The organism is Bradyrhizobium sp. dw_411 (assembly GCF_018449695.1).
In the GTDB taxonomy this organism is placed as follows: Bacteria; Pseudomonadota; Alphaproteobacteria; order Rhizobiales; family Xanthobacteraceae; genus Bradyrhizobium.
In genome coordinates, this window is record NZ_JAAVUY010000007.1 from 112,196 (window position 1) to 224,242 (window position 112,047).

Here is a 112,047-nt window from a genome sequence, read left to right on the forward strand (position 1 = left end):
TTGTGGAGGACAACGACGCCATCGCGATCGCTCCCCGGTTCGGCACGGAAACCTAGTCTTCCAGCAGTGGACTTATCAAGGGCCTCGGCGGCAGGGTTGCGGCTTTCGCGTCCCAGGGGCCGGCTATAATTTTTTTATCCCATCTGTGAAATGGATCACATCCGCAAGTAGTTTCCCGGGGCATGTATGGGCCTACCGGGCGGCGCAAGCCGATTTCAATGTCCGGGGCTGGCAAGGCCGTTGGCGTTATACTGCGCTGGCGGCCTTGTTCTTTTGGAGCTTCTGGTCGCGGCGTCCGCCTTTGCCCGAGACCGCGCCGGTCGGCCTGCGGTTGCGGCGGGCCGTATCCTCGCAGGCTGGTGATTTGCGTTCGGCGGGCATTTACCCGCTCTATGCGCTCCCCATCCCACGAGGAATCCATCATGAGTGCCGAACCCATGCTGACATCAGACGTCATTGGATTGACAAAAGTCGCGCCGTTCTCGCGCCGCGGCTTCATGACCGCCTCCGCCGCCGTCACGGCGGGCTACACCCTCGCCGCCGGTCCGGTGCGCGCCGACGTCATCACGACCAATACCGACGGCCTCACGACAGGCGAAGCGAAGATCAAGGTCGCCGACGGCGAAATGCCCGGCTATTTCGCGCGCCCGACGGGCGTGGCCAATCCGTCGGTCATTCTGGTGGCGATGGAAATTTTCGGCCTGCACGAATACATCAAGGACGTGACGCGGCGCCTCGCCAAGCTCGGCGCGCTCGCAATCGCGCCGGATTACTATTATCGCAGGGGCGTCGACCTCACCAAGATCACCGATATTCCGGCGCTGCTGCCGATCGTGAATGCCAAGCCGGATGCGGAATTGCTGTCCGATCTCGACAGCACCGTGGCCTGGGCCAAAGCGCAGGGCGGTGACACCGGCCGGCTCGGCATCATCGGATTCTGCCGCGGCGGACGCTCGGTCTGGGAGTATTCCGCCCACAGCGGCGAACTCAAGGCAGGCGTCGCATTTTACGGCCCGCCGGTCGATCCGGCGAATCCTCTTTGGCCGAAGAGCCCGACGCAGTTGGCGCCCGAGATGAAGGCGCCGGTCTTGGGACTCTATGGCGAGGCCGATACCGGCATCCCTGTCGCGACCGTCGAAGCGTTGAAGGCCGCGCTGATCGAGGCCAAGAAGACCGCCGAGTTCAAGATCTATCCGGGCGCGCCGCACGGCTTCCACGCCGACTACCGCGCCAGCTACCGCAAGGAAGCCGCCGAAGATGCCTGGAACCTGATGCAGGGCTGGTTCAAGAAATACAAAGTGCTGGGTTAAGCAGCAAAGAACTTACGCGACGCAGATTTCACGAAGGCGCGCGGTGATGGCCGCGCGCCTTTTCTCTTTTAACAAGCTGCGGCTTGGAGGCTTGCTCGATCTCCCAGAACATCCACACAAAGGCGGCGCCCAAACTGACGACGACACCGAGAAACAACAACGTCAGGCCCGGGGTCGTGAACGTGGTGAACATGGTCGACATCCCCATGCGGGTGAATTCGCGATCAGGATGAATTAAAGCAAGCGCCGTACCAGTTGAGGCCATCAAACAAACAGCCCCGGTGCAGGAGCACCGAGGCCGTTGATTCCTGAGCCGCAAGCGTCAATCCGCCGCGGACTTGCCGCCGCAGACTTGATCAACCACACACTTGAGTCGGGCGCAGACGCCAACCGTACCGTGTGTGCACGCGTTGCTGCACGATGTAGCAACCGTTGCTGTCATCTTCATAATATGAATTGTCGGTGTAGTAAGGGTCATCGTAATAGCCGTCATAGTAGGCGTAGGGTCCGACGCCGAAGCCGATAAATCCGCGCCGATGGAATCCATGATGGAAGCCGTTGCCGTGGAAATGGTTATAGGCAACAGCGCCGGCGCCACCGATCGCGGCTGAACGGGCGAAGTTGCCGCCGCCGACCGCTGCCGAACGAGCGAAGCCACCACCGACCGCTGCCGAGCGAGCAAAGCCGCCACCTACCGCCGCCGAGCGAGCGAAGCCACCGCCGCCAAAACCGCCGCCGCCGTGGAATCCACCACCACCGTGGAAGCCGCCACCTCCACCGCCGTGACCACCGCCGCCGCCACGGGCCGAGGCAACGCTGGGTACCAGCATGGCGACCGATGCAGCCGCCGCCAGGGCGATCATCGTTTTGCGTAACATGACTTGTCTCTCCTCTGTAACTAGTCGCACCTGCGAGACGACTCTTTCGACGCAATCCCGTTCCGGGAATTTAGAGCAGTCCTTGAAAAGCCGGTTCATTTCTGCGCGACTGAACGCGAGTGGACGATGCAACAAGCTTTGGCGGGGCGGATAATTGCAGATAAGCTCGTCAAAACCCGGCCAATCGCGGCAGCAGGCAACGCATGCGCAAACTGATCGCCTTCGACGACGACACAGCGGACAAATTGACGCAGCTTGCGCGCGACCGGATGGCGACCTTTCAGGAATTGGCGGACGAAGCTTTCGCCGACCTGCTCAAGAAGCACGGCATTCCCATCGACCTCAAGGACGCGCTGCGCAAGAGCGCGGCCCTGACAAAGTCAAAGCAGTCTCATCCAGCAGGAAAGCGGAAATCATGACGTCAGATCCGGATCCGTTCGAGCAAGGCCAGGACGCGGCGCGCAAAAACATTCCCGCCGAAGCTAATCCGTATCAGGACGGCAGCGAACAACATGCGCTTTGGGCCGCCGGCCACGAACAGATTGCAGGTACGGCCGAGGCCGGCGAATCCGAAGACAGTTGAAGAAGACGGCTAAAACGCTCGTTTTCAACCGATCTTCCTGAGGCCTTTTTTGAAGCGCGGCCCGTTACCGGCGTAGAATTTCGCGGCACTGCCCATCGCCTCGACCTGCGCCGGTTCGAGCGTGCGGATCACCCGTGCCGGTGCGCCGATGATCAGCGAGTGCTCGGGAAACTCCTTGCCTTCGGTGATCACCGAACCGGCGCCGACGATGCTGCCGCGCCGGATCCGGGCGCCGTTCATCACGATCGAGCCCATCCCGACCAGCGCGCCGTCTTCCAGCGTGCAGCCATGCAGGATGACATTGTGGCCGACCGTGCACCCCTTGCCGATCACCATCGGAAAGCCACGGTCGGTGTGGCAGGTCGAGTTGTCCTGCACGTTGGAATTTTCGCCGATCTCGATCCACTCATTGTCGCCGCGCAGCACCGCGCCGAACCAGACGCTCGCGCCGGGCAGCAAGCGAACCTTGCCGATCACCGTGGCAGTGTCGGCAATGAAGTAGTTTCCATCGGCGGGAAGTTCGGGCGCCTGCCCGTCGAGTTCGTAGATCGCCATTCGCTATCGGTCTCCTATGCCAGGAGACTCTGGCACAGCGGAAAGCTTCAGGCCAGCACTCCGGCGGCACGCAGCGTCATCAGGAAAAACGTGCCAGACATCAGGCTCCAGAATCCCGCCAGCACCGTCGCCATCATCACGAATTCGAAGCGGCGGCGTTCGATCCGCGCACCGCGTAGCGTATTGCGCATGATGATGAAAGGGGCGGCGAACACCAGGAACGGCACCGCGGCGAATGTCTTTGGCGCGACACCTTCCTGCAGCAATCCGAAACCGGCCGGGCGTTGCACCAGGGCCTGATATCCGCTGGCGAGCGCGCCAGCCAATGCGAAACCTATGCAAAGGGAGAGGAAGGAATTCAACGCATCAGGCGACATGACTGGACATCCGCTACTCAAGGAACCCGCAAAAACGCGCTAGGCACCCCATTGGCATCGCAAAATTGCCCGCCGGCCGCCACACTATCCTTAAGGAAAGGTTAACATCAAAAGCCGGAACCGCGGTCTGGACATGGCTCGCGTGGTGGCCGCCCCCGCGAAAGCGTGCGGAATTTCAATGTCGCATGGCATATTCAGCAATGATTCGGGGCTAATCCCCGGGACGCTCAATGATGATACCGGTTCATGACCCTGTTTTCGACGGCCCAGCACATTGCCCGCGACACACGCCGGGATCCCCGCGGCCACCTGATCCCGATCGCACTGGGTAGCGTCATCGCCGCCGGCGCGATTGCGCTGGTTGCCTATCTGTTGTGGCCGACCTGGACACCGGAGGCAGCGAGCGATCCCGGACGGTTGCCGGTGAGCGTCGGGGGCAGCATTTTCAACGTCCCGACCGCGGCAGTCCGCATGAAAATCCAGCGTCACTCGGGTCCGCAGGAACGCGTCGATCTCAGCTTCTCGTTTCCGTCGCTGCAGGCGCCTGACGCGCCGGATGCTCCGAAACACACGAGCGCGGACGTCCTGGAAGATGCGATCCAGCCGATCGACCGGATCTTTCTATCGATCGCGGCGCATCATGACGCGTTGGCGCCCGAGACCCGCGTGAGCACGATCTATCCGCGTTATCTTGAAAAGACGGCGCCGCCCCCGCAGGACGGATTGACAGAGCGCGCCTTTCGCGAGGGCTCACCCTATAGCGGTGAAGATCTGTATCTCGGCGATGCGCCCGCGCTCAGTGCACGCTGCACCCGGGACGCCAAGACGCCCGGCATGTGCCTGAGCGAGCGCCGCGTCGAGGGCGCCGATCTGACGTTTCGTTTTCCGCGAAGCTGGCTCACGCATTGGAGCGATGTCGCCGAAGCGATGGACCGGTTGACGGTGCAGTTGCACGGGCCGCGGGGATGACGGTCTGCAAAGTGCGGTCATTGCGAGGAGCGTAAGCGACGAAGCAATCCATCCTAGGCGCAACGATAACGCCCCATGGATTGCTTCGCTACGCTCGCAATGACGTGGCAAGAGTGGGGCTAATCTCACCCCTGATCGACCAGATCGTCCTCGAGGATCGCCATCTGGAACTGGAACGAGCGGTCGTCGTCTTCATCGTCGACGAACAGCACGCCGATGAATTCCTCACCGATATAGACTTCGGCGGAATCGTCCTTCTTCGGCCGCGGCACCACGCGAATCTTGGGATTGCCGAAAAGGCGCTTGAGATAGGCGTCGAGTTTTCTGACTTCCTGAACGTCCACGGCAGTCTCCAATACGATCTCTGGTTTTCCGGAAGTTTCTAGGACGAGACGGCGCGATCCGCCAGCCATATCCTTGGAAATCGAACAGGCAATTCAGGCAGATTACAACTTGCCCCGGGGAACTAAAGTCCGATCGCGTTGATCATCTGATCCATGGTGCGCGACGGCTCGGCGCAACCGGCCTCGCCGACGATCTTGGCGGGGACGCCGGCCACGGTGACGTTATGCGGCACGGCCTTCACCACCACCGATCCCGCGGCGATGCGGGCGCAATGGCCGATCTCGATATTGCCGAGAATTTTCGCACCCGCGCCGATCAGCACGCCATGGCGAATCTTGGGATGGCGGTCTTCGTTTTCCTTGCCGGTGCCGCCGAGCGTGACGCCGTGCAGGATCGAGACGTCGTCTTCGATCACTGCAGTTTCGCCGCAGACGAATCCGGTGGCGTGGTCGAGGAAGATACCGCGGCCGATCTTGGCTGCCGGATTGATATCGGTCTGGAATACCGCCGACGAGCGGCTCTGCAGGTACCAGGCAAAATCCTTGCGGCCCTTGTGATAGAGCCAATGCGCCAGACGATGAGTCTGCAGCGCATGGAAGCCCTTGAAGTACAGCAAGGGATCGATGAAGCGCGAGGTCGCGGGATCGCGATCGTACACCGCCACGAGATCGGCGCGGAAGGCGTTGCCCAGATCAGGATCGTCGCGCAGCGCTTCGTCATAGGTCTGGCGGATCAAATCGCCCGACAGCGCCGAATGGTCGAGGCGCTCGGCGATGCGATGCACCACCGCGTCTTCAAGCCGTTCGTGATGCAGCACGGTCGAATAGATAAAGGATGCCAGCTCAGGCTCGCGGCGAACGATGTCTTCCGCCTCGCTGCGCACGCGATCCCAGATCGGGTCGAGCGCCGCCAGTTTCGCGCCCTGCGGGTTGATCTGATGCATAGCCATGACTGCTCTCGCCCACTTCTTTTCAGCGGCCATCATCTTAGCACGACGATCCGGCTGATGTCCCACAACACTTACGCAAGGGTGAACGTCGGCCTAAGCTTGGAATGCCCATTAAAACATTGAAATAACAGGAATTCTTCGCTCGCCCCTATAGCCACCCCTGCCCCGAGCGCCTGCCCCCGGCGTTGGTTGAAGGTGGTTGGGAATTCCAGGAATTCAAGCGGCCGGAAAGCAGCAATCAGGGACGGCGGGACAAAAATTCCAGCACGCCCGTCTTGTAGACCTTGTCGCCGACCGCCCGCATGTGGTCGCGGTTGGGAATATCCAGCACCTCGGCGCCGGGAATGACTTTTCCAAGCGCCTGCGCCGAGCCCGCGATCTCGTCAGCGGTGCCGACCGCGATCAGCACCGGCACGTTGATGGCGGCGGCTTCTTCCCGCGTCATCAGCCGCCGCGAGCCGCGCAGGCAGGCCGCCAGCGCGCGGCGATCGGAACGGGTCTGGTCGGCGAAGGCGCGGAAGGTGCGCCCGACGGGATCGGTGACATCCTCAAGCGACGGCGCCTCCAGCGCCTGCGCGACATTCTCGCCGGGGCCGCCGCCCTCGATCAGGCCGATCCCGATGCCGCCCAATATCGCGGAGCGCAGCCGCTGCGGCGCTTGCAGCGCCAGCACCGCCGCCATCCGCGACCCCAGCGAATAGCCCATGACATCGGCGCGCTCGATCTTGAGATGATCCATCAGCGCGCCGATATCGCCGGCCATGGTGGCGATCTCGTAATCGGCGGCGTCGTAGAGCTTGCCGGATTCGCCATGGCCGCGATTGTCGAAAGCGATAACGCGGCGGCCGTTTTTCTTCAGCTCCGACACCCAGGTCGGATAGACCCAGTTCACATTCTTCGACGAGGCAAAGCCATGCACGAGCAGGATCGGATCCCCCTCGCCCTCGTCGAGATAAGCAATTTCAACAGCGCCGTTATGAAAACTCGGCATCGGTCATTCCATTGTTTTGGGGATAAAAATTGAGGCGGAGGGTTGGCGGCAGACCTAGCCGTTTCAGACGGCAGCCGCCACGGCCGGTTGGGCCGCAGCAGCCATCTGTTTTCGTAACCGCCGCGCCTTTTTGTGGTTGAGCCACGATTGGGTCGCGCGTTCAGTGGTGGCCTTGATCGACGACAGCACACCGAACGCGGCCAATATGGCCCAGAACACCCACAGCGACAGATTGAAGGCGCCGGCCGCCAGCAACAGCGCGCCGCGGCCGAGTATTTTCAGGATCGCGCGGGTCTGGCTGCCCTTGGATTCCGCCAGCCGCGCCGCGCGTGCGACATCCGCCGGACCCTCGGCAATCCTCAGCGTATCGAGCGCACCGCGGGCGCCAGCCTTTTCGCCGACGCGTCCGACATCTTTCGCCAGCCGCACCAGCGCGCCAGCCTTTTCGGCATGGAACGCGGCCCGGATCGCACTGACGGTCTGTCCCGGACGCATTACCGAACCGGAGGCGACCGCGTTCTGCAGCATCGGCGTATCGACGAGATCGCGGGCCGAACGCCCGGCCCATTCGGTCAGTCCCTCGCCGAGCCGCCCGACCTTGCGGGCATCCTTGACCAGCGTCAGGCCCGCGCGCACCGGCGCGACGCCGCCAATCGAAACGTAAGTGGCGGCGGTGACCGCCAGACCGGCGGTGGCAAGACCCAGCACGAGTTTGTCGGTGTCCTCGCCCATCGCCAGATGCTTGCTCTCGCGCACCACGTCTCTGATGTCGCCGAACACGAAGAGATCGCCGGCGACGGTCCCGGACAGGCTGCCAACATCATCGGCATTTCCGGTCACAAGCCCGCTGGCAAAGCGCTTGGCAAAATGCGACGACGAGTTTTCCTCTGTGATCGCGTCGCTGACCCGTTGCGACAATTCCTCGGGCAGAGAAATATTCTTTTCCCAGGCGAGATCGACAAAGCTGCCGGCAAGCCCGGCATCGTTGGCCGCGAGCGCGGCCTCGATATTGTCTGAGATCGCCGTCTGGCTATTTCGCAGGGCAGAATCGAGCTGGAGGTCGGACAAGGCTACTGGGTCGTCCTGCGCCGCCAAGATGGCATAGGCGTCGCGGGCATGCGGCCACAGCGCGTGAAGCGCAAACCCGCTTACCGTCATGACAGCCAACGCCCAGGCGATCCGCGACCGATTCATCCAAAAATCCGTTGTATCCCCACACGCCTTCAACCAGGCATCTTCAGAGGCATGCCACCCATCACATGGTGTGCCGCTTTTAAGACACAACGGCCCCGACGAAAGGAGGGCTTCTCTGGGACGACAAGATTGTGTCGAATTTGCATGAGAATGACGCCGCCTGCGTTGTTCCGGGCACTTGCGGGGGCACTTGTCCAAAGGCTCGGAACTTCGGAGTTCCGACACTAGGAATCATCCGCCGCCGCCAGTATGGTCTGTCGCATTCCGGCAATGCGGGTCGTGTTGATTGCGTCCGTCTCTGCCGCTATCCAAGGTGAATTCGATGTCCGATCATGTTGTTCCGCACTTCCACAACGATGCCGGCGTTTCCGTCATCGAGATCGGCTCGCAGGAGTTCATGTGCGTGGGCGCTAACCCGCCCTTCGATCATCCGCATGTGTTCCTCGATCTCGGCAATGACAATGAGATCATCTGTCCCTATTGCTCGACGCTCTACCGCTATGCCGCCGACCTCAAGGCCGGCGAAGCACGCCCGCCCGAATGCGTGCTGAAAGACAAGGTCGCCTGATCGGCCGGTGGCGGTTTCGCGCACCATCATCGTCGCGGGTGCCGGTATCGGGGGATTGACCGCTTCGCTTGCGCTGGCGCGGCAGGGTTTTCGCGTCGTCGTGCTGGAAAAGGCCGAGCGGCTTGAAGAAGCCGGCGCCGGCCTGCAGCTCTCGCCCAATGCGAGCCGTGTGCTGATCGGGCTTGGCCTGCAACCACGGCTGGCGCCCCGCGCCATCACCCCGGATTCGATCAGCATCATCAGCGCGCGAAGCGGCGGCGAAATCGCCCGCCTGCCACTCGGCGATGCGGCGACGTCAAAGGCCGGCGCACCCTATTGGGTGGTGCACCGCGCCGACCTGCAGGCCGCGCTGCAGGCCGAGGTCAACGACCATCCTGACATCGAATTGCGGCTCGGCTGCCAGTTCGAGGATGTCGGCACCCATGCCAAGGGACTGACCGTGATCCAGCGCAGCGGCAATACGCGCCAGCAGGAAGTGGCGCTGGCGCTGATCGGCGCCGACGGCATCTGGTCGGCGGTCCGGCATCATTTGTTTCCGGATGTGCAGCCGCGCTTCTCCGGATTGATCGCCTGGCGCGGCACGCTCGATGCGACGCAATTGCCGCGCGAATATACCTCCCGCCGGGTTCAGCTCTGGATGGGATCGAACGCGCATCTGGTCGCCTATCCGATCGCCGGCGCGCGCCAGATCAATGTCGTCGCGATCGTATCGGGCACCTGGAACAGGCCGGGCTGGAGCGCCCCCGGCGAGGCCAATGAAATCAAGAACGCGTTCGCCGCCGCGCGGTGGCCCGCCGGCGCGCGGATGATGATCGGCGCGGTCGACGAGTGGCGCAAATGGGCGCTGTTCACGGTCCCCGAGGGCGGCGAATGGACCGACGGCGCGATCGCTCTGTTGGGAGACGCCGCCCACGCGATGCTGCCGTTCGCCGCCCAGGGCGCGGGCATGGCGATCGAGGACGCCGCGGTACTCGCCGAATGCCTTGGCGCAACCCGGAACGAAGGCGACCCGAGCATGACAAACGCGATGAAAATCTATGCGCGCGTGCGCCGCTCGCGCATCAGCCGCGTCCAGCGCACGGCGCGGCAGAACGGACGCATCTATCATCTCACCGGTCCCATGGCTTTCGCGCGCGACCTCGCGATCAAAGCGATGGGCCCGCAGCGCATGCTGGCGCGACAGGCCTGGATTTACGACTGGCGAATGTGAGATGTAATTCTAGAGCCTTATCGGTTCTGATTGAATCAGAACCGGGCTCTAATCTTTTGTTTGGACGCGTTTTCTTCACGCGAACCAGTATCCACTTCGCTCGAAAACGCTCCAAGCGTCAATAGGCCGTGCTGCCGGACCGCGAACGCGCCGGTTTGTCCTTTGCAGGTGGTGCGACTGCGGCCGTTGGCGTGGTCGCCGCCGGTGGCGTCTCACGGCATTTGTTGCGCCGCCAGGCTTCCTCGACGAGTTTTGATTGCGCCCGCGCGGTGATGTAGTCGTTGCGATAGGCGAGTTCGCCGACCACCGATCCCGCGGCGCCGGTTTCCGCCTTCGCCATCAAGCCCTGCAATTCCGCCGCCTTGTTGGAGATGGTCTTGCGCTCGGTCTCCAACTGCTTGCAGTCGTAATAATCATATTTGGCGGGATCGGCGAACGCCGACAACGCCGTGTCGCTCATGTCAGCACAGCCGGCAAGCCCCGCGCCCAGCGCAAGCATCGTCATGGCGGCGACGGCGCGCCGCGGCAGGCGCGAACGGGAAAGCAAAGAGATCATGGGCCCCTGATAAACCGACTATGTTGAGATTGCCTAAAGCAGGCACAGGTGTCCGCATTGAGGCTTTGCCTTGTCGCCCGCGCTCGCTTATGGAGGGGGCGCGTTGTCCGGCCCGGCCTAATTCCACCGGGGCTGGAAAACGTGCCAAAAGATAGGCTAAGTATCTGATCTGGCGACCAAAGCGGACGTGGCGGAACTGGTAGACGCAAGGGACTTAAAATCCCTCGATGGCAACGTCGTGTGGGTTCGAGTCCCACCGCCCGCACCAAACCCGGCAAGCGCAGTGAGGTCAGTATGCCCGACGAGAACGATGATCTTTTCGGTGAGGACGGGGATGACGCGGTTGAGGATTTCAACCGGCTCACGGATCTCCTGTTCAAACGCGTTTCGGCATTCGCCGACGAGGAGGACGTTGCCGACGACCTCCTTCCACTGCTGCTGCTGCGGCTTTCGGCGACCACGCGCATGATGGCCTATGCGATGTCGGTGGCCAAACCCTCCAGCGGCGGACTGAAGCTCGACCTCGATCGGTTTCGCCGCGACGCCGACGAACTCATTCGCGAGATGAAAAAGGACGCCGATGGCTTCATCGCGCGCGCCAAGGAGGCTATCGCGGCAGAGGAACTGGATGAAAATGACGATTGAAAGTGCACTCGTAATTATGTCGCCGTAATTACAAGGAGTGCCCCTGTCCGGCAATTCCTCTGCAAAGCAAAAACCCACCGGCGTGAACCAGCGGGTTTGATCGCATGACGCAGCCGATCGTTTATATCTTGATGCGGAAGCCCGTCATCGCTGAAGTCGTGTCGACGCTGGTGCCGGTGCCGGCGAAGCCAAACTTGGCGCCCGGCGTCCCGGGGAAGCTCGACGCAAGGCCATTCGTGACCTTGCCATAGGTGATGCCGGCATAGAGATCGAGGTGTTTGGTGACGATGTAGTCCGTCATGAACGATACCTGATCGAAGGTGCCGGCGCAGTCGGTCTTGCTGGCGCCGCCCGCCGTACAGGGCGCGCTGTCAGCCGAATACGAGTTCTGGTTCACGTGATAATAGGCGCCCGTGAAACTCAAACCCCACGCCAACTCATACTTGGCTCCGACCCAGTAGAAATCCAGAACTTTGCTCGTCGTGAAGGCGTTGTTGTCGGGCAGCGTCCCGGTAACGGAGAGAATATACCCGCCGGCCGAATCTCCCGACAGCACCGGGCTGTTCGGATTGGCCTGACTGATATTGGTATAACCGGCGAACAGCGTCAGTTTGTCGGGGGTCGTTTCGGCCTTCGCCGCTTTGGTGGGATATGCACCGGCCACCGAACCGCTGCCCAAGGCGAAGGTATATTTGGCCATGACGGACCAGGCCGTGTTGTCCGAGATATTGGCGGCGAGCGTTGTACTGCCCGCGATATCGTTGACGGCCGTTTGCAGGTTCACGGCGCCATGTTCCTTTGTGTACACGGCGTCCAAGGCAAAACCTCCGTAAGTTCCGCCGACATTGAAGCCATAGCTGTTGCCGAAAATGCCGGTATCCGCGCCGCCCGTGCCATACATCACAGCAGCGTGGACCGGGCCGTATTGGTAGACATACTTGGCCGAATTATCCCAGCGCGCGGCTTGCGTGCTGCCCCCGCCGCCGTTGGTACCGGAATATCCGAGAAGCGAGAACGCATAGGATAGCGCCATCGGATCGTAGATCGCGATGTTGTCGAGTTGAAGAGATTGCTGACGGCCGATCGTCAGCGTGCCGTATAAGGGATTGCTCAGGCCGCCATAGGCCGGTCCGTTGAAAGCCTGACCGCAGCGGCCGCTGTCCGCGTTCGAGTTTTGCGCAGTGTAGGTCAGACCGGCGTTTTGAATGAAGGAGGCGCAACCGTTGGCGAGTTCGCCCCGGAGCGGATCGAAACCCGTTTCCAATCTGCCGACGATATTCCAGCCCATGCCGATGGGTGTGTCGACCCTCACGCCGATATTCGATTGCTGCAGGCCGTTTGCCGCGATCGTCGAGATCCTCTGTCCCGTGTAGTTCCTGGTTGTCGTGAAGGGAATGAATTCCAGCGTCGATACCACAGCGCCGGTCGGGCGGCCGTTGGTTTGATAGGCGTAACCGACGTCGAGCGTGCCGTACAATGTGATGCCGTGCCAGGTCAGACTGTCTGGAAGCGGATCATAAAAAGGAACCGCCGGCTGAGCCTTCAGGTCCATATCCGCGGCGTGGGCGGTGGCTATCAGGCCGACCATGCCGAGGGCCACTACGAGCATCTTCTTCATTCAGTTTCCCCAATCGAAATTATCGCGAACAGGCGTCAGACCTCCGTTTTCCGCTGTATGCGGACGGATAGAACGCCTCGCGCGAACCGCCCCAAAACGACGCTGAAACGCGCCGATATCCTAGGGACTCCGCTGGATCGGGTTTTTATTCCCTGGAAGCGATTTTCCGCTGCTTTGCGCGTCAAAGACGCAAGGCTCATCGGAAAGACCGAATTGTATCGATTGCTCCCAGACGCACGTCCGTTTTTAAGTTGTGCATTCTGATGCAGCGAGATCTCGTTGTGAGGAAAGCGCGGCTTCGCTTCCTCATGACTTTGCAGTGATCTGAAAACCAATCACGCAACGCAACGATCCAAAACGCTTGGCCACAACCTGCCGCGTGCGAATCGATCTCCAAACGATCTCGCTGCGTTTTAGAAGCCTTCAAAGCTCACGCGCATATAATTTGCGGAATAGCCCTGCCCTGGCGTTGTTCTCCCTCTCGTAGAGGGTGCGACAGAACATCGCAGTTTCTCATTGTTCTAATTCTAAACTACCAGGGGCGTCAGTTGAACAACGAGCATCACGCGGGCAACCGCCATCAAAAACAAGAGAATAACAGGCTTCAAGAAAAGAACCCTGGATCAAGCAGCAGACGATCTCGCCACCGCTATGCCGGCTTCTTCGGCGTCACCCTGCTCGCTCTGGTGCCCGCGTCGGGACAGGCGCAGGAAAAGCCGAACACGCTGCCGCCGGTGAATGTCGAGGCGCCGAAAAATCGCGCCGCGACCAGGCCGCAGCCGACATCAGCCACGCGAACGACGGGCGCCAAGCGCCGGGCGTCACGCTCGACCAAGCCGCCGAAGCCGGTGGTCCAGACCGTCGACGACGGCAACGGCCCGAACAACAACAATTCCGGCCCGCCGCTGCAGCAGGCGCCGTCGCTCGGCAAGACCGGCACCAAGCTCGCCGATCTGCCCGCCAGCGTTCAGATCATTCCGCGCGAAGTCGTCACCGAGCAAGGCGGCACCTTGCTGCGCGATGCGATCAACAACGCCAGCGGCATCAATTCGGGCGGACAGGACTCGCTGGGTTATTTCGACCACTTCCTGATCCGCGGCCTCAACGCGCAGGTCTATACCGATGGTTTTTCGGACGGCGACCAGCTCGGCGGTCTCGTGCATTCGCTCAATGGCGTGCGGCGCGTGGAAATCCTGGAAGGGCCCGGCTCGGCGTTGTTCGGCAGCGGCCCGCCCGGCGGCACCATCAACATTGTGCATTACGACCCCTCCCCGGTCTTCCATTGGGGCACCAGCACGCAGTTCGGATCGTTCGGCACCGTGACCAACAACAATTATGTCACCGGCCCGACCACGATCCCGGGGCTGAACTACCGCATCGACACGACGTTCGGCGGCGGAGAGGGCTTTCGCGATCTCACCAGCCAGGACTATGAAGTCCGGCCGGCCTTCTCCTGGCACACCGGAGAACACACCTTCAATTTCGCGCTCGACGCGCGGCACATCGAGCAGACGCCGGATTCCTACGGCCTGATCTATATGAACGGCTCGCCGATCACGGGCGTTTCGAACACCGCGAAATATTCGACGCCGTTTTCATTTGCAAAGCAGGACGACATCCGGCCCACCTTCACCGACCAATGGGACATCACCAACTTCCTGACCATCAACAACCGCTTCTCCTTCACGCACCGTGAAATCGACGCGATGCGCAACAATGACAGCATGAGCGCGACCGGCACGCACATCGCTGTTGTCAACGGGCTCGATGCTCTTCTGGGGCGGCAACTCCGCTTCCAGAACGATTCAGATTCCTTCTTCGATTATCAGTTCGAGCCGGTCTGGAAATTCTACACCGGCGGCATCCATCACACGCTCTTGACCGGCTTCGAGTATCAGCACCAGGTGATGGACACCAACCGTGTCACGGCTGATCTTCCGAACATCAACAATATCTTTGCGCCGGTAGCCACAGAGAACATCAACACCCTCGCGTTCCAGTGCGACGCCAAGCATTCCTGCGACAACAATCATCTCGTCGCAAATTACTATGGACTCTATGCCACCGACCAGATCGACGTCACCGACAAGTGGAAGGTGCGTCTCGGAGTCCGTCAGGATTGGTTCGACAATGAGCTGGATCCGCTGATCACGGTGCCGGGTCAATTCGCGCTGACCGGCGTTCCGATTCTCGCCGGTGTCCCGGAAACCCGCAGCGACAAGCCGCTGAGCTGGAACGTCGGCACGCTTTACCAACTCACGCCCTGGCTGGCGCCCTATATCGGCGCCTCCCAGAGTTACATGACCAACTTCAATTCCGAAAACACGACCAATGGCATCGGCAAACCGGAATCGGCACGGCAATATGAAGGCGGCCTGCGCTTCAGCTTCCTCAACGAAAAAATCGTCCTGACCACCGCCGTCTTCAACGTGTCGCGCGACAACGTCGCCACGCTGGTCAGCGGCGTGCTCCCCAATGGCCAGGAACTGATCGATTTCGACAGCCAGATCACCAATGGCGTCGAGGCTTCGTTCCAGGCCAAGGTCACCGATCAGTGGACGATTCTGGCCAACGCAACCCATCAGGAAGCCGTCGTCACCTCCGCGCCGCAGGCACTGACGACCATCGGCAATCATCCGCAGGGCGTGCCGGCCAACATGGCCAACATCTGGAGCACCTACAAATTCGCGATCGGCGGCGTGCAGGGATTCCAGGTCGGGCTCGGCGCCAATTATCGCGACAAGACCTACAGCGATACGACCAACGTCAACGCGGTGCCCTCTTATGTGATCGGCAACGCGATGATCGGCTGGGAGAACGCCAATTGGGGTTTTGCGCTCAACGTCAAAAACTTCACCAACCAGACCTACTTCGTCGCCGCGAACGGCGCCGGCGGGTTCGTCGGCGAAGGGTTGGGCGCCTACCTGACGGTTCGCTACCGGCAATAGAGCCGATCGGCACATCGCGCGAACACGACAGCGATAATCGCGACGGATACTTCCGTCGCGGTTATTTTAACGTTTGGACTTTTTCGCCGTCGATTTTTTTGGCGCTTTCTTTGATTTCTTTGCTTGGGATTTCTTCGCCGTTGATTTCTGCGTCTTGGTTTTTTTCGCCTTGGCCTTTTTTGCCGTGGATTTCTTCGCGGCTTTTACCGGCGCGGCCTTTTTCGCCGCTCGCGCGGGTGATGGTTTCTTGACGGCCTTCGGCGTGGTCGCAAAGCTCTGCGGCGGGATCGGCTCATTCATCCAGAAATCCAGTTCCTGCGCGCGCGAGCCGCCCGGCTTCCATCCATCGAGCGGCTTGTAGATCTGGTCGGCGTCACCGCCGCTGCCGAGGAAAGCGCGCCAGGAATAGTGGTCGTAGACGCCGTTGATGTGCAGCGCATAGGCCTGCGCCAGCTTTGTGTTGCCGCGGATAATGACCAAATTCTCGTCGTTCTTTTCCGACGCGGAAACCGAGAAATTGTGCGAGCCGGTGACGACGGCACACTGATCGGAAAACGGATCGATCACGATCGCCTTCGAATGCACGATCGCAATCATGCTAGCGTTGTGCATTTCCTGGACGTTGAACTCGGTATCCGCCCAGGATGGATGGTCCTGCGCGGTGACGCCGCTCGGAAGCCGCACATTGTCGTGGAAGGACTGCGCCGGCGCGCCCGATTTGACGACCTGGCCGCCCACCGCGACGATGTCGCCGTTCTTCGACGGCATCATCGTCGAGACCACGCCGCGAACGTAGATGTCGTTTTGCCTGGAGCGGTCGAGCAGCGCGCCGAGCAAAGGCGACTGTCCCGGCATGAACATCAGGAACAGCGCCCCCTCCCTGGCGCCGGCGATCAAGTCGAGAACCGGCTTGAATTCGGCTTCGTTATTGGTCGCGGCGAAGTAGAGCGAGATATTGTTATCGTTCGTCGGGATCGAATTGGACGCCTTCAGGCTGGCCGGCATGTCGTCGCCGGCGGCCACCAGCTTGCCCCACTGATCGAAATAGCGGCCGGCGATAACAGTATCTTCAACGATCAGCACGTTGTTCATTTGCGTACAAAGGCCGGTCGTCGTCCAGTTCGTGCTGCCCGTCAGCACCCGGCTGGCGTTTTTGCCGGCCGCGTCGCTCTCGACCACGAATTTGTTGTGCACGCTCGGCGAGGATTGGCCGTGATGCGATAGATCACGATGCTTCACGTCGAGCCCGGCCGCGACGAGCGCCGGCGCTACCGTCGCCTTGGTCGCGCTGCCGTTACCCAGGATAATATGACCGCGGCTGCCGAACGGTTTGAGCGCGTCGATCAGTTCCTGGTCGTTCATTTCATAGATGGCAGCATGTATGGTGCTGCCGCGCCGATCCGCGTCGCGCAGGAATTGGAGGATTTCGTGCAACGCGTCGCCCGCCAGATAAAGCCGGGCCGGGAATCCCGGTGTCGCCAGTTGGGTCAGGAACTTCCGCAACGATGCATCGCTGACATCGCCGTTGACGAAGCGGCTGACGATCTGGGACATCAGCGTCCCCCGGTTGAAATAGGCCGCCAATCCGCCTCCGGCATCGCCTGAAGCGACCAGCGGCGCTGTCCATGCCGACGCCGATGTCGCGTCCGTTGCAAAGGGACCGCCCGCCGCACCGGTCATCGCGGTAACGCGATACGACACGCTGTCGGTTGCCGCCACGCTGTGATCGGTCCAGATGCAACGGCGGATCGGCGACTGCGCCGACGAGATGCCGGTCGGCTGAACCGGCCCCTCGCCGGCTTTCGGCGGGATACGATTCACCAACAACGTGATTTGCTGATTGGTGTCGTTACGCCGTTCGATCTGAAAGCCGACCCAGCCGGCCGGCCATTGATCCGGCTGCCAGGCAATCAACACATCGTCGGCATTGGCATAAGCCTTTACAACTATCGTCATGATGCCTCCCTGCGCGCTCGACTTGAACATACTCTTTTGTCGGCCGGATGAATTGCAGTGACGTGCCGCGCCATATTTACACAACTGAAAGATGTCTGTCATCCCGCATACCGAAGATGCGCCAAATAGCGGCGCTTTCCATTTACGCTTTGACGGGTTGTGAGCTAGGCTCTGTGTCTCAAATTCGGTCACCCCGGAATTCGGCGGCACCGGCGGGAGAACGCAAGATGCAGACGGTCAATCTCTCTTTTGAAGAAGCGCTGGATGAGCGCGTCGGCGACATGCTCGACGCCTGCACGCGCTGCGGCAAATGCGTTGAGGCCTGTCCCAGCGTGAAACCCGCGGGGATCGCCGATGTGAAGTCCGAGGATGTCATCAGCGGCATCCTCGATATCGTGCGTACCGGCCAGGGCCCGGAGGCATCGCGCATATGGGCCGCCTCCTGCATGCTCAGCGGCGAATGCATTCAGGCCTGCGACGAGAACGTCAATCCGCGCTTTCTGCTGGCGATGGCGCGCGTCGCGATGGCCAAGGCCAAAAACGCATTACCCGAGCGGCGGCGCAATGGCGTAGAGAAATATCGCGAGCTCAGCCGGGACGTCGCCGTCCTCTCGCAACTGCAGCTCGATGACGAGGTGCTGGAGCGGCTCGGGCAGAAATCGGCTTCGGTCACGACATCGACCGAGACGCCGGATTTTGTGTTCTATACCGGCTGCAACGTGCTCAAGACGCCCCATATCGCGCTGCTCGCGCTCGATATCATGGACAGGATCGGCATCAGCTATCAGGTGATGGGCGGCCCGAGCCATTGCTGCGGCATCATGCAATTGCGCCCGGGTGACGTCGAGATGTCCGGCCGCATGGGCGCCAACAGCATCGATAAACTGTCGCAATCGAAATCCGGTCAGGTGATTTCGTGGTGCCCAAGCTGCTATGTCCAGTTCACCGAAACGACGCTGCCGACGCTGGAGCGTCAGCAGAAATCGCGCCCGTTCGAGATGACGCCGTTCATGCGCTTTCTCGATGGCCGGCTCGGCGACTTGAAGCCGCATCTGCGCAAGCCGATCAATCTGAAGGTCGCGCTGCATCGGCATCCCGGCCTTTCCGGCGCCGTGCAGGCCGCCCTCGACATCCTGCAGGCCATCCCCGGCGTTGAACTGATCGACCTGCAACAGCCGGCGGTCGGCTTGCAGAGCACCAGCCTCAGCGTTCTGCCGGCGTACAAACGCGAATTGCAGCTCAACGAGCTGCAGGCCGCGAGCGACGCCGGTATCGACGCGCTGGTGACGGTCTATCATTCCGAACATCGTGAACTATGCGCGCATGAGGGCGGCTGGCCGTTCCGGATCGTCAACCTCCTCGAACTGGTCGGCGAAAGCATGGGGCTGCAGCAGCAGGATCGCTACAAGGAACTCAAGATCATGCAGGATGCCGACCTGATCCTATCGGAGTGCGGCGACCTAATCGCGCGCCATGGACTAGACGCCGGCAAGGCGCGCGACGTCGTGATCAAGGGCATGCTCGGCGACCAGCCGCTGCCGCTAAAGCCGGTTCCGCGCCCGGCGGAACTGGCGCCAAATCCATAAACGTCCGGGTTTTAATGCTCGGGAACCACCTCGCCCCGAAAATGTTGTCCTGCAGCAATTGGAGCATGACGACATGGCCAGCGAAAATCACGGCGATCCGCGCGCGGTAAAACGGCTCGAAACCATCAAGGATTTGCGCGCGATCACCAAGCCCTCGCCGCCAAGCAACCCGCCGATTCTGAATAACGGGCTGGAACTGCCGCGCAGCAGCCATTGCTGATTGCGCTCGCATTACGACTTCATCCTTCGAGACGCCGCTTCGCGGCTCCTCAGGATGAGGTCCTGGAGGATGCCCCTCAGGAGAAGGTTCGAGAACCCTCATGGTGAGGAGCGCGTCTTCGCGCGTCTCGAACCATGAAGGCCACAGGCCGAACAGCGGCAATACAAGCCAACCAATCAAAGCCCTAACTATGCGTCGGCCAGTGCCGCTCGCGGAACCAGATGCGGTAGTCCGACGACATCTTGGCGCGCTGCGCCTGCGGCGCGCGGCGTTTGCAGGTCGAGGCTTCCTGGCTGTTTTCCGGCGCGCTCCAGCGCAGTTCCGCGCAGTCGTTCGGATTGTAGGCCATCTCGAACTCCCCGGCCCGATCCAGCACGTCCTTGAGCGACAGCGTCCATGGCGAACCATCGCTGCGGGTATAAGTTATCTTGCGCGAGGCCAGTTCCGATATCAGCACGCCCTGCAACTCGCTTTTGACGCTCTCAAGGCTCTTGCCGGCCGGCACCGCGAAGCGCGCCGCCCGTCGCACAACGCGGTCGGGGAATCCCCTGACAACATCGATCGCGATCAAGAGACGGAAATCGCGCGCCGGCGTGGAGTAATCCTCCCAGGCGCCTGTGGTCTCGAAAATCGACGCGCCGTTCGGCATCGCGATCTCGCCGGGCTTCTTTTCCTGATACTTTCTTCCGTTCTCGATCGAGGTGACTCGCGTCTTGACCTGCTCCTCGAGGCTCGCGATCGCGTCCGTCATCGCTTTGACGGGATCGAGTGGATCGGGCGACATCACGTCGTCCATGCGATCGTAAAACTCCTCGGCGCTTATCTGCGACTGCTCGAGCGAAAAATCGCCGTAACCCGGATACTTGGCGATCTCGGCATTGGTCAGCCGCCGCAGCGCGCCGTCCTTACGTACGATCGGCCGGAAGCGCTTGAAGCCGGGTCCGCCGAGTGCCGGATCGTGGACGAACAGGAAATTGCCGCGCCAGAAGCGCTTGCGCGTGATCGAGCCATCCGGCTCGGCATCGACCGCAAGGAATACGCCGGGCTTGCCATCCACTTCCGCCACGCGATGCACCAGCATCAGCACATGGCCGTAGGGGTCGGCATAGACCGTGCCCGGGCGCAACGCCTGTTGCGTCAGCGGAACCGTATAGAAATCGGTGTTGTCGTCATTGCCCGATACGCGCACTGCGCCGGTATGCACGACATCGCCGACCTCGCGCAGATATTCGCTGACATTGGTCGGGCGCCTCGGCTTCGGTTTCGGCGCGGGCGCTGCGGCCTCCGGCGGCGGCGCCGGCGTATCCGTCGATGAACCGCCAAACAATCCCAGCAGCTTCGGTGTTGGCGCGGGCGCCGGTGCGGCGGCGGGAGCCGCAGCGGCTTCCTGCTGTTCGGGCGGCGCCGCCGGACGCGTGACCTCGGGATGTTCGACGTCGAACCACTGGTAGCATTTCGGCGGTTTGCCCCCGAAGCCGCGCGAGCAATTCGAATAGCCGAACGGCAGCCCCATCTTGTAGGCGAAATAGGCGCGCAGGAAATAGACGAAATCGGCGCAATCGGGGCGAAGGCCCTGCTGCGCGTTGTCTTCGCCGCGGCCGAGATAATTGAACAGGAAATTGCGCGATTGATCGCGCAGCACTTCGTGCCACACTTTCCAGGACAGGCTCTGGTCAACAGGCGCATCGAACAGTTTCTCGACCCACGCCGAGAACAGCGCTTCCGTCGTGGCGTTCCAGGTGTTGCGCACCTTCCAGAAACTTCCCGGCGGCGTCGCCACCGGTTCGGGCTTGCTCGCAGCCACCGTGATGTCGCGCGTGATCGTGCCGCATTCGGCGGTCTGCTCGGGCACCAGCGTCGCATGCCAGGCGCCCGCAGCCGGCTGATTGACCTCGGCGAACCAGAAATAAGGCGGCCCGCCGTGTCGTTCGGGCGATTTGGCCGCAACGCTGCCGTCCGGCGCGATCAGCGACAGCACGCCCTGAATCGGCTTTTCGATCACCACCATGACCCGCAGCGGCGCGCCCTTCCACGGCGACACCGGCGACGGCAGCACCGAAAGCTCGGGATCCCCGCAGGCGCCTTGCGCCGACGCGCTTACGCCCGAGAAAAGCAGCAACAAAGCTGTCGCCGTAGCAACCCGGCTTGCGAGAAGCATGTTTTAGCAACCTTCCTGAGGAGACCCGGAACCGCACACGACCCGCCAGCGGGGCCGTATCGCAGGATAGCTGAATTAACAGGCATCCGTCAGCACAATTGAATGCGATTTTGCGACGCACGCGGAGGCCGTGAGTCCCGACAAATCCGCAGGGAGACCATACCCGCGCCCTGCTTGACGCTGCGCCCGTACAAGGATGGGATTCCTGCCTCTTCCTCATCCTGAGGAGCGGTGTCTTCGCCGCGTCTCGAAGGATGAGAGCCCCGGCCCTCTCATGGTTCGAGACGGCGCAAGCGCGCCTCCTCACCATGAGGACCACTCGTATCGCTTCTAAAACACGCCTACCGTCGCCCGCGAACGCTGATCGAGAGAATTGAATGACCCGTATCGCCGTTGGCGGCTTCCTGCACGAGACCAACACCTTCGCACCGACGAAGGCGACTTATGCCGATTTCGTGCATGGCGGCGGCTGGCCGGCGATGGTGCAAGGACCTGAGGTGCTCAAGACCATCCGCAACATCAATGTCGGATTGGCGGGCTTTATCGCGGAAGCTGACGTCAACGGCTGGCAACTGGTGCCGAGCATCTTCGCCGCGGCCAGTCCCTCGGCCCATGTCACCGAGGACGCGTATGAACGCATCGTCAAAGTAATGATCGACGGCATCAAGAACGCCGGACCAATCGACGCGGTCTATCTCGATCTGCATGGCGCAATGGTCACTGGACATCTCGACGACGGCGAAGGCGAAGTTTTGAGGCGCGTGCGCGAGGTTATCGGCAAAGATATGCCGCTCGTCGTCAGCCTCGATCTCCATGCCAATGTCACTTCTGCAATGATCGAGCATGCCGACGCGCTGATCGCCTATCGCACCTATCCGCATATCGACATGGCCGACACCGGCCGGGCAACAGCGCAGCATCTCGCGCTGATGTTGCGCACCAAACAGCGCTTCGCCAAGGCGTTCCGGCAATTGCCGTTCCTGATTCCGCTGAGCTGGCAATGCACCGAAGACCAGCCGACCAAAGGCATCTACCAAAAGCTCGCGGCGCTGGCGAACGAGGCCGTCCCGACGCTGTCCTACGCTCCGGGCTTTCCCGCCGCGGACTTTCCCGACTGCGGGCCGAGCGTGTTCGCCTATGGCAAGACCCAGGCGGACGCGGACAAGGCCGCGGATGCCATCACCGCGATCATTGCCGGCCATGAAGACGATTTCGACGGCCGGATCTATTCACCGGACGAAGGCGTGCGATACGCGATGGAGCTGGCGGCAAACGCGCGCAAGCCGATCGTGATCGCCGACACCCAGGATAATCCCGGCGCCGGCGGCGATTCCGACACCACCGGCATGTTGCGTGCGCTGGTCCGCAACAAGGCCACCAAAGCTGCGATCGGCGCGATCTACGATCCCGCTTCGGCCAAGGCGGCGCATACTGCAGGTGTCGGCGCCACGGTCACGCTTGAGCTCGGCGGCAAGTCGGGCATCCCGGGCGATGCGCCCTACAAGGAAACTTTCATCGTCGAGAAACTGTCCGACGGTCAATTCGTCGCGACGGGCCCCTATTATGGCGGCCGTGACATGGACATGGGGCCGTCGGCCTGCCTGCGGATCGGCGATATCAGCGTGGTCGTGGCTTCGCACAAGGCGCAGCTCGCCGACCAGGCGATGTATCGCTATGTCGGCATCGAGCCGACGGAGCAATCCATTCTGGTCAACAAGAGCTCGGTGCATTTCCGCGCCGACTTTGGGCCTATCGCCGAAAGACTGATCATCTGCGCCGCGCCCGGCGCGATGCCGGCCGACTCCTCCGCGTTGCCATGGACGCGATTGCGTCCGGGTATTCGCACCAAGCCAAATGGTCCGGCCTTTGTTGCCACAACCAAATCACACTCGCCTGCTCCTTCTCCAGCCATCGGATAACAGACATGCCCAATATCGACCGTATCGACGAATTTGCCGACGAACTCACCGCGATCCGCCGGGACTTGCACGCCCATCCCGAGATCGGCTTTGAGGAAGTCCGCACCTCCGGCATCGTCGCCGACAAGCTCACGCAATGGGGCATTGAAGTTCATCGCGGGCTTGGCGTCACCGGCGTGGTCGGCGTGCTCAAGGGCAAAGGCAATGGCGGCAAGCGCATCGGGCTGCGTGCCGATATGGATGCGCTGCCGATGGAAGAGAACACCAATCTGACATGGCGCTCGACCATTCCCGGCCGCTTCCATGGCTGCGGCCATGACGGTCATACCACCATGCTGCTCGGCACCGCGCGTTACCTCGCCGAGACCCGCAATTTCGACGGCACCGTGCACTTCATCTTTCAGCCGGCCGAGGAAGGCCTTGGCGGCGCCCGCGCGATGATCAAGGACGGCCTGTTCCAGAAATTTCCCTGCGACGAGATCTACGGACTGCATAACTCGACCGAGATGAATCATGGCGAGATCGCGATCCTGCCCGGCCCCGCGATGGCCGGCGCCGATTTCTTCGACATCACCATCCACGGTTACGGCGCGCATGCCGCGAGGCCGGATCGCTCCAAGGATACGGTCGTGATCGCGATGGCGCTCGGCCAGGCGCTGCAGACCATCGTCAGCCGCAACGTCGATCCGCTGCAATCGGCGGTGCTGTCGATCACGCAGATTCACGCCGGTTCGGCCTATAATGTTATCCCCGGTGAGGCGAAACTGGCCGGCACGGTCCGCGCGTTTTCCGATGAGGTCCGCGCGCTGATCCGCGAGCGAATGCGCGCGATCTGCGCCGGAATTGCCGGCGCCTTCGGTGTCGAGATCACCGCCGATATCCGCGACACGTTCAGCGTGCTGGTGAGCCAGCAGGAACATTCCGATGTGGTCGCCGAAGTCGCCCGCACGGTGGTCGATCCCGCCAAGGTCTTCACCCTGCCGAAACCGAAGATGGGCAGCGAGGATTTCTCCGACATGCTGCAGGCCACGCCCGGCGCCTATTTCTGGGTCGGCCATGACGGTACGGTGCCGATTCATAATCCCGGCTACATACTCGACGACAAGATCCTGCCCATTGGCGCCAGCGTATTCGCGCGCATCATTGAAACCCGTTTACCGGTGGCCGCCCAAGGATAATTTCAAGGACAAGTTCATGGATAAATCATCATCGCAGGACAGCGTCTCCGCGCTGCACGATCTCAGCGCCGTCGATCTCGTCGCGGGCTTTCGCGCCCGGCAGTTCTCGCCCTCCGAAGTTCTGGAGGATGTGCTGGCGCATATCGCGGTGTGGGAACCACATATCAAGGCGCTGTACGCGTTCGACCCGGATGGCGCGCGCTTGACCGCCAAGGCTTCGACCGAGCGCTGGCACAAGGACGAGCCGATGGGCCCGCTCGACGGCGTTCCCGTCACCATCAAGGACAACATCGCCACCAAAGGCACGCCGGTGCCGCTCGGTGCCGCGACCACCGATCTCGTGCCGGCCCCCGCGGATTCACCGCCGGCCGCGCGCTTGCGCGAAGCGGGCGCGGTGATCTTCTCCAAGACCACGATGCCGGATTACGGCATGCTGTCGTCGGGCCTCTCCAGCTTCCATCCCCTCACCCGTAATCCCTGGGATCTCAGCAAGAACCCCGGCGGCTCCAGCGCCGGCGCGGCGGCGGCGGGGGCAGCGGGCTATGGTCCGCTGCATCTGGGCACTGATATCGGCGGCTCGGTACGGCTGCCGGCCTGCTGGTGCGGCTTGGTGGCGTTGAAACCAAGTCTGGGGCGCGTTCCGATCGATCCGCCCTATGTCGGCCGCGTCGCCGGACCGATGACCCGCACCGTCGACGACGCCGCGCTGATGATGAGCGTGTTGTCGCGCCCCGATCGCCGCGACGGCATGAGCCTGCCGCCCGACAGCATCAACTGGAAGGCGCTGGAAAAGTCCCCTCGCAAACTGCGCCTCGGCCTGATGCTCGATCTCGGCGTCGGTCAGCCGCTGGAGAAAGACGTGCGCAACGTCGCGGTGAGAGCCGCCAAAGCCTTCGAGTCTGCCGGCGCGGTGGTGACGGAAATCGATGGCGTGCTGACCCGCGAAATGCTCGACGGCCTCGACCATTTCTGGCGCGTGCGGCTGTGGGACGATCTGTCGAAGCTGTCGCCTGACAAGCGCGCCAAGGCGCTGCCCTATATCGTCAACTGGGCGGAGGCCGGCGCGAAGCTTTCCGGCGTCGAGGCGATCCGGGGTTTTAACGCCACGCTGGCGATCCGCGCTGCGGCCGGAAAGCTGTTCGGCGAGATCGATTACGTGATCTCGCCGGTCTCGCCGGTGGTGAATTTCCCTGCCGAATTCGCCTCGCCGCTGAACGATCCCGACCGGCCATTTGAACACATTGCCTATACCGTGCCGTGGAACATGGCGGAAAATCCGGCTGTAACGATTAACGGCGGCTATGACGGCAAGGGTTTTCCGATCGGCGTCCAGATCGTCGGCCGCCGCTTCGACGACATCGGCGTGCTCGGCATGGCCAAGGCGTTCGAGAGTTTGCGCGGTGCGCAAAGGCCCTGGCCAGTGGCGCCGGGGAAGTAATTTCCGCCGTCATTCCGGGGCGCCTTAAAAAATAGCGAGCAGCGTAGGGTGGGCAAAGCCAACGGGTCGCGCGAATGCGCGCCCGATGACAGGCTCCGCGTGCCCACCACAGTGCATCCGACGTAGATGGTGGGCACGGCGCAAGCGCGCCTTTGCCTACCTTACGGACTGCATTACAATGATCCCGGCATCAGGCCGCGCTCGCTCTGCGCCGTTGCAGCGCTTCGCGGATCAGCGGCAGCCGGTCATTGCCGAAATACATGTCGGTCTTGTCGAGGAAGATCGTCGGCGATCCGAACCCGCCGCGCGCTATCACTTCGTCGGTGTTGGCCTTGAGCTGGTCCTTGATGGACTGGCTGTTAATCGCGGCAAAGAACTGCGTGGGATCGATGCCGATACCCTCGCAAATGTCCGTCAGCACCTCGTCCTTTGAAATGTCCTCATCGTCGCCCCAATAGGCTTCGAAGACCGCGCGTGCGAACGGCAGCATCTCCGGGCCGAGATAGATGCAGCCGCGCATCGCTTTCACGCTGTTCACGGGAAACACCGTCGGCGGCATCTTGATCGCGAGACCCGCCGAGCGCGCCCAGTCGGCAAGGTCCTTTTTCATGTAGCGCGCCTTCAGCGGCACGGGTGTTTCCCGAGAGGCATAGACGCTGGGATTGACCGAATTGAAGATGCCGCCAACCAAAATCGGCCGCCATGAAATCTCGGCGCCGAATTCCCTGGCCAGCGGCTCGATGTTGTGGAACGCCAGATAAGTCCACGGACTGGAACAGTCGAAGAAGAATTCGATCATGGCGTTTCCCCTGTTGTTTTAACTTTTACCACGGTCCTCATCATGAGGAGCGCGCTCTCGCGCGCGTCTCGAAGGATGGGCAGCGGAGCGAACTCATGGTTCGAGACGGCGCAAGTGCGCCTCCTCACCATGAGGGATAGAATTATTCCAGTATCGCACCAATCCTACCCCCTGCTTTCGTTGCCTTCCACCCCGCCTAAATGCCGTATACGACACATCCGGAACGTGGCAGATAGACCGCCAAACAACTGGAAAACCGAGGATACGCGCAAGATGCTGTTTCCAACCACGATCGCCGGCTCGCTGCCGAAGCCGGAATGGCTGGCCGAGCCCAATACGCTGTGGGCGCCCTGGAAATCCAAAGGCGACGAGCTGGCGCGCGCCAAGCGCGACGCCACCATGCTGGCGATAAAACTTCAGGAAGATGCCGGCGTCGATATCGTCACCGAGGGCGAACAGGCCCGCCAGCATTTCGTCCATGGCTTTCTGGAAAAGGTCGAGGGCATCGATTTCGCCCACAAGGTCGAGATGGGAATCCGCAACGACCGCTACAAGGCGATGGTGCCGCAGGTGGTGGCGCCGCTCAAACTGAAGGGCCGCGTTCATGCCGACGAGGCCCGCGTCGCGCGCGGCCACACCACGCACAAGCTGAAATTCACCCTGCCCGGCCCGATGACCATCATCGACACCATCGCCGATCAATATTACGGCGACCGCGTCAAGATGGCGTTCGCTTTTGCCGAACTGCTCAACGAGGAAGCGCGAGCCTTGCAGGCCGACGGTGTCGACGTGATCCAGTTCGACGAACCCGCCTTCAACGTCTACATGGACGAAGTCTCTGACTGGGGCATCAAGGCGCTGGAGCGCGCCGCGCAGGGACTGACCTGCACCACCGCCGTGCACATCTGTTACGGCTATGGCATCAAGGCCAACACCGACTGGAAGGAAACGCTGGGCAACGAGTGGCGCCAGTATGAAGATATCTTTCCGGCAATCGCCAAGAGCCCGATCCAGCAAGTCGCGATCGAATGCCGCAATTCGCGGGTGCCATTGGAACTGCTGGGTCTATTGACCGGCAAGATCGTGCAGGCCGGCGTGATCGACGTCGCCAGCGACACCGTCGAGACCGCCGAGGATGTCGTCAAGGTGATCGAAGCCGTCTCGAAATTCGTGCCCAAGAGCAACATCGTCGCGACCACCAATTGCGGCATGGCCCCGATGCGCCGCGATATCGCGGAGGCGAAGCTGATGGCGCTGGGGGCTGGTGCGAAGCTGGCGCGGCAGAAGTTGGGGTGAGGATCTACATTCGTCATTCCGGGGCACTTGCGTAAGCAAGTGAGCCCGGAATCTCGAGATTCCGGGTCTGGTCCTTCGGACCATCCCGGAATGACGGCATCTAATCTTTAATCGACCGAGCGCTCGGATGCAGCGCCGGTCTGTAACCAGCCACGAACGCCCTCACCGTCGACGGCGGTGTCAACAGCATCGCATCCCTGATCTCGCTCAGCGCCTTGCGATAACCAGCCGGCGACCACGTTAGCGCCCGGCCGCCGACGATCAGAAAACTCTCCGCCCCCGCCTGCAGCATCGCGCCATCGGGCAATTGCTCCCATCGCACCGGCAGCGGATGCAGCCGCTTTTCGCGGCCATCAAGCCGCTCATGATGCAGCACCGGATCGATATCGCGCGCCAGCACCTTCGTGGTGCCATTGCCCGCATCCCACGCCGCGCAAAACCGGTTGGCGTCGTCACGGCGGCAGAAGAAGCATGGGCGGTGCCCGGCCGCGAACGCGGTGGCTTCATCGAGGAAAAACAATTCGGTCCAGCTTCGCCCGCCCATCACCTCGCGCCGCCGGCCGCGAAATTCGCACACACAGGTGAGCCAGGCCTTGCCGGCCCAGCGCCGTGTCAGGGTTTTGGTGACGGGATCGTGGATGATGCCGCGATTGCCGGTGAATAATCCACGATGTGGCGTTGCGATGATGTCGCCTGACGGCGTGACGCGGTTTTGCAGGGGCATTCGGAGCCCCGTTGTTAAGAGGTAGTCGTCATTGCGAGCGAAGCGAAGCAATCCATTTGCACAGCGCAAAGAAAGAATGGATTGCTTCGTCGCTTCGCTCCTCGCAATGACGAAGAAGTCACTGTGCATCGCCCCGGAATGACGGCAGCCCCATCACGCCGCGCCGTCGCGAATTGGGGGCTGGAACGAGAGCGCGGTGTCCCAGGGAAAGAAAATCCAGGTATCCTGCGACACTTCGGTGATGAACGTATCCACCAGCGGGCGTCCCTTGGGCTTGGCATACACCGTGGCAAAATGCGCATCCGGCATCATGTCGCGCACCAGGCGGCCGGTCTTGCCGGTATCGACGAGATCGTCGACGATCAGCAATCCCTTGCCGGTACCACCGCCGAGTTTCGCAGTGTCCGCCGAAATGCCTTTCAGCACCTGCAACTCGCCCTGCTTGGTATGGTCGTAGCTCGCGATGCAGACGGTATCGATGATGCGCACGCCGAGTTCGCGCGCCACGATCGCCGCGGGCACCAGCCCGCCGCGGGTGATCGCAATGACTGCATGAAACGGACCGACTTCATTGAGCCGCCAGGTCAGCGCCCGGCAGTCCCGGTGAAACTGGTCCCACGACACGGGGAAGGCTTTGCCTGCCCGCTCCTGCGCACTGAGTTCCGGATTTTCTGCCATGATTATCCCCTCTAGATTTTTCGAATGACGAATGTGCCGGTGGCGGTCGCGACCACCTTGTCGCTTTGCCACAGTTCGGCGCTGCCGTGACACATCTCGCGGCCGCGCATCACCACACGGCCGAGACCCTTGATAGAGCCCAGCCGTGCCGGCCGGTGAAATTGCACGTTGAGATTAACCGTCGGCGCGAACTGGCCGCCGTCGAGCGTTGATGACAACGCGGTGCCCATGGTGTCGTCGAGCATGGCTGCGAGAAACCCGCCCTGCACATTGCCCGCCGGATTAAGAAACATCTCGACCGCTTCGAATTTGGTTTCGATGGTGCCGCGCTCGCCGTCGATCTCGACAAAGCTGAGGCCAAGTGTCTTCGCGCAAGGCGGCGGCGGCGCGCTGCCCTCGACGATCTTCCAGAAAAACGAATTCTTGTCCACGCGGCTGCCTCTCACGCGTTTAATTTGCGAGCAAGTAAAGATACCAAACCCAGACCAGCGAGGAGCCCGAAATAGGAGAGTAGCGCCCAGCGAAAACGGCTTGAGCGGCGGCGGTAGACTTGAACATTTGCCTGCAGGTCGGCCGGCTGAGCCGCGATCTTGGCCTCAAGCACGTTTAGCCTCGGAAAATTCTGACCAGGATAATCAAGCTGGCAGTAGAACGTGACTAACCCGATGGAGTAGTCACCGATGCGGTTATAAATTTGGCGACCCTGCCATTGCAGATAGAGACCGAACAGGCACAGACACGCCAAAGGAACGGCAAAAACGATGCCTATAACCAAGTGTGTCTGCGCCACTTCGGAAGACATCTTCTATGCTCCACCGTGCAACTGCTTTAACATCTCCTTCACCGCGGCCATTGCGGCTGCGAGCTTCTCGGGGTCGCGCGAACGCACCACGAGGTTGGTGTTGGGCTTCTTGTCTTCGTCCTGAAACGGATAGCTGCCGATGATGGTGTCGGGATGGGCGTTGGCGATAATCCGAAGCGGACCGCCGATATCGCCTTCCCGCGCATTGGCGCGCACCGTCTCCGACAGCATCCGCACGCCGGATTTCAGTTTCGGCGAGACGATGTCCATCATCGCCTGCATGATCGAGGGCACCCCGGCCATCACGATGACATTGCCGATCTTGAAACCGGGCGCGAGGATGGTCGCGCTCTGGATCAGCTCGGCGCCGTCGGGAATTCGCGCCATCCGCAGCCGCGCCTCGTTCAGCTCGCCCGGGCCCGAGAACCGTTCGGCAAACCGAGCCACCACTTCGGGGTGATGATCGATGCCGACGCCGAACGCTTTCGCGATGCTGTCGGCGGTGATGTCGTCATGGGTCGGCCCGATGCCGCCGGTGGTGAAGACATAGGTGTAGCGGTGCCGCAGCGCGTCCAGCGCCGCGATGATCTCGGGCTCCTCGTCAGCCACGACCCGGACTTCCTTGAGGTCGATCCCGATATTGGTCAGGTATTCCGCGATAAAGCCGATGTTCTTGTCTTTGGTCCGGCCGGACAGGATCTCATCGCCGATCACCAGAATACCCGCCGTAATGATCTCGCTCATAACCTCTCCTCGTCTTGCGACGCACCACGCTTTGGCCAGGTTGGACTTGCCCCTGGTACATTCGGTGCCAGAGGCACAACAGCGCCTTGCCACCGAAATAAGCACCCGCCAGCCGGTTTTTCGGGCAACATCCCGATCATCCCTACTAAATGGGTCTTGCGCCAATGCATATCGCGCTGGCCCGGCCCTTGCTACCGTCCCTTTAAGTCATGCACTGTCCTGCATGGCCTCGAAAAGCAGTCAGGATATATGGCAGTCGCGTTCGATGAAATGAATGGGCCCAACGGCGAACTCCGCTCGGCCTACCTTGAACTCTCCCGCTGGCTCAAGGAGACGCCGCCGGACGCCCTGGAGTATCGCCGCCAGGAAGCGGAATTGCTGTTCCGCCGGATCGGCATCACTTTCGCCGTCTATGGCGACGCCGAGGCCCAGGAGCGGCTGATCCCCTTCGACGTGATCCCGCGGATCATGTCGGCGAAGGAATGGGGCATTCTCGAAAAGGGCCTCAAACAACGGGTCCGCGCGCTCAACATGTTCCTGCGCGACATCTATCACGGCCGCGATATCTTGCGCGCCAACATCATTCCCGACGATCTGATCTTCCAGAACCCGGTGTTCCGGCCCGAGATGAACGGCCAGGACGTCCCACACGACGTCTACGTCCACATCGCCGGCATCGACATCGTCCGGGTCGATGCGGAAAACTTCTACGTGCTGGAAGACAATGCGCGCACGCCCTCCGGCGTGTCCTACATGCTGGAAAACCGCGAAATCATGATGCGGCTGTTTCCGGACCTGTTCGCCCGCCACCGCGTCGCGCCTGTGGAAAAGTACCCGGACGAGCTGCTCTCGGCGCTGCGGTCGGTGGCGCCGCTCAGCGCCTCGGCGGAGCCTACGGTCGCGCTGATGACGCCCGGGGTCTACAATTCCGCCTATTACGAACATTCATTCCTGGCCGACAAGCTCGGCATCGAACTGGTCGAGGGCCGCGACCTCATCGTCAAGAACGACGAAGTGTTCATGCGCACCACCGAGGGCCTCAAACGCGTCGACGTGATCTACCGCCGGGTCGACGACGACTTCCTCGATCCCCTCACCTTCCGGCCGGATTCGGCGCTTGGCGTGCCCGGCCTGATGTCGGCCTATGCGGCCGGCAATATCACGCTGGCCAATGCGGTGGGTACCGGGATCGCCGACGACAAGGCCGTGTACTCCTACATGCCCGACATCGTGAAATTCTATCTGGGTGAAGAACCGATCCTCAAGAACGTCCCGACCTGGCGCTGCCGCGAGCCCAAGGATCTCGCTTACGTGCTCGATAATCTCAGCGAACTCGTGGTCAAGGAAGTTCACGGCTCCGGCGGTTACGGCATGCTGATCGGCCCGGCGGCCACCAAAGCCACCATCGAAGCGTTCCGCGACAAGCTCAAGCGCGAGCCCGAGGGTTTTATCGCCCAGCCGACGCTGGCGCTGTCGACCTGCCCCACCTGCACCGAGTCCGGCCTCGCGCCGCGCCATGTTGACCTCAGGCCATTCGTGCTGACCGGCAGCAACCATGTCACGATCATCCCGGGCGGGCTGACGCGCGTGGCGCTGAAGGAAGGCTCGCTGGTGGTCAATTCGAGCCAGGGCGGCGGCACCAAAGACACCTGGATACTGGATGAATAAATCAGGCCTCAAGAGAGCAATCATTACGCATGCTGTCGCGCACCGCTGAAAACCTGTACTGGCTCGCCCGCTACGTCGAACGCGCGGAATATCTCGCGCGCACCATCGATGCGACGCTGCGCGTCACAGCCCTGCCCAACGCCTATATCGGCAAGACCAATGAATGGGATTCGGCGCTGTTGACCGCCGGCGTCAGCGCCAGTTTCTACGAGGTCCACAAGGAAGCCAACGAACACAACGTCGTCGATTATTTGTCGTTCTCGCCAGACAACCCCTCCTCGATCCGCAATTGCATCGAGAACGCGCGGCTCAACTCGCGCTCGGTGCGAACCGCGCTGACGAGCGAGATGTGGGACACCATCAACTCGGCCTGGATCGACCTGCAGGAAGTCTGGGGCAAGGGAACCAAGACCCGCGAGGAGCTGACCAAGTTTTTGCGTTTCGTGCAGGAGACGTCGCTCCGTTTCGACGGCTCGGCCTACCGGACTATGCTGCGCAACGACGCCTACTGGTTTTCGCGATTAGGGCTGCATCTGGAACGCGCCGACAACACCGCCCGCATCCTCGACGTCAAATATCACGTGCTGCTGCCCGAGGAAGAACATGTCGGCGGCCCGCTGGATTATTATCAATGGACCTCGATCCTGCGCTCGGTATCGGCGCTGACCGCCTATCACTGGGTCTATCGCGAGACCCTGAAACCCTGGCTGATCGCGGATCTGCTGATCCTCAACGATTCCCTGCCCCGTTCGCTGGCGAGCTGCTACGGCAACCTGGTCCGCAACCTCGACCAGATCGGCGTCGCCTATGGCCGCCAGGGCGCCTCGCAGCGCCACGCCCGCGGCGTGCGCAACCGCCTCGAACACAGCCATATGGACGACATCTTCCAGCACGGCGTGCATGAATTCATCCAGGAGTTCATCGCTGACAATGCTAGGCTTGGCGAAATCATCACCAAGCAATATCTGATCTGATAGATTAGAGTTGAACACCACAGGCCGTCATGGCCGGTCGTCTCGGCCATGACGCCAACACCAACAACGTCATTGCGAGCGCAGCGAAGCAATCCACTCTTGTCCTCGTTGCACGATGGATTGCTTCGTCGCTTCGCTCCTCGCAATGACGCTTGAACTTCAGCTCCGTTCCGGTACCCGTCATGCGCCTGCGAATTGCCCATTCCACGACCTATCGCTACGAACCGCCCGCCACCGGCGTCATTCAAATCCTGCGGATGACGCCGTGCAGCCATGACGGGCAGTATGTCGCCGAATGGCAGATCGATGTCTCGACCGATTCCCGGCTCGATGTGCATCGCGATGCCTTCGGCAATGTCACGCATGTGCTGACCTTTGGACCGCTCGCCGATCTCACCATCCATGTCGAGGGCCTGATCGAAACCCACGATACCGGCGGCGTGCTCAAGGGCACCGACGAACAGTTCCCGCCGAGCTTTTTCCTGCGCTCGACGCCGCTGACCGAAGTCAATCCGGCGATGGCGGCCTTTGCGCGCGAGCTGCGCTCGGAATCCGAAAACGACGTGCTGGGTTTTCTGCACGCGCTGATGATGCAGATCAACGAGCACATGACCTTCGACGAAGATCCCACCAACAGCGGCACCTCGGCGGTCGAAGCCTTCGGCCTCAAGCGTGGCGTGTGCCAGGACTACGCGCATATCTTCATCGCCTGCGCGCGCTCCGGCGGCGTGCCCGCGCGCTTCGTCTCCGGGCATTTCTACCGCGCCGACGGCATGGTCCATCAGCAGGCCGGCCACGCCTGGGCCGAAGCCTTCGTGCCGGATCTGGGCTGGGTCGGCTTCGATCCCGCCAACGCGATCTGCACCACCGACGCCCATGCCCGCATCGCGATCGGCCTCGATTATCTCGGCGCCGCCCCGGTCCGCGGCACGCGTTATGGCGGCGGCATGGAAACGCTGACGGTCGCGGTCAAGGTCGATCAGGTCGGCCGGCCCGGACAATCACAGAGCCAATCGCAATCGTAGCTGTCATGAAACAACGCCGCCGTTTTGACGTTCTTTGATCCAAAGGTAAGATAGAAACGTCAACTGACCGACGAGTCGGGGCGGTTCTCAAGCGGCGAAGGGCGACAGCGTGCAGCACTCATCGGGATTCAGGTCGCAGCCAACGCTGCGGCGCGGTTGGCTCGTCCTTGGCGCGGCGGTTGCGCTGACCTTCCCTCTCCTCGATACCACCGCCGCTCAGGCCCAGAATCTCGATCTGGGCAAAACGGCGCCGCGGCTGTTTACCGATACCTGCTCGGCGTGCCATCGCAGCCCACGCGGCCTCGCCAAGGGGCGCTACCGTCTCACGCTGATGATGTTCCTGAAGGAGCATTACTCGACCAGCTCGAACACCGCCTCGGAACTCGCGGATTATCTGGTCTCGGTCGATGTACCACAGGGCGGCCCGCCGCGAACGGGCGCCAAAAAACCGCGTAAACCGCGAGCGCCGGCCCAGGCGCCTGCAAAACCGGATTGAGATAAGCTAGAGCGCTTTCCGCTTCGATGGACTCATTGGCACCGTTCCGGTGGCCTCATGGTTCGAGACGCGCGAAGACGCGCTCCTCACCATGAGGGACCGAGACCTGATCCCGGTTCAGACCTCATCCTGAGGAGCATCGCGAAGCGATGCGTCTCGAAGGATGGCAACAACGTTGAAGTACAAATCGTTCAGGACGGCTGGGACGCGCGTTGCGTGGCCATTGTCGTGCCGCTCAGGCTCGGGATCACGACCAGGCGATTGACCTCGCCGTCATTGTAAGCCTTGAGGAAGCGGTCGTAGTCCTTGATCGATACGCAGCCATTTGAATCGCCGTTGACGCCGAGCATGTAGCTGTGCACCAGCAGGCCCGAACGACCAAAGATGTCGTTGCCCTCGACCGGCGTCATGCGCAACGCCGCAACGCCGTGAAACATCCGTTCGCGCGGCTTCAACTCATATTCGGCTGGCGGCGTCGCGCCGGTCATCGGCACATTCACATGGTCGAGATCGTCCCGCATGCTGCCCATTCCCGAATGCGCCTCGAGGACGGTGCCATTCGGCATGTAGACGGCATGCGCCGTGATGTCATAAACCGCCGTCACGCCGTCATAGCCGAGTGCCGCGAGATCCGGTCCCTTGCGGCGAAACAACCCTTCGGGGGTCAGCGAAGCCAGCGTGACCCGCCCGAAGTCGGATAGTTTCTGCGTCAGCGAACGTTCGGCCGGGCGCGCCGGGCTGTCGGTCTGTGCCAAAGCCAGCGCTTGTCCCGGCGCGGGACCTGCCGTGGCAAGCATGTCTGCCGCCGCCGGACGCGAGCGCGGCAATGGCACACCGGTGGAGGTAGAGGCCGCGGGTCTGGTCTCATCGACCTTGCTGTCGGTCACCCCAAGGCGGAAATCCTGCGGCATCTGCTGCGGACCCATTCCGTCCTGCCCGCGAAACTTCATTTGCAATGCGGCTACGGTCGAGCGGTCGAGTGGCTGCAATTGCGCGCGAACGGCGGGCGGTGGCGTCATCGACTGCGGAAAAAAGCGATCCTCGAACGAGGCAAAGGACCCGGTACGTTCAGCATTTCCAGGCAGCGCGGCCGAAGCGAACGCGAACAGATCGGAATTGGTAACCCAGGCTGCGGCGGCCAGCGACACGGTGACGGAGAACAGGCCAAGGGCCGTACTCGCGAACCAGCCCCTGCGGCGGCGCGGCACCCTCCTAACAGCTGTCGCTGCGTCGAAAGCCATCAAGTCCCCAATAACACCTGACCAAACGTACGACCAATCCCCCGGGATTCGTCAGGCAGTCTGTAATTATGGGGCTAAAAGTGAGGCATAATCGAGACAGCGGCGATGTCCGCCCCTGCTTCCGTCCGGAAAACCCCGATTCTACCGTCCAAACCCCAAGGTAGTTAAAGCCCTTTTACTCCTTTCGGACCGGCGGGGCCAGCCCGACGATGGGTGTTTTTACCTGTTTGGAAGGTAAACGGGCTTGTTTGGGGATGCCCAAACCGGCCACGAAAGCGTGGGTCCGGCCGTTTTTTAACCAGAACGGGACATCGCACAACCTGCGGTCGCACATCGTCAGCTTCGCCGGTCCGCTCCGCGATACCAGATGCGAGCTGACGGCGGCGGACGCTGCGGCAATTTTCCGGTGAAAGTAATGAGCGCACGCCAGCGTTCCATCCAGGGACGTGGATGCACCAGTTTCTTCAACCGCTGTTGCCAGTGGCCGGGGTGATAGACATCGACCGTGATCCGCCATGCATTGGATCTGTCATATTCGAGGGTCACAACTCGTCCAAACAATTCCGTCGATTCGTCAGGCGCGTCGATGGTCAGCAGGATTGGGCTGCGCTTTGCATAAAGCGTGACGACCAAGCCGTCTTTATCGGCCTCCCAGCATTGCCATGGTGCGCCGACAAGTTGCGCGCGGCCATAGCGGCGCAGAAACGCCATGGCCAGCACCCGCGCCTCGTAAAGGTCAGGCGCCCAATCCGGATCGTCGGTGAGAATTCCCATGGCGCCTAAATGGCATCGCGCGCGATCGATGCAAATCAACAAGCCGCGCTTTGAAGCACGTTAGAAAAATTCCAGAGAAGATCGGGGGCACAACTCGTCGTGACAGCAAATTACGTCGGTAGCGGCGTGTGGCGCGCTGCGCTCGATGAGCGGCTATCACATTATTGCCATGCCTATGAGAACTCGTCATTGCCGGGCTTGACCCGGCAATCCATCTATCTTCGCAGCAACTTTTTCGAAGAAGATGGATTGCCGGGTCAAGCCCGATGATGACAGTCTGATTTACCCGACGGGCAAATCAACCACACGCCTCGTAAATCAAAGTCCAGCCCCTCGCTCAAAAATATTCTGATTTTCCGAAATTGCAAATCATTGGTATACTCGCAGCCATCCCGTCCCACATGAGGGGCGGTTCGCGATCGTCACGGACGCGGGATGGGATGCGGTGGACGCGGAAGCGCCGATAACGAACGGTGCGTGAAGCGGACGGCGAAGTCGTGTGGTCCTGACACCCCGACGCTGGTGTCAAGTTCTTGAGAAGCAAGCTTCTCAGGGGCGACGGTGGCAAAAGAGCCCGGTCACCGGGGAGAGCGCGAAGGAAATCGTTAAAACCATTGCGTGGGGAATGCCGGGCGATTCCGGTGTGACCTGACTAACGCGTGTGCTTTTTTGCTTTTGACCTTCGCACACGCGGCAGCGGGCGCATCGGGCGCCCGGCATTCCCTGCGCCCTCTGAAGAGAGGGCGGAAATTTTTGATCATAACTCGGGAGAAATGCGCCGCGAGATCGCGGACGCACGTCTGTCGTCATTCCGGGGCGATGCGGAGCATCGAACCCGGAATCTCGAGATTCCGGGTCTGGTCCTTCGGACCATCCCGGAATGACGGCGCCTCCCCCAATCGTCATCACCCGCGAAGGCGGGTGCCTGAATCGGGTTGGACGCCTCCCCTTAAATTGGCTACTAGTTTCACGCTGATGATCGCAAAGAATTCAGGGACCGGGAATGACCTATTGCTGCGGAGTGCTGGTGCGGGACGGGCTGGTCATGATTGCGGATACCCGCACCAATGCCGGCCTCGACAATGTCTCGACCTTTCGCAAACTGCATATCTTCTCAAAGCCCGGCGAGCGCGTCATGGCGATTGCGAGCGCCGGCAATCTGGCGATCAGCCAGTCGGTGCTGTCGACGCTCACCGAGGGGCTGGAAGATCCCCACACTGGCGACGTTGAGACGCTGCTGAACGCGCCTACCATGTTCCAGGCGGCGCAGCGCATCGGCAAGGCGATCCGCGCGGTCCACGCCACCGAAGGCACCGCGCTGCAGTCCGAGGACATCAATTTCGACGTGTCGTTTCTGTTTGGGGGCCAGATCAAGGGCTCGCGGATGCGGCTGTTCATGGTCTACCCGGCCGGCAATTTCATCGAATGCACCACCGACACGCCCTATCTGCAGATCGGCGAGCACAAATACGGCAAGCCGGTGCTCGACCGTGCGATGCATTACGATGTCGAACTCTATGAAGCGCTCAAGACCAGCCTGATCTCGATGGATTCGACAATGCGCTCCAATCTCGGCGTCGGCCTGCCGATCGATGTGCTGGTGGTACGATCAGACGTTTGCGACGCCGATCTCAATCACCGCATCGAAGCCGGCGAGCCGTATTTTCACGACCTGCGCTCGCGCTGGTCGGCGGCGCTGCGGGCGGCGCATCAGAATATTCCACGACCGCCCTACAAGACCGAAACAGCAAAAACTTAAAACACCAAAAACTTGAAAAAGGCAGGAAGCACATGACCGAAGCAAAGAACAAGATCGCGGTGGTTACCGGCGCCGGCACCGGCGTAGGACGCGCGGCATCGCTGGCGCTGATGAATGCCGGCTTCACGGTCGTATTGGCCGGGCGGCGGCTGGACAAACTGGAAGAGACCGCCAAGCTCGGCCCCGCCGGCAAGAGCCTCCCGGTGCCCTCCGACATGACCGATCCTGGATCGATCGCGGCGTTGTTCGCCAAGGTGATGGACACCTATGGCCGGCTCGACGTGCTGTTCAACAATGCCGGCATGGGCGCGCCGCCGGTGAATTTCGAGGATCTGAGCCTCGCACAGTGGCAGGCGGTGGTCGCGACCAACCTCACCGGGCCGTTCCTCTGCACCCAGCACGCGTTCCGCATCATGAAGGACCAGACCCCGCGCGGCGGCCGCATCATCAACAACGGCTCGATCTCCGCGCATGCGCCGCGTCCGTATTCCTCGGCCTATACGTCCACCAAGCACGCGATCACGGGTCTGACCAAGGCGACCAATCTCGATGGCCGTGGTTACGACATCGCGGTGGGGCAGATCGACATCGGCAATGCCGCAACGCCGATGACCGATCGCATGGTCGAAGGCGTGTTGCAGCCCGATGGCCGCAAGATTCCGGAGCCGCGGATGGACTCAAAGGCGGTCGGTGACGCCGTCGCCTACATGGCCGGCCTGCCGCTCGACGCCAACGTGCTGTTCATGACGGTCATGGCCAGCAAGATGCCGTTCGTTGGACGGGGCTGATTTATCAACGTCATTGCGAGCGCAGCGAAGCAATCCATCGTGCAACAAGGAAGTGTGGATTGCTTCGTCGCTACGCTCCTCGCAATGACGGAACTTACCCCCTACTCCAGCCGCTGCACATCGCGCAGCGCCGGGAACAGCTTCATCCACAACAGCGCGATCGCGACTGTGCCGATGCCGCCGAGCGCGGCGGCGGGCATCGCACCGAACAAAGCGGCGGTGACGCCGCTTTCGAACTGGCCGAGCTGGTTGGAGGCGTTGATGAACAGGAAATTCACCGCCCCGACCCGGCCGCGCATCTCGTCCGGCGTCGAAAGTTGCACCAGCGAAAAACGAATGACCACGCTGACCGTATCGGCCGCGCCCAAGATCGCCAGCGCCAGAACCGAGAGCCACATCCACTGCGACACCGCGAACACCACGGTCGCGACACCGAACACGATGACGGATTGAAACATCCGCATGCCGACATGGCGGTTGATGGTGTAGCGCGCCAGCACCGCGGTCATCAGCAGCGCGCCGACCGCCGGCGCCGCGCGCAAAATGCCGAGGCCGAGCGGGCCGGTCTGCAGGATATCGCGCGCATAGATCGGAAGCAGCGCCGTCGCGCCGCCGAGCAGCACCGCGAACAGGTCGAGCGAGATCGTGCCCAGGATGGACGGGTTGTTGCGCACAAACCTGACCCCGGCAAACAGGTCCGCCGGCGTCGTCGCGTCCCGCACCACCGGCGGTTTCCTGGTCTCGATCGCGCCCATCGCCACCATGCCAAACAGCCAGAACACGCCCATGATGGCGTAGGGCACACTTGGCGCAATGGCGTAGGCCAAGCCGCCGAGCGCGGGACCGGTGATGGTCGCGAGCTGCGCCGCGCCGCTCGAGATCGCGGTTGCGCGCTGCAACGAGCCTTCGGGCGCGATCAGCGGCAGCATCGCGGCGATGGTCGGGCTTTCGAACGCCCCGGCGGTGCCTAGCACCGCCATCGCGATGAAGATTTGCACCACCGTGAGCGAACCCGAATAGGCGCCCCACGCCAGAAACAGCGCCGTCAGCGCTTCGACGAACAGACAGACCTGCGCGACGCGCTTGCGCTCGTAGCGATCGGCGGTATCGCCGGCCACGAACACCAGAAGCAGCGTCGGCAGAAACTGAACCAGTCCGACCATGCCGAGCGCGAAGGCGCTGCCGGTCAGATCGTAGATCTGCCAGCCGACCGCGACCGAGGCAATCTGGCTGGAGAAACGCGAGAAACTGCGCGACAGCATAAACAGCAGAAACGATCTATGCTGGAGCAGCGCGCCGGAACCCGCAGGCAGTGGGGACGACATCGTCAACCGGTTTCTCTGCTCCCCATCGTGCGCCGTCACCCTCGCCTTGTCCCCTGTGATGCCGTGCCGCCTGCGCCGTTGTCAACGCCGGTAGCTGCACAGGTGGATTACGCATTGCGCAGAAGATCGCGCGTCGTTCATAATTGCGCGGGCTTTGGGGGAATCATGCTTCAATTGCAATCGGCGTTCGGCGTGTTGGTGTTGCTGGCGATCGCCTGGGCGTGTGGGGAAAACCGCCGCGCGGTCTCGCTGAGGCAGGCAATGATTGGTCTCGCCGCCACCCTGATCACCGCCGTGGCGCTGATCAAATTGCCTTTCGTGGCGCATGCGTACGGCGCCATCAACGATGCCGTCAGCGCGATCGCATCGGCTTCACGCGCCGGGACTTCGTTCGTGTTCGGCTATCTCGGCGGCGGCGCGCTGCCGTTCGATCTCAAGGCGCCCGGCGCGGATTTCATCCTGGCGTTCCAGGCGCTGCCGGTCGTGCTGGTCATGAGCGTGCTGACCACGCTGTTGTTCTATTGGCGCGTGCTGCCGCCGATCGTCCGCGGCATGGCGTGGCTGCTGGAACGCACGCTCGGAGTCGGCGGCGCGGTCGGGCTGTCCACCGCCGCCAATATCTTTCTCGGCATGGTCGAGGCGCCGCTGTTCATCCGGCCATATCTGTCGCAATTGACGCGTAGCGAATTGTTCCTGGTGATGACCGGCGGCATGGCAGGAATCGCCGGCACCGTGCTGGTGCTTTACGCGACCTTGCTGGCGCCGCTGATCCCGGATGCCGCGGCGCACTTTGTTATCGCCTCGGTGCTGGGCGCGCCCGCAGCAATCCTGATCAGCCTGATCATGGTGCCGGAAACCGCGAACAAGCGCACCGGCGGCGCGTTGATCGATCCCGACATGCACGCATCCTCCACCATGGACGCGATCGTCAAAGGCACCACGGCCGGGCTCGAACTGTTGCTCAATATTGTGGCGATGCTGATCGTGCTGGTGGCGCTGGTGGCGCTCGCCAACGCGATCCTCGGGCTGTTGCCGGCCATCGGCGGCGCTGATATCTCGCTGCAGCGGATGCTGGGCACCATCATGGCGCCGGTGTGCTGGCTGATGGGCCTGCCATGGCCGCAGGCGATCACCGCGGGCAGCCTGATGGGCACCAAGACCGTGCTCAACGAATTGATCGCCTATGTCGATCTCTCGAAGCTTGGACCCGACGCGCTCGATCCGCGCTCGCGGCTGATCATGCTCTATGCGATGTGCGGCTTCGCCAATTTCGGCAGCCTCGGCATCATGATCGGGGGCCTCGGCACCATGGCGCCGGAACGCCGCGACGAGATCAATTCGCTCGGATTGAAATCGATCATCTCGGGCACGCTGACCACCTGCCTGATGGGCGCGATCGTGGGAGTGATGAGTTGAGCTACTTCATCCCCAGCAACGGCACAATTTTGTCCATTACATACATCGATCCCTCCGCGGTGAGATGGGCGTGGTCCCACGCCAGGGGAATGCCGCCGTCGATCGTGAGCGGGCATTGCCGCGCCGGGCAGACCGCATCAACGATCGAGATGTAGGAGAATTTCTCGTGCGGCGGCAGCGCAGCTTTCATCATCCGGTCGAGCGCGAAAATATCTGGCAAGACGAAATCGTCCGGATGGGCATCGGTGTTCCGCAGACGGGCGCGCATCAGCATCGACGGCAGTCTCGCGCGAAACTGCACGGCCGGGCCGAGCAGATCGACCGCAATGCCGGCGGCGTTAAGTCTGGCGATGGTCTGGCGAAGGTCGGCGATCATGCCGTCGAACCGCGGTGGGCGGGCATATTCGAGCCAGTCGGCGGAGAGGATCACGCGATCAGGCCTGTGATCGGCAAAGAAGGCTTCCATCTGCGTCGCAAAATCGCGACAGGGAACCTTGCCCTGAGCGGCCGCATTAAGCGTCGGCATGCACGCCGCTTGCGTCGCCTGCAGGATATTCACGGCCTGTGGGTCGGTGACTTTGCCAAGCCCGTAGAAATAATGCGCGGCCAGGCTGTCGCCCCACAACATGATGTTGGTTTTGCCCGGCGCGAGCCCAAGGCAATCCGCGCCGAACACTCCACTGTCGGAGAAAAAGCAAACGCCGTCGCGATACAGCGGCCGTTGGTTATAATTGTTGTAGGATTCCAGTTGCAGCGCGACGCGATCGGCATCCGACGGCGCGCCGCTCGCGACAATTCCGCCGATGCTACCGGCCAGCAGCAACGCCGTCGCAAGGCCTGCGATACGGAACGCGGCGCCACGCGTTGGCGCCAGAGATTTCTGGCGGAACGGCTGTTCGACAAATCGCCACGACAGATACGAGATCAGGACCGTCAACACGAACAGCATCACCTTGTCGCTGGCATCCAGCACCAGGCTGCTTTTCGAAAAGCGCGTAAACGTAAACAGCGGCCAGTGCCACAGATACAGCGAATAGGAAATCTGCCCGAAGAACTTTACGATGGTCAGCGGCGAATAAGGACTTCGCGCCCGGGTCCGCACGCCGATGCCGCTCCAGAGAAACACCGCCGCGCCGATGCAGGGCGCCAGCGCATTGAAACCGGGAAAGCCCGGCCCCTGCCGCAGCGAGAATATCGGTATCGCGATCACCACCAGCGCGATACCGCGGACGATTTGCTGCGCTCGCGCGTTGCGCAGCACCGGCAAGCCAGGAGTTGCGATCAGGCCGCCGATCAGGAATTCCCAGGCGCGCGGCGGGCTCATGAAGAAGGCATTGGCGGAACTGTCCGACTTCATCAGCCAGATGCTCAGCACGAACGACGCCAGCGCCAGCGCACCCAGCAAAACCGGCAACGCGATGCGCCCGCCGCGCGTCGCGCGCGCCCACAGCAACAGCGGCAGCGCCAGATAAAACTGTTCCTCGACCGCAAGCGACCAGGTGTGCAGCAGCGGTTTCTCCACCGCAGCATGATCGAAATAGCCGGTCTGGAACCAGAAGAAGAAATTCGAGGTGAAGGTCACGACCGCGGCGATCGAGCGGAAGAATTCCTGACGCTCCGAGGTCAGGAGATAATGGAACGACGGAATCGCGGTCAGCGCCACCATCGCATAGAGCGCGGGGAGCAAGCGGCGCACCCGGCGTTCGTAGAACCGTGCAAAGGAAAAATTGCCGGCCTCCAATTCCGACTGGATGATCCCCGTGATCAGATAGCCCGAGATCACAAAAAAGATGTCGACGCCGACAAAGCCGCCGAACACCGCGGGCGTTTCGAAATGAAACGCGACCACCGCCAGCACGGCGATGGCGCGCAGCCAATCGATATCTTCGCGGTAGTCGCGCCTCACAATCGCTACGCCGCCCAGACCTGATTGCAGAAAGTGGAGCTGCGCGTCGGGCACATGATGAGGCGTGCGCGCATCATGTCGCGAGTTCGACCGTCTTGAACTCCGCGGGCAGGATCACTTCGAGCAATTCGACGTCGTCCGAATAATCCAGAATCAGGTGCTTGACGCGGGGCGGCTGGGTCCAGGCGCTACCCGTTTGCATCAGGGTCTCGCCCTGCCCTTCCAGATAGGTTTTGACCCAGCCCTTGAGCACATAGACCATCTGGAATTCGACATCATGGAAATGCAATTTTGAAACCTCGGCCGGATTGCAGGGACCAATCAGCCGGATCACATGGGCTTGCGCGACGCCCTGGCTGGCCGCGGCCACGCCGAGATCGCGGTAATGCGCATAGGCGCGCAGACCATCGGCTTTGAAATCCTCGTCGCGGTAATGGCTGATCGCGATGCGCTGTTTCGGACGGGCGCGTTTGGCAGCGGGCGCGGCGCGCGCCTTCGATTTCAGTTTTTTGCGGGCTGAAGGTTTTGCAGCGGTTTTGCTCGCAGGCTTGCTCGCCTTGCGCGTTGATTTCTTTTGCGCAGTGGTGCGGCTGGCGGCCCGTGAGGTCGGCTTCTTCTTGGCCATTGTGGATCTCCCTTTCTGTTATCGGGAAAGGGTAGCATAGAATCGGGTGCAGTGGTGCGCCGTAGGGTGGGCAAAGCGAAGCGTGCCCACCAGTTACGTCAACGGTCGATCATGGTGGGCACGGCGCAAGCGCGCCTTTGCCCACCCTACTGACCTCTGTCGCTCAATGCAGCCGGAACACGCCGTCGATGGCGCGAAGCTCGGCGGGCTTGATCAGCTTGGAATGGGCGACGGTGACCGCGAACAGGGGTCCCTCGAGCTTCTGCTGCCAGAAAGAGAGGAAATCCTTCAGCGCCGGAAAATTCGGAAACAGATCGTAATTTTGCCAGACGTAGGTTTGCAGCAGCGAGGGATGATCCGGCATGCGATAAAGAATTTGCGCCGTCGTCAGCCCATAACCCAGCACCTGTTTCCGGAAATCGTCGGAAACCCCAACCCGCGAGACCATGCCAACCTCCATTGCTGGAGCGCATTTTCCGAAGTGGCCGCCAACCGGGAGCCACCCGGCGGAGATGCGCTCACATGAGAGAAATGTGACGCACGATACCAACCCATCACAAGCCTAAAAGTTTGACGGTCTGTTGATATTTCCAGCGCTGGCAGCGACTTACCGCATCTGCTAACAGCGCGAACCGCGCTCGAACGTCAGCATTAACGATGCCGAATGAATCTGGCAGGCGTCATATTCGAGTGCCAATTTTTCTGCTACAGGCCCTTGTCCCCCATTCAAGTCTGGCCTATGTCCACCTTGGTCGCGCTGGCACTCGCTGGCGGGGACTGCTAATTTCCAAAAACTCGACAACATCTTCAAAAGCTTAGGAGGACTGCATGAAATTCCGTCCGCTTCACGACCGCGTTGTGGTCAAGCGCATCGACGCCGAAGAGAAGACAGCTGGCGGCATCATCATTCCGGACAGTGCCAAGGAAAAGCCCTCGCAGGGCGAAATCACCGCCGTCGGCCCGGGTGGCCGCGACGAAGCCGGCAAGCTGATCCCGATCGACCTCAAGGTCGGCGACCGCGTCCTGTTCGGCAAGTGGTCGGGCACCGAGGTCAAGCTCGACGGCCAGGAACTGCTGATCATGAAAGAGAGCGACATCATGGGCGTCCTCACCGACGTTCCCGCGACCAAGAAGAAGGCGGCGTAAGCGCCAAGCCCGTTCCCTCCTCCTGAGGAGCCGGCGCAGCCGGCATCTCGAAGGATGAGGCTGCAAGCTCTAGCCCTCTCATCCTTCGAGACGCCCGCCGAGAGCGGGCTCCTCAGGATGAGGATCAAAATTTCAAACGGAGAAATCTATGTCAGCTAAAGAAGTCAAATTCGGCGTTGATGCCCGCGATCGTATGCTGCGCGGCGTCGACATTCTCGCCAACGCCGTCAAGGTGACGCTCGGCCCCAAGGGCCGCAACGTCGTGCTCGACAAGTCGTTCGGCGCTCCCCGCATCACCAAGGACGGCGTCACCGTCGCCAAGGAAATCGAACTTGACGACAAGTTCGAGAACATGGGCGCCCAGATGGTGCGCGAAGTCGCTTCCAAGTCGGCCGACGCGGCCGGCGACGGCACCACCACCGCGACCGTTCTGGCCGCGGCGATCGTGCGTGAAGGCGCCAAGTCGGTTGCCGCCGGCATGAACCCGATGGATCTGAAGCGCGGTATCGACATGGCGGTGGAAGCCGTCGTCGCCGACCTCGTCAAGAACTCCAAGAAGGTCACCTCGAACGACGAAATCGCCCAGGTCGGCACCATCTCCGCCAATGGCGACGCCGAAATCGGCAAGTTCCTCTCCGACGCGATGAAGAAGGTCGGCAACGAGGGCGTCATCACGGTTGAAGAAGCCAAGTCGCTCGAAACCGAACTCGACGTCGTCGAAGGCATGCAGTTCGACCGCGGCTACATCTCGCCCTACTTCGTCACCAACGCCGACAAGATGCGCGTCGAATTCGACGATGCCTACATCCTGATCAACGAGAAGAAGCTCTCCAACCTCAACGAACTGCTGCCGCTGCTCGAAGCCGTGGTGCAGACCGGCAAGCCGCTGGTCATCGTCGCGGAAGACGTCGAAGGCGAAGCTCTCGCCACCCTCGTCGTCAACCGTCTGCGTGGCGGCCTCAAGGTTGCCGCCGTGAAGGCTCCGGGCTTCGGCGATCGCCGCAAGGCCATGCTGCAGGACATCGCGGTTCTGACCGGTGGTCAGGCGATCTCGGAAGACCTCGGCATCAAGATGGAGAACGTGACGCTCGCCATGCTCGGTCGCGCCAAGAAGGTGATGATCGACAAGGAGAACACCACGATCGTCAACGGCGCCGGCAAGAAGGCCGACATCGAAGCCCGCGTGGCGCAGATCAAGGCACAGATCGAGGAAACCACCTCGGACTACGACCGTGAAAAGCTTCAGGAGCGTCTGGCCAAGCTCGCAGGCGGCGTCGCGGTGATCCGCGTCGGAGGCGCGACCGAAGTCGAAGTGAAGGAGCGCAAGGATCGCGTTGATGACGCGATGCATGCGACCCGCGCGGCGGTTGAAGAAGGCATCGTACCGGGCGGCGGCGTCGCCCTGCTGCGTGCTTCCGAGCAGCTCAAGGGCCTGCGCACCAAGAACGACGACCAGAAGACCGGCGTCGAAATCGTGCGCAAGGCACTCTCCTCCCCGGCCCGCCAGATCGCGATCAACGCAGGCGAAGACGGCTCCGTCATCGTCGGCAAGATCCTCGAGAACAAGACGTATGCGTACGGCTTCGACTCGCAGACCGGCGAATACGGCGATCTCGTCAAGAAGGGCATCATCGACCCGACCAAGGTCGTTCGTGCGGCGATCCAGAACGCAGCCTCGGTTGCGGGCCTGCTGATCACCACCGAAGCCATGGTGGCCGAACTGCCGAAGAAGAACGCTCCGGCCGGCGGCGGCATGCCCCCGGGCGGCGGCATGGGCGGCATGGATTTCTAATCCAGCCGTTCAGGCAGTTTCAAGAATGCAAAACCCCGGCAGCGATGCCGGGGTTTTTGTTTGCAACGATCCCTGCTCGTCATTCCGGGGCGCGCCGCTTGGCGCGAGCCCGGAATCCATACTCACGATCGTGGTTATGGATTCCGGGCTCGATGCTTCGCATCGCCCCGGAATGACGAATAATTGCTGATCAGCTCGCAATACCTGGATAGAGGTCAACCCATCCGGGATTCTGTCCTTCAATCAAACGAATCTTCCAGTCACGCCGCCATTTCTTGAGTTCTTTTTCGCGAGCGATAGCGGTTATGGCGTCGTCGTAGATTTCGAACCAGACAAGCTTGTCCACGTCATAGCGTTTCGTAAAGCCTGATATCGCCTTCGTCCGATGTTCATGCACGCGCCGAACGATGTCGTTCGTTACACCGAGGTAAAGCGTGCCATGTTTCTTGCTGGCAAGGAGATAGACGTAGAAGGCCATCGCGAACGATCGTGGTTATGGATTCCGGGCTCGATGCTACGCATCGCCCCGGAATGACAAACGATAGCTTGCGACGCATGGCGATCAAAACGAGACTTAATCCCGCCCCTCAATCGATCCGCGCCACCACGGCGAGCCGCTTGATACCCTGGTTGCGATAGGCGTTCAGGAAGGCGTTGTAATCGCGGAACGAGACGCAGCCGTTGGAATCGCCGTTGGGGCCGAGCATGAAGGTGTGTGCGAGCAGGCCGGAGCGGCCGTAGATCGTCTCCTCGCCGCCGACCGGATTGAGACGCAACGCCGCCACGCCGTGGAACAGCGCTTCGCGCGGGGTCAGGTCATACATATGCGGCGGCGTCACGCCACGCATCCGGATGTTGGCCGAGCGCGGATCGTCGAGCTGGCTGCCGAGGCCCGAATGCGCCTCGAGCTTGCTGCCATCGGGCAGATAGACCATATGCGCGGAAATATCGTAGACTGCGGTCGATTGATCGTAGCGCGGCGTACTGCCTTGCAGCGCCGGGTTCTGTGCCGGACCGAGGCTGCCGGTCGCGCTGGCATCGGCTGACGCAAACGACAGCAGCGATCCACCATGTGGCTGCTGCGGCTTCGGCGTGCCCCAGAGTTTTTCGACCATGGTCTGCCGCTCGTTCGAAGCGAGCGACATCACGGCCGCCTTGGCGCGCTGCGCCATGTCACGGATGGAGTTGCCCGTCTTCGCCGGTGCGGGCTCGACGGCGCGCGGCGGCGGGGGAGCAATCGCGGCAACCTGAACCGGCGGCGGCGCAGCTTCCTTCGGTTTTGGCACTTCCGCCAGTTTTGGCGCGGCGGCCGGCTTGGGCGCTTCTGCCAATTTGGGCGCCGGGAGAACCGGCTTGATGACTTCCGCGAGCTTCGGCGCGGGAGCCAATGGCGATGCTTCGGCCAGCTTCGGCGCTTCAGGCTGCGCCGCCGGCTCCACGCTCTGCGGCGCCGCTGCGGCGAAGCGATCCATGAATGAGAGCGAGGGGGCGGCCGAAACCGTTGCGGGGGCGGCAATGACCGGCTGCGGCCTGGTCTCGGCGATACGTGTAACGCTCTCTGGCGGCGTACTCACGGCGGCAACGACCTGTGGCCGCCGGATCACCGGTGCATCGAAATGAGTGCTGCCGAGCTGCGGAAAGGGGCTGGCCGCAAAGATATTGGCGTAGACGGTCCAGCCGCAGCCCAGCACGAGGCTGGCGACCGCAGCACTGCCGAAGAAACTTCGGAAGCTGACTTTCCGGGCTGAGCTTCTGGGTTTGTTGGCCGCGAAACTGTAACACGCAACTGTACTGGTACTCATCCGCCCTGCATCCAGACTGCTTCCACCATATCCCCCTGCAGTCAGCATCCGATCATGCGCAATACGCCGGCATGTTCGAACGCCAACCTGCGTACGATGATCACCCGAAACTCTTTCGGCCAATCCTCTCGCAGAGGCGCGGAGCGTCATTAAGGCGAGTTTTAGTTAAATGCGGATTAAGTGCGGGAAGTTGTCGGATCGTCCCAATTTGATACGGAAATACAGGGCTTTGCCCGCACATTTGCGGATCGGGCCACCCATCTAGCGCCCCGAAAATGCCTGATTGTAGCATCCTCGCCATCCTTGGTCAGCGCGTGCAGGTCGCGGCTGAACTTTCCCGTTAAGCTGAACTTGCCCGTTAATAAGAGGACAGCTCGGCAATAAGAAGACCCCGAGATGGCCGCCCCTGCGAAGTCTTAGTAAGCTCGTGCCAGGCGATTCGTATGGCGTTCAAGCACGCTGCGGATGGACGCCGCGTTTTCGGGGCTTCAGGAGACAACGATGCAAAGCGTGGGGCGCAGGCTGGCGTTCGTACTGGCTTCATCCAATCACGGAACCATGATCGTCAACCGGTTTGACTACCGGATGGTCGATCAGAACAGCGGCTACGGCGTCGGCTATCAGATCCTGGAAACAGCGTCGTTCGACCCCTCGGAAGTCAAGCTTGCGGTTGACCTCCTGGCCCTTCGCCGCAAGCATTACGGCGACGGTGTGGTTGCGTTCGATTGCGGCGCCAATATCGGCGTCCATACCGTCGAGTGGGCGGCGGCGATGACGGGTTGGGGATCCGTTGTCTCGATCGAAGCCCAGGAGCGCGTCTACTATGCCCTCGCCGGCAATATCGCGATCAACAACTGTTTTAACGCCATTGCGGTGCATGGTGCGGTGTCGTCCGAAAGCGGCGTGATGAAAATTCCCAATCCCAATTATTTCGTTCCCTCCAGCTTCGGCAGCCTCGAGCTGCGCCAGCGCAACGGCAACGAATTCATCGGCCAGCCGATCGATTATGAGAACACCGTCAATGTCAGGAAATTGACGCTCGACGAATTCAACCTGCCGCGCGTCGATTTCATCAAGATCGATGTCGAAGGAATGGAACTGGAAGCGCTGGAGGGCGCCAAGCGCTCCATCACGCAAAGCCATCCGATCATGCTGATCGAGAAGATCAAGACGGATGCCGAAAAACTACGAGCGTGGTTGAAGGCGCACGGCTACGAGGTCATCGATGCCGGGATCAACATGCTCGCCATCCATCAGAGCGACAAGACGCTCTCGGACGTCCAAGTAACCCCAGCGGCACAGCCGGCCGCCTAGACGCAGCGCGCAGGTATAGCTTAAGGCGCCAATTCCGGCGGCGGAGAGCGGTCGAACACATCGCCCTTGGCGCCTTCGAGCAGATCGAGCGCATAGTTTTCGATGATAAGCGGACCCCGCTTGCGCGACAATTCGGCAACCCGCTCGATCCGCGTGAATGAATCCTTGAGGGACGACGGCAGATAGGGCTGACCACCCGGCCGCGCCTCGTCGACATATAACAATTTGCCGGACAATTGCGCCGCATCCGGCTCGGGCATGTTGACCCAGCGGATCCGCTGCGTGATCTGCGCCACGCAGGTGCCTTTCGGCAGATAGAAGGCAAGCCAGCCGGTGGTGCCGTAATCCGGCGCCAGCACGCAGGTCGCGCCGGTATGCGCACGAACCGTCTCGATCGCGGAAGCGAGTTCGCTCCAGCCGACGCCGACACTGCGCACGGTGGCGTCGCGGCGATAGCCTGTGAGCGCGCCGGTATTGGCCTGTACGATCAACAGCGCGAACATCAGGATGCCGGTGGGCGCGGCCCAGCGCAGGCAAAAGTCGACAACGCGCTGCTGGTGTCTATCCCATCGCGTCAGATTGGCGGCTACCGCGGCGGCAATCGCGAAGGCCGGATACACCGGCGCGAACCAATTGGCTTCGACCCGGGCATGCAGCGCATGCAACGTGAAATACAGAACGACGGTCCAGAAGATCGCGTTGATCAGCCCGCGCGCGGCCGAGGCCCCGCCACCGCGCTTGAACAGCGCATAAAGCCCCATCACGCCCAGAATGAATACCAGCGGCGTAGCGAACACGATCTGCGTCGGGACCAATTCGGCGAGGAACACCGGCTTGAAATCCTCGACCCGCGACCGGCCGAGCTGCTTGATAAAGGAAACCCAATGATGATCCGCGTTCCACAGAATGACCGGAGAAAATATCAGGAGTGAAACGAGGCCGCCAAGATAAGGCCAGGGCGAAATCAGCCAGCGCCGCAGCTTCGGAACACTGATCAGCCAGATCAGGATCGCCGGGCCGAAAAACAGCGCGGTGTATTTCGACAATAACGCCGCGCCGACCGCCGCGCCGACCGCGAGCCACCAGGCGCCGCGCCCGGTCTCCAGCACTTTTGCAAGACACAGCACAATGAAACTCGAGGCCACCAGCAGCGGCGAATCCGGCGTCACGATCAGGGTGCCGACCGCCGCCATCATGGTGACATTGAGCAGAATGGTCGCGGTTGCTGCGACACGCTGGCCGCCGAACAAAATGACCGCGGCGCGGTACACCGCATAGCTCATCGGCAGCGCCAGCAATATCGACCCCAGCCGCACGCCGAGTTCGGTATCGCCGGCGATCATGGTGCCGAGACGGATCACGAGCGCGACGGCGGGCGGATGATCGTAATAGCCGAACGCCAGATGTTTCGACCATGTCCAGTAATAGGCTTCGTCGAAGGTCAGCGGCGTCCAGGTCGCGCCGACCAGCCGCAGCGCCACCAGCGCCAACACCGTGAGCGCGGTGTTGCGGACGAGCCGCGCGTCAGTCGGGTTCATAACCGCTTCATCGCTTGCGCCAGACGAACAGTCCGGACATCGCGTAATTCCAGACCACGCCCATCAAGGCACCGGCCGCTCCCGCCAGCCACCAGATCGGCTCCTGATCGTACACCGAGAACGCCACGCCGACATTGGCGAGTAGGCCGACGCTGCAGACGAGATAGAACAGCAACAGACCGCGCAGGATCGCAAAACCCTTCAGGCGCTGATCGCGATAGGTAAGAAAATTGTTCAGGATGAAATTGCTGGTCATCGCCAGCAGCGCGCCGCAGGCCTGCGCCTCCGGAAACGGCAGTGCGAAAACTTCCAGCGCCACGAACAAGGCCGCAAAATGCACGAACAGGCCGATCGATCCGACCATCGCAAACAGCAGAAACCGCAGCGACACCACGTCATGGGTCAGCTTCGCCAGTACCAGGCCTAAGAAATCCAGCGCCACCATGGAATCGAGCTTACTCTCGCCATGCAGCCGCGAGCCGAACGTATAAGGAATTTCCTTGACCTTGAGATCGCCATGCGCGGTGGCGACGACATCGAGCAGGATCTTGAAACCCTGCGTCGAGAGCTGCGGCGCCAATTGCTCGAAGCGATCGCGCTTGATCATGAAGAAGCCGCTCATGGGATCGGCGATCTTGACCCGCAGCACGCGCTTGGCGACTTCGGTCGCCAGCGCGCTGGCGCCGGCGCGCTGCTTGTTGAAGCTGTCGGCGCTGCCGCCTTCGATATAGCGGCTGCCGACCACGAGTTCGGCCTCCCCGCTTTGCAGCAGCTTCAGCATCACCGGGAGCTGGGTCTCGTCATGCTGCAGGTCGGCATCGATGACCGCGGCGCAGGGCGCGCTCGAGGCCAGGATACCCTCAATGCAGGCGCCGGACAGGCCGCGGCGCCCGATCCGCCTGATACAGCGGACCCGGGAATCCCCGCGCGCCAGCGTCCGCACCACCTGCCAAGTTCCATCAGGGGAATTGTCGTCGACAAAGATGACTTCAAAGGCGACACCCGCGAGCGCTGCTTCCAGCCGCCGGAACAGCGTGGTCACATTGTCGCGCTCGTTGAAGGTCGGAACAATGACCGAAAGCTGAGGCGAACCAGCGACCTGCAGCGGGTTCAAGGCCCCCGGGGAAATGGCGTCATTCATGCCGCAGCGTATATCCGCAGGCTCCGGCGATGCCAAGCCAAAGGCCTCAAAACAGCGGTGAACAGGAGCCGGAACGGGCCCAAAAATGCCAACGACCACGGAACAGAGGGTGCGCGTACATCCGGCGCAGCCGAGCTATCCAGTGGTCGTTCCAGCGCCGGTGCTATCAAGCATCAACGTCGCCGTTGGGAACTAAATAGGAACGATCGGGCCGTTTGCAAGGGGGCCGATTTCGACCCCCCGGGGGGCCGCAACAGGCCGCCGTTTAACATGTGTTTACGGAGCCGGACTAGATTCGGGGGCGAATAAAGCGCGCCGAGGGCTGACGCATGTTCAAAGAGCATTCCCCCATCGTCTACGACGCTCCCGCCGACCTCAAGAAATGGCCCTCGCTCAACGGCCATCGGCTCAATGGCAAAAGCCAGCCCTATCTGGTTTACAACGGTACCCTCGCCGACTGCATCCGTGAATTGCTGGCCAAGCCCTTAAAGGGCATTTCCCTGTACGACATCGTCACCGAGCTCCAGCCGGCCTTCGACCAGAAGGTGCTGTCGCCGGGCGATGCCGCCGAAATCGCGATGCGCAAGGATTTTCCCAAGGACTGATTCGAAGGCGTGATCCAGAGACGTGGGCCGCCACTATTTCGGCGCCGCCGATCTGCTGCGCCCGACGAAGGCCGTCACGATGTCCTTCTGTGCGACCGCGATGGCATTATTGGCCGTCGTCATATGCGCTGACGCATCGACATCGGGAAATTGCTGCGACAGATAATCCAACAGCGAAACTCGGAAATGCTGCCGTTCGGAAGAACATGCATTGGCAATCAGGGAGGTGAAATCCTGGCCTGACAGGGTTTTGTTGCTGTCGCGCGTATATTCCTCGGCGAGGCAGTTCCAATAGGCATCCCGTCCCTCCAGGGTTTGCTTCTGCGCTCTTTCGAGTTCGTCAGCTATCGCGAATGACGTGACCATCGCAAAGGCCGAGGCTATCGCTGCTGCAACAAGCGCTCGCATGTTTTTCTCCTTTTTGCGATACTACCCTGAAAGGCCGCTGCAGCTAAAGGGCGGCCGCATCGATCCGGCGAACTGGCCAATCACAATTGATTTGATTAGGCTGCGCTTGCGCAAACCCCTTTCCTCTTTGACGCGAGCCGCCGGTGAGCAAGCCCCCGAAATCCACCTCGAAGAAATCAGGCCATATCTATATCGGCATCGGCGGCTGGACCTTCGCGCCGTGGCGCGGGGTGTTTTATCCGGAAAAGCTGACGCAGGCGAAGGAACTGGAATATGCGGCGTCGAAACTGACCTCGATCGAGATCAACGGCACATATTACGGCTCGCAGAAGCCTGAAAGCTTTCGCAAATGGGCGCGCGAGGTTCCCGATGGTTTTGTGTTCTCGTTGAAGGGACCCCGCTTTGCCACCAACCGCCGGGTGCTCGCGGAAGCCGGCGATTCCGTCAAACGGTTTTACGATTCCGGCGTGCTTGAACTCGGCGACCGGCTGGGGCCGGTGCTCTGGCAATTCGCGCCGACCAAGAAATTCGACGAGGCCGACTTTGGCAAATTCCTCGAATTGCTGCCGCGCAAGCTGGACGGGCGCGCGCTGCGCCATGTGGTCGAGGTGCGCCATGACAGTTTCTGCGCGCCGGATTTCATCGCGCTGCTGCGCAAATTCGAAACGCCTGTCGTGTTCGCCGAGCACGGCAAGTATCCTGCCATCGCCGACGTCGTCGGCGACTTTGTGTATGCGCGGCTGCAAAAGGGCAATGACGAGATCAAGACCTGCTATCCGCTGAAGCAGCTCGATGCCTGGGCGAAGCGGTTGCAGCTATGGGCCGATGGCGGCGAGCCGGATGATCTGCCGCGCGTGGATTCCACCAGCTCGAAAAAAACGCCCCGCGATGTGTTCGCCTATGTGATCCATGAAGGCAAAGTGCGTGCACCCGCCGGTGCGATGGAACTGATCGAACGCGTGAAGTAACCGGGCGAGCGATGGCCAAAGCCAAAAAGCTCTTCACCATCGGCTATGAACAGACACCGGCCAAGGCCGTGCTCGATGAACTCGCGCAGGCCGGCGTGAAACTATTGGTCGATGTTCGCGCCGTCGCCTCCTCGCGCCGACCTGGATTCTCCAAGACCCAGCTTGCCGCCGGACTCGATGAGCGCGGCATCGCCTACCTGCATCTGCGCGGATTAGGTACGCCCAAGGAAGGCCGCGAGGCCGCGCGCACCGGCAAATACGACGTGCTGGAGAAGATCTACACCAGGCATCTGAAGACGGCACAGGCCAGGGAAGAACTCGACGAGTTGTCGGCGCTGGTCAAGAAATCCGGCCCGGTCTGCATTCTCTGCTATGAGCGCGATCATCAGCACTGCCACCGGCGCTGGATCGCCGAGATCATCGAAGACCGCGACGGCGTCAAGATCGAAAATCTCGCCGCGCCGCAGGTTTGAATTGTCATTCCGGGATGCGCCACTTGGCGCAGGCCTCAGATGTGCAATTGCACATCGGGGAATCCATAACCACGATCGTGAGTATGGATTCCGGGCTTGCGCTACGCGCGCCCCGGAATAACGGCGTAATAGCGCGTCGGGCACGGATTTTGCTTCGTGGCCAACGATAAAACACCGGGAGATATTACTCATGAGCAACATTCCCGTGATCGACGTCGCGCCCTTGATCAACGGCTCGCCGGCCCAGGCGCAGGATGTCGCCAAGGCGTTGGGGAATGCCTGTCGCGATGTCGGGTTCTTCTACATCACGGGGCATGGCATTCCCCCGGCTTTGAGGGCGCGGGTGTTCGAGAGCTCGGCAGCTTTCTTCAGTGGGCCGGCATCGATCCGGCAGGCCGCATCGTTCAGCGGTCCCGGCGGCAACCGCGGCTACATCACGCTCGGCGGCGAGGCACTCGATCCGGGCAAGCCGGCCGACGTCAAAGAAGCCTTCAATATCGGCCTTGAACTCGCTGCCGACGACCCGGAACTGCTGGCCCGCGCGCCGTTTCGGGATGCCAATGTGTGGCCGGATATCCCAGGCTTTCGCGAGACGATGCTCGATTATTTCAACCGCGTCTGGCGGCTCGGACGCGATCTGCATCGCGGATTTGCGCTGGACCTCGGGCTCGCGCCCGACTTTTTCGAGTCAAGGCTCGACAAGCCGATCGCAACCTTGCGCCTGCTGCACTATCCGCCGGTGACACGGCCGCCGTCGGACGGGCAACTCGGCGCCGGCGTTCATACCGACTATGGCAATGTCACGCTGCTGGCGACCGACGCGGTCGGCGGGCTGATGGTGCAGGACCGCTCCGGCCGCTGGCTCGACGCGCCCGTAATCCCCGACACATTCGTCTGTAACATCGGCGATTGCCTGATGCGATGGTCGAACGACGTCTACGTTTCGACGCCGCACAAGGTGGTGAGCCCGCCGGGTTCAGATCGCTATTCGGTGGCGTTCTTTCTCGATCCCAATCCGGATGCGATCGTGGCGTGCTTGCCGACCTGTATCGCTCCGGATCGGCCGGCCAAATACGCGCCGATCACCGGCGCGGATTTCCTGCGCTCCCGGCTGGAGCCGACCTACGCCCTGGCGAAAAGCTGAGTCTATCCCAACTGCCACACCGTCATCGGCCGGTCATAGCCTTTGATCTCGACCGCGCCGAGCGACACCGCATCGTCGCCCGCCTCGCCCAGCGCATCGTGAACCGCGGCTGAAATCAGCAATTGCGAATTGAATTGCTTGTTGAGGGCCTCAAGCCGCGCGGCGAAATTCACGGTATCGCCAATGACCGTGTATTCCTTGCGCCGGGGCGAGCCGATATTGCCGGCGACCACTTCACCGAAATGAAGGCCGATCCCGATGCGCAGCGGCCACGTCGTCGCTTCGTTGATGCGCTCCATCGCGGCCAGCATCTCGCGCGCCGCCGCGACCGCGTGCTGTGCAGCCCCGGGCACCTCGAAAGGGGCGTTGAACAAGGCCAGAAATCCGTCGCCCAGGAACTTGTTCACGATGCCACCATGCCGGTCCAGGATTTCCACCAGCACGGCGAAGGCGCCATCGAGACGCTCGACCACTTCCTGCGGGGGCCGCAGGCGAGCCGCTGCGGTAAAGCTGCGAAAGTCGACGAACATGACCGCGACGCGGCGGATCTCGCTGGCGGTAGAGGCGCCCTCCACCATCAACCGCTCGACCACTTCAGGCGAAACATGCTGGCCGAACAGATTGGTGACGCGGTCGCGCGCGGTGGCGGCCGCGATGCTGGCCTCGAACTGATGCCGCAGTTGAACGCCGACCGAGCCCGCCAATATGCCGCCGATCAGAAACATCGCGCAGCGAATCAATTGGAAGTCGAATTCCGGTGCGGGTTCGCCGGCAAAGGCCGCCGGGTGATACCACATCGCCATCGCGAGCAGTTCCGCAGCGGCCACGAAGCCGGTGAAGGTGGAGATCCAGAAATCCAGCCGCAGGGTCGAAAGAATGATGAAGACGAAATAGGCCAAGGGCGCCACGAATCCCAGCGCCTCCGCCGGGCCCATCCAGTTCATATGCAGATAGAGCACGAATGTCGGAAGGCTGGTCTCGACCAGAGCGGACATATAGCGCCGCAATGTCGGGATATCGCCGTGCAGCGCCATCCGCCGCGTAATCAGACGTAGAACCCACAATTCAGCCAGTATGAACGGAGTATAAACCGCATACAGCCGAGCCACACTAAACTGGCCGTGCGAGATTTTCATCAGTCCCGAAGGTGCGACCAAAAAAATCACGGTCAAGACCGCAACCAGCAGCGAGACGGTGACGATGACCGCCTTGACGCGCAAGATTTCGGTCAGAAGGATTTCGCGGGTCAGGGCGTCGCGGAAGCCGGCCGGTACCAGCGAGCGGTCATGCCGCCCCAGCAAGCGCCGCAACACCGTCATCCCGTGGCTTTCGAGAGACGTCATCCATGCAACCGGCGTGATCGCATCATGTTGCGGATTTCCCGATGTGGCGCGCGCCTTTCAAGCCGGCGCGCATCATTCAAACAGACCGTCAGGCGTGAAACTTCAACCCATCGACGATCTTGTCAATGACTTTGCGTTCGGCGCGCATCGCCAAGCCCACCAGATTGAGCTCGGCGCGGATCACGGCCTTGACCACCTCGCGGTTGGCCGCGTCATGCGTCGTCTTGAACATATCCTCGGTATAAACCGCCGGCGTGACGTTCCGCGCCAGTGCCCGCTCCAGCGCGCGGCTCAGCGCCGCACGGTCGGCGCCATAGATCAGGATCGGCTGGCCGATCAGTGACAAATATTGCGTCCCCGAGCCGTCGCCATAGGGCTCGCCGATACATTCCGGAAACGCCGCCGCGATGCCACCGGCCAGGAATGAAGCGACGTTGAGCTTCTGCCACGCTTCCAGGTCGGTTCGAATCACGACCGCGATCTTGGTGTCGAATTGCATGGTGTGTTTTTCCCGTCGTCATTCCGGGGCGGCGCGCTTAGCGCCGAACCCGGAATCTCGATATGATTTACACAATACCCGGATAACTCGCTCGAGATTCCCCGATGTGCAATCGCACGTCTGAGGTTCGCATCTTCGATGCGCCCCGGAATGACGGGGGATAAAAATTACCCCTTGGCGTCGCAGGCCCAGGCGCGGATCACGCATTCCTTGCCGCCGAATTCGTAGCATTTGCGCGTGGCGGCATTGAGCGAGCTCGAAATATGCGGCTTGACCGCATAGCCGTGGGCGCCGCAGGGATTGGCCATATCGACCGCGAACGCAGCGCAAGAATGCCTCATGGTTACGGTGGTGGCGCAGTCGCCCTTGCATTGCTTGCGCGCCGCGGCGCGCGCATCGGCCTCGCCGGCAAAATCATAGGCCTGGCCATAGGCGCCGCATTTGCCGATCGCGAACGCGCCCGCCGCCCATGATTCCGTTACGAATCGCGTCCCGGCCACGGCCAACGTCAGGACAAAAACAAGCATCGCGCGGCGCTGCGCAGCGGTCGAAAACCTCAAGATCCACTCCCCGAGCCCACAAATCCCGGCGCAAATCTAGGGAGAGGACGTTTCAACTTGGTGAACAGGCGATTGAAAAGCGCGCTTTACGGCGTGATGAGGGCCTCACCCCGCCGCGCCGCTTCCAGCGTCTGGGGCGTATCGATATCGAGAAACGCGCCAAAGCCTTCGACCGGGACTTCCGCCACCGCTTCGCTATGGCGCGCGATCAAATGACGGGCGCCGATATCGCCGTTGAGCGTCATCAACTCGTTGAAGAAGCGGCGCGACCACAATACCGGATTGCCGCGCTTGTTATCGCTGACCGGCACCGCAATGAGATGACCGCGGTCCGGCGCAAAAGCTTCGATCAGCCGGTCGATCAGGTTCGACGAGATCAGCGGCATGTCGCCAAGACAAATCACCGCGCCGTCGGCATTGTCAGCCACCGCCGCGACCCCTGCCTTGACGGAGCTTGCCAACCCCTCGGCGAAGTCGGGATTGCGGACGAATTTCACCTTTAGCCCTTGCAGCGCTTTCTCGACCTGCTCGGCCTGATGGCCGGTAACGACGATCACGCTTTGGGCCTTCGAGGCCAGCGCTTGTTCGGTCACGGTCCGGACCAGCGGCTTGCCGCCGAGGTCGGCGAGAAGCTTGTTGGGACCGCCCATCCGGGTCGAGCGTCCGGCCGCCAGAATGATCGCCGCGACGTTGCGGTTGCCGTCGGCTTCAAAATTCTCGCGTGGCTGAGGCCGGGTCACGATTTCCATCAGCAGCCCGCCGACGCCCATGACCGTGAGTTCGCCGCGCGTGACCTTCAGTCCCGCGAGCAGGCGCGTCAGCACCCAATCGAAGCCGTTCTCTACAGGCGAACGTGCACAGCCCGGCGCGCCCAATATCGGAACGCCGCCGGCATTGGCGATCAACAGCAGATTGCCGGGATCGACCGGCATGCCGAAATGCTCGATGGCGCCGCCGATGCGGGTGACGGCGGCCGGAATGACATCGCGCCGGTCGGCGATCGCAGACGCACCGAACACGATCACAAGCTCTGCACCAAGGCCGAGCAATTCCTTGATCGCCGCCGCCAGCACCGTCTCGTCATGCCGCACCCGGCGCTCCGCGATGATGGTGGCGCCGGCGGGGGCCAGCCGGTCCGCGGTGACCCGCAGGGTTTTTTCAATCACCTTGGGCGCCAGCCCCGGCAGCAGGGTCGAGATCACACCGACGCGCTTGACGGTATAGGGCGCGATGCGCAATGCGTCGCCACCGGTCGCTGCCACGGCGGCGTCGCGCAGCTTCGCTTCGACCCCGAACGGAATGAGCTTCACGGTCGCGACCATCTCGCCTTCGACCACCGGCTTGTAAGCGGCCAGCGTGGCGAAGGTGATGGCTTCATCGACGCCGTTGATGCGATCGACCGCCGCGCGGTCCACCACCAGCACACCGGCCCCGGCCGCGAACAGATTGGCGCGGCCGGTGAAGGCGCGCTCGACCGTGATGCCCTCGCCCGCAACGGCCTGTGCAATGCTGGCGGCTGCGACATCCTCCGAGACGTCGCCTTCCTCGAGCCGCACCACGACGATTTCCTTGACGCCGGCGCGGCTCAGCGCCTCGGCTTCAACCGGGCCGATCGTGGTGCCCTTCTTGAGCACCAGCGGGCCCTGGCGCAACGTATGAACGGTGACGCCGCCGATTGCGTCCGCCGGGCTGGCGGGACCGAATTTCATGCAGCACTTTCTTTCGGCAGTCTTAACTGCGCGGTGATCTCGGCCATGATCGAGACCGCAATCTCGGACGGCGACACCGCGCCAATATTCAGACCGATCGGCGCGTGGATGCGGGCGATGTCCGCATCGGTGGCACCCTGGGCCTTCAATCGATCGCCGCGCTTGGCATGGGTCTTTCGCGAGCCGAGCGCGCCGATATAGAAGCAGTCGCGCTCAAAGGCGTGCAGCAAGGCCGGATCGTCGATCTTGGGATCATGCGTCACCGCAACGAACGCCGTGTAGTGATCGACCTTGAGCGGCGGCAGCGCCACATCAGGCCATTCGGCGACCAGCGGCACATCGGGAAATCGCTCGGGGCTGGCGAAAGCCGTGCGCGGATCCACCACGGTCACGTCATAACCGAGCGAGCGCGCCAGCGGCGCCAGCGCCTGGCTGATATGAACCGCGCCGATGATCACGAGCTTGGCGGTCGGCGCATAGACATTGAGAAACAGTTTCTTGCCTTCAACCTCGATCGAGCCGCTCTTGCCCATGCGCAATTGTTTTGTCAGTTCGGCGCGCAGTGCATCGCTGGCGATATCTTTGGCTTTGACGAGGCGCTGCTCGCCATTGGCGGTATCGGTGATCAGGATCACCGGCCGGCGCGCGGCGCGTTCCACATTGACTTCCGCGAGGGTCTCAAGTTTCACGATTACCCGACTTTCTCGACGAACACACGGATGGTACCGCCGCAGGACAGGCCGACATTCCATGCGGTCTCATCGGCAACGCCGAATTCAAGCATTTTTGGCTGACCGCTGGCGATCACATCGAGCGCCTCGGTGACCACCGCACCCTCGACACAGCCGCCGGAGACCGAGCCCAGAAACGTGCCGTCGTCATTGATCACAAGGCTGGAGCCGGCCGGCCGCGGCGCCGAGCCCCAGGTATCGACCACGGTCGCCAACGCGACGCCATGACCGGCCTTCTGCCAGTCCTCCGCCGCTTTGAGAATATCTTCGTCGCGATCGAGCATAGGAGCCTCTTTCAAGCTGCGGGGCGGATGTGGCTGGCGTGGCGCGGCGATAGACCTGAGGAAAGTGCCGCAATCAGCCCCTCGATTGAACTCAAATTATGTACCGGACGGAATTCGTCAACGTGGGGCAGCATCATTTTGATGCCCTGCGCCTTGGCTTCAAAACCACCATAACGCAAAAGCGGATTGAGCCAGATCAAGCGGCGGCAGGATCTGTGCAGCCGGTCCATCTCGAAGGCCAGCTTGGCGTCGGCCTCGCGCTCCAGCCCGTCGGAAATCAACAGCACAATGGCGCCCTGCCCGAGCACGCGCCGGCCCCAGAGCTTGTTGAAACTATGCAGCGAGGTCGCGATCCGGGTACCGCCGGCCCAGTCCTCCACGCTCAGCGAACAACTGGCCAGCGCCTCGTCGGGATCCCGTGCCCGCAGCGCCCGCGTCACATTGGTCAGCCGTGTGCCGAACAGGAACACCGAAACCCGCTTGCGGGCATCGGTGATGGCATGCAGGAAATGCAGGAACAACCGGGTATATTCGCTCATCGAGCCGGATATATCGAGCAGCGCCACGATCGGCGCCGGCTTGTCGATCCGCCCCAGCCGATGGATATCGATGATGTCGCCGCCGGTGCGCAGACTGCCCCGGAGCGTGCGGCGCAGGTCGAGCCGCAGGCCCCGCCGGTCCGGCTGGTAACGGCGGGTGCGCAATTCGGCCTGCGGCAACTTCATCTCGGCGATGGCGCGGGTGACGGCGGCGATTTCGGCCGCGCTCATCTGCGCGAAATCCTTTTTCTGCAGCACCTCCCTGTCGGAGACCGAGAGCCGGAGTTCCTGCTCCTCTGCCTGGGGTGCTTCGGTCATCTGAGGCTGCGCGAACGCCTCCTGGACCCGGCGTGAAGCCGGCGGCGGCTTTTTCTTCGCCTGATCCGGCAGCGGCACCGAATCCAGCATATGCTTCCAGTCTTCCGCGGCGCGAAAAAACAGATCGAACGCCTGCGCGAAGACCAATGCATGCTCGTGGCGCTTGACGAACACGGCTTCCAGCGTCGTGAAGACATCGGCGCGGTTGCCGATCTCGATCACCTGCAGCGCATTCAAGGCATCGATCACAGCGCCCGGCCCGACCGGAATCCCGGCCGCCCGCAACGCGCGGGCAAAGCCGACGACATTGTCCGAGATCAGGCCGGTGACGGGGGTAGGTGTCATGTTAGACCAATCTATGCCGTCATGCCGGGGCGCGCGAAGCGCGAACCCGGAATCTCGCGGTACAATCTCTGGATTCCGGATTCGTCGCTACGCGACGCCCCGGAATGACAGTCAGTCGCCCGTCGTTTCCTTCAAAACCTTCTGCAACGCATCGCCCTGCATCCGAGCGATATCGTCCTGGTACTTCAACAACGCCCCAAGGGTATCGCCGACCACCTGGGGGGTCAGCGAGCGGGCATCGAGTTCGGTCAATGCAGTGGCCCAGTCGATGGTTTCGGCGACGCCCGGCGACTTGTAGAAATCCTGATCGCGCAGCGCCTGCACGAAGCTGACGACCTGCCGCGACAGTTTCGCTGAAATGCCCGGCACGCGCGATTTAACGATCGCGAGTTCGCGTTCGGCGCTGGGATAATCCACCCAGTGATAGAGACAGCGGCGCTTCAACGCGTCGTGGATTTCGCGGGTGCGATTCGAAGTGACGATCACAATCGGCGGCTGCGGCGCCTTTACCGTGCCGAGTTCGGGAATCGTGACCTGGAAATCCGAGAGGATTTCCAAAAGATACGCCTCGAAGGCTTCGTCGGCGCGATCGAGCTCGTCGATCAGGAGCACCGGCGCACCGGCCACATCCGGCTCCAGCGCCTGCAGCAGCGGCCGCTTGATCAGATAGCGCTCGGCGAAGATATCCGAGGAGAGCTGGTCGCGATCGGTATCGCCGGCGGCTTCCGCCAGCCGGATCGCAATCATCTGCGCCGCGCTGTTCCATTCATAAACCGCCGACGCAACGTCGAGACCTTCATAGCATTGCAGCCGGATCAGTTTTCGCCCCAGCGCGGCCGACAACACCTTGGCGATTTCGGTCTTGCCGACACCGGCTTCGCCTTCGAGAAACAGCGGCCGGCCCATCCGCAGCGAGAGATATGTCACCGTCGCCAGCGAACGCTCGGCGAGGTAACCGCGCGAGGTCAAGAGTTCGAGCATCGCATCGACGGAGGTAGGCAGCGCCTGATCATTCATGGCCGATGCACCATGCGCGAGAACTCATTGCAGAAAACGGCTCGGGAGAAAACCGTCCCGGGAGAAAACCGTCTTGATGCGCTGGATACCGCAATGTCAGGCTTTGCCGGTCGCAGCTTCAACGGCGCGGCGTGCGAGTACCGAGATCAGATGCGCGCGATATTCGGCGCTGCCGTGCAGGTCGCTGTTGAGGCCTGCTGCCGGTACCGATAGGCCATCCAGCGCTTTGGGCGAAAACCGCTTCTTCAAGGCCTCCTCGAAAGCAGTGACGCGGAACACGCCGTCCGAGCCGGCGCCGGTGACGGCGAGGCGCACATCCGATGGACGCTTGGCAACGAAAACCCCGACCAGCGCATAGCGCGACGCCTGGTTGCGAAACTTGATATAGGCGGCCTTCTTGGGCACCGGGAACATCACTTTGGTGATGATTTCGTCGCTCTCAAGCGCGGTCGTGAACAGGCCCTGGAAAAACTCCTCGGGCTTCAGACGCCGCTTGTTGGTGACGATGGTGGCGCCGAGTGCGAGGCATGCCGCGGGATAATCAGCGGTCGGATCGTTGTTGGCGAGCGAGCCGCCGATGGTGCCTTTATGGCGGACCGCGGGATCGCCAATCAGGCCGGCGAGTTCGGCCAGCGCCGGGATCGCCTCGCCGACAATGGCCGAATTGGCAACGTCGGCATGTTTGGCGGTGGCGCCGATCACCAGCGCGCGGCCCTTGATCTCGATGCCGTCGAGGCCTTCGATGTGCGAGAGATCGACCAGATGCGGCGGGCTCGCGAGCCGCTGCTTCATGACCGGCACCAACGTGTGCCCACCGGCAATCAGCTTGGCGTCTTCATTCTTGATCAGGAGATTGGCGGCCTGTCGCACCGTCGCGGGACGATGATATGTAAATTCGTACATGAGTAATCCCTAATCGCCGTGCGCTGATATCGGTTACGCGAGATCGGAGTTGGCCATCGCCTTGGCGCCGGCCGCGATCGAGAGAACGATATTCTGGTAACCGGTACAGCGGCACAGATTGCCTTCGAGTTCCTCGCGGATCGTGTGGTCACTGAGATCGTGGCCCTTGCGGTGGACGATATCGACCGCGGTCATGATCATGCCCGGGGTGCAAAAGCCGCATTGCAGGCCGTGATGTTCACGAAACGCTTCCTGCATCGGATGAAGCGGACCGCCATCGGCGGCGAGGCCCTCGATGGTCTTGACCTCGTGCCCGTCCGCCATGACCGCAAGCGTGGTGCAGGATTTGACGGCCTTGCCGTCGAGATGCACGACACAAGCGCCGCACTGCGACGTGTCGCAGCCGACATGGGTGCCGGTCAGCCGCAGATTCTCGCGCAGGAATTGCACCAGCAGGGTGCGGGGATCGATATTCGCTTTGACGGGGTTGCCGTTCACGATCAGGGAGATTTTGGCCATTCAGCACTCTCGTTTGCTGTCCCGTCGCATATCGGCGGCACAGTCAATAGAACCATTCCAAGGGCCATATTATGGGCCATCCCGGCAATGAGCAACCTCAAGGCGGCATGGGCCTGATATGACTTGCCTACCGGGACGCAGGCGTGATCCGGCGCGGTCAAGCGTCGAATCTTGCTGGCCCCGGATTAGTTAGCCCTGCACCGCCTTGGCAAAATTCGCGAAAAACTCGTCCGCCAGTTTCTTGGCCGAACCGTTGATCAACCGCTGGCCGAGCTGAGCCAGCTTGCCGCCGATCTGCGCCTCGACGTCATAGGTCAACAGCGTGCCGCCATCCTTTTCGGCCAGCGCCACCGTGGCACCGCCCTTGGCAAAGCCGGCGACGCCGCCCTCGCCTTCGCCCGAGATCTTGTAGCCGTTCGGCGGGTCGAGATCGCTCAGCGTGACCCGGCCCTTGAAGCGGGCGGACACCGGCCCGACCTTCATCTTGGCGACGGCGCGGAAGCCATTGTCCTCGGTTTTCTCCAGCTCCTCGCATCCGGGGATGCACGCCTTGAGCACATCCGGATCGTTCAATTTGGTCCATACGGCCTCGCGCGGCGCCGCTAACTGGACTTCGCCGTTCATCGTCATGGCCATGATGGTGCCTCCGGGGTCGCTTACTGCCTCATTCCCCAAGTAAAGCACGCAACGGCCAAATGAAAGGGGATCGGTGGACGAGGAGCGATGCATATTCGCAGCGCAAAAAGGCCTGCGCTGATGCCGGGGCCGAACTTCCCGGGGGGCAAGCTCCTGGAGACAAATTCTTGGGGATTGGCAGAGGCTGGCGGGGGTGGTTAGGTCGCGCGCATCATGAGTGCCTCGCTTTCGCCCCTGCTCGCCCCCATGCTGTCGAGCGCCGCCATGCGCGCGGTCTGCGACGATATGGCATACCTTCAAAACATGCTCGAGTTTGAAGCGGCCCTTGCACACGCCGAGGCCGCGGTGGGCGTGATTCCGGCCAATGCGGCTGGTCCGATCGCCAAAGCTTGCAATGCCGGTGCGTTCGATCTGGCCGCCTTGGCCGATGCCGCGACGCGGTCCGGCAATCTCGCTATCCCCCTTGTCAAGGCGCTGACCGCCGGTGTCGCCAAAGCCGATGCCGAGGCCGCGCGCTACGTGCATTGGGGCGCCACCAGCCAGGACGTGATCGACACCACCACCATGTTGACGCTGCGCGCAGGCATCGACGCGCTGCTGGCGGATACCGGCCGCGCGATCGCGGGCTTTGCCGAACTGGCACGGCAGCATCGCAACACGCCCGTGGTGGCGCGCACGTGGCTGCAACATGCCCTGCCGATGCCGTTCGGCCTCAAGCTGGCCGAATATGCCGCCGCCCTGCATCGCTCGCGCGGACGATTGCAACGGCTGCGCCGCGAATCGCTGGCGCTGCAGTTCGGCGGTGCGGCCGGCACCCTGGCCGCGCTCGGCGACAAGGGACTGCTGGTCGCGGAAAAACTCGCGCAGCAACTCAAGCTGCCGTTGCCGGATGCTCCGTGGCATACCCATCGCGACCGCATCGCGGAAGCCGCCTCGGTATTGGCAATTCTTTCTGGCACCTGCGGCAAGATCGCCCGCGATATCCAGTTGATGATGCAGACCGATGTCGCCGAGGCATTCGAGCCGTCGGGTGAAGGCCGCGGCGGCTCTTCCACCATGCCGCACAAGCGCAACCCCGTCGCCGCCGCCACCGCGCTCGGGGCAGCCATGATGGCGCCGAATCTGGCCGCGACAATTTTCGCAGCCCAGATCCAGGATCACGAGCGCAGCGCCGGGCCGTGGCATGCGGAATGGCCGACCTTGCCCGGCCTGCTGCTTGTCACATCTGGCGCGTTGGCTGGGATCGTCGATATCGCCGAAGGCCTCGAAGTCGATGCGGCGCGGATGCGCGTCAATCTCGACGCCACCAACGGATTGATCATGGCCGAAGCGATCACGATGGCGCTGGCGGAAAAGATCGGCAAAAGCGAGGCCCATCATCTGGTGGAGGCCGCAAGCAAGCAGGCCGTCGCCGGCAAAAAAAGCCTGCGCGACGTGCTGGCGCAGGATACCAAGGTCGCCGTGCATCTGAGTGCGGAGCGACTGACGCAATTGTTCGAGCCGATGGCCTATCAGGGCGTCTCGCAAGCCCTGATCGATCGCCTGCTCGCCTCTCTCGACGATAAATAAAAAGACAGAAGGAGAAATTCCCATGCCCATGATCGACGCCGACGGTTGCCTGCTCAACGTATCCGTCGAAGGCCGCGACAGCGGTCCCACCCTGATGCTGTCGAATTCACTGGGCTCGACCATGCAGATGTGGGAACCGCAGATGGCGGCGCTCAAGCAGATCTTTCGCGTGGTCCGTTATGACCGGCGCGGCCACGGCAAATCGGGCGTGCCGCCCGGCCCCTATTCGATGGAGCGCTTCGGCCGCGATGTGCTGGCGATCCTCGACGATCTCAACATCGAGAAGACGCATTGGTGCGGGCTCTCGATGGGCGGCATGGTCGGACAATGGCTGGGCGCCAACGCGCCGGAACGCTTCGGCAAGATCATTCTCGCCAACACCGCCTGCTACTATCCCGATCCGACCAACTGGCTCAATCGTATCAAGGCAGTCAAGGAAGGCGGCCTGGCATCGATCGCCGATACCGTGATGGCCGCCTGGCTGACCGCGGATTTCCGTGAGCGTGAACCGCAGGTCACGGCGAACCTGAAGGCGATGATGATCGCAACGCCGGTTGAGGGTTATATCGCCTGTTGCGAAGCGCTGAGCACACTCGACCAGCGCGAGCTGTTGCCTAAAATCAAGAGCCCGACGCTGGTGATCGCCGGCCGTCACGACATGTCGACGCCCGTTGCGGCCGGCGAATTCATTCGCAGCCACATCCCCGGCGCGGCCTTAACGATCCTCGACGCCGCGCATATTTCCAATGTCGAACAACCGCATGCCTTCACCGACGCCGTGGTCGGTTTTCTGACGCAACGCTGAACCTAAACGAGACCATTGCCTTCAGCAGCATCCAGATTGTCATTCCGGGGCGATGCGCAGCATCGAACCCGGAATCTCGAGATTCCGGGTCTGGTCCTTCGGACCATCCCGGAATGACCGCCCTTGGCAACTTCGCTCCTCGCAATGACAGAGAGGAAAATCAATGGACGACCAACAACGCCGCGACGACGGTATGGCTCAGCGCCGCAAGGTTCTCGGCGATGCCTGGGTCGACAAATCGATCGCCAACAAGAATTCGTTCAACGGCGAATTCATCGACCTGATCACGCGCCATGCCTGGGGCGAAATCTGGACCCGGCCGCATTTCGATCATCGCACCCGGCGCGTGCTGGTGATCGGCACCATGGTCGCGCTCGGCCAATGGGACGAATTCCGCCTGCATGTCCGCGCCGCGCTGTCGGAAGGCGGCTTCACGCCGGAGGATATCAAGGAAATTCTGCTGCAGCAGGCGATCTATTGCGGCGTGCCCGCGGCCAACCACGCCGTCAAGGAAGCGTCAGCGATTATAGGGGAGCTCGGGCTGCTGAAGGGCAACCTGCTGGAGGGATAGATCGCCCGATGTCACGCTGGTGACGGGTTGAACAGGCCGTTCCAGCACCAGCACGATCGCGGTGCCGAGCAGCATCAGAAGTTCCGTCGCATGCAGCCGCATCGCGGCGGGCTCGCCGACCTGCGAGGCCATGATCATGCTGGCAAAACTGATCACGCTGCCGATGGCGAGTGCCATTCCCAGCGCTTCATCGCAGCCGCCGGCCTTGCGGAGCGAGGCGCGGGTGATGAAAACCAGGAAGATCGCGAAAAACGCCACGACGGTCAGCCGGCCCAAAGCAAACAGCCACGCAAAGCGAATCGTGGTCATCGCCGCCAGATGCAGATGGTCGCTGATGAACAATCCCACCGAAATATTCGGCCGCTCGTAAAGGCCATGGATCGGCGAAACCATGATCCGGAATGCGATAATGGTCCAGGTCGGAATGAAATAGGCCGCCAGCAGCGCCCCATTGAATGAACTGATCCGCCAGTTTGTGGACATGTCGCTTCCCGCTCGTCCGCGGGCTCATCCGGGAGCCACGGCTTCTGCGGCGACGTAACGCGCTTAAACTGCGACGGGCAATTTAAACCTTTTGTTTACCTTAATGGCCACCCGGCTTTGGTTCCAGTTCCGGAACCGGGTCGTGCGCTTGGCCGCATTAAAAAGCGCGGCCAAGCGGGATCAATGGCGAGAATGACTAATCCGCAGCGATTACACCGCCCCGCGCGCTTCGACATACATCGCGTAGAGCGAGTGACAGCTTGCCATGAACAGGCGGTTCTTTTTGGGACCGCCGAACACTAGATTTGGACAACGCTCCGGCAGATGGATGAAGCCGATGGCTTTACCTGCGGGATTGAACACCTTCACGCCGTCGAGTTCTTCGGGCTTGGCGGAAGGCGAGCCATTGCTGCCCCAGCCGCACCACAAATTGCCGTCGGTATCGACCTTAAATCCGTCGAGTGCGCCGGGCCCCTCGGCGTCGACAAGTTTCGTCTTGTTGGACAGCGTCGCGCCATCGGCACCGACATCAAAAGACCAGATCAGCCGGTTGGGCTGCGCGCGCGATTCGATGATGTAGAGCTTCTTTTCGTCCGGCGAGAACGCCAGCCCGTTCGGGCCCTGAAGTTCTGCGGTGACCAATCCGAGTTTGCCGTCGGGCGCGATGCGATACACCGAATGCGGCAATTCGGGCGTCGCCTTGTCGCCTTCCCACTCACCGGAAATGCCGAACGGCGGGTCGGTGAACCAGATCGATCCATCGGACTTGCACACGATATCGTTGGGCGAGTTGAGGCGCTTGCCGTTGAAGCTGTCGGCCAGCACCGTGATGGTGCCGTCATATTCGGTGCGCGTGACGCGGCGGGTGAGATGCTCGCAGGTGATCAGGCGGCCCTGTCGATCGCGCGCGTTGCCATTGGCGAAATTCGATGGCTGCCGAAAAACGCCGAAACGACCGGTGACTTCGTCGTAGCGCATGATGCGATTGTTCGGGATGTCGCTGACCAGCACATAACGGCCGTCCCCGAACCAGACCGGTCCCTCGGCCCATCGCATTCCCGTGCCGACCTGTTCGAGGGTACTGCTGAACAGGCGATATTTGGCGAAGCTCGGATCGAGAATCTCGACGGCGGCATCGGGATAGCGCTGGTTCGGCTTGAAATCGAAAGACTGGGCGCTGGCGCGCTGCGGCAAAGCTAAGGCGGTCGCAGCAGCCCCTGCGGTCGCGAATACACCCCGGCGGGTCATGTTCATCGGCATTTTCTCCCTGATATCGCGCGGTCGTTACGCCCCGACGGTGGAATCCATCGAATTGGCGTTGCCGCTTGAACGAACCGTAGTGGAGGTTCCCGATCAGGTCCAGATTGCCGAAGCGCGCAGCCGGTCCGCTGAAATGCCGGAGTTATCGCGCATTAAGCCACTGAAAGAACACGACAAAGGGAGGATACGCGGGACTCAAAAGAAAAGTCCCGCCTTGCGGCGGGACCTTCCTGATTCAATTTAACTGAGCTCAGAACTAGCGACCGCCCTTGCCCTGCTGATTGGGATTCTGGGGCTGACGATTCGGGTCTTGCTGCTGCTGTCCGGGCTTCTGACCACCGCCTTGCTGCTGACCGGGTTTCTGACCCGGATTCTGGTTCTGCTGGCCCGGATTCTGGTTCTGATTGGACATCGGGATCTCCCTTGTTGAATGTCGCAGGGATCAACCGCGAAACCGGGGATTGGTTGCATGAAATTCGCGGTTCCCATGGGACACGGCACGGCCGGGGATTACGGCTGCGGAACCGGCCCCCGGAACTAGCTATGTACAAGCCCTTGGGGACCACCTCACGCTGTTGCCGCCCCCGGTTCCCGCTGTTAGAAAATCACACGACGCGTCGTTCCGGCTGCCGGAGCCATCGCCGCGTAATTGTTAAGCGCGTACTCCAGACAACGGCAGCGCATGGACTATTTCGCCCAGCAACTGATCAACGGCATCGTCCTTGGCTCGATCTACGGCCTGATCGCCATCGGCTACACCATGGTCTACGGCATCGTCGGCATGATCAATTTCGCCCATGGCGATATTTTCATGATCGGCGGCTTCATCGCGCTGATCACATTCCTGCTGCTGGTCTCGCTGGGACTGACCGCCGTCCCGGTGATCCTGCTGATCGTGCTCCTGGTGTCGATGGCGATTACGGCTCTTTACGGCTGGACCATCGAGCGCATCGCCTACCGGCCGCTGCGGCACTCGTTCCGCCTCGCCCCGATGCTCTCGGCGATCGGCATGTCCTTTGTGCTGATCAACTACTCGCAGATCGCACAGGGCGCCCGCGTCAAGCCGGTGCCGCCGATCATCACCGGCGGCTACACGCTGCATGAAGGCAGCGAAGGTTTCGTGGTGCGGCTGTCCAATGTGCAGATCATCGTCGTCATCGCCACCATCGTGCTGCTGGCGATCTTCACCTGGCTGGTGTCGCGGACCCGGCTCGGCCGCGACATGCGCGCCTGCGAACAGGACCAGACCATGGCCGCGCTGCTCGGCGTCGATGTCGACCGCACCATCTCGATGACGTTCGTGATCGGCGCGGCACTCGCCGCGGTCGCGGGCATGATGTACCTCCTGTATTACGGCTTGGTGGATTTCTTCATGGGCTTCGTCGCCGGCATCAAGGCGTTCACTGCGGCCGTGCTCGGCGGCATCGGCTCACTGCCCGGCGCGATGCTGGGCGGGCTGTTGATCGGGTTGATCGAGACGATGTGGTCGGCCTATTTCTCCGTCGAATACAAGGACGTTGCCGCGTTCTCGATCCTGATCGTGGTTTTGATTTTCCTGCCCACAGGCCTGCTCGGCCGGCCCGAAGTTGAAAAAGTTTGACGGACGAGCGCGTGACAGCACCCGCGAGCCAGCCGACGTCGTTCTCGCGCGTGCCCGGCATCGCCTTCATCTTCAAGAAAGCGCTGATCAGCGCGCTGGTCGCGCTCGTGCTGTTTTCGCTGATGATCGGTATCCGCACTGAAGCCGGGCCGACGGGGCAGTTGATCTTCTGGACCAGGTTCGGCGACCTCGCTTCGATGGTCGCCATCGTATTCGGCGGCAGCATTGTCGTTGAATTGCTGCGGCAATGGTGGGGACCGGTCGAGACCGTCAGGATCGTGCCACCATCAGCACAAAACGCCATGGCGATCGGACGGCGCGCCATCGCGCCGGTGCTGTTGATCTTCACCTTTCTGGTGCCGGTGATCTTCTACGATCAACGCTACATCCTCGATCTCGGCATCCTCGTGCTGACCTATGTGATGCTGGGATGGGGGCTGAACGTGGTGGTCGGGCTCGCCGGGCTGCTCGACCTCGGCTATGTCGCGTTCTATGCCGTCGGCGCTTATTCTTATGCGCTGCTATCGACCACTTTCGGCCTGTCATTCTGGGTCTGCCTGCCGCTGGCCGGCATTCTCGCCGCGTTCTGGGGCGTGCTGCTGGGATTTCCGGTGCTGCGGCTGCGCGGCGACTATCTCGCCATCGTGACGCTGGCGTTCGGTGAGATCATCCGTCTCGTCATCATCAATTGGCAAAGCCTGACCGGCGGTCCCAACGGCATTTCAGGTATCCCGCGGCCGAGTTTTTTCGGCATCCCGCTGACCCCGGGCGATGACGGCCTTGCTGCGCGGCTCGGCATCGAATTCTCGCCGACCCATCGCATCGTATTTCTGTTTTACCTGATCCTGGCGCTCGCGCTGCTGACCAACTGGGTGACGATCCGGCTGAGACACCTGCCGATCGGCCGCGCCTGGGAAGCGCTGCGTGAAGACGAAGTGGCCTGCCGCGCGCTCGGCATCAACACCACCACGACCAAACTGACCGCATTCGCCACCGGCGCGATGTTCGGCGGATTCGCCGGCGCGTTCTTTGCGACACGACAAGGCTTCATCAGCCCGGAATCCTTCACCTTCCAGGAATCGGCGCTGATATTGGCGATCGTCGTGCTCGGCGGCATGGGATCGCAACTCGGCGTCGCTCTCGCCGCCCTGGCCATGATCGGCGGCTTTGAGCTGTTTCGCGGCTTCGACCAGTACCGCATGCTGGTATTCGGCGTCGCGATGGTGCTGTTGATGATCTGGCGGCCGCGCGGGCTGATCGGCCACCGCGCGCCGACCGTCTTTCTCGAGCGCAACCAGGCCATCTCCTCCGAGCTAACCAGCGAAGGCAGGGGATGAGCCTGTCATGAGCGACCAGCACATTCTCAGTGTCGATCATCTGACGATGCGCTTTGGCGGCGTCGTCGCGGTCAACGATCTGTCGTTCACCGCCGAACGGCGCAAGATCACCGCGCTGATCGGGCCGAACGGCGCCGGCAAGACTACCGTGTTCAATTGCATCACCGGATTCTATAAGCCCACTTCAGGCTCGATGCGGCTGACCCATGATGACGGCCGCAACATCCAGCTCGAGCGGCTGAACGATTTCCGGATCTCCAAATTGGCCAAGGTCGCGCGCACCTTTCAAAATATCCGGCTGTTTCCCGGCATGACCGCACTCGAAAACCTGATGGTGGCGCAGCACAATGCGCTGATGCGCGCCTCGGGTCTGACTTTTCTCGGGCTGATCGGCGCGCCGTCCTGGCGCGCGGCCGAAAAGGACGCCATCGCGCAGGCTACGCAATGGCTCGACCGCATCGGACTGCTTGCGCGCGCCGATGATGCCGCCGGCAACTTGCCCTATGGCGATCAGCGCCGGCTCGAGATCGCGCGCGCGATGTGCACCGAGCCGGCGCTGCTGTGCCTCGACGAGCCGGCCGCCGGTCTGAACGCCCGCGAAAGTGCGGCGCTGAGCGAACTGTTGCTTTCGATTCGCGCCGAGCAAGGCACTTCGATCCTGCTGATCGAGCATGACATGTCGGTGGTGATGGAAATCTCCGACCATATCGTCGTGATGGATTACGGCGTGAAGATCGCCGAGGGCGCGCCAAAGGATATCAGCGATGATCCCCGGGTGATCGCGGCTTATCTCGGCGCCGACGAGGACGAAGCGATCGCGGTGATGGAGAGCGGAACGTGACCGCGTCGTCCACGGCCCCCCTGCTCGCGATCCGGTCGCTGCGCGCCGCCTACGGCAAGATCGAGGCGCTGAAAGGCGTCGATCTCGACATCAAGTCCGGCGAAATCGTCGCCCTGATCGGCGCCAACGGCGCCGGCAAGTCGACGCTGATGATGACGATCTTCGGCAAGCCGCGCGCCCGCGCCGGATCGATCACGTTCGACGGCCGCGATATCACCGATGTGCCGACCCACGAGATCGCCCGGCTGCGCCTGGCCCAATCGCCCGAGGGCCGCCGGATTTTCCCGCGCATGAGTGTCGCGGAAAACCTGCAGATGGGAGCCGACGCCACCGACAGCAGCGAGGCGGAACGAACAGCCGGACTGGAACGCGTGCTGACGCTGTTTCCGCGGCTGAAGGAGCGCATCACCCAGCGCGGCGGCACTTTGTCCGGCGGCGAGCAGCAGATGCTGGCAATCGGGCGCGCACTGATGAGCCGCCCTCGCCTCCTGATGCTGGATGAACCTTCGCTCGGCCTGGCCCCGCTGATCGCGCGCCAGATTTTCGATGCGATCCGGACCTTGAACCGGCAGGACGGCCTCACGGTTATGATTGTCGAACAGAACGCCAATCACGCGTTGCGGCTCGCCCATCGCGGCTATGTCATGGTCAACGGCCTGATCACGCTCAGCGGAACGGGCGCGGAACTGCTGCAACGGCCGGAAATCCGGGCCGCCTATCTCGAAGGCGGCAGACGGGGCTAGCGATAACACCCCGTCATCCGGATTTGCGCCCGAACCGCAATCGGCGTGGTTTGCCCGAAATTTGCCGATGACTTCGCGCCAAAATCAGCCGACAATGGTTCTGATTTTCGAGCCCGGCGGCCTGCCGGGTCCTTCCCGTAGCGACCTACCCGCGAGGACACCTCATGAAATCACTAAAGCTCATCGGCCTGGCACTGGGCACCTCGCTTGCGCTGTCGACGGCAGCACTTGCGCAGGACATCACCGTCGGAGTCGCGGGCCCAATGACGGGCGGCGAATCCGCGTTCGGCCGGCAGCTCAAGAACGGCGCCGAACAGGCGGTCAAGGATCTCAACGCCAGCGGCGGCCTGCTCGGCAAGAAGCTCGCACTGGAAGTCGGCGACGATGCCTGTGATCCCAAGCAGGCGCGTTCGGTCGCAGAAAAATTCGCCAGCGCGAAAGTTCCGTTCGTCGCCGGGCACTACTGCTCGTCGTCGTCGATCCCGGCATCGGAAGCCTATGCCGACGGCAACGTCCTGCAGATCACGCCGGCCTCGACCAATCCGCTGTTCACCGAGCGCAAACTGTGGAACGTCGCCCGTGTCTGCGGCCGCGACGATCAGCAGGGCCTGGTCGCCGCCGAGTACATTTTGAAAACCTACAAAGGCAAGAACGTCGCCATCCTCAATGACAAGACCACCTACGGCAAGGGTCTCGCCGACGAAACCAAGAAGGCGCTCAACAAGGCCGGCTTTACCGAAAAGATGTTCGAGTCCTATAACAAGGGCGACAAGGACTTCACCGCGATCGTCTCGCGCATGAAGCGTGACAACATCGATCTGGTTTATGTCGGCGGCTACCATCAGGAATCCGGATTGATCGTGCGCCAGATGCGCGATCAGGGTCTCCAGACCGTGCTGATGGCCGGCGATGCGCTGGCTGACAAGGAATTCGCCTCGATCACCGGACCGGCCGCCGAAGGCACGCTGTTCACCTTCGGTCCCGACCCGCGCAACAAGCCGACCGCCAAGGCCATTGTCGAGAAGTTCAAGTCCGCCAACATCGATCCAGAAGGCTACACGCTCTACACCTATGCCGCGATGCAGGTCTGGTCGCAGGCCGTGACCAAGGCCGGCACCACCGATCCCAAGAAGGTCATGGATACGATCAAGGCCGGCGCGTGGGATACGGTGATCGGCAAGATGGAGTTCGATGCCAAGGGCGACATCAAGCAGATCGACTATGTCGTCTACAAATGGGATTCCAAAGGCAACTATACCGAGATCAATCCGAAGGGGTCATAGGACCGCCAAGTCTGATTCCATACAGTCTGATCCGATACATTCTGATCCGACATTACGCACTGTCTTCAACGCCCCGGTTCGCCGGGGCGTTTTGCGTTTGGCTCGTGAATAAAGGATTGCTATGGCCTCGGTGCGAAACGGCTCATCGAGCGACGGCCGGATCAGGGCGCAGTTCCCACCAGCTTGCCGGCCGCAACGTCCGATGCGCGGGGCCTGGTCGCCACTTCGACCGCAAGCGTAAGTTCAGCGGGACGAAACGGCTTCTGCAGACACACGACATTTTCGAGTTCCGGTGTTTCGGTGACAAAGTCGAGCATGGTCATGCCGGATATCGCGACGATCGGAAAATCCGGGATGCGCTCGCGCATCTTCAAGATGACTTCGAATCCGTTGGTTCCCTGCAGGAAGATATCGACAATCGCCAGGTCGAATTTGGAACTTTCGAATTCCTTCAGTCCTGCGGCCGCACTCGCGGCTTCAACCGCCTCGAAATGATTGATCCGCAGCACGATGCAGACCATCGTGCGTACATCCGGCTGATCATCGATCACGAGAACGCGGGGCAAGGGAAGACTCACGAAATGGCTCCGTTCAGCCTATCGTCAAATCGGGGATTTGGAGGCAGGCCCTTGGACATTATTCCCCATTGCCGTAAAAATGCGGTTACTCCACCCGCCGCGCTGGCCAACAGCCGCGTTAAGACTTATGTAACCTTGGGTTGAGGTCGTCAATCACTTGGAGGAACCTTGGCGGGCATTCTCGTTATTGACGATGATCGGGCGGTTCCAGGCACGATCAGGTTATTGCTTGAACGCGCCGCACATGCCGTCGAGGCCGTCGATAACAGCAATGCCGGCCTGCGATTGCTGGAATCCCAAGGGTTCGACCTCTTGGTCGTCGATATTTTCATGCCGGGGATGGATGGTTTCGAGACCATGCGGCTGGTTCATCAGTCGCGACCGCAAATGCCGGTTATCGTCATGTCGGGTCAGCAATTCCGTTCGGCATCCGAACGGGGACCGGATTTCCTTCATATGGCGACAAAACTCGGGGCGATTTCAAGCCTGCAAAAGCCGTTCAGGCCGCAAGAGCTGCTTGCCGCGGTCGCCAAAAGCCTGTCAGCTTCACAGCGATCGTCGAGGCCGGCCAAAGCAAATAAGGAAACAGGTGCCGACTGATCTTAACATATCGGCTACCTATGCCGGTTCGGCGGGCGAACTAACATGACAATATGGCTTCGACACCAATCCGATACCAAGTCGGATGGCTAAGTCGCGGGAGGCGACCGTGCACGCAGATGATCGTAATATCTTTCTTTCGACCTTGCCCGCGACACCCCGCGAACGTGCCGCGGCGCTGGCCGTGGTCGGCGTCTCCTCGGTCCTGTTCGCCTTTGCGGTACCGTTCGCCGGAACACCGCTGGTCCAGATTCCGGCGTTCGTCGCGAGCTACCAATCCGCGCTTGCGATCATCGATCTGATCACCGCGATCCTGTTGTTCTCGCAATTCGGCATCCTGCGGTCGCGCGCCCTTCTGCTGCTGGCGAGCGGGTATCTCTTCACAGCCGGCGCCGCAATCGCCCATGCCCTGAGCTTTCCGGGCCTGTTCGCCCCGACCGGGCTTTTCAACGCCGGTTCGCAGACCACCGTCTGGCTTTACATGATTTGGCACAGTGGATTTCCCCTCCTTGTGTTCGGCTACGCACTGCTCAAAGACAGGGACGGCGGCGCCATGATTAAGGGATCGGTCGGATCCGCGATCCTCGGCAGTGTCGTTGCGGTCGGCGTTGCGATTTCGATCATGGTTTGGATCGTCACCCGCCTGCATGACTTTCTGCCGACACTCCTGAGCGGCGGGCAATATACGCGCACCATGATCGCCGTGGTGTCGACGATGTGGTTTCTCAATCTCTCGGCCCTGCTGCTGCTGTTGTTCCGGCGGCCCTATTCCGTACTCGACGTCTGGCTCATGGTCGTGATGTGCGCGTGGCTGTTCGACATCGCATTGTCGGCGATCGTCAACGTCGCCCGATTCGACCTGGGCTTTTATGTCGGACGGCTCTACGGGCTGTGCGCGGCCATTTTCGTCCTGGCGGTGTTGCTGGTCGACAATGTCGGCCTGCAGGCCCAGATCACTCATCTGTTCGCTATTCTGCGCCAGCGCGCCGCTTCCGACCGGCATCGCCACAGCGAACGCGAGCGGCTGTTCAGCGCGGTGGTGGAATCGTCCAAAGATGCGATCATTACCAAGACGCTCGATGGTGTCGTCACCGGCTGGAATCGCGCCGCCGAGCGGCTGTTTGGATTTACTGCGGCGGAGGCGGTAGGCAATCGCATCGACCTCATCGTTCCGCCGAACCGGCTCCCGGAAGTAGGCCAGATACTCGAGCGCATCACGCAGGGCGAGACGATCGAAAATTACGAGACCGTGCGGCGGCACAAGGACGGCCACGAAGTTCATGTCTCGCTCGGCATCGCCCCGATCAAATCCGCCAGCGGAGAGACCATCGGCGCTTCCAAGACCGCGCGCGACATCACCGAGAGCAGAAAGACGCAGCAAGCGCTCAAACAGGAGATCGAAGAGCGCCGGCGTATCTTCGAGACCTCGCAGGATCTCATTCTTGTGACCGACACCTATGGCCGCTTCGTTCAGGTCAGCCCGAGTTCCATGACGATCATTGGCTACCAGCCCGAAGAGATGATCGGGCATCTCGCGCTTGAATTCATTCATCCCGACGATCTTGAAAGTACGCGTGAGGAAATGCGCGAGGCGCGGCAGGGGCGGCAGATGCGCAATTTCGAGACCCGCTACGTCCACAAGGACGGCAAGGCCGTGCAACTGACCTGGATGGGGACATGGTCCGAGCCCGTACGCCGGCACTTTTTCGTCGGACGGGACCTCACGGAAAAGCGCGCGGCCGAAGCCCAGTTCCGTCAGGCGCAGAAAATGGATGCTGTCGGGCAGTTGACCGGCGGCATCGCGCATGACTTCAACAATATTCTGACCGTGATCACCGGCACCATCGGTATCCTCGCCGACGCCGTGGCCGGCGATCCGCAGATGGTTGCCATCGCCCGCATGATCGATGACGCCGCCGAACGCGGCGCCAATCTGACCAAGCACCTGCTCGCATTCGCGCGCCGCCAGCCACTGCAGCCGCGCGAGGTCGACGTCAACACGCTGATCCTCGAGACCGTCAAGCTGCTGCGCCCGACGCTTGGCGAGCATATCCAGATCGACCCGCTGCTGGCGGATGACGCCTCGGCGGCGCTGGTCGATCCCAGCCAGCTCACGACGGCTATTTTGAATCTTGCGTTGAATGCCCGCGATGCGATGCCGACCGGCGGCAATCTCGCACTCGAGACCAACAATGTGTATCTCGACGAGAGTTACGCGGCCATGAATACCGAAGTGGTGCCGGGAAACTACGTCATGCTCGCCGTCAGCGACACCGGTTCCGGGATCGCCGCCGCCGACCTGGAAAAAGTGTTCGATCCGTTCTTCACCACCAAGGAAGTCGGCAAGGGCACCGGCCTTGGACTCAGCATGGTGTTCGGTTTCGTCAAACAGTCCAACGGGCATATCAAGATTTACAGCGAGCAAGGTCACGGCACGACCGTGAAGGTCTACCTGCCCGTCGCCACCGGGCTAAGCGTGACGACGCCCGAGCCGCAGCTACCGTCCGGCATTGAAGGCGGCACCGAGGTCGTGCTGGTCGTCGAAGACGACGCGCTGGTGCGCCGATATGTGATCACCCAGATCGAAAGTCTTGGCTACGCCACGCTCGAGGCAAGCAATGCCGCGGAAGCGATGACCATCATCAACACCCCCGTCACCATCGATCTGTTGTTTACCGACGTGATCATGCCCGGGCCCATGAACGGTCGCAAGCTTGTCGACGAGGCGTTGAAGCATCGTCCCACGCTCAAGACGCTGTTCACCTCAGGCTATACCGAGAATGCCATCGTGCATCATGGACGTCTCGATTCCGGCGTGCTGCTGCTCGCCAAGCCGTATCGCAAGTCCGATCTGGCGCGAATGATCCGGCAGGCACTGGGCTGTTGATGCGCTGTTTGGTGAAGGCTGATATAAAAATCGAACCTGACGGGATCGAAGTTGGATAAGCCTGCACCATGAAAAATCTCCTCACCGATATTGCCGGCGTCCGCGTCGGGCATGCCGACGATGCCGCGCTGGCGTCAGGTGTCACCGCGGTGATTTTCGATCAGCCCGCGGTGGCGACGATCGACGTGCGCGGCGGCGGTCCCGGCACGCGCGAAGGCGCCCTGCTCGATGTCGCCAACACCGTGGAGCGGATCGACGCCATCGCGCTTTCCGGCGGCTCTGCGTTCGGGCTGGAGGCAGGTGGCGGCGTGCAGGCCTGGCTCGCCGAACAGGGCCGCGGCTTTGTCGTGCGCGGAGCCGTGATTCCGATCGTGCCCGGCGCGATCTGTTTTGATCTATTGAACGGCGGCAACAAGAAATGGGGCCGCTTCGCGCCCTATCGCGAACTCGGCTACGCCGCGGCAGCGGCGGCGGCTACGGATTTCGCGCTCGGCAATTCCGGTGCCGGCCTCGGCGCCACCACGGCGAATTTCAAGGGCGGGCTCGGTTCGGCGTCGGCGACCACGCCAGGCGGCATCACGGTCGCGGCCCTTGCGGTGGTCAACGCAGTCGGCAGCGTCACCGTCGGTGATGGACCGTGGTTCTGGGCCGCGCCGTTTGAGATCGACGGCGAATTTGGCGGACGCGGATTGCCCGCGGCCTTCACGCCGGACATGCTGAGAGCGCGTCTCAAGGGCGGACCCAGCGCGACGCCGGTTGAAAACACCACACTGGCCGTGGTCGTGACCGATGCGGATCTGACCAAGACCCAGGCCAAGCGGCTTGCCGTGATCGCACAGACCGGATTTGCCCGCGCGATCTATCCGGTGCACGCGCCGCTCGATGGCGACGTGCTGTTCGTTGCAGCAACCGGCGAAAAAACGATCGATCCCCTCGCCGGCCTCACCGAACTCGGCATGGTCGCAGCCAATGTCGTAGCCCGTGCGATCGCGCGCGGCGTCTACACCGCGGCCGCACTGCCATTTCCCGGCGCGCTGCCGGCGTGGCGCGATCGTTTCGGATAGAGATCGCCAACCGTTCTCCGTGGACGAGTTCAGTCTCAGACGTTGAACGACAGCGGATTGAGTGAGAACGATGCGGAGCTGGCCTCGCGCTGAATCATTTGTTCGATCGCGTTGTAAGACGAAGACGCGGCGCTGGATGAGGTCCCCGACACGCCCGCGACCTGGGATCCCGTGCTGGAAGTTGGGGATGTCGTCGTCGTGCTGACGGTAGCCGGCGTGGCGGAAGCCGCCTGCATGGCCTGCAACAACGGATCGGTGCTCGACCCGTCGGTGCTCGTAGTGCTGCTGTCGCTGGAACCGCCGATATGGGCGTGATGATGATGGCCGCCGCCCTTGCCGCCCGCGCCCTTCAACGCCGATGACATTTCGCTGAGACTGACCGAGCCGTCGCCATTGGTATCGAGCTTGTTGAAGACGTCGTCGGCCTGCGCGAGGTTGGTTCCACCGGCGCCAAGCGCGTTTTCGAATTCCGATTTGGTGATCTGGCCATCGCCATTGCCGTCGATCTGCGAGAACAGATCCTGCAGGGAACTCGACGGGCTGGTCGACGTGGTGGACGCTGAGGCGGTGGATGCTGGCGATGACTGGCTCTGCGCCGCCAACAGCGCGCTGAAGGTGCCCGGCGATATCTGCGAAAATCCCGTGCTGCCCGAAGGCGCAGTCGGACCGGCCGATGCCTGGGCCGCGCCCGAGAGACCGAACATATCGGCCGTCGCCTGGCTGAAGCCGGTGGATTGGGACGACGACTGGGCCGATGAGGCCAGCGACTGGATGGCATCCAATGCGGTCGACGCGGCGCCAAGAGCAAACAGCATGGCAAAACTCCGAACAACGCCGCAAAGCGCGGCCCACACCTCTGAAAACCTGAGATGAGCAAACGCCGTGCCATTGGAGAAAAGCCAATAAAACAGGGGTTTTCTGCTGCCGGAACCGCCCACTCCCCCGGCAATTGATGCCGCTGCGGCAGAATTTTCCGACCCTCCTGCGCCCTCGCCCCCGCATTGCTCCTGGGCTTAGCGCATGTTACGCGGAACCATTCGCACGCTTCGAAAATGGTTCGGGAAAGCGCACATGTCTCAGCAATTTGCGGCACGCCCGCTCGTTATCGCGCCGTCGATCCTGGCTTCCGATTTCGCCAAATTGGGCGAAGAGGTGCGCGCCGTCGATGCGGCCGGCGCCGACTGGATCCATCTCGACGTGATGGACGGGCATTTCGTCCCCAACATTTCCTACGGCCCAGACGTCATCAAGGCGATGCGCCCGCATACGAAGAAGATCTTCGACGCGCATCTGATGATTTCGCCGTGCGATCCGTATCTGGAAGCTTTCGCCAAGGCCGGCTGCGATCACATCACGGTTCACGCCGAGGCCGGTCCGCATTTGCATCGTTCCTTGCAGGCAATCCGCGCGCTCGGCAAGAAGGCCGGCGTTTCGCTCAATCCGGCGACGCCGATCTCGGTGCTCGAATATGTCATCGACATGATCGATCTGGTGCTGGTGATGTCGGTCAATCCCGGCTTCGGCGGGCAGGCCTTCATTCGCTCGGCGCTTGGCAAGGTCAGCGATGTCAGGGCAATGACGGCGGGACGTCCGATCGATATCGAGGTCGATGGCGGCGTCGGTCCGGATGTCTCGGGTGCGCTGGCGGCTGCCGGCGCCAACGCCTTTGTCGCGGGCTCCGCCGTGTTCAAGGGCGGCACGATGGAAAGCTACAAGGCCAATATTTCCGCGATCCGCGATGCCGCGGCCAACGCGCGCGGCGAAATGGTCTAGCTCTTGCGCGGCGCTTCCAGGCCTCTGAGCAACAGAGCCAGCAAGGCGTCGATCCGTGCCGGCAATTCCGGGTCGCTCCATTCGTTGGAATGGGCGGGATGATGGAATCGGATCGAGGCGTCGTAAACCGCGCGCGCCGAGGTCCTGACATCGGCGACCTCAAAGGCGCCCTGCTTGACGCCATCGGAGATGATGGAGGCGATCTGGTCGGCCAGGCCTTCCTTATGCGCCTTGACGACCTTGCACGCTTCCTGTGCCAGCGTGAGATAGGTCGCGAACATCTCGGGATCTTCGTTGAATCTGTTTTGCTTGGCGGTGAACAGCGCCCGCAGCCAGCGCTCCAGTTTGGCCGGTGCCGGTGCATCGGCTTGTGCAATCTTTTCCAGCGGCGCGCTGGCGCGATCGAGCCAGCGTTTCGCCACCGCCTCGCGCAACGAAGCCTTGCTCGGAAAATGACGGTAGACGCTGCCGTGGCTGACATCGAGCGCCCGGGCAACATCGACCACGGTGGCTTTCGCCAGCCCGTAGCGACGCAGCACGTCCTCGGTCACTTCAAGAATTCGCTCAGGCGTTAAAACCAGGATCTCGTTCATGCGCGCACGTTGCCTTCTCGCTGTCGAGTATTCCTATCCGTGCCGGAGCATCATTGCTCGGCAACGGGGCCGTAAACGTCAGAAATCCCCTTGCGACCCAAGTCCTTGCAACTCAAGTCCTTGCAACCCAGATCGAGTATTGCAGATCCGCAGCCCATCGGCACCGAGCTTTCGCAAAGCAAACTGATGGGCTGTCATCGTCGTTCCCTTAGCGGGTCAACCTTTCGGCCTGCGCGGCAAGATGACGGGCGACGCGCTGGTTGACCCAGTGCTGGAGTTGGGTGGTCAGGTAAAAAAGTTCGATAGCCATGGCAAAGTCCTCTGAAAATCCCCGGTTCGCGGTCTATCCGCCGCGTGCCGGGTGGCGCCTTCCTACCGGCGCCGGACTTGTATATAGCGTATCTCGCTGACAGATTTCAATATCTGTCAGTCAATATTATGTGAGAAACCGCAGATAAATGGCGCTCAAGCGGTATATTGGCACCCGACCGGGCCGACGTTTGTCTCACCGGAGTGGCTCTGCTAAAGCGCGGCTTAACCTCAGAAAACCCAGAGTCGTCGATGATATCCCGCTATACCCGCCCGGAAATGGCCGCCATCTGGGAGGCCCAGACGCGCTTCAAGATCTGGTTCGAAATCGAGGCGCATGCAGCGGATGCGCTGGCCGAATTGGGCACCATTCCGAAGGAAGCTGCGAAAGCGGTCTGGACCAAGGCGCGGGACGTTATTTTCGACGTTGCCCGGATCGACGAGATCGAGCGTGAAACCAAGCACGACGTCATCGCCTTCCTGACCCATCTGGCGGAAATCGTCGGCCCCGAAGCGCGCTTCGTGCACCAGGGCATGACCTCATCCGACGTGCTCGACACCTGTCTTAATGTGCAATTGACCCGCGCGGCCGACCTGTTGATTGGGGATGTCGACCGGGTGCTGGCGGCGCTGAAGAAGCGCGCCTTCGAGCACAAGATGACGCCGACCATCGGCCGCTCCCACGGCATTCATGCCGAGCCCATCACATTCGGGCTGAAGCTCGCGTTCGCCTATGCCGAATTCACCCGCGCCCGCGAGCGGCTGGTGATCGCGCGCAAGGAAATCGCGACCTGTGCGATCTCGGGCGCGGTCGGCACCTTCGCGCAGATCGATCCGCGCGTGGAAGAGCATGTCGCCAAGGCGATGGGCCTAACACCGGAGCCGATCTCGACGCAGGTGATTCCGCGCGATCGTCACGCGATGTATTTCGCCACGCTCGGCGTGATCGCCTCCTCCGTCGAACGTCTCGCCACGGAGATCCGGCACATGCAGCGCACCGAGGTGCTGGAAGCCGAGGAGTTTTTCTCCGAGGGCCAGAAAGGCTCCTCGGCGATGCCGCACAAGCGCAACCCGGTGCTGTCGGAGAATCTCACCGGTCTCGCGCGCATGGTGCGCGCCTATGTGACGCCGGCGATGGAGAATGTCGTGCTGTGGCATGAGCGCGATATCTCGCACTCCTCGGCCGAGCGCATGATCGCACCCGACGCGACCGTAACGCTGGATTTCGCGCTTAATCGTCTGGCCGGCCTGATCGACAAGCTGCTGGTCTATCCGGCCAACATGCAGAAGAATCTCGACCGCCTCGGCGGCCTCATTCATTCACAGCGATTGCTGATCGCGCTGACGCAAAAGGGCTGCAGCCGCGAAGACGCCTACAAGCTCGTGCAACGCAACGCGATGCCGGTGTGGCGCGGCGAAGGCGACTTCGAGACGCTGTTGAAAAAAGACGCTGATGTGAAGAAGTATCTCACCGACGCCGAGATATCCGAGCAATTCGATCTCGGCTATCACTTCAAGCACGTCGATACGATCTTCAAGCGCGTGTTCGGCGAAAGCTGAACGGCGGATTGTCGTTTCGCGTAACGATCAGCCCGGTGCGCCGTCAACCATCCGCGCGGCGACGCGATCGCGCTTGATGAAGTGATGCCATGCCGCCGCGACGATATGGATCACGATCAGCGCGAGCAGCACATAGGCGATGTATATGTGCCAGTCTTCATAGAAGCCGGCCGCGGCCTTGTCCGGCGACGTGAACTGCGGCACCTTGAACAGGCCGAAGAAGCTGGAATAGTTCGGATCGCGCGCGCCGGAATGCGCCCACCCCAGTATCGCGACCACGATCGTGACGCCATAGAGCGCCCAATGGCTGATGCTCGCCGCGACCCTTTGCAACGACGAGATGTCAGGCGGCAATGCCGGCGTCGGATTCACGCCTCGCCAGATCAGCCGCAGCACCATCAATAGCAGGATCAGATAACCGATATCGGCGTGGATCGAGCGATAGAAGAAGCGATCCGGCCGCGCCGGGATATGATTCATCCACCAGCCATACGCCAGCATGCCGATAATCGCGATACCCAGAATCCAGTGAAACCATCGCGCAACACTGCCCCAGCTGGCCGTCGTATTTCGAATCATGTCTGCGCTGCCTTTAGGAATTCATGCGTGGAGACTCTTGGTAGCGCTCCCTTAAAACCCGTGCCAATTGAATTATTCCAAATCGCGGCACCCGATATCCCATTGACATCGCGCCACCCTGCAGTTGCGCAAAATTACTGAACGGTAACCCGGGATCGGCTAGGATCGCGGTGTGCCAGCACCTGCGACGATTCTCGTTATCGATTCCGGCCTCGGCGGCCTCACGGTCCTGCGCGAAATCGTTCCGACGCGGCCGGACGCACATTATGTCTATGTCGCTGACGACGTATTCTTTCCTTATGGGCACCATAGCGAGGACGAGATCATCGCGCGGGTAGTGCCCCTGGTCGGCGAATTGATCGCTGCGCACAGGCCCGATCTCGTGGTAATCGCCTGCAATACGATGTCGGTTTCGGTCATGGCGCCGCTCCGTGCGGCCTATAGCGTGCCGTTCGTCGGCACCGTGCCGGCCATCAAGCCGGCCTGTGCGGCATCCAAGACCCGACGCGTGTCGGTGCTCGGCACCCGGGCCACCGTCAAGCGCGAATACACGCAAGCGCTGATCCGGGATCATGGCCAGGGCTGTGAAGTAACTTTGGTGGGTTCAGGCGAACTCGCCTCATTGGCAGAAGCGGCGCTCAGCGGCGTTGAGGTCAGCGATCAGTCGATATTCGCCGAACTCGCACCGTGCTTCGTCGGGGAGAAGGATGCAGCCCGCACCGATACCGTCGTGCTGGCCTGCACCCACTATCCCCTGCTGATGGACCGGCTGGTCAGGCTCGCGCCTTGGCCGGTAAATTGGATCGACCCCGCGCCGGCCATCGCACGGCGTGTTGCGGATTTGATGAAGCCCGCTGATGACGCGACCGAAGAGGCCGGCGCTGAAATGATTTTCACATCAGGTCGACCGCACGCGCTAAACCATGCGTTGATGCCGTTTTTCGGCGGCCGCGTTCCGGCCTGAATCACCATTAACCTTTTTGAGCTCTTACCGCCGGAAGAAAAAAAGCCGGTGTATTCACGTTTTATTGAGGTTGACGGTTTACCTTGTTCGCGACGTGCGACTGCGCAGGAAGCGCAGAGTGTTTTTACAGTAAGTAAAGGATTGCGTTCATGTCTGGTATCGTTCTCTCGGCGTCCGTTCGCCAGAACCTCCTCTCCCTCCAATCGACTGCATCGCTGCTCGCCACCACCCAGAATGACCTCGCCACCGGCAACAAGGTCAACTCGGCGATCGACAATCCCACCGATTATTTCACGGCGCAGGGCCTCAACAACCGCGCCAGCGACATCAACAACCTGCTCGATGGTATCGGCAACGGTGTGCAGGTCCTCCAGGCCGCCAACACCGGCATCACCTCGTTGCAGAGCCTGGTCGCCTCCGCCCAGTCGATCGCCAACCAGGTGCTGCAAAGCCCGACCGGCTACTCGACCAAGTCCAACGTAACGACCGGCGCCATCAGCGGCGCGACCGCCGACAACCTGCTGGGTACCGGTCCGTCTGCGACTGACGCGACCTTCGCCTCCACCACGGCCGGCTCCTCGGTCGTCGCGGGGGTTACCGCTGCAGCCGGCACCGAAAGCGGTTCGGCGCTGACGCTCTCCACCACAGGCTCAAGCGCCCTTAGCACCTCGACGCTGGGCACCGCGAGCGGCGATTTCGATCTCTCCTCGCTCGTCGGCGACACGTTTACGGTCGGCAGCCAGACCATTACGTTCAGTGCGAGCGCGACGTCCACGTCGACGTCCGGTTCCACCACGACCATCGGTCTGGGCTCCGGCACGACGTCGACCCTGGGCGAGCTTCTGACCGCGTTATCGGCCAACTCCAGCGGCGCTGCCGGCTCAGCCTCGATCTCAGGTGGTGCGATCACCCTGTCCACCACCACGGCAGGCGGCGACTTCACCTTCGGCGGCACCAACGCTACCGCGGTTCTGCAAGCTCTCGGTCTCGCCAACGCCAACAACGTCGTCCACACCGCGAGCTCGTTGCCGAGCACGGCCGCTATCACGACCACCACCGTGCTTTCGGGTACCGCGACCGGAGACCTTTCCACCCCCTTCGCCAACAACGACACGCTGACGGTTGACGGCAAGACCCTGACCTTCAGCAGCACGGCCGCGACCAGCACCTCGGCCAATGGCGGCACCATCAGCACCACCGGTACGATCCAGGATATCCTCACCGCGATCGACGCGATCACCGGCTCGAGCGGAGCGAACGCCGCCACGATCGCCGCCGGCAAGATCACGCTGCACACCGGCACCGCGGCCGATCTGAGCATCACCAGTTCCAACAACGCAGCGCTTGGTGCGCTCGGTCTTGGCACCGGGGTTACCCAGGCTCGGACACCCGGTACCGGCGGTCTCTCCGGCGAAACCCTGACCATCGGCGCCACCAATACCAGCTCAACGCAGACCGCGATCACCTTCGGCACCGGCGCCGGCCAGGTCTCGACGCTCAACGGGCTCAATGCCGCGCTGGCCTCGAACGATCTGCAGGCCACGATCGACGCCTCCACCGGCAAGATCAACATCGTGACCACCAACGATGCGGCTTCGTCGACGATCAAAGCGATCACCGGTACGGCGACGGTATCCGGCTCGGCGTTCGCCAATGTGGCCTCCGGCGGTTCGGCTCCCGTGCTCGATCCGAACTCGCAGGCGACCCGCGCCAGCCTGGTCACGCAGTACAATAACGTGCTGCAGCAGATCAACACGACCGCTCAGGACTCGTCCTTCAACGGCGTCAACCTGCTGAGCGGCGATACGCTCAACCTGACGTTCGATGAAACCGGCGCTTCCAAGCTCGCGATCACCGGCGTCACCTTCAACGATGCCGGCCTCGGTCTTTCGAGCCTGGTCTCCGGCACCGACTTCCTGGACAACAACTCGGCCAACACGGCTTTGACCGCGCTGACCAAGGCCTCGACCACCCTGCGCACGGAAGCTTCCGCGCTGGGTTCGAACCTGTCGATCGTGCAGGTCCGCCAGGACTTCAACAAGAACCTGATCGACGTGCTGCAGACCGGTTCGTCGAACCTGACGCTGGCCGACACCAACGAGGAAGCGGCCAACAGCCAGGCGCTGTCGACCCGCCAGTCGATCGCGGTCTCCGCGCTGGCGCTCGCCAACCAGTCGCAGCAGAGCGTGCTTCAGCTCCTGCGCTGATCGAAACAGCAAACCAAAAGACGGAAACGGCGGGGGAAACCCCGCCGTTTTTGCATTGGATAAGGCCTTGGCGCAGCGAGGTTTTCCGGTGCGCGGCTTGAGGTAGGAAAGCGTTAATCACACAATTTAAGTACGCATTAACTCTAATTTAAAGGAGTGCCGATACAAGCATAGCCACAACACTAGGAAGGCTTGACACATGTCCGGTATCGTTCTCTCGGCTTCGGTTCGCCAGAACCTTCTCTCCCTGCAGTCGACCGCGTCACTGCTTGCCACCACCCAGAATGACCTCGCCACGGGCAACAAGGTCAACACGGCGCTGGACAATCCCACGGAATTCTTCACGGCGCAGGGCCTCAACAACCGCGCCAGCGACATCAACAACCTGCTCGATGGTATCGGCAACGGTGTGCAGGTCCTCCAGGCCGCCAACACCGGCATCACCTCGCTGCAGAGCCTGGTCGCCTCCGCCCAGTCGATCGCCAACCAGGTGCTGCAGGCGCCGACCGGCTACTCGACCAAGTCCAACGTGAGTTCGGGCACCATCAACGGCGCGACCGCCAACAACCTGCTCGGCAGCCCTGGGGCCGCGACTGACGCGACCTTCGCCTCCACCACGGCCGGCACCTCGGTCGTCGCGGGGGTTACCGCTGCAGCCGGCACCGAAAGCGGTTCGGCGCTGACGCTCTCCACCACAGGCTCAAGCGCCCTTAGCACCTCGACGCTGGGCACCGCGAGCGGCGATTTCGATCTCTCCTCGCTCGTCGGCGACACGTTTACGGTCGGCAGCCAGACCATTACGTTCAGTGCGAGCGCGACGTCCACGTCGACGTCCGGCTCCACTACGACCATCGGTCTGGGCTCCGGCACGACGTCGACCCTGGGCGAGCTTCTGACCGCGTTATCGGCCAATTCCAGCGGCGCTGCCGGCACGGCCTCGATCTCAGGCGGTGCGATCACCCTGTCCACCACCACGGCAGGCGGCGACTTCACCTTTGGCGGCACCAACGCTACCGCGGTTCTGCAAGCTCTCGGTCTCGCCAACGCCAACAACGTCGTCCACACCGCGAGCTCGTTGCCGAGCACGGCCGCTATCACGACCACCACCGTGCTTTCGGGTACCGCGACCGGAGACCTTTCCACCCCCTTCGCCAACAACGACACGCTGACGGTTGACGGCAAGACCCTGACCTTCAGCAGCACGGCCGCGACCAGCACCTCGGCCAATGGCGGCACCATCAGCACCACCGGTACGATCCAGGATATCCTCACCGCGATCGACGAAATCACCGGCTCGAGCGGAGCGAACGCTGCCACGATCGCCGCCGGCAAGATCACGCTGCACACCGGCACCGCGGCCGACCTGAGCATCACCAGTTCCAACAACGCAGCACTTGGTGCGCTCGGTCTCGGCACCGGGGTTACCCAGGCTCGGACGCCGGCGACCGGTGGTCTCTCCGGCGAAACCCTGACCATCGGCGCCACCAACAACAGTTCGACGGCGACCGCGATTACCTTCGGAACCGGCGCCGGCCAGGTCTCGACGCTCAACGAGCTCAACGCCGCGCTGGCCTCGAACGATCTGCAGGCGAGCATCAGCACGACCGGCGTGATCAACATCGTGACCACCAACAATGCGGCTTCGAACACGATCGGCGGGCTCACCGGCGTCACCGGTACGGCGACGGCAGCCGGCTCGGCGTTCGCCGGCCTGACGATCACGGGTCCGGTCCTCGATCCGAACTCGCAGGCGACCCGCGCCAGCCTGGTCACGCAGTACAATAACGTGCTGCAGCAGATCAACACGACCTCTCAGGACTCGTCCTTCAACGGTATCAACCTGCTGAACGGCGATACGCTCAACCTGACGTTCGATGAAACCGGCGCTTCCAAGCTCGCGATCACCGGCGTCACCTTCAACGATGCCGGCCTCGGTCTTTCGAGCCTGACTTCAGGCACCGACTTCCTGGACAGCAATTCGGCCAACAATGCTTTGGCCTCGTTGACCCAGGCCTCGACCACGCTGCGCACGGAAGCATCCTCACTGGGTTCGAACCTGTCGATCGTGCAGATCCGCCAGGACTTCAACAAGAACCTGATCAACGTGCTGCAGACCGGTTCGTCGAACCTGACGCTGGCCGACACCAACGAGGAAGCGGCCAATAGCCAGGCGCTGTCGACCCGCCAGTCGATCGCGGTCTCCGCGCTGGCGCTCGCCAACCAGTCGCAGCAGAGCGTGCTTCAGCTCCTGCGCTGATCAAAACAGCAAACCAAAAGACGGAAACGGCGGGGGAAACCCCGCCGTTTTTGTTCGTGATCGCGGTGCAGCGTAATTAGAGCGTTTTCGAGCCAACGGGTCGCGCGAACGCGCGCCCGATGACAGGCTCCGTGGGTGCCGGCTCGCGTGAAGAAAACGCGTCAAAACAAAAGACAGAGCCCGGTTCTGATTCAATCAGAACCGATATCTAGCCACGGCACGGTCTGATTTTGCCCGGTTCCAAACACATTTGATAACTGCTGATAACCATATTTTAAAGGCCATCACGATATAAAATCCGGGCAGTTCAGAAGTCCGAGTTCTGCGTAAGCCCCCAGTTGAGGTGTTGGATGTCTCATGCCGCTCAAGCCTATTCGCGTACGTCACAAGCGACAGCACATCCAAGGGAAATCGAAGCGCAGGCGCTGCTGATGGCGGCAAAAAAACTGCTGGATGTCCAGACCAACTGGACCGGCCCCGACAATAACATGCACAAGGCGTTGCTCTTCAACCGGCGGCTGTGGACGATCTTCATGAGCGCGGCCGACACCAATGACAATCAGCAGCCGGTGCAGGTTCGTCAGCAAATCGCCAATATCGGCTATTTCGTCATGCAGCGGACGGTCGATATGCAGTTGGCTCCGGATCCGTCGAAGCTGAAATCGCTGATCGAGATCAACACCAATATTGCGGCCGGCCTCGCAGGCAAGCCCTGAAGGCAGGCGCCCCGTCGCGCAGGGCTTTCGCGAAGGCTTGACCCAAGCCTTCCGAGCAAAGCCTCCTGAGCAGAGCCTTCCGAGCGAAGCCTTTTGCAGGCGGGTTCACAAGCTGGATCCTCGGCGCAGCGCATCCACGACATACACCGGCAAGGGGCATATCTGCTTTCTTGTCTGGCGGGAATCATTCAAGCTTTGAAGCGAAGCTCGGAACTCCCGCCATGAATCCTCAGCAGCAGGATACTTCGCCTGCCGGATTGTGCGATCTGGGAAGCCGTCTCCTGCAGGCCGGCCTCCTCACGGAAGCCGCTGATTTGTGCCAGCGCGCTTTGGCGATCGATCCAGGTCACGCGGATTCGCTGTGCCTGATGGGAGAAGTCTGCCTTCATCTGGGACAATTCGATCAAGCCGTCGAATGGGTGGCTCGCGCGCTCAGAATCGCGCCGAAAGCCGCTTATCTCTCAACCCTCGGAACCGTGCTGGTGCGCGCGGGCAGGCCGGAGGAGGCTTCGAAGGCCTTCGAAAAAGCCATATCGATCGAGCCTGAGAATGCCGAGAACTGGAAGAATTTCGGCGCGGTTCTGATCGATCTCGACCGTCCGGATCGAGCTTTTTTACCTTTGCAACAAGCGCTGAAACTGCGCCCGCGTTACGTCGCTGCCGCGAATCTCTATGGAATGGCGCTCTACAAGCAACAGCGATACGCCGAGGCGCTCGAACATTTCAATCTCTCGCTCGAAGTTGAGCCGGCACAGGCGGATGCGCTCCAGGTCCGCGCTCTGGTGTTGATGAATCTGAATCGGCTTGAGGAAGCGGTCGCAGACAATCAACGTTCCCAGCTTTTAAATCCCCTGGATGCCGATACGCATAACAATCTGGGAGCCGTACTGCAGAAGCTTGGACGATACGAAGAGACCTTGGCTTGGTACGATTGCGCGGCGGCACTTCGCGCCAGTTTCGTGCCGCCTTTGATCGGCAAGGCGCATTCACTGATCGAGCTCAGGCGGATCGACGAGGCCTTTGCCAGCTACGCGCAATGCCTCGCACGCGATCCGGAAAATCCGGATGCCCGCTGGGGAATCGCGTTGCTCCAGATGCTGGTCGGAAATTTCGAGGCGGGCTGGCTTGGTCGTGAAGCCCGATGGGATCTCGGGCTGATGCCTGACCCCGAATTACCCCAACCTCTCTGGCTGGGTGACAGCGCCATCGAAGGCAAGACGATCCTGCTCTATGCAGATGAAGGGATCGGCGATCTATTTCAGTTTGCCCGCTACATCCCGATGCTGTCTGCTCTCGGCGCCCGAATTATTCTCGCCGCCGCCGGTCCTGCGTGTTCCCTGATGTCCCGTATGGCTGGCGTTGCGCAATGCATTGCGAAACCGATCGGGACGTTGCCGCCCTATGACGTCCATTGCCACGTTTCCAGTTTGCCCCTGGCATTCAAGACCACGCTTGCGACGATCCCTTCGGCCGTTCCCTACCTGCCGCCGCCGATCGACAACCGCGTCAAGGAATGGGAGCGACGGCTTGGCGCCCACGATCAATTCCGGGTCGGTCTGGTCTGGTCCGGCAATGCCGGCCACTCCAACGATCACAACCGTTCGATGCCCGTGCGTGAACTGACCGGGCTTCTCGATCTCGATGCCATGTTTGTCAGCTTGCAGAAGGACCCGCGCGATCAGGACCGGCGCATCCTTGCCGGTACCGGGATCATCGACATGACGGAAAGCCTTTCAGACTTCGACGAGACCGCGGCGCTGATTTCCTGCCTCGATCTGGTGATCTCCGTCGACACCAGCGTGGCGCATCTTGCCGGCGGAACTGGCTGTCCGGTCTGGATCTTGCTGCCCTATACCCCGGACTATCGCTGGATGTTCGATCGCGAAGACACCCCCTGGTATCCGACCGCGAAGTTGTTCCGGCAGACGGAGAACCGACGGTGGTCAGAGGTGCTCGAGCGACTGCGCGTCGAACTCGGCGGTCTCATCGAAGGTTGGCGCTCCGCGCGCCCGACGTTGCCTTAGGCCGTGCGATCGGTGGCCAACGGCCGCGTCGGCGTATCCTTGGTCATATCGAGGGTATGGAAATAGGCGCGGCGGCGCAGCGCAGCGTCATCCGGAAACTGATTGACCACCTGGTCGGTCTGGCTATTGACGACCTGATAGACGATCGAGGCCGCGGCACTATCGAAAAATGCCTGACGCGATATGAAATCGTTCGAGGCCTGCGGGCCGATGCCGGCGTCGGGAACGGTGACGCTCTGGCTCGGCGGCAGTTCGGTCGCAACGGCATCGTCGACCGCGCTACCGGCGGTCTGTACAATAGGCGTTGCAACCGGTGCCCCCACCGGCTTGATGCTGAAATCCGTGCTCATGGCAGCCTCCTGGCTTCCCCCGAGTCAAATCCCAACCCTCATCCGCATGCAATTATGAACTACAGCTCTCAACGCAAAGTTAGAGAACGCAACTAATCCCGCGCTGACAGCAGCGCGAGAATTTGATGAAAAATGTAATGTTTGTAGTGCGGGCGTACGCCGCGCAAAAATTTTCAGAGCGAGCGGCTGACCGCCAGCGGCGTCATATGACGCGGTCCCGGCGTCGCGCGCCGGCCGGCCGCGGTGTAGGTGTTGGGAATATTGCGGCGCTGAATCTCGGTGTTGACGCCGCGGATGACGCTTTCGGATACGGCATGCGCCGTTGCGAGCACGGTGAGATTGATCTGCAGCATGGCGCGAAACGTGTCGTGATGACGATGCAGCGTGGTCAGCAACTCCGGCGCTGCCTGCGTCATGTATTTCTGGCTGGCTTTCAGACAGGCGACGATGTTGGCATAACGACGGGACAATTCCGTCTTCTTGGGCTCGAAGGCCATCGCTTCGCGAATCTTGCCGGCGCGGACCAGTTCGGTTTCGCGCTCGACGAGGCCGAGCAGCGCGCTCATGACCTCCATCATGTTCTCCGCAAGCTTGCGCGCCTCGGCGGGCGTCGATGCCATCGGGATTTGTGCCGGCGCAGGCTGGCGTTGCGGATGTGGGGTCATGCCTGTTTGTCCTGAGTCTGGCCGATCTGGGCCTGGCCGATACGGTTGGCTTGCTGCAGAATGAGCGTGCGGTAGACGTCCTTGGCAATGCCGACGCCGCCGGCTTGCGCGAACGATTTCGAATACTGTTCCGTCAGCATCGAGCGCCACACGCCGGTGCCGGTGGTGCTGCCATACGGGCCTTCACCCTGCAGGCCGCTCGTCATCTGCGAAAACATCGAATTGAGAAACATCGCCTCGAAATCCTGCGACGTCGCCTTGGCCTTGGTCTGCGCCGTCGGCGAAACCTTCGCCAGCGCATTCATCATGTCGTAATCGGGATGGCCGTTGAACGAGGGGATCGCGGCCTTAGCGAGTGCGCCGTTATGGATCGATGCCGCGTGGCTGGTCTGCATCTGCATCACATCACCTCGATGTCGGCCTGGATCGCGCCGGCGGCCTTGATCGCCTGCAGAATGCTGATCAGGTCGCGCGGGCCGATGCCGAGCCCGTTGAGGCCGTCGACGAGTTGCTGCAATGAGACGCCGTCTTTCACCAGCGCCAGTTTCTTGCCGTCTTCGACAACGGAAACATTGGAGCGCGGCGTCACCACGGTTCGTCCCCGCGATAGCGGATTGGGCTGGCTGACTTGCGGGCTTTCAGAGATCGTAACAGTGAGATTGCCTTGCGCCACCGCGACCGTGGCGACGCGCACGTCCCGGCCCATCACGATGATGCCGGAGCGTTCGTCGATGATGATCTTGGCGGCAAGATCCGGCTCGACCTGCAATTGCTCGATCTCGGTCAGGAAGGCGACGACGTTGCCCTTGAATTCCGGGGGGATCGACAACTGCACGGTCGAGGGATCGATCGGTTCGGCGGTCTTGGCGCCGAGGAAGTCGTTGACCGCGGCGGCGATCCGCTTGGCGGTGGTGAAGTCGGCGTTACGCAGCGCGAGCCGCACATTGGGCAGGCGGTTGAGCGCGAACTCGATCTCGCGCTCGATGATGGCGCCGTTGGCGATGCGCCCGACCGTCGGCACGCCGCGGACGATCTTGGCGGCTTCGCCCTCGGCCTGGAAGCCGGAGATCGCGACCGATCCCTGCGCCACCGCATAGACGTTGCCGTCGGCGCCGAGCAGGGGGGTCACCAGAAGGGTGCCGCCCTGCAGGTTCTTGGAATCGCCGAGCGCGGATACCGTGACGTCCATCCGGGTTCCCTGGGTGCCGAAGGCGGGCAGGTTGCCGGTGACCATGACGGCGGCGACGTTGCCGGTACGGATGGTGGCGCCGCGGATGTTGACGCCCATGCGCTCGAGCATCGCCTGCAGCGACTGCTTGGTGAAGGGGATGTTGTTCAGGGTGTCGCCGGTGCCGTTGAGGCCGACGACGAGGCCGTAGCCGATCAACTGATTCTGGCGCACGCCTTCGATATTGGCGAGATCCTTGATCCGGGAAGTCGCGCCCGCGGGCATGGCAGACAGCGCCAGCGCGATCAGCGCGGCACAGGCCACTCCCAGTACTTTTCCCGAACTTACGCCTGGCATCCTCAGCTCCCCGCGAGGTCTCGACTGGTCTTGGCTGGATCCCCGACACTCCCATGACGGCGGTCCACCACTCTCTATGCGAGCGCCATGCCATGCCCTTTTGAGAAGACAAGCGATTGATTTGATTAATAAAATAAAAATAAGCAAATCGCGGGGCGGGGTCGCGGCAACGGCGAAACTGCCTCCCGGCGGCAGATTTTGCCGGGCTATTTACGCTCCATTAACCATAAAAGAGCCATGCTCGCGGCTACACAGGCGAGAACAGCGATGCGCATCTACGGACCGAACGGCACCACCCTCGGGTCCCCGGCGGGTAACATCCGGCGAACCAGTTCGAGCGGCTTTTCGCTGCCGGACGACGCGGCGTCGACCACGGAGACGCGCGCGACCGTCGCGCCCAAGGCGTCGGCGAACATCGATGCGCTGCTCGCCATGCAGGGAATCGAGGATCCGGTCGAGAAGCGCAAACGTTCGGTGCAGCGCGGCAAAGGCGCGCTCGATGTGCTGGACGACCTCAAGATCGGCCTGTTATCGGGCAATTTCGACGCTTCCACGGTCAGCCGGCTGCGCGATGCCGCCGCTAATCTCAAATCGTCCTCGGGTGATCCCGGCCTCGATGCGGTGCTATCCGAGATCGAGCTGCGGGTCGAAGTCGAACTCGCCAAGGCCGGCCAGTTCTGACGTCGGACGGTGTTCCCGTCCGCTCTGCTCCCCTCGCTCCGCGAAGCGGCCGGGAGGGGTCGGGGGTGGGGGGTCTATCAACTTGCTCTGCTATTGCCGGCGAGTTTTCAACACCCCCGACCCCTCCCGCCACGCGCTTCGCGCGCGGAGGGAGGGGAGAAGGCGTCGCACGCCGTCGCCTTCTGCTTGAGCAGCCGACTCCAAGTTCCTGCGGCGAAACCTCGCGGTGCCCGGTTTCTGGTCCGCGGCCGATATTGTCTGTCACAACACGCCGCTATATAAGGCCCGCGCGGACGGACCCTTTTCGTTCGCCTTGCACGATAGATGGGCTGGCCTTGGAAAAGTTGAAGAATTATCGACCCTCCGAAAAAGAGCCTTTCATGAACGACCGCCAGCGCGATTATTTTCGCGCCAAGCTGCTGGCGTGGAAGGACGAGATCCTGCGGGAATCGCGGATCACCTTGCAGACGCTCCAGGAAGAGAACGTCAATCATCCCGATCTCGCCGACCGCGCATCGTCTGAAACCGACCGTGCGATCGAACTGCGTGCCCGCGACCGGCAACGCAAGCTGATCTCCAAGATCGATGCTGCGCTGCAGCGCATCGAAGACAACACTTATGGCTATTGCGAGGAAACTGGCGAGCCGATTTCGCTGAAGCGGCTGGAAGCCCGCCCGATCGCAACCCTTTCGGTGGAAGCGCAGGAGCGCCACGAAAAACGCGAGAAAGTCTATCGCGACGAATAGGACCTGTCCGAAACCTCATTGACCGCCATGTGCGGTCATCTTTTTTTGTTGATAGATTTTTTGGAAACCGCCGCCGATGGACAGAATTCTCACGGCCGCACAAACCATCGCTGCCGCCCGCCGCACGCGCACGCCGCTGCCGCCGCTGGCTGCGGAGTTCGCCCCGCAGGATGAGGCCGAGGGCTATCTGATTCAGGCCGCATTGGCGGATCTGCTGTCGTCCGATTTCGGCGCGCAGGTCGGCTACAAGATCGGCTGCACCAGCGCTGTCATGCAGGCCTATCTCGATATCCCGCATCCCTGCGGCGGCAGCGTATTCGCGCGAGGCGTTCACCCAAGCGGCGCATCGCTGCATCACGCGGATTTCGTCCGTGTCGGCGTCGAATGCGAAATCGCCGTTCGGCTGGCGCGCGATCTCGTGCCATCCGCCGCGCCATTCACGGCGGAGGCGGTCGCGCAGGCCATCGAGGCCTATCTGCCCGCGATCGAAATCGTCGATGATCGTTATGTCGACTGGCAAACGCTGGGCGCGCCGACATTAGTGGCCGATGATTTCTTTGCCGCCGGCTGCGTGCTCGGAAAGCCGGTGGCGCGATCGGCAGCCCCCGATTTGCTGGAGGTCGTCGGCCGCGCGCTGATCAACGGCGATGAGATAGGGCGGGGCACCGGCGCCGACGTGCTCGGCCATCCCCATCATGCGCTGGCGTGGCTCGCCAATCATCTCGCCGCCGGGGGTAACGGTTTGCGGGCCGGGCAGATCGTGTTGACGGGCAGCCTCGTCAAGACGATTTGGCTTAATCCAGGCGACGAAGTCGCGATGGAATTGTCCGGGCTCGGGACAGTGAGTGTGGACTTTCGCGGCTAGGCGCTGGCGACAATCTCGTCATTCCGGGGATGCCTCTTCCGGGCTGTAGCGCAGTTCTATCGCGGCGGCGCGCGTCGGCAACGAGCGGATCATCGCAGTCTTCAAGTACATCACATGATCGCGCATCAGCATTTCGGCGCGCCAAGCTTCACGTCCGAGGATTGCCTCGAATACGCGTTGGTGATCGTCATGGCGTCGTCGTACGTCGCGATATTCAAATTCGACGATCATGCGGGGTGAAGAGATCGGAACTTGACGACACAGGCGAACCATATCCTGAAGCATGCGCGAGCCTGCGGCGGCATGAACGGTTTGATGGAAACAAGTATTGATTGTGCTGTATGCCGCACGATCGCCTTCGATCAATACGCCGCGACTCAGCAGGCGGTCACCGTCATACAGGGATTGTTCGAGCAGGCGTTGATGCTCCGAAGACAAGCCACGTTCGGCAGCGAGCCGCGCTGCGAGCCCTTCGAGCACAGCGCGAAGCTCGAAGGCGTAGACGATCTCAGCCACCGGAAATTCGCGCATCCGATATCCGTGATTGGGAGCGTGATCGAGCAGGCCCTCCGAGGCGAGCTTCTGCAGCGCGGCGCGCACAGGCGTACGTGAAGCGCCGAGCTGCTCGGTGAGACGGACCTCGTGCAGCCGCTCGCCCGGTGCGAATTGCCCGTTGCAGACGGCATTGCGGAGCTCCTCGAGAACCGTCGCGGCCCGTGTTGATGGAGCGTTTGGGACGTCCATGAGCCGTTGGTTCATTGAAACACCATCCCCAAGCTGATCCTCGTTGTATGTATACATTTATTCGTCCGATAGACAACTCGGCATGACTTGCGCGTCGGCTTTGCATTGAAATCAGCTAATCTGCTCTATCTCTCAGCACGCCGTGCCTTACTTGGGAGCATTTTGTATACATAAATGTTTGACACTTCCCATCGTGTATCCCAAACTTGCTTGCCCAATCTGCGAGACCTGCAGCAAGGCCAAACTCATGCTGCGCGCCATTGCAGCTCCAAAAGACTCATTGCGAGCGCCGATGCGGACTGAGCTCATTTCGATTGAGACCGATACGGTGCCGCTGGATGGTGCGCTTTATCATCCTGATGAGTCGCAGGTCCGCGGAGCCATTCTGCTATTCCACGGCAACGTCATGAACTTTTACAGCGGCATGCTGCGGTTTTTGCCGCCTGCGCTGACAGCTCTCGGGTTTGTCTGCCTGGCGTTCAACCGGCGTTCACACGATATTCTCGCGACGTACGACAGCCGCGCGGCCGTCGGCGGCGCGTTCCAATTGGTCTCGCGCGACATCCGCGACAATCAAATTGCCGCAACATGGCTGGCACGACAGGGCTTTCCGAATCCGATTGTGATCGGCCATAGCAACGGCGGAATGCTGGCGACGCAACACGTCTGTGACCATCCGGACACGCCAGGCCTCGTTCTGCTTTCAGCGCATCGTGGCGGGAAAATCGACGAAGTTCTAAGCGGCGGCACGCGCGGCAACGGCATGATGACGGAGGACCGTCACCTAGCCTTCAAGGCAGAAGCCGAAAGGCTGGTCGAAGAAGGGCGCGGTCATACGCTGATGGTGATGCCGGGCTGGTGGTACGTGGTAACGGCAGAGACCTATCTCGATCGCATCAGCAATATGCCGAATGTAGTAGCCAATGCGAGCCGCATCACCTGTCCTGTTTTATACGTTCGCGGCGACAAAGAAGTGCCAAGCCAGTACCCGGCGGAAGAGTTCCGGGCGGCTGCAGCAGGCCCTTGCGATGTTTCGATCATTCCCGATTGTGACCATTATTACAGGGGCCGCAGCGATGCTGTCACGGCCGTCGTCACTGGCTGGCTGCAGAAATTACCGCTGCGCAAACTGTCATGATAAGCGCGCACCCGACCAATGACCAGGTTCGGGGACCGCCCAGTGGCCTTTCGGCTGTTGGAATTTCCAAGCGTTTCGGCGGTGTGAAAGCCCTTACCGAGGTCGATCTATCGATTCGGCCAGGTGAAGTGCACGGTCTTGTCGGGGAAAACGGCGCGGGCAAATCCACGTTGATCAGAATTCTCTCGGGAGGTCTCAAGCCGGACGAGGGAAGCGTGCAACTGGACGGAATATCGCGCAGCTATTCGTCACCGGCCGACTCCCGCAAAGATGGCGTGGTGACCATTTTTCAGGAATTGGCCATTGTGCCGGAACTGACCGTGGCCGAGAACATCGTGCTCGGCGCCGAGCCCAGTTTCGACCGATTTGGCCTTACGCTCTCGCGCCATCGTGCAAACCTGATCGCGGAAAGCGTCCTTCGGAGATTGCGTGGCGATGCAATCGACCCCCGACGCCGCGCCGGAACCCTGTCTGTTGCCGAACGCCAACTCGTCGAGATCGGTCGAGCGATCGCGTTGGACGCGCAATTCTTCATCATGGACGAGCCAACCGCCTCGCTTTCTCCACGCGAATCCAACGCACTTCTGGACGTCGTGCGCAAACTCCGAAGCGAAGGAAAAGCAATCCTCTTCGTGTCCCATCACCTGGACGAAGTGCTTGAGATTTCCGACCGGGTCACTGTCCTTCGAGGCGGCCGCGCGGTGACGACTTTGCCCGCGAAGGCCGCCACGAGCGAGCAGCTTATCGAATTGATGATCGGCCGGCCGATGGAGACGCTCTATCCACCGCGCTTACCCTGTTCCGGGCCACCCGTCCTCCGCGTGCGAAATCTGAGCCGGCCGCCTTCCTTTGAAGATATATCCTTCGACTTGCACCGCGGCGAGATTTTGGGCTTTGCAGGACTTGTCGGTGCCGGTCGTACCGAGATCATGCGCGCGATCTTCGGGCTAGAGCCGCCACATCGCGGTACCATCGAGTTGGATGGTAAAACTGTTGCTTTCCGCTCTCCGAGGCAAGCCGTTCGGGCGGGGCTGGCCTTCGTTTCGGAGGATCGCAAGGGTGACGGGCTTGTCGCGCAATTGAGCGGCCGGGAGAACCTCGTCCTGACTGCGGCAGCCGAAGGCGGATCCGGCACCGTGGTTCGACGCGCGAGCATTCGTGTACTTTCGGAAAAGATACGACAGCAGCTTCACATCCGAGGGTCGCTGGACCTGCCTGTCGCCGGCTTGTCCGGGGGCAACCAGCAGAAAGTCGTCATTGGTAAATGGCTGCTCGGCCATCCACGCATCATGATCTTCGATGAGCCGACGCGCGGTATCGATGTGGGAGCAAAGGCCGAGGTTTATCGGACCATTCAGAAGGCTTCGCAGGACGGCGCGTCGATCCTTCTCGTGTCATCGGAATTGTCTGAACTGATACACGTCGCGCACCGTATTCTGGTGATTTCCGGCGGACGTATTACAGCAGAAATGAGCTCCGATGATTTCGATGAAAAGGAAATCCTGAAAGCGGCGTTTGCGGCTCACCTCTCCAGCGCGGCGACTGAAGCGGAGTTGCGGGCATGAGTGCGCAGGATCGTGTCGATATGGCAAAACCGGAAGTCACAACACGCGATCACGGAGCAGGCGTCGGGCGCTCCCTCCTGTGGCTTCAGAATGCGGGCCTTCCGATCGCCCTCGTTGTTCTTGTCCTGTTTTTTTCAATCAGGTCCGATTTGTTTCTAACGGTCCAGAACCTTCGAAACGTGGGATTGCAGGCAGCCGCGCTTGCCGCCGTGTCCTGTGGCCAGACGATCGTCATTCTGACGTCGGGACTCGATCTGTCGGTGGGGGCCACCGTCGCGCTGGTCAGCGTTGTCAGTGCTCTCGCAATCAATCATTTCGGCATGGCGGCCGGCATTCTCTGCGGAATCATGACCGGCGCCGTGATTGGCGTGATCAATGGAATTCTTATTACCTGGTTCCGCGTATTCCCCTTTATCGCAACATTGGCAATGATGTCGGTGCTTTCCGGCCTGGCGCTGTCCATCAGCGGGGGGACGCCCATCACGGGGTTGCCACCGGAGTTTACATCGCTGGCCTACACGAGGGTTGGCGGTGTGCCGTTGCCGTTGATCGTATCCGTCACGGTTCTCGTTCTGGTATTTCTCTTTCTGCACTATTTGCGGCTGGGCCGTCACATGTATGCCGTCGGCGGCAACCGTCAGGCGGCGATCCTGTCCGGGCTTAACGTCTCCGCGATCACCGTTACGGCCTATGCGATGTGTTCGCTTTGTGCGGCGGTTGGAGCAATCATTCTTAGCGCGCGTGTGGGATCAGGCCAGCCATCACTCGGCGGCTCGCTCCCGCTGGAGTCGGTTGCAGCCGTGGTGCTCGGCGGCGTTTCGCTATTCGGCGGTCGCGGATCAATCTTCCAGGTCGCTGTCGGCGTGGCGTTTGTCAGTATTCTGTCGAATGGACTGAATCTGCTGAACGTCAGTTCGTACACGCAAATGATGATTGTGGGCGGCACGCTGATCGTCGCCGTCACATTCGATCAGCGATTTGTCGCGAGGTCCTGAGAGAGTTCGACGCGTTATTGGAAGTTATCAGAAAAGGAGTTGAAGCATGATAATGACGAAGTTCTGCCAGACGGCCGCCGTGCTGACGATTGCTCTATTCGCGGGCGCCGGCCATACCATTGCGGCGGAGAAGCTGGGTGCCAGCCTGCCGCTGACCCAGGGACCGTTTTTCACCGCGCAAATCTATGGGATGACCGAAGAAGCCAAGAAGCTCGGCTACGATCTGGTCGTTCTCGACGCTGGCGGTTACGGCAAGGTCGACAAACAGGTCAGCGACGTAGAAAATCTGTTGGCTCAAAAAGTCAAAGCCGTCTTGCTCAATCCAGCCGACCCGACTTCCTTTGTCGGTGTCTTGAACGATGCGAAATCAAACCATGTTCCCGTGGTCGGCGCGGGCATGCCCTTTGCCGGCACCGACGGCTCCGTTTCGCCGAGCCACTGTGAAATCGGCAAGGCGCTCGCTGAAGGTGCAAAAGCGCTGCTGCCAAATGGTGGCCAATTGGCTGCATTGGTTGGACCTGCCGCGGGCTTCTGGGCTAACGAACGCTGGCGTTGCTTCAAGGAGCAGATCGCCAATACGAAGATACAGATCGTCGCTGAACAGGCCAGTGAGCCCGATGCGGCTGTTGGCTTGTCGATCGCCACCGACATTCTGCAGCGGTTCCCGACGGTTCAGGTACTCTATGGAGCGGACGACACTGTCGGCGTGGGCGCCGCAAGAGCCGTTCAGGCCAACAGCTTATGCGGGAAAGTAAAGGTGCTGACAGCCGTGCTGGGCGATACCACCGAGGAACTCATGAAAGCCGGCTGCATGGATTATGTGGTGGCATTGCAGGTCGTGGAGGTCGGACGGCGGTCCGTCGATATGGCGGACAAGCTGATCAAGGGCGGCAAGCTCGAAGCGAAAGACGTCGTCATCCCCGTCGTTCCCGTGACGCCGAAGAATCTGAGCAGCATCGATCTTTCGACCATCCGTCCGCCGGCTCACTGATTCGAAATCATGGGATGGCGGCCGAGCCGCCATCCCATGAGCGATACTTGAACGGAACTCGATCATCCTTGTTCGATAATCGGCGGTAGCTTTTGCCGCGATTGCGGAACTGGAGCCTTATCGGTTCTGATTGAATCAGAACCGGGCTCCAGTCTTTTGTTTTGACGCTTTTTCTTTACGCGAACCGGAATCCACGGAGCCTGTCATCGGGTGCGCGTTCGCGCGACCCGTTGGCTCGTAAACGCTCTAAGCCTGCTTAATGCAGGTGTGGCTCGAATGGTGGCGCGCCGGCGACGAGTCCACTGCAATACTGACCGACAATGGGCTGAAAGCGCTCGATCATCGTTTTTAAACCGGCTGTTTGACCGACAAGGTCGGCGGCCATGGTTCTTGCGCGCCGGACGAGGCCCGGATAGTCGATGGTGAGATGCTTGCCATTTTCGTAGAGCATTCTGCCCCCGACCATTACCGCCCGAATGGCACTTCCGTCTTCTCCGTAAACAATTTGATTGGTTGCATTTGCCAGGGGGACGAGCGGACCAGCGCTGAGGTCGAGAAAAACGAGGTCGGCCATTGCGCCGCGTTGGATGGTGCCGATGTCGGATCCAAAGCCAAGAGCCTTCGCGCCGCCGACGGTGCCGGCATGCAGGGCCTCGCTCGCAGATAGCCAAAGCTGGTTGTCATGTTCCGACAAACGGGAAACCAGAGCTGCGAGCCGTATTGCCTCGAACAGGTTCAACGTATCGGAAGTTATGGCCGCGTCGGTCCCGATCGCAACATTGACACCTGCCGAAAGCAGGCGCCGGACCCGCGCGACGCCGGATCCAAGCCGCAAATTGCTCGTCGGATTATGGCAGACCGAGCAACCGTGTTCGGCAAGGCGGCCGATATCGTCATCGTTCAGCCATACACCGTGTGCGACGGTAAACTTGGGCGACAAAAGGCCAAGCTTGGCCAGATGCGACACTGCCGTCGAATGGTGGACGAGCGGCGCAACGATGGACTGCATCCGTGATTCAGCAACGTGCATCTGCATGCCGATCTCGAAGTCGTTGGCGAGGTCTCGACAGGCTATCAGGAATTCATCCGTGCAATGATGAGGAATGGTCGGCGCGAGTGCCGGTCTTATCGATGATCGATCGAACGCCCAATTCTGCAGAATGGTCCGGCAGCGCGCGACGGACTCCTGATGGGAAGCAAACCGAATGCTGTTGGCTTCCTCGCGCACCGGCGGCGGCATGGCTTCAAGCAGGCCGGGAATCGATTGGTAGAACGAACGATCGGCCATCATCGGGGCAATGACGGCCCTCATTCCGATGTCGTTGTAGGCCCGTGCAACGGCCTCAACGCCTTCAGAAGTGGGAGCCGGAAATTCGCTAAAAAGATCGTAGGCTGCCGTACAGCCCTTGCGCACGAGTTCGGCCGCGCCGAGAAGCACCGAAACATAACTGATCTCGGGATTGCGCCGTCCACCCAGCCAGGGGAAGGCATTGAGAAGCAATTCCAGGTTCCAATTCTCGTTCATCCCCTTGGAAAGGCTCATCTGACCGTGGGTGTGCGCATTGACCAGGCCCGGAATGATCAGGCGATCCGTGGCGTCTATCCGTTGTGCATCTGCGACCGGCGTTTGGGGCGGGATGATATCCCGGATCCGGCCGTTCTCGATCACGAGATCGGACAATTCACCCGCTTCGGAATCGGGCAACAGGAGTAATCCGCCAACGATGTGCAGCCGTGTCATACCAGTCCTCTATGATTTTCCTTTCAAAGTTACAGCGTTGCACGCTTGTGCGGTTATTTATTTTGGAGCGGACCATGCGATTCCGGCGGATTGTGCCTGCCTCCGGTCAGCCGTTCCCGTCGCTGAGAAGTTTAGCTTTGCTGCGAAGTAGAGCCTTAAAAGCCGGTTTCATTCATTTAGGCAGGTGACAATGCCGCCGGGTTCGCGCCTGCGACGCGCCCAGGAGCGACGTGTTTTTTTAATCCCGCGCGATTGGAATCACGATCTCAAACGAAGAATGGCGCCGACGAGAACCGTCGGCGCCATTCTTGATCGTGTCAGGTCTTAGTTAGCCAGCGGATCCGGGCGTACCTGAACCTTGTAGACCTTCGGCATCTCGTCCTTGCCGCGTTCGCTGTGGAAGTAGGCGCGCGTGCCCGTCGTCGTCCACAGCTCACGGCCCTTCCAGCCGATCTTCGCATCGTCGATGCGGCCGTCGACGTTCTTGGCGAAGAAGCCGAGCGGATAGGGCAGCCGGATATTGACGAACTTGCCATTGACCAAAGCGAGCAGGGATTCGCTACCATTGGCGATCGCGATCGGCACGTCATTGCCGAGACCGAGCGTGTTGTGGACGTCAACCCAGATATAATAAGCGTGGTTGGCGCTGCCCTTTTCATCGACGCCCTTGAATTGCGGTCCGGGCATCCGGTAGACCGTCCAGCCTTCATAGCACTGCTGACCGGTCGCCGCGTTCGGTCCCGAGAGCGGTTCCTTGCACTTGGTCCGGTCGAAGCTTGCCATGTGTCCGCTCGAGTACACGGTCCAGGCAATGCCCTTGGAATCGATGTCCACGCCGCGCGAACCGTAGGTGCCCGGAGGCGGTGCGAAGAATTCCGTGACGGCCGTATGGGTCGGATCGCTTCCCGGGATCATGCGCATGATGAAGCTCGGCTGTGCAATGCGCGTGAAGCCGGGACCCATCGCCTGTCCCCAGACAACGTCACCCTTCGGGCTGGGTTGCAAGGCATAGAACGCGGCCTTCACCCACTTATCCTTGCCGGGCTCGATCGGCTGATCGGGATTGACGAAAGCCTCGCGCTTGCCGGTGCCGCTTACATTCGCGATCGTCGGCGTCCAGCCCTGCGATTTCATCTCGTCGCCTGTGGCTTCGAACTTCTTGACGTCGAGCCATCCGACCACGCCGCTGTAAGGCTGCCCCTGGCTGAACCAGAGTCTCTCATTGTTGTCGAACAGCAGATGATGCGTGTTGAAGCAGGTATCGATCATCGTCCACTTCTCCGTCTTCGGATCGTAGAACGATGTCTGGCGGGCCGATTCTTTCAGCGGCATGACTTGCGCCGACGGAAGGTCAGATCCTTCCTTGCAGGCGGCGGGATTTGGCGCCCGGCGAATCCGCGCCGTGAGCCAGAGCCGGCCCTTTTCGTCCATCATCGGATTGTGGATGCTGGTGTGGCCATCCCAAATCGCCTCGTCGCCGAAGAACACCGACGGACCCATCGGATCGTCAGCAGCGCTCGGGGTCTCCGGGTCCTTGAAGGGCTCCTTGATGAGCCAAGTCTTGTTTTTGACGGGATCGAGCACCGGGACCGAATCCGAGCTTTCTTCCGGCGATCCGTAGATCGGTCCGTAAGCATTGACCGTCGGGTTGCGCTTGTCGGTCGAAACCTCGTCGTGCAGATAGAGGCCGTGCTTGCCCCATTCCCAGGAGGTAATCACGACGTTGCGTTCGATGCCCTTGGGGCGTTCCGGCTTGTCCGAGGGAATCTCGCCGGCCGCGATCCGATCGGTCCAGTCCGCGAACATCTTGTAAGCGCGCTCCGGGCCAAGGCGGCCCAGGGTCAGCGCCATGTTGGTCATGGCCTGGCCGGATTGCACGCGGCGTTCCCACATGTCTTCGGAGTTCTTGAACTCGCCGAGTTCCTTGACGTGGGGCGAGCGGATGTTCTGGCTGCCGAGCGCGTGGCACGACTGGCAGGAATTCTTGATGCTGTCGATCCATGTAGCCTGCGAATCCATGCTGGCCGGCATTTTGGTCGGGCTCTTGTCCGAGCCCGGGAATTCGCTGACGTCGGGTATTTTGAGCATCGAGTACCAGTACATGCCGGGATAATATTCCGCGGCGGCCTTGGCGGTTGGTGCGGGCTTCGCCTTCAGATCGAGCGTCTTGCCCGGCGAGGCATCCTGCTTGTCGGAATCGACCAGCCCGTAGCCGCGTACCCAGACTTTGTACTTGGCGGCCGGCAGTTCCGGCAGCATGTATTGTCCGTTGTCGTCGGTGACGACGATTTTGGCGTAGCGGGTCGGAAGATCGGTGGTCTCCGCGATTACCCAGACACCGGCTTCGGGTCCGTTGGCGCCGGTAACCTTTCCGCCGATCGAATTCGCGGTGACGTTCAGCTTGGTCTGGGCGCTCAGCGGCCCGCAGCCGATTGCCATGAAAGATGCACCAATAAGCGCGCAGAAACCTGCACGCTGGCGAAGATTAGATATCATGCTGTTAGCTCCCGAGCCGCAGTGGGGATTTCGATGCCCCCACGATTTTGACAATGTGAAAATCATGTCTTTTGATTTCCAACAACATCCGATGGAACGGGTACGCTTGTCAACGCAGATGCAACGTACAGGCTTTGCTGCAGCGCGAACGGCGCAATTTTTTCCGGTGCGTTAACCGGTACTTCCCGGCGAAAATCGTTGGAAGCGTCGCGCACTGCCGCTCGTCGTCATTCGATATCGCGCCTGCGTTTACCCCAACATTCCCGGCCGCCTCGAAATCTGGGGAAACAAACGCCGCCGGCGACGCCAACTTTGGATAGCGTCGCGATTTTCTCGCAACCGCCTGCACGACATCACAATTCGGTCAAGAAAAGCGAGCCACTGCACCCTTTCCGATTTGTAACTTCCCTTGATGAAGCTCTGTGCGCAACCTGCGTCCCGCACAGATTAACATTGGAGAAGAGCCGTGAACCTGATGGATGGCGAATATGGTTCGGCAGAGTTTTCGGATCTGTATCTGCGTCTGCTGAGTGCCGCGCTCGATGAAACCAATTCGTCGCTGTCGCCGCGGATGCGGGAAAGCAATTTGAGCGCGCATGTCGCCCGCGGGATTTCGATGGCCGACGTTGCCTTTCCGTCAATTCGCCGTCAGCGATAACGCGCATCCAGGGACCGGACATTTAGGACCGGACATGCAGGATTGGACATACAGGATTCGAAATCTGGGATTGGAAATCTAGGATTTGACATGGCGAAACGCCGTTTCTTTGACCGTCCCTCCGGCTTGACGGTAGCTGAAATCGTTTCATTGACGGGCGCCGAAACCGTCGAAGGCGCGCGCCTTTCGCATCTGATTACGGATGTCGCACCGATTGATCTCGCCGGGCCTGGCGATCTGACCTTCATCGAGAGCAACAAATACGCCGACGCGCTGGCGACAACCCATGCCGGAGCCTGCCTGATGCCGCCGCACTTCGCAGGCCGGCTGCCGGGCACGCTGATCGCACTGCGCACGCGCGAGCCCTATCGCGCCTTCGTCGCGGTGCACAGCGCGTTTTACCCGCAATCGCTGCGCCCGGCGTCGCTGTTCGAGTTGAGCGACATTGCACCGGGCGCCACGGTCCATTCCGACGCCCGGCTGGAGAGCGGGATCACGGTCGATCCCGGCGCGGTGATCGGGCCGCGTGCCGAAATCGGCGCGGGAAGCTTGATCGGCGCAACCGCCGTGATCGGGCCGGATGTCATGATCGGCCGCGACTGCGTGATCGGCGCCGGCTGCTCCATCATGCATGCGTTGATCGGGGATCGCGTGGTGATCCATCCGGGGTGCCGTATCGGGCAGGACGGGTTCGGATACACCGAAGGCGTTGGGCGACAGAAGATTCCGCAGACCGGCCGCGTCATCATCCAGAACGATGTCGAAATCGGCGCCGGGACGGCGATCGATCGCGGCGGCATCCGCGACACCATGATCGGCGAAGCCAGCAAGATCGATAATCTTTGCCAGATCGGCCACAACGTCGTCATCGGCCGGCACTGCGTGGTGGTGGCGCAATCGGGACTGAGCGGCAGCGTGACGCTGGAGGATTATGCGATGCTCGGGGGCGCCGTCGGCCTCGCGCCGCATGTCACCATTGGCCGGGGCGGCAAGGTCGCCGCGCGTTCGGGAGTCATGAATGATATCCCGCCGGGAGAAACCTGGGGCGGCTACCCGGCGCGGCCGCGCATGCAGTGGATGCGCCAGCAGGCCACGCTCAACCGTCTTACATCGGGCGACAAGGCCCCGGCTCGCCCGGCACCTTCCAACAAGAGCTAAGAGCTGAGGTTCGCAGGTTCTAGCGATTGCGCTCGATGGCGGCGCAGGTCTTGTTGTGGGCCAGCATGCAATCTTCCTGGCGCGAAATATCGATCAGTTTGCTCAGGAACAGATAGCCAAGCACCAGAGCCGCGACGATCGCCACCACGATAATCCCGAGCATCGCGTCGGAAACCGGAGGCGCTTCGCGCTCATGGGGGC

Annotated in this window: 113 protein-coding genes and 1 tRNA gene (1 of these 114 running past the window's edge); 58 read left to right on the top strand and 56 right to left on the bottom strand. The window is 61.6% G+C overall.

The features are described 5' to 3' along the window. Nucleotides 1-246: 246 nt before the first annotated feature. Nucleotides 247-381, bottom strand: a complete 135-nt coding sequence (locus HB676_RS34080) for a hypothetical protein (protein ID WP_275944941.1) — start codon at nt 379-381, stop codon at nt 247-249. Between the two features lie 41 nt (nt 382-422). On the opposite strand from HB676_RS34080, the gene HB676_RS13830 reads away from it, so the two are divergent. Continuing rightward, nucleotides 423-1,310 carry a dienelactone hydrolase family protein gene (locus tag HB676_RS13830; protein WP_213738369.1) on the top strand — a complete coding sequence of 296 codons (888 nt, stop codon included), beginning with the start codon at nt 423-425 and terminating at the stop codon, nt 1,308-1,310. A gap of 28 nt (nt 1,311-1,338) precedes the next feature. Here HB676_RS13830 and HB676_RS13835 read toward each other — a convergent pair whose 3' ends face one another. Further along, on the bottom strand, nt 1,339-1,575 hold the full coding sequence (locus tag HB676_RS13835) for a hypothetical protein (RefSeq protein ID WP_213738616.1): 237 nt from the start codon (nt 1,573-1,575) through the stop codon (nt 1,339-1,341). Nucleotides 1,576-1,666: 91 nt separating this feature from the next. Further along, entirely contained in the window at nt 1,667-2,188 is a 522-nt protein-coding gene (locus HB676_RS13840) for a hypothetical protein (RefSeq protein WP_213738370.1), read from the bottom strand. A gap of 203 nt (nt 2,189-2,391) precedes the next feature. Here HB676_RS13840 and HB676_RS13845 point away from each other — a divergent pair, with 203 nt between their 5' ends. Next, entirely contained in the window at nt 2,392-2,607 is a 216-nt protein-coding gene (locus tag HB676_RS13845) for a hypothetical protein (RefSeq protein WP_213738371.1), read from the top strand. Continuing rightward, nucleotides 2,604-2,771 carry a hypothetical protein gene (locus tag HB676_RS13850; protein WP_213738372.1) on the top strand — a complete coding sequence of 56 codons (168 nt, stop codon included), beginning with the start codon at nt 2,604-2,606 and terminating at the stop codon, nt 2,769-2,771. Before HB676_RS13845 ends, HB676_RS13850 begins: the two co-directional genes overlap by 4 nt. 24 nt (nt 2,772-2,795) lie before the next feature. Here the strand turns inward: HB676_RS13850 and HB676_RS13855 are convergent, their stop codons facing one another. Then, nucleotides 2,796-3,326, bottom strand: coding sequence for a gamma carbonic anhydrase family protein (locus HB676_RS13855; protein ID WP_213738373.1), 531 nt, complete (start codon nt 3,324-3,326; stop codon nt 2,796-2,798). Between the two features lie 47 nt (nt 3,327-3,373). After that, entirely contained in the window at nt 3,374-3,703 is a 330-nt protein-coding gene (locus tag HB676_RS13860; RefSeq protein ID WP_213738374.1) for a hypothetical protein, read from the bottom strand. 246 nt (nt 3,704-3,949) lie between these two features. On the opposite strand from HB676_RS13860, the gene HB676_RS13865 reads away from it, so the two are divergent. Then, the gene (locus HB676_RS13865; protein WP_213738375.1) at nt 3,950-4,672 is read left to right on the top strand and encodes a hypothetical protein; all 723 of its coding nucleotides are present in this window, start codon (nt 3,950-3,952) and stop codon (nt 4,670-4,672) included. 125 nt (nt 4,673-4,797) lie between these two features. Here HB676_RS13865 and HB676_RS13870 read toward each other — a convergent pair whose 3' ends face one another. The 4 genes from HB676_RS13870 to HB676_RS13885 form a co-directional block, all read right to left on the bottom strand. Continuing rightward, entirely contained in the window at nt 4,798-5,016 is a 219-nt protein-coding gene (locus HB676_RS13870; protein WP_213738376.1) for a DUF3126 family protein, read from the bottom strand. 122 nt (nt 5,017-5,138) lie between these two features. Beyond that, nucleotides 5,139-5,966: a serine O-acetyltransferase gene (cysE, locus tag HB676_RS13875; RefSeq protein ID WP_213738377.1), complete on the bottom strand. Its 828-nt coding sequence runs from the start codon at nt 5,964-5,966 to the stop codon at nt 5,139-5,141. A gap of 238 nt (nt 5,967-6,204) precedes the next feature. Then, entirely contained in the window at nt 6,205-6,957 is a 753-nt protein-coding gene (locus tag HB676_RS13880) for an alpha/beta fold hydrolase (protein ID WP_213738378.1), read from the bottom strand. A gap of 63 nt (nt 6,958-7,020) precedes the next feature. After that, complete coding sequence (locus HB676_RS13885) at nt 7,021-8,151, bottom strand: hypothetical protein (protein WP_213738379.1); 1,131 nt, start codon at nt 8,149-8,151, stop codon at nt 7,021-7,023. 322 nt (nt 8,152-8,473) lie between these two features. On the opposite strand from HB676_RS13885, the gene HB676_RS13890 reads away from it, so the two are divergent. Beyond that, on the top strand, nt 8,474-8,719 hold the full coding sequence (locus tag HB676_RS13890; protein ID WP_213738380.1) for a zinc-finger domain-containing protein: 246 nt from the start codon (nt 8,474-8,476) through the stop codon (nt 8,717-8,719). A 7-nt stretch (nt 8,720-8,726) separates the two neighbouring features. After that, nucleotides 8,727-9,929 (top strand): FAD-dependent monooxygenase, encoded by a 1,203-nt coding sequence (locus HB676_RS13895; protein ID WP_213738381.1) that lies wholly within the window; start codon nt 8,727-8,729, stop codon nt 9,927-9,929. A gap of 118 nt (nt 9,930-10,047) precedes the next feature. Here the strand turns inward: HB676_RS13895 and HB676_RS13900 are convergent, their stop codons facing one another. Continuing rightward, nucleotides 10,048-10,485, bottom strand: coding sequence for a twin-arginine translocation pathway signal (locus tag HB676_RS13900; RefSeq protein WP_213738382.1), 438 nt, complete (start codon nt 10,483-10,485; stop codon nt 10,048-10,050). 181 nt (nt 10,486-10,666) lie between these two features. Between HB676_RS13900 and HB676_RS13905 the strand changes: the two genes are divergently transcribed. Together HB676_RS13905 and HB676_RS13910 are read left to right on the top strand one after the other, a co-directional pair. Next, a tRNA-Leu gene (locus HB676_RS13905) sits at nt 10,667-10,753 on the top strand. Between the two features lie 26 nt (nt 10,754-10,779). Next, nucleotides 10,780-11,130, top strand: a complete 351-nt coding sequence (locus HB676_RS13910; RefSeq protein ID WP_213738383.1) for a hypothetical protein — start codon at nt 10,780-10,782, stop codon at nt 11,128-11,130. 121 nt (nt 11,131-11,251) lie between these two features. Here the strand turns inward: HB676_RS13910 and HB676_RS13915 are convergent, their stop codons facing one another. Further along, nucleotides 11,252-12,748, bottom strand: a complete 1,497-nt coding sequence (locus HB676_RS13915; RefSeq protein ID WP_213738384.1) for a porin — start codon at nt 12,746-12,748, stop codon at nt 11,252-11,254. Between the two features lie 548 nt (nt 12,749-13,296). Between HB676_RS13915 and HB676_RS13920 the strand changes: the two genes are divergently transcribed. After that, on the top strand, nt 13,297-15,696 hold the full coding sequence (locus tag HB676_RS13920; RefSeq protein WP_213738385.1) for a TonB-dependent receptor: 2,400 nt from the start codon (nt 13,297-13,299) through the stop codon (nt 15,694-15,696). Nucleotides 15,697-15,762: 66 nt separating this feature from the next. On the opposite strand, the gene HB676_RS13925 is transcribed toward HB676_RS13920, so the two are convergent. After that, a complete protein-coding gene (locus tag HB676_RS13925; RefSeq protein WP_213738386.1) occupies nt 15,763-17,652 on the bottom strand; it encodes a phospholipase D-like domain-containing protein in 1,890 nt (629 codons plus the stop codon). 227 nt (nt 17,653-17,879) lie between these two features. Between HB676_RS13925 and HB676_RS13930 the strand changes: the two genes are divergently transcribed. Further along, nucleotides 17,880-19,238: a (Fe-S)-binding protein gene (locus HB676_RS13930; RefSeq protein ID WP_213738387.1), complete on the top strand. Its 1,359-nt coding sequence runs from the start codon at nt 17,880-17,882 to the stop codon at nt 19,236-19,238. A 73-nt stretch (nt 19,239-19,311) separates the two neighbouring features. Next, entirely contained in the window at nt 19,312-19,458 is a 147-nt protein-coding gene (locus tag HB676_RS13935) for a hypothetical protein (protein ID WP_213738388.1), read from the top strand. Between the two features lie 184 nt (nt 19,459-19,642). Here HB676_RS13935 and HB676_RS13940 read toward each other — a convergent pair whose 3' ends face one another. Then, entirely contained in the window at nt 19,643-21,616 is a 1,974-nt protein-coding gene (locus HB676_RS13940; RefSeq protein ID WP_213738389.1) for a hypothetical protein, read from the bottom strand. 377 nt (nt 21,617-21,993) lie between these two features. Between HB676_RS13940 and HB676_RS13945 the strand changes: the two genes are divergently transcribed. Genes HB676_RS13945 through HB676_RS13955 form a run of 3 tightly spaced genes read left to right on the top strand, consistent with a single transcriptional unit; the run spans nt 21,994 to nt 26,151 of the window. After that, nucleotides 21,994-23,535, top strand: a complete 1,542-nt coding sequence (locus HB676_RS13945; RefSeq protein ID WP_213738390.1) for a M81 family metallopeptidase — start codon at nt 21,994-21,996, stop codon at nt 23,533-23,535. A gap of 5 nt (nt 23,536-23,540) precedes the next feature. Next, nucleotides 23,541-24,713, top strand: a complete 1,173-nt coding sequence (locus HB676_RS13950; RefSeq protein ID WP_213738391.1) for a M20 aminoacylase family protein — start codon at nt 23,541-23,543, stop codon at nt 24,711-24,713. 16 nt (nt 24,714-24,729) lie between these two features. Continuing rightward, nucleotides 24,730-26,151 carry an amidase gene (locus HB676_RS13955; RefSeq protein ID WP_213738392.1) on the top strand — a complete coding sequence of 474 codons (1,422 nt, stop codon included), beginning with the start codon at nt 24,730-24,732 and terminating at the stop codon, nt 26,149-26,151. Between the two features lie 190 nt (nt 26,152-26,341). Here HB676_RS13955 and HB676_RS13960 read toward each other — a convergent pair whose 3' ends face one another. Beyond that, complete coding sequence (locus HB676_RS13960; RefSeq protein ID WP_213738393.1) at nt 26,342-26,950, bottom strand: 2-hydroxychromene-2-carboxylate isomerase; 609 nt, start codon at nt 26,948-26,950, stop codon at nt 26,342-26,344. A 273-nt stretch (nt 26,951-27,223) separates the two neighbouring features. Here HB676_RS13960 and HB676_RS13965 point away from each other — a divergent pair, with 273 nt between their 5' ends. Continuing rightward, the gene (locus HB676_RS13965; RefSeq protein WP_213738394.1) at nt 27,224-28,246 is read left to right on the top strand and encodes a methionine synthase; all 1,023 of its coding nucleotides are present in this window, start codon (nt 27,224-27,226) and stop codon (nt 28,244-28,246) included. Between the two features lie 100 nt (nt 28,247-28,346). Here the strand turns inward: HB676_RS13965 and HB676_RS13970 are convergent, their stop codons facing one another. The 5 genes from HB676_RS13970 to HB676_RS13990 all read right to left on the bottom strand — a co-directional run bounded on the left by HB676_RS13970 (nt 28,347) and on the right by HB676_RS13990 (nt 31,194). Beyond that, on the bottom strand, nt 28,347-28,970 hold the full coding sequence (locus tag HB676_RS13970) for a hypothetical protein (protein ID WP_213738395.1): 624 nt from the start codon (nt 28,968-28,970) through the stop codon (nt 28,347-28,349). A gap of 153 nt (nt 28,971-29,123) precedes the next feature. Then, nucleotides 29,124-29,648 (bottom strand): xanthine phosphoribosyltransferase, encoded by a 525-nt coding sequence (gpt, locus tag HB676_RS13975; protein WP_213738396.1) that lies wholly within the window; start codon nt 29,646-29,648, stop codon nt 29,124-29,126. 11 nt (nt 29,649-29,659) lie between these two features. Continuing rightward, nucleotides 29,660-30,079, bottom strand: coding sequence for a hotdog fold thioesterase (locus HB676_RS13980; protein ID WP_213738397.1), 420 nt, complete (start codon nt 30,077-30,079; stop codon nt 29,660-29,662). Between the two features lie 11 nt (nt 30,080-30,090). Next, complete coding sequence (locus HB676_RS13985) at nt 30,091-30,450, bottom strand: hypothetical protein (RefSeq protein WP_213738398.1); 360 nt, start codon at nt 30,448-30,450, stop codon at nt 30,091-30,093. Between the two features lie 3 nt (nt 30,451-30,453). After that, entirely contained in the window at nt 30,454-31,194 is a 741-nt protein-coding gene (locus HB676_RS13990; protein WP_213738399.1) for a molybdopterin-binding protein, read from the bottom strand. Between the two features lie 249 nt (nt 31,195-31,443). Between HB676_RS13990 and HB676_RS13995 the strand changes: the two genes are divergently transcribed. From HB676_RS13995 to HB676_RS14010, 4 genes are all read left to right on the top strand, one after another. After that, nucleotides 31,444-32,862, top strand: coding sequence for a circularly permuted type 2 ATP-grasp protein (locus HB676_RS13995; protein ID WP_213738400.1), 1,419 nt, complete (start codon nt 31,444-31,446; stop codon nt 32,860-32,862). Nucleotides 32,863-32,891: 29 nt separating this feature from the next. Next, nucleotides 32,892-33,836, top strand: a complete 945-nt coding sequence (locus HB676_RS14000; protein ID WP_213738401.1) for an alpha-E domain-containing protein — start codon at nt 32,892-32,894, stop codon at nt 33,834-33,836. Between the two features lie 182 nt (nt 33,837-34,018). Then, nucleotides 34,019-34,861 (top strand): transglutaminase family protein, encoded by an 843-nt coding sequence (locus HB676_RS14005; RefSeq protein WP_213738402.1) that lies wholly within the window; start codon nt 34,019-34,021, stop codon nt 34,859-34,861. Nucleotides 34,862-35,045: 184 nt separating this feature from the next. Beyond that, the gene (locus HB676_RS14010) at nt 35,046-35,357 is read left to right on the top strand and encodes a hypothetical protein (RefSeq protein WP_213738596.1); all 312 of its coding nucleotides are present in this window, start codon (nt 35,046-35,048) and stop codon (nt 35,355-35,357) included. Between the two features lie 191 nt (nt 35,358-35,548). Here HB676_RS14010 and HB676_RS14015 read toward each other — a convergent pair whose 3' ends face one another. Together HB676_RS14015 and HB676_RS14020 are read right to left on the bottom strand one after the other, a co-directional pair. After that, a complete protein-coding gene (locus HB676_RS14015) occupies nt 35,549-36,598 on the bottom strand; it encodes a DUF2778 domain-containing protein (protein WP_213738403.1) in 1,050 nt (349 codons plus the stop codon). A gap of 336 nt (nt 36,599-36,934) precedes the next feature. Further along, nucleotides 36,935-37,372: a hypothetical protein gene (locus tag HB676_RS14020; RefSeq protein ID WP_213738404.1), complete on the bottom strand. Its 438-nt coding sequence runs from the start codon at nt 37,370-37,372 to the stop codon at nt 36,935-36,937. A gap of 1,003 nt (nt 37,373-38,375) precedes the next feature. Here HB676_RS14020 and HB676_RS14025 point away from each other — a divergent pair. Both HB676_RS14025 and HB676_RS14030 read left to right on the top strand, forming a co-directional pair. Then, complete coding sequence (locus HB676_RS14025; protein WP_213738405.1) at nt 38,376-39,131, top strand: proteasome-type protease; 756 nt, start codon at nt 38,376-38,378, stop codon at nt 39,129-39,131. A gap of 32 nt (nt 39,132-39,163) precedes the next feature. Further along, nucleotides 39,164-39,919, top strand: coding sequence for an SDR family oxidoreductase (locus HB676_RS14030; protein ID WP_213738406.1), 756 nt, complete (start codon nt 39,164-39,166; stop codon nt 39,917-39,919). A gap of 101 nt (nt 39,920-40,020) precedes the next feature. Here the strand turns inward: HB676_RS14030 and HB676_RS14035 are convergent, their stop codons facing one another. Continuing rightward, nucleotides 40,021-41,244, bottom strand: a complete 1,224-nt coding sequence (locus HB676_RS14035) for an MFS transporter (RefSeq protein WP_213738407.1) — start codon at nt 41,242-41,244, stop codon at nt 40,021-40,023. 165 nt (nt 41,245-41,409) lie between these two features. On the opposite strand from HB676_RS14035, the gene HB676_RS14040 reads away from it, so the two are divergent. Then, on the top strand, nt 41,410-42,660 hold the full coding sequence (locus HB676_RS14040) for a nucleoside transporter C-terminal domain-containing protein (protein ID WP_213738408.1): 1,251 nt from the start codon (nt 41,410-41,412) through the stop codon (nt 42,658-42,660). Nucleotide 42,661: 1 nt separating this feature from the next. On the opposite strand, the gene HB676_RS14045 is transcribed toward HB676_RS14040, so the two are convergent. The 3 genes from HB676_RS14045 to HB676_RS14055 all read right to left on the bottom strand — a co-directional run bounded on the left by HB676_RS14045 (nt 42,662) and on the right by HB676_RS14055 (nt 45,639). Then, nucleotides 42,662-44,566 (bottom strand): acyltransferase family protein, encoded by a 1,905-nt coding sequence (locus HB676_RS14045; protein ID WP_213738409.1) that lies wholly within the window; start codon nt 44,564-44,566, stop codon nt 42,662-42,664. Between the two features lie 73 nt (nt 44,567-44,639). Then, nucleotides 44,640-45,191, bottom strand: a complete 552-nt coding sequence (locus HB676_RS14050) for a cupin domain-containing protein (RefSeq protein WP_213738410.1) — start codon at nt 45,189-45,191, stop codon at nt 44,640-44,642. A gap of 163 nt (nt 45,192-45,354) precedes the next feature. Then, nucleotides 45,355-45,639, bottom strand: coding sequence for an usg protein (locus HB676_RS14055; RefSeq protein ID WP_213738411.1), 285 nt, complete (start codon nt 45,637-45,639; stop codon nt 45,355-45,357). 380 nt (nt 45,640-46,019) lie between these two features. Here HB676_RS14055 and HB676_RS14060 point away from each other — a divergent pair, with 380 nt between their 5' ends. Together HB676_RS14060 and groL are read left to right on the top strand one after the other, a co-directional pair. Further along, complete coding sequence (locus HB676_RS14060) at nt 46,020-46,337, top strand: co-chaperone GroES (protein WP_027539690.1); 318 nt, start codon at nt 46,020-46,022, stop codon at nt 46,335-46,337. Nucleotides 46,338-46,485: 148 nt separating this feature from the next. Beyond that, entirely contained in the window at nt 46,486-48,129 is a 1,644-nt protein-coding gene (gene groL / locus HB676_RS14065) for a chaperonin GroEL (RefSeq protein ID WP_213738412.1), read from the top strand. A 190-nt stretch (nt 48,130-48,319) separates the two neighbouring features. Here the strand turns inward: groL and HB676_RS14070 are convergent, their stop codons facing one another. Together HB676_RS14070 and HB676_RS14075 are read right to left on the bottom strand one after the other, a co-directional pair. Further along, a complete protein-coding gene (locus tag HB676_RS14070) occupies nt 48,320-48,607 on the bottom strand; it encodes a GIY-YIG nuclease family protein (protein ID WP_213738413.1) in 288 nt (95 codons plus the stop codon). A gap of 109 nt (nt 48,608-48,716) precedes the next feature. Beyond that, the gene (locus HB676_RS14075) at nt 48,717-49,931 is read right to left on the bottom strand and encodes a DUF2778 domain-containing protein (protein WP_213738414.1); all 1,215 of its coding nucleotides are present in this window, start codon (nt 49,929-49,931) and stop codon (nt 48,717-48,719) included. A 501-nt stretch (nt 49,932-50,432) separates the two neighbouring features. Here HB676_RS14075 and HB676_RS14080 point away from each other — a divergent pair. After that, nucleotides 50,433-51,245 carry an FkbM family methyltransferase gene (locus HB676_RS14080; RefSeq protein ID WP_213738415.1) on the top strand — a complete coding sequence of 271 codons (813 nt, stop codon included), beginning with the start codon at nt 50,433-50,435 and terminating at the stop codon, nt 51,243-51,245. A gap of 20 nt (nt 51,246-51,265) precedes the next feature. Here HB676_RS14080 and HB676_RS14085 read toward each other — a convergent pair whose 3' ends face one another. Further along, nucleotides 51,266-52,783: a glycosyltransferase family 39 protein gene (locus tag HB676_RS14085; protein ID WP_213738416.1), complete on the bottom strand. Its 1,518-nt coding sequence runs from the start codon at nt 52,781-52,783 to the stop codon at nt 51,266-51,268. Between the two features lie 7 nt (nt 52,784-52,790). After that, nucleotides 52,791-53,924, bottom strand: coding sequence for a glycosyltransferase family 2 protein (locus tag HB676_RS14090; RefSeq protein ID WP_213738417.1), 1,134 nt, complete (start codon nt 53,922-53,924; stop codon nt 52,791-52,793). A gap of 329 nt (nt 53,925-54,253) precedes the next feature. Here HB676_RS14090 and HB676_RS14095 point away from each other — a divergent pair, with 329 nt between their 5' ends. Beyond that, nucleotides 54,254-54,529, top strand: a complete 276-nt coding sequence (locus HB676_RS14095) for a hypothetical protein (protein ID WP_213738418.1) — start codon at nt 54,254-54,256, stop codon at nt 54,527-54,529. Between the two features lie 33 nt (nt 54,530-54,562). Here the strand turns inward: HB676_RS14095 and HB676_RS14100 are convergent, their stop codons facing one another. Beyond that, nucleotides 54,563-54,937: a hypothetical protein gene (locus HB676_RS14100; RefSeq protein WP_213738419.1), complete on the bottom strand. Its 375-nt coding sequence runs from the start codon at nt 54,935-54,937 to the stop codon at nt 54,563-54,565. Nucleotides 54,938-55,080: 143 nt separating this feature from the next. Between HB676_RS14100 and HB676_RS14105 the strand changes: the two genes are divergently transcribed. The 3 genes from HB676_RS14105 (at nt 55,081) to HB676_RS14115 (ending at nt 57,522) form a co-directional block, all read left to right on the top strand. After that, nucleotides 55,081-55,905 carry a DUF72 domain-containing protein gene (locus HB676_RS14105; RefSeq protein ID WP_213738420.1) on the top strand — a complete coding sequence of 275 codons (825 nt, stop codon included), beginning with the start codon at nt 55,081-55,083 and terminating at the stop codon, nt 55,903-55,905. Between the two features lie 11 nt (nt 55,906-55,916). Continuing rightward, nucleotides 55,917-56,378 carry a DUF488 domain-containing protein gene (locus tag HB676_RS14110; RefSeq protein WP_213738421.1) on the top strand — a complete coding sequence of 154 codons (462 nt, stop codon included), beginning with the start codon at nt 55,917-55,919 and terminating at the stop codon, nt 56,376-56,378. A 190-nt stretch (nt 56,379-56,568) separates the two neighbouring features. Beyond that, nucleotides 56,569-57,522 carry a 2-oxoglutarate and iron-dependent oxygenase domain-containing protein gene (locus tag HB676_RS14115; protein WP_213738422.1) on the top strand — a complete coding sequence of 318 codons (954 nt, stop codon included), beginning with the start codon at nt 56,569-56,571 and terminating at the stop codon, nt 57,520-57,522. Nucleotides 57,523-57,524: 2 nt separating this feature from the next. Here HB676_RS14115 and HB676_RS14120 read toward each other — a convergent pair whose 3' ends face one another. From HB676_RS14120 to HB676_RS14170, 11 genes are all read right to left on the bottom strand, one after another. Continuing rightward, nucleotides 57,525-58,841, bottom strand: a complete 1,317-nt coding sequence (locus tag HB676_RS14120) for an adenylate/guanylate cyclase domain-containing protein (protein ID WP_213738597.1) — start codon at nt 58,839-58,841, stop codon at nt 57,525-57,527. Nucleotides 58,842-58,953: 112 nt separating this feature from the next. After that, complete coding sequence (locus tag HB676_RS14125) at nt 58,954-59,364, bottom strand: DUF2000 family protein (protein ID WP_213738423.1); 411 nt, start codon at nt 59,362-59,364, stop codon at nt 58,954-58,956. A 167-nt stretch (nt 59,365-59,531) separates the two neighbouring features. Continuing rightward, on the bottom strand, nt 59,532-59,891 hold the full coding sequence (locus tag HB676_RS14130; protein ID WP_213738598.1) for a DUF4189 domain-containing protein: 360 nt from the start codon (nt 59,889-59,891) through the stop codon (nt 59,532-59,534). 119 nt (nt 59,892-60,010) lie between these two features. Beyond that, nucleotides 60,011-61,633, bottom strand: coding sequence for a molybdopterin-binding/glycosyltransferase family 2 protein (locus HB676_RS14135; RefSeq protein ID WP_213738424.1), 1,623 nt, complete (start codon nt 61,631-61,633; stop codon nt 60,011-60,013). Continuing rightward, entirely contained in the window at nt 61,630-62,322 is a 693-nt protein-coding gene (locus tag HB676_RS14140) for an XdhC family protein (protein WP_213738425.1), read from the bottom strand. The genes HB676_RS14135 and HB676_RS14140 overlap by 4 nt, the downstream gene beginning before the upstream one ends. Before the next feature lie 2 nt (nt 62,323-62,324). Continuing rightward, complete coding sequence (locus HB676_RS14145; protein WP_213738426.1) at nt 62,325-62,648, bottom strand: XdhC family protein; 324 nt, start codon at nt 62,646-62,648, stop codon at nt 62,325-62,327. Nucleotides 62,649-62,659: 11 nt separating this feature from the next. After that, nucleotides 62,660-63,850, bottom strand: a complete 1,191-nt coding sequence (locus HB676_RS14150) for a VWA domain-containing protein (RefSeq protein WP_213738427.1) — start codon at nt 63,848-63,850, stop codon at nt 62,660-62,662. 111 nt (nt 63,851-63,961) lie between these two features. Next, nucleotides 63,962-64,867, bottom strand: a complete 906-nt coding sequence (locus tag HB676_RS14155; protein ID WP_213738428.1) for a MoxR family ATPase — start codon at nt 64,865-64,867, stop codon at nt 63,962-63,964. A 96-nt stretch (nt 64,868-64,963) separates the two neighbouring features. Continuing rightward, nucleotides 64,964-65,770, bottom strand: coding sequence for a xanthine dehydrogenase family protein subunit M (locus HB676_RS14160; protein WP_213738429.1), 807 nt, complete (start codon nt 65,768-65,770; stop codon nt 64,964-64,966). Between the two features lie 33 nt (nt 65,771-65,803). Beyond that, a complete protein-coding gene (locus HB676_RS14165; RefSeq protein ID WP_213738430.1) occupies nt 65,804-66,289 on the bottom strand; it encodes a (2Fe-2S)-binding protein in 486 nt (161 codons plus the stop codon). A gap of 189 nt (nt 66,290-66,478) precedes the next feature. Next, a complete protein-coding gene (locus HB676_RS14170) occupies nt 66,479-66,925 on the bottom strand; it encodes a carbon monoxide dehydrogenase subunit G (RefSeq protein ID WP_213738431.1) in 447 nt (148 codons plus the stop codon). Nucleotides 66,926-67,138: 213 nt separating this feature from the next. On the opposite strand from HB676_RS14170, the gene HB676_RS14175 reads away from it, so the two are divergent. The 3 genes from HB676_RS14175 to HB676_RS14185 all read left to right on the top strand — a co-directional run bounded on the left by HB676_RS14175 (nt 67,139) and on the right by HB676_RS14185 (nt 69,870). Then, entirely contained in the window at nt 67,139-68,494 is a 1,356-nt protein-coding gene (locus HB676_RS14175) for a 3-carboxy-cis,cis-muconate cycloisomerase (protein ID WP_213738432.1), read from the top strand. 22 nt (nt 68,495-68,516) lie between these two features. After that, on the top strand, nt 68,517-69,299 hold the full coding sequence (gene pcaD, locus HB676_RS14180; RefSeq protein ID WP_213738433.1) for a 3-oxoadipate enol-lactonase: 783 nt from the start codon (nt 68,517-68,519) through the stop codon (nt 69,297-69,299). Nucleotides 69,300-69,462: 163 nt separating this feature from the next. Then, nucleotides 69,463-69,870, top strand: a complete 408-nt coding sequence (locus HB676_RS14185) for a carboxymuconolactone decarboxylase family protein (protein WP_213738434.1) — start codon at nt 69,463-69,465, stop codon at nt 69,868-69,870. Here the strand turns inward: HB676_RS14185 and HB676_RS14190 are convergent. Both HB676_RS14190 and HB676_RS14195 read right to left on the bottom strand, forming a co-directional pair. Further along, the gene (locus HB676_RS14190) at nt 69,817-70,353 is read right to left on the bottom strand and encodes a hypothetical protein (protein WP_249780240.1); all 537 of its coding nucleotides are present in this window, start codon (nt 70,351-70,353) and stop codon (nt 69,817-69,819) included. The genes HB676_RS14185 and HB676_RS14190 overlap by 54 nt on opposite strands. A gap of 210 nt (nt 70,354-70,563) precedes the next feature. Continuing rightward, nucleotides 70,564-71,607 carry an SMP-30/gluconolactonase/LRE family protein gene (locus HB676_RS14195; protein WP_213738435.1) on the bottom strand — a complete coding sequence of 348 codons (1,044 nt, stop codon included), beginning with the start codon at nt 71,605-71,607 and terminating at the stop codon, nt 70,564-70,566. Here HB676_RS14195 and HB676_RS14200 point away from each other — a divergent pair. Then, a complete protein-coding gene (locus tag HB676_RS14200; protein WP_213738436.1) occupies nt 71,600-71,857 on the top strand; it encodes a hypothetical protein in 258 nt (85 codons plus the stop codon). The two genes, HB676_RS14195 and HB676_RS14200, sit on opposite strands and share 8 nt — an antisense overlap. A 12-nt stretch (nt 71,858-71,869) precedes the next feature. On the opposite strand, the gene HB676_RS14205 is transcribed toward HB676_RS14200, so the two are convergent. Beyond that, on the bottom strand, nt 71,870-72,025 hold the full coding sequence (locus tag HB676_RS14205) for a hypothetical protein (RefSeq protein ID WP_213738437.1): 156 nt from the start codon (nt 72,023-72,025) through the stop codon (nt 71,870-71,872). Nucleotides 72,026-72,295: 270 nt separating this feature from the next. On the opposite strand from HB676_RS14205, the gene HB676_RS14210 reads away from it, so the two are divergent. From HB676_RS14210 to HB676_RS14230, 5 genes are all read left to right on the top strand, one after another. Further along, nucleotides 72,296-73,213 (top strand): branched-chain amino acid ABC transporter permease LivH, encoded by a 918-nt coding sequence (locus HB676_RS14210; protein ID WP_213738438.1) that lies wholly within the window; start codon nt 72,296-72,298, stop codon nt 73,211-73,213. Between the two features lie 11 nt (nt 73,214-73,224). Further along, nucleotides 73,225-74,550, top strand: a complete 1,326-nt coding sequence (livM, locus tag HB676_RS14215; protein ID WP_213738439.1) for a high-affinity branched-chain amino acid ABC transporter permease LivM — start codon at nt 73,225-73,227, stop codon at nt 74,548-74,550. Nucleotides 74,551-74,557: 7 nt separating this feature from the next. Beyond that, complete coding sequence (locus HB676_RS14220; RefSeq protein WP_213738440.1) at nt 74,558-75,391, top strand: ABC transporter ATP-binding protein; 834 nt, start codon at nt 74,558-74,560, stop codon at nt 75,389-75,391. Beyond that, nucleotides 75,388-76,134, top strand: coding sequence for an ATP-binding cassette domain-containing protein (locus HB676_RS14225; protein WP_213738441.1), 747 nt, complete (start codon nt 75,388-75,390; stop codon nt 76,132-76,134). The genes HB676_RS14220 and HB676_RS14225 overlap by 4 nt, the downstream gene beginning before the upstream one ends. Before the next feature lie 164 nt (nt 76,135-76,298). After that, a complete protein-coding gene (locus tag HB676_RS14230; protein ID WP_213738442.1) occupies nt 76,299-77,417 on the top strand; it encodes a branched-chain amino acid ABC transporter substrate-binding protein in 1,119 nt (372 codons plus the stop codon). A 161-nt stretch (nt 77,418-77,578) separates the two neighbouring features. Here the strand turns inward: HB676_RS14230 and HB676_RS14235 are convergent, their stop codons facing one another. Next, entirely contained in the window at nt 77,579-77,983 is a 405-nt protein-coding gene (locus tag HB676_RS14235) for a response regulator (protein WP_213738599.1), read from the bottom strand. 237 nt (nt 77,984-78,220) lie between these two features. On the opposite strand from HB676_RS14235, the gene HB676_RS14240 reads away from it, so the two are divergent. The 3 genes from HB676_RS14240 (at nt 78,221) to HB676_RS14250 (ending at nt 82,546) form a co-directional block, all read left to right on the top strand. Beyond that, nucleotides 78,221-78,595, top strand: coding sequence for a response regulator (locus HB676_RS14240; protein ID WP_249780250.1), 375 nt, complete (start codon nt 78,221-78,223; stop codon nt 78,593-78,595). 85 nt (nt 78,596-78,680) lie between these two features. After that, a complete protein-coding gene (locus tag HB676_RS14245; RefSeq protein ID WP_213738444.1) occupies nt 78,681-81,482 on the top strand; it encodes a PAS domain S-box protein in 2,802 nt (933 codons plus the stop codon). Between the two features lie 68 nt (nt 81,483-81,550). Further along, complete coding sequence (locus tag HB676_RS14250; protein WP_213738445.1) at nt 81,551-82,546, top strand: P1 family peptidase; 996 nt, start codon at nt 81,551-81,553, stop codon at nt 82,544-82,546. A gap of 35 nt (nt 82,547-82,581) precedes the next feature. Here the strand turns inward: HB676_RS14250 and HB676_RS14255 are convergent, their stop codons facing one another. Then, a complete protein-coding gene (locus HB676_RS14255; protein WP_213738446.1) occupies nt 82,582-83,361 on the bottom strand; it encodes an EF-hand domain-containing protein in 780 nt (259 codons plus the stop codon). 256 nt (nt 83,362-83,617) lie between these two features. Between HB676_RS14255 and rpe the strand changes: the two genes are divergently transcribed. Further along, nucleotides 83,618-84,319 (top strand): ribulose-phosphate 3-epimerase, encoded by a 702-nt coding sequence (gene rpe / locus HB676_RS14260; protein ID WP_213738447.1) that lies wholly within the window; start codon nt 83,618-83,620, stop codon nt 84,317-84,319. Here the strand turns inward: rpe and HB676_RS14265 are convergent. Further along, nucleotides 84,316-84,912 carry a TetR family transcriptional regulator gene (locus HB676_RS14265; RefSeq protein WP_213738448.1) on the bottom strand — a complete coding sequence of 199 codons (597 nt, stop codon included), beginning with the start codon at nt 84,910-84,912 and terminating at the stop codon, nt 84,316-84,318. The two genes, rpe and HB676_RS14265, sit on opposite strands and share 4 nt — an antisense overlap. A gap of 561 nt (nt 84,913-85,473) precedes the next feature. Between HB676_RS14265 and purB the strand changes: the two genes are divergently transcribed. Next, nucleotides 85,474-86,781, top strand: a complete 1,308-nt coding sequence (gene purB / locus HB676_RS14270; RefSeq protein WP_213738449.1) for an adenylosuccinate lyase — start codon at nt 85,474-85,476, stop codon at nt 86,779-86,781. A gap of 27 nt (nt 86,782-86,808) precedes the next feature. Here the strand turns inward: purB and HB676_RS14275 are convergent, their stop codons facing one another. Next, nucleotides 86,809-87,360 (bottom strand): cytochrome b, encoded by a 552-nt coding sequence (locus HB676_RS14275; protein ID WP_213738450.1) that lies wholly within the window; start codon nt 87,358-87,360, stop codon nt 86,809-86,811. 172 nt (nt 87,361-87,532) lie between these two features. Between HB676_RS14275 and murI the strand changes: the two genes are divergently transcribed. The 5 genes from murI to HB676_RS14300 all read left to right on the top strand — a co-directional run bounded on the left by murI (nt 87,533) and on the right by HB676_RS14300 (nt 95,528). Next, entirely contained in the window at nt 87,533-88,324 is a 792-nt protein-coding gene (gene murI, locus HB676_RS14280) for a glutamate racemase (RefSeq protein WP_213738451.1), read from the top strand. A gap of 149 nt (nt 88,325-88,473) precedes the next feature. Beyond that, nucleotides 88,474-90,531 carry a flagellin gene (locus HB676_RS14285; RefSeq protein ID WP_213738452.1) on the top strand — a complete coding sequence of 686 codons (2,058 nt, stop codon included), beginning with the start codon at nt 88,474-88,476 and terminating at the stop codon, nt 90,529-90,531. A gap of 199 nt (nt 90,532-90,730) precedes the next feature. Further along, nucleotides 90,731-92,788 carry a flagellin gene (locus tag HB676_RS14290; RefSeq protein ID WP_213738453.1) on the top strand — a complete coding sequence of 686 codons (2,058 nt, stop codon included), beginning with the start codon at nt 90,731-90,733 and terminating at the stop codon, nt 92,786-92,788. A 350-nt stretch (nt 92,789-93,138) separates the two neighbouring features. Then, nucleotides 93,139-93,504, top strand: a complete 366-nt coding sequence (flaF, locus tag HB676_RS14295; RefSeq protein WP_213738454.1) for a flagellar biosynthesis regulator FlaF — start codon at nt 93,139-93,141, stop codon at nt 93,502-93,504. 221 nt (nt 93,505-93,725) lie between these two features. Then, a complete protein-coding gene (locus HB676_RS14300; RefSeq protein WP_213738455.1) occupies nt 93,726-95,528 on the top strand; it encodes a tetratricopeptide repeat protein in 1,803 nt (600 codons plus the stop codon). Here the strand turns inward: HB676_RS14300 and HB676_RS14305 are convergent. The 4 genes from HB676_RS14305 to HB676_RS14320 form a co-directional block, all read right to left on the bottom strand. Further along, on the bottom strand, nt 95,525-95,878 hold the full coding sequence (locus HB676_RS14305; RefSeq protein ID WP_213738456.1) for a hypothetical protein: 354 nt from the start codon (nt 95,876-95,878) through the stop codon (nt 95,525-95,527). The two genes, HB676_RS14300 and HB676_RS14305, sit on opposite strands and share 4 nt — an antisense overlap. 173 nt (nt 95,879-96,051) lie before the next feature. Further along, nucleotides 96,052-96,543: a hypothetical protein gene (locus tag HB676_RS14310; RefSeq protein ID WP_213738457.1), complete on the bottom strand. Its 492-nt coding sequence runs from the start codon at nt 96,541-96,543 to the stop codon at nt 96,052-96,054. After that, nucleotides 96,540-96,938, bottom strand: coding sequence for a flagellar assembly peptidoglycan hydrolase FlgJ (flgJ, locus tag HB676_RS14315; RefSeq protein WP_213738600.1), 399 nt, complete (start codon nt 96,936-96,938; stop codon nt 96,540-96,542). The genes HB676_RS14310 and flgJ overlap by 4 nt, the downstream gene beginning before the upstream one ends. 5 nt (nt 96,939-96,943) lie before the next feature. Beyond that, entirely contained in the window at nt 96,944-98,068 is a 1,125-nt protein-coding gene (locus tag HB676_RS14320; protein WP_213738458.1) for a flagellar basal body P-ring protein FlgI, read from the bottom strand. Nucleotides 98,069-98,335: 267 nt separating this feature from the next. Between HB676_RS14320 and HB676_RS14325 the strand changes: the two genes are divergently transcribed. The 3 genes from HB676_RS14325 to HB676_RS14335 all read left to right on the top strand — a co-directional run bounded on the left by HB676_RS14325 (nt 98,336) and on the right by HB676_RS14335 (nt 100,360). Continuing rightward, nucleotides 98,336-98,749, top strand: coding sequence for a flagellar assembly protein FliX (locus HB676_RS14325; protein ID WP_213738459.1), 414 nt, complete (start codon nt 98,336-98,338; stop codon nt 98,747-98,749). A gap of 380 nt (nt 98,750-99,129) precedes the next feature. Continuing rightward, nucleotides 99,130-99,495 carry an RNA polymerase-binding protein DksA gene (gene dksA / locus HB676_RS14330; protein WP_100382788.1) on the top strand — a complete coding sequence of 122 codons (366 nt, stop codon included), beginning with the start codon at nt 99,130-99,132 and terminating at the stop codon, nt 99,493-99,495. 76 nt (nt 99,496-99,571) lie between these two features. Next, nucleotides 99,572-100,360 (top strand): fumarylacetoacetate hydrolase family protein, encoded by a 789-nt coding sequence (locus HB676_RS14335; RefSeq protein WP_213738460.1) that lies wholly within the window; start codon nt 99,572-99,574, stop codon nt 100,358-100,360. Between the two features lie 18 nt (nt 100,361-100,378). Here the strand turns inward: HB676_RS14335 and HB676_RS14340 are convergent, their stop codons facing one another. Beyond that, nucleotides 100,379-101,161 (bottom strand): GntR family transcriptional regulator, encoded by a 783-nt coding sequence (locus HB676_RS14340; protein ID WP_213738461.1) that lies wholly within the window; start codon nt 101,159-101,161, stop codon nt 100,379-100,381. A gap of 190 nt (nt 101,162-101,351) precedes the next feature. Between HB676_RS14340 and HB676_RS14345 the strand changes: the two genes are divergently transcribed. Genes HB676_RS14345 through HB676_RS14360 form a run of 4 tightly spaced genes read left to right on the top strand, consistent with a single transcriptional unit; the run spans nt 101,352 to nt 105,793 of the window. After that, a complete protein-coding gene (locus HB676_RS14345; protein WP_213738462.1) occupies nt 101,352-102,242 on the top strand; it encodes an alpha/beta hydrolase in 891 nt (296 codons plus the stop codon). Next, the gene (locus HB676_RS14350) at nt 102,239-103,807 is read left to right on the top strand and encodes a sugar ABC transporter ATP-binding protein (RefSeq protein ID WP_213738463.1); all 1,569 of its coding nucleotides are present in this window, start codon (nt 102,239-102,241) and stop codon (nt 103,805-103,807) included. Before HB676_RS14345 ends, HB676_RS14350 begins: the two co-directional genes overlap by 4 nt. Next, nucleotides 103,804-104,802, top strand: coding sequence for an ABC transporter permease (locus HB676_RS14355; RefSeq protein ID WP_213738464.1), 999 nt, complete (start codon nt 103,804-103,806; stop codon nt 104,800-104,802). Before HB676_RS14350 ends, HB676_RS14355 begins: the two co-directional genes overlap by 4 nt. A gap of 52 nt (nt 104,803-104,854) precedes the next feature. Beyond that, entirely contained in the window at nt 104,855-105,793 is a 939-nt protein-coding gene (locus HB676_RS14360) for a sugar ABC transporter substrate-binding protein (protein WP_249780251.1), read from the top strand. A gap of 256 nt (nt 105,794-106,049) precedes the next feature. Here HB676_RS14360 and HB676_RS14365 read toward each other — a convergent pair whose 3' ends face one another. Next, nucleotides 106,050-107,534 (bottom strand): amidohydrolase family protein, encoded by a 1,485-nt coding sequence (locus tag HB676_RS14365; protein WP_213738466.1) that lies wholly within the window; start codon nt 107,532-107,534, stop codon nt 106,050-106,052. A gap of 324 nt (nt 107,535-107,858) precedes the next feature. Further along, nucleotides 107,859-109,973 carry a carboxypeptidase-like regulatory domain-containing protein gene (locus tag HB676_RS14370; RefSeq protein ID WP_213738467.1) on the bottom strand — a complete coding sequence of 705 codons (2,115 nt, stop codon included), beginning with the start codon at nt 109,971-109,973 and terminating at the stop codon, nt 107,859-107,861. On the opposite strand from HB676_RS14370, the gene HB676_RS14375 reads away from it, so the two are divergent. From HB676_RS14375 to lpxD, 3 genes are all read left to right on the top strand, one after another. Further along, nucleotides 109,972-110,205: a hypothetical protein gene (locus tag HB676_RS14375; protein ID WP_213738468.1), complete on the top strand. Its 234-nt coding sequence runs from the start codon at nt 109,972-109,974 to the stop codon at nt 110,203-110,205. The two genes, HB676_RS14370 and HB676_RS14375, sit on opposite strands and share 2 nt — an antisense overlap. A 291-nt stretch (nt 110,206-110,496) precedes the next feature. Then, nucleotides 110,497-110,688: a hypothetical protein gene (locus HB676_RS14380; protein WP_213738469.1), complete on the top strand. Its 192-nt coding sequence runs from the start codon at nt 110,497-110,499 to the stop codon at nt 110,686-110,688. A gap of 90 nt (nt 110,689-110,778) precedes the next feature. Continuing rightward, nucleotides 110,779-111,846: a UDP-3-O-(3-hydroxymyristoyl)glucosamine N-acyltransferase gene (lpxD, locus tag HB676_RS14385; protein WP_213738470.1), complete on the top strand. Its 1,068-nt coding sequence runs from the start codon at nt 110,779-110,781 to the stop codon at nt 111,844-111,846. Nucleotides 111,847-111,865: 19 nt separating this feature from the next. Here lpxD and HB676_RS14390 read toward each other — a convergent pair whose 3' ends face one another. Beyond that, nucleotides 111,866-112,047: the 3' portion of a hypothetical protein gene (locus HB676_RS14390; protein ID WP_213738471.1), read on the bottom strand. The gene runs 52 nt beyond the window's last position; the window shows 182 of its 234 coding nt (coding positions 53-234); the start codon falls outside the window, past its right edge; the stop codon is at nt 111,866-111,868.

What these genes read in the sequence shown, in the direction of transcription:
- HB676_RS14025 (WP_213738405.1), top strand. Translation starts at nt 38,376, where the DNA reads ATGACCTATTGCTGCGGAGTGCTGGTGCGGGACGGGCTGGTCATGATT.
- HB676_RS14040 (WP_213738408.1), top strand. Translation starts at nt 41,410, where the DNA reads ATGCTTCAATTGCAATCGGCGTTCGGCGTGTTGGTGTTGCTGGCGATC.
- HB676_RS13860 (WP_213738374.1), bottom strand. Translation starts at nt 3,703, where the DNA reads ATGTCGCCTGATGCGTTGAATTCCTTCCTCTCCCTTTGCATAGGTTTC.
- HB676_RS14035 (WP_213738407.1), bottom strand. Translation starts at nt 41,244, where the DNA reads ATGTCGTCCCCACTGCCTGCGGGTTCCGGCGCGCTGCTCCAGCATAGA.
- HB676_RS14345 (WP_213738462.1), top strand. Translation starts at nt 101,352, where the DNA reads ATGCTGCGCGCCATTGCAGCTCCAAAAGACTCATTGCGAGCGCCGATG.
- HB676_RS14210 (WP_213738438.1), top strand. Translation starts at nt 72,296, where the DNA reads ATGGACTATTTCGCCCAGCAACTGATCAACGGCATCGTCCTTGGCTCG.
- HB676_RS14335 (WP_213738460.1), top strand. Translation starts at nt 99,572, where the DNA reads ATGGACAGAATTCTCACGGCCGCACAAACCATCGCTGCCGCCCGCCGC.
- HB676_RS14245 (WP_213738444.1), top strand. Translation starts at nt 78,681, where the DNA reads ATGGCTAAGTCGCGGGAGGCGACCGTGCACGCAGATGATCGTAATATC.
- HB676_RS14170 (WP_213738431.1), bottom strand. Translation starts at nt 66,925, where the DNA reads ATGGCCATGACGATGAACGGCGAAGTCCAGTTAGCGGCGCCGCGCGAG.
- HB676_RS13950 (WP_213738391.1), top strand. Translation starts at nt 23,541, where the DNA reads ATGCCCAATATCGACCGTATCGACGAATTTGCCGACGAACTCACCGCG.
- HB676_RS13945 (WP_213738390.1), top strand. Translation starts at nt 21,994, where the DNA reads ATGACCCGTATCGCCGTTGGCGGCTTCCTGCACGAGACCAACACCTTC.
- HB676_RS14020 (WP_213738404.1), bottom strand. Translation starts at nt 37,372, where the DNA reads ATGGGAATTCTCACCGACGATCCGGATTGGGCGCCTGACCTTTACGAG.
- HB676_RS14290 (WP_213738453.1), top strand. Translation starts at nt 90,731, where the DNA reads ATGTCCGGTATCGTTCTCTCGGCTTCGGTTCGCCAGAACCTTCTCTCC.
- HB676_RS34080 (WP_275944941.1), bottom strand. Translation starts at nt 381, where the DNA reads ATGCCCGCCGAACGCAAATCACCAGCCTGCGAGGATACGGCCCGCCGC.
- HB676_RS14080 (WP_213738415.1), top strand. Translation starts at nt 50,433, where the DNA reads ATGCAAAGCGTGGGGCGCAGGCTGGCGTTCGTACTGGCTTCATCCAAT.
- HB676_RS14325 (WP_213738459.1), top strand. Translation starts at nt 98,336, where the DNA reads ATGCGCATCTACGGACCGAACGGCACCACCCTCGGGTCCCCGGCGGGT.
- HB676_RS13985 (WP_213738398.1), bottom strand. Translation starts at nt 30,450, where the DNA reads ATGTCTTCCGAAGTGGCGCAGACACACTTGGTTATAGGCATCGTTTTT.
- HB676_RS13965 (WP_213738394.1), top strand. Translation starts at nt 27,224, where the DNA reads ATGCTGTTTCCAACCACGATCGCCGGCTCGCTGCCGAAGCCGGAATGG.
- HB676_RS14350 (WP_213738463.1), top strand. Translation starts at nt 102,239, where the DNA reads ATGATAAGCGCGCACCCGACCAATGACCAGGTTCGGGGACCGCCCAGT.
- purB (WP_213738449.1), top strand. Translation starts at nt 85,474, where the DNA reads ATGATATCCCGCTATACCCGCCCGGAAATGGCCGCCATCTGGGAGGCC.
- HB676_RS13925 (WP_213738386.1), bottom strand. Translation starts at nt 17,652, where the DNA reads ATGACGATAGTTGTAAAGGCTTATGCCAATGCCGACGATGTGTTGATT.
- HB676_RS13835 (WP_213738616.1), bottom strand. Translation starts at nt 1,575, where the DNA reads ATGGCCTCAACTGGTACGGCGCTTGCTTTAATTCATCCTGATCGCGAA.
- HB676_RS14230 (WP_213738442.1), top strand. Translation starts at nt 76,299, where the DNA reads ATGAAATCACTAAAGCTCATCGGCCTGGCACTGGGCACCTCGCTTGCG.
- HB676_RS13865 (WP_213738375.1), top strand. Translation starts at nt 3,950, where the DNA reads ATGACCCTGTTTTCGACGGCCCAGCACATTGCCCGCGACACACGCCGG.
- HB676_RS14135 (WP_213738424.1), bottom strand. Translation starts at nt 61,633, where the DNA reads ATGAAATTCGGTCCCGCCAGCCCGGCGGACGCAATCGGCGGCGTCACC.
- HB676_RS14355 (WP_213738464.1), top strand. Translation starts at nt 103,804, where the DNA reads ATGAGTGCGCAGGATCGTGTCGATATGGCAAAACCGGAAGTCACAACA.
- HB676_RS13955 (WP_213738392.1), top strand. Translation starts at nt 24,730, where the DNA reads ATGGATAAATCATCATCGCAGGACAGCGTCTCCGCGCTGCACGATCTC.
- HB676_RS14175 (WP_213738432.1), top strand. Translation starts at nt 67,139, where the DNA reads ATGAGTGCCTCGCTTTCGCCCCTGCTCGCCCCCATGCTGTCGAGCGCC.
- HB676_RS14070 (WP_213738413.1), bottom strand. Translation starts at nt 48,607, where the DNA reads ATGGCCTTCTACGTCTATCTCCTTGCCAGCAAGAAACATGGCACGCTT.
- HB676_RS13890 (WP_213738380.1), top strand. Translation starts at nt 8,474, where the DNA reads ATGTCCGATCATGTTGTTCCGCACTTCCACAACGATGCCGGCGTTTCC.
- HB676_RS14110 (WP_213738421.1), top strand. Translation starts at nt 55,917, where the DNA reads ATGGCCAAAGCCAAAAAGCTCTTCACCATCGGCTATGAACAGACACCG.
- HB676_RS14255 (WP_213738446.1), bottom strand. Translation starts at nt 83,361, where the DNA reads ATGCTGTTTGCTCTTGGCGCCGCGTCGACCGCATTGGATGCCATCCAG.
- HB676_RS13845 (WP_213738371.1), top strand. Translation starts at nt 2,392, where the DNA reads ATGCGCAAACTGATCGCCTTCGACGACGACACAGCGGACAAATTGACG.
- HB676_RS13885 (WP_213738379.1), bottom strand. Translation starts at nt 8,151, where the DNA reads ATGAATCGGTCGCGGATCGCCTGGGCGTTGGCTGTCATGACGGTAAGC.
- groL (WP_213738412.1), top strand. Translation starts at nt 46,486, where the DNA reads ATGTCAGCTAAAGAAGTCAAATTCGGCGTTGATGCCCGCGATCGTATG.
- HB676_RS14220 (WP_213738440.1), top strand. Translation starts at nt 74,558, where the DNA reads ATGAGCGACCAGCACATTCTCAGTGTCGATCATCTGACGATGCGCTTT.
- gpt (WP_213738396.1), bottom strand. Translation starts at nt 29,648, where the DNA reads ATGGCAGAAAATCCGGAACTCAGTGCGCAGGAGCGGGCAGGCAAAGCC.
- HB676_RS14125 (WP_213738423.1), bottom strand. Translation starts at nt 59,364, where the DNA reads ATGCAATTCGACACCAAGATCGCGGTCGTGATTCGAACCGACCTGGAA.
- HB676_RS14085 (WP_213738416.1), bottom strand. Translation starts at nt 52,783, where the DNA reads ATGAACCCGACTGACGCGCGGCTCGTCCGCAACACCGCGCTCACGGTG.
- HB676_RS14155 (WP_213738428.1), bottom strand. Translation starts at nt 64,867, where the DNA reads ATGAATGATCAGGCGCTGCCTACCTCCGTCGATGCGATGCTCGAACTC.
- HB676_RS13930 (WP_213738387.1), top strand. Translation starts at nt 17,880, where the DNA reads ATGCAGACGGTCAATCTCTCTTTTGAAGAAGCGCTGGATGAGCGCGTC.
- HB676_RS14000 (WP_213738401.1), top strand. Translation starts at nt 32,892, where the DNA reads ATGCTGTCGCGCACCGCTGAAAACCTGTACTGGCTCGCCCGCTACGTC.
- HB676_RS14150 (WP_213738427.1), bottom strand. Translation starts at nt 63,850, where the DNA reads ATGACACCTACCCCCGTCACCGGCCTGATCTCGGACAATGTCGTCGGC.
- cysE (WP_213738377.1), bottom strand. Translation starts at nt 5,966, where the DNA reads ATGGCTATGCATCAGATCAACCCGCAGGGCGCGAAACTGGCGGCGCTC.
- HB676_RS14370 (WP_213738467.1), bottom strand. Translation starts at nt 109,973, where the DNA reads ATGGCAATCGGCTGCGGGCCGCTGAGCGCCCAGACCAAGCTGAACGTC.
- HB676_RS14115 (WP_213738422.1), top strand. Translation starts at nt 56,569, where the DNA reads ATGAGCAACATTCCCGTGATCGACGTCGCGCCCTTGATCAACGGCTCG.
- HB676_RS14360 (WP_249780251.1), top strand. Translation starts at nt 104,855, where the DNA reads ATGACGAAGTTCTGCCAGACGGCCGCCGTGCTGACGATTGCTCTATTC.
- HB676_RS14265 (WP_213738448.1), bottom strand. Translation starts at nt 84,912, where the DNA reads ATGAACGAGATCCTGGTTTTAACGCCTGAGCGAATTCTTGAAGTGACC.
- HB676_RS14130 (WP_213738598.1), bottom strand. Translation starts at nt 59,891, where the DNA reads ATGCTTGTTTTTGTCCTGACGTTGGCCGTGGCCGGGACGCGATTCGTA.
- dksA (WP_100382788.1), top strand. Translation starts at nt 99,130, where the DNA reads ATGAACGACCGCCAGCGCGATTATTTTCGCGCCAAGCTGCTGGCGTGG.
- HB676_RS14310 (WP_213738457.1), bottom strand. Translation starts at nt 96,543, where the DNA reads ATGACCCCACATCCGCAACGCCAGCCTGCGCCGGCACAAATCCCGATG.
- HB676_RS14275 (WP_213738450.1), bottom strand. Translation starts at nt 87,360, where the DNA reads ATGATTCGAAATACGACGGCCAGCTGGGGCAGTGTTGCGCGATGGTTT.
- HB676_RS13960 (WP_213738393.1), bottom strand. Translation starts at nt 26,950, where the DNA reads ATGATCGAATTCTTCTTCGACTGTTCCAGTCCGTGGACTTATCTGGCG.
- HB676_RS14285 (WP_213738452.1), top strand. Translation starts at nt 88,474, where the DNA reads ATGTCTGGTATCGTTCTCTCGGCGTCCGTTCGCCAGAACCTCCTCTCC.
- HB676_RS14005 (WP_213738402.1), top strand. Translation starts at nt 34,019, where the DNA reads ATGCGCCTGCGAATTGCCCATTCCACGACCTATCGCTACGAACCGCCC.
- HB676_RS14305 (WP_213738456.1), bottom strand. Translation starts at nt 95,878, where the DNA reads ATGAGCACGGATTTCAGCATCAAGCCGGTGGGGGCACCGGTTGCAACG.
- HB676_RS13840 (WP_213738370.1), bottom strand. Translation starts at nt 2,188, where the DNA reads ATGTTACGCAAAACGATGATCGCCCTGGCGGCGGCTGCATCGGTCGCC.
- HB676_RS14075 (WP_213738414.1), bottom strand. Translation starts at nt 49,931, where the DNA reads ATGAGTACCAGTACAGTTGCGTGTTACAGTTTCGCGGCCAACAAACCC.
- HB676_RS14375 (WP_213738468.1), top strand. Translation starts at nt 109,972, where the DNA reads ATGAAAGATGCACCAATAAGCGCGCAGAAACCTGCACGCTGGCGAAGA.
- HB676_RS14200 (WP_213738436.1), top strand. Translation starts at nt 71,600, where the DNA reads ATGTTCATCGGCATTTTCTCCCTGATATCGCGCGGTCGTTACGCCCCG.
- HB676_RS14095 (WP_213738418.1), top strand. Translation starts at nt 54,254, where the DNA reads ATGTTCAAAGAGCATTCCCCCATCGTCTACGACGCTCCCGCCGACCTC.
- HB676_RS14090 (WP_213738417.1), bottom strand. Translation starts at nt 53,924, where the DNA reads ATGAATGACGCCATTTCCCCGGGGGCCTTGAACCCGCTGCAGGTCGCT.
- HB676_RS14365 (WP_213738466.1), bottom strand. Translation starts at nt 107,534, where the DNA reads ATGACACGGCTGCACATCGTTGGCGGATTACTCCTGTTGCCCGATTCC.
- HB676_RS14030 (WP_213738406.1), top strand. Translation starts at nt 39,164, where the DNA reads ATGACCGAAGCAAAGAACAAGATCGCGGTGGTTACCGGCGCCGGCACC.
- HB676_RS13995 (WP_213738400.1), top strand. Translation starts at nt 31,444, where the DNA reads ATGGCAGTCGCGTTCGATGAAATGAATGGGCCCAACGGCGAACTCCGC.
- HB676_RS13880 (WP_213738378.1), bottom strand. Translation starts at nt 6,957, where the DNA reads ATGCCGAGTTTTCATAACGGCGCTGTTGAAATTGCTTATCTCGACGAG.
- flaF (WP_213738454.1), top strand. Translation starts at nt 93,139, where the DNA reads ATGTCTCATGCCGCTCAAGCCTATTCGCGTACGTCACAAGCGACAGCA.
- lpxD (WP_213738470.1), top strand. Translation starts at nt 110,779, where the DNA reads ATGGCGAAACGCCGTTTCTTTGACCGTCCCTCCGGCTTGACGGTAGCT.
- HB676_RS13830 (WP_213738369.1), top strand. Translation starts at nt 423, where the DNA reads ATGAGTGCCGAACCCATGCTGACATCAGACGTCATTGGATTGACAAAA.
- HB676_RS14015 (WP_213738403.1), bottom strand. Translation starts at nt 36,598, where the DNA reads ATGGCTTTCGACGCAGCGACAGCTGTTAGGAGGGTGCCGCGCCGCCGC.
- HB676_RS14055 (WP_213738411.1), bottom strand. Translation starts at nt 45,639, where the DNA reads ATGGTCTCGCGGGTTGGGGTTTCCGACGATTTCCGGAAACAGGTGCTG.
- flgJ (WP_213738600.1), bottom strand. Translation starts at nt 96,938, where the DNA reads ATGCAGACCAGCCACGCGGCATCGATCCATAACGGCGCACTCGCTAAG.
- HB676_RS14120 (WP_213738597.1), bottom strand. Translation starts at nt 58,841, where the DNA reads ATGACGGTGTTGCGGCGCTTGCTGGGGCGGCATGACCGCTCGCTGGTA.
- HB676_RS13915 (WP_213738384.1), bottom strand. Translation starts at nt 12,748, where the DNA reads ATGAAGAAGATGCTCGTAGTGGCCCTCGGCATGGTCGGCCTGATAGCC.
- HB676_RS13935 (WP_213738388.1), top strand. Translation starts at nt 19,312, where the DNA reads ATGGCCAGCGAAAATCACGGCGATCCGCGCGCGGTAAAACGGCTCGAA.
- HB676_RS14300 (WP_213738455.1), top strand. Translation starts at nt 93,726, where the DNA reads ATGAATCCTCAGCAGCAGGATACTTCGCCTGCCGGATTGTGCGATCTG.
- HB676_RS14100 (WP_213738419.1), bottom strand. Translation starts at nt 54,937, where the DNA reads ATGCGAGCGCTTGTTGCAGCAGCGATAGCCTCGGCCTTTGCGATGGTC.
- HB676_RS13855 (WP_213738373.1), bottom strand. Translation starts at nt 3,326, where the DNA reads ATGGCGATCTACGAACTCGACGGGCAGGCGCCCGAACTTCCCGCCGAT.
- HB676_RS14060 (WP_027539690.1), top strand. Translation starts at nt 46,020, where the DNA reads ATGAAATTCCGTCCGCTTCACGACCGCGTTGTGGTCAAGCGCATCGAC.
- HB676_RS14165 (WP_213738430.1), bottom strand. Translation starts at nt 66,289, where the DNA reads ATGGCCAAAATCTCCCTGATCGTGAACGGCAACCCCGTCAAAGCGAAT.
- HB676_RS14320 (WP_213738458.1), bottom strand. Translation starts at nt 98,068, where the DNA reads ATGCCAGGCGTAAGTTCGGGAAAAGTACTGGGAGTGGCCTGTGCCGCG.
- HB676_RS13940 (WP_213738389.1), bottom strand. Translation starts at nt 21,616, where the DNA reads ATGCTTCTCGCAAGCCGGGTTGCTACGGCGACAGCTTTGTTGCTGCTT.
- rpe (WP_213738447.1), top strand. Translation starts at nt 83,618, where the DNA reads ATGTCTCAGCAATTTGCGGCACGCCCGCTCGTTATCGCGCCGTCGATC.
- HB676_RS14185 (WP_213738434.1), top strand. Translation starts at nt 69,463, where the DNA reads ATGGACGACCAACAACGCCGCGACGACGGTATGGCTCAGCGCCGCAAG.
- HB676_RS14340 (WP_213738461.1), bottom strand. Translation starts at nt 101,161, where the DNA reads ATGTATACATACAACGAGGATCAGCTTGGGGATGGTGTTTCAATGAAC.
- HB676_RS13900 (WP_213738382.1), bottom strand. Translation starts at nt 10,485, where the DNA reads ATGATCTCTTTGCTTTCCCGTTCGCGCCTGCCGCGGCGCGCCGTCGCC.
- HB676_RS14050 (WP_213738410.1), bottom strand. Translation starts at nt 45,191, where the DNA reads ATGGCCAAGAAGAAGCCGACCTCACGGGCCGCCAGCCGCACCACTGCG.
- HB676_RS13850 (WP_213738372.1), top strand. Translation starts at nt 2,604, where the DNA reads ATGACGTCAGATCCGGATCCGTTCGAGCAAGGCCAGGACGCGGCGCGC.
- HB676_RS13910 (WP_213738383.1), top strand. Translation starts at nt 10,780, where the DNA reads ATGCCCGACGAGAACGATGATCTTTTCGGTGAGGACGGGGATGACGCG.
- HB676_RS14250 (WP_213738445.1), top strand. Translation starts at nt 81,551, where the DNA reads ATGAAAAATCTCCTCACCGATATTGCCGGCGTCCGCGTCGGGCATGCC.
- HB676_RS14160 (WP_213738429.1), bottom strand. Translation starts at nt 65,770, where the DNA reads ATGTACGAATTTACATATCATCGTCCCGCGACGGTGCGACAGGCCGCC.
- HB676_RS14195 (WP_213738435.1), bottom strand. Translation starts at nt 71,607, where the DNA reads ATGAACATGACCCGCCGGGGTGTATTCGCGACCGCAGGGGCTGCTGCG.
- HB676_RS14205 (WP_213738437.1), bottom strand. Translation starts at nt 72,025, where the DNA reads ATGTCCAATCAGAACCAGAATCCGGGCCAGCAGAACCAGAATCCGGGT.
- HB676_RS13970 (WP_213738395.1), bottom strand. Translation starts at nt 28,970, where the DNA reads ATGCCCCTGCAAAACCGCGTCACGCCGTCAGGCGACATCATCGCAACG.
- HB676_RS14145 (WP_213738426.1), bottom strand. Translation starts at nt 62,648, where the DNA reads ATGCTCGATCGCGACGAAGATATTCTCAAAGCGGCGGAGGACTGGCAG.
- HB676_RS14190 (WP_249780240.1), bottom strand. Translation starts at nt 70,353, where the DNA reads ATGTCCACAAACTGGCGGATCAGTTCATTCAATGGGGCGCTGCTGGCG.
- HB676_RS13990 (WP_213738399.1), bottom strand. Translation starts at nt 31,194, where the DNA reads ATGAGCGAGATCATTACGGCGGGTATTCTGGTGATCGGCGATGAGATC.
- pcaD (WP_213738433.1), top strand. Translation starts at nt 68,517, where the DNA reads ATGCCCATGATCGACGCCGACGGTTGCCTGCTCAACGTATCCGTCGAA.